The following is a 111537-nucleotide window of genomic DNA, read 5'->3' as shown; positions in this document are numbered from 1 at the left end:
CGCCCAGATCATGCCGATGATGGGCTCGTGGAACCGGTGCAGATCCAGCCCATCCGTCCCGAGGGAGGGCGAGGCGGCCACGGGCGGCACGGCCGATACGGGGTCATTGTTCATACCGCGATCGGGGCCTTAATCGCCGGGTGGTGCTGGTAATTGACCAGCTCGAAGTCCTCAGGAGCGTAGTCAAAAATCGACTCCGGCCTCCGTTTGATGTGCAGCTGCGGGTACGGATAGGGCTCACGGCCGAGCTGTTCGGCCACCTGTTCGACGTGATTGTCGTAGATATGCACGTCGCCCCCGGTCCAGACGAACTCGCCCGGCTCCAATCCGGCCTGCTGCGCGATCATCATTGTCAGCAGGGCATAGGAGGCAATGTTGAAGGGAACCCCCAGAAAGGTGTCCGCGCTGCGCTGGTACAGCTGGCAGCTGAGCTTTCCGGGCCCCGCGTCCGGACCGCCGGCCGACGGCGTCACGTAGAACTGGAAGAACGCATGGCACGGCGCCAGCGCCATGTTCTTCAATTCGGCCACATTCCAGGCCGAGACGATGTGCCGACGGGAGTCCGGATCGCTCTTCAGCCCCGCCATCAGCTCGGCGATCTGATCGATGTGGCCGCCGTCGGGGGTCGGCCAGGAGCGCCACTGGACGCCGTAAACCGGGCCAAGCTCGCCGTCGTCGTCGGCCCATTCATTCCAGATCTTGACGCCGCGCTCCTGCAGCCACTTCACATTGGAATCGCCGCGCAGGAACCACAGCAGCTCCAGGGCCACGGACTTGAAGTGCACGCGCTTGGTGGTGATCAGCGGGAAACCCCCGCTCAGATCGAAGCGCAGCTGACGGCCGAAAACGCTGCGCGTGCCGGTGCCGGTGCGGTCCGCTTTGGCGGCGCCGTGCGCCAGCACGTCGCGCAGGAGGTCTTCATACGGGGTAGGAATGGTCACGGCACCAGTCTACCGGCGGCCGTTTCAGTCCTCGTACGGTTTGTATTGCTCCACGGAGACGATCTGGGGCTCATCCGCGCAGCTGATCTGGCAGATAATGACCTCGCCCGGGGCCAGGAAGGGATCGGCCGTGGGCAGCGCGGCACGGAGCGACGGCGGCATGTGGGCGCCCAGCTGCGCCAGTACCGTGGGCAGGGCCGGCCGGTGGGTGCACAGCGCCACCGGGCGGCGCTTTTCCAACAGGCGTCCGACGACGGCGGACGTCTTGTGCGGTTGCCGGCCATGTTTTGCTTCGGTCAGGGAATCGTAAATCTTCACCTTCGCGTTGGACTCCTTGACATAGGGAGACATCGTGGACACGCACCGCAGCCAGGGACTGGTCGCCACCCGGCCGGGACGCCAGGCCATTAACAGCCGGCTGAGCGTCAGGGCCTGGCGCAGCCCGGTCGCGGCCAGCGGACGGTCGCCCTCGGCCAGGGTCCAGGCAGAGCGGGGTTTGGCCTTGGCATGGCGGACGACCAGCAGCGGCCACGTCGCCAGCTCGGACCGGCGATGCGCCGCCACCAGGGCGTCGAGAGGTTCCTTGTCCGTTGGGTTGGAGAGCAGCTCCGCGGCGCGCTCCGGGGAACACCACAGGAAGCCGTCCACTTCGTTGCCGTCCGGAACCGGAACGGCATCGGGGACGTTGCTGGCCCAGTACCGGACCTCCTTGAGCCCGGCATTGACGACATACACGGTAGCCGGCAACGGAATGCCGAGGCTGATGTTCAGCCCGATTTCCTCGGACACCTCCCGCACGGCGCACTCGGGCAGCGTCTCGCCGTCGTCGAGCTTGCCCTTGGGCCAGGACCAATCGTCGTAGCGCGGCCGGTGGATCAGCAGCACCTTGAGTTCCTTTTTGGTCACCCGCCAGCACAGGGCGCCGGCGGCGCGTACGTCGAAGGCCTGTACGCCGGTGGCCCCCAGGCTCCCGGCTGCCGTTCCGGAAGTCCTTCCGGGCGCGCCGGAAGCCGATGAAGGGTTCTTCATCAATGCCGGGTGGACGACCGCTGGCGGGAACGGCTGGCCAGCAGCCAGGACTGCACATCGGAGAGCGGCGCCCCGGACTCGGTCAGATGATGGCGTGTCCAGTCACCGGCGTCGTCAAGATGCCAGCTGGAGGTTTCGGGATCGACGTAACGGTCCAGCAAGGTGAGGACGTAGGTAATGTCATCCGGGTTGCGCAGCTGAACCAGCGCTTCCACCCGGCGGTCAAGGTTGCGGTGCATCATGTCCGCCGATCCGATGTAAACCACCGGGTCCCCGCCATTGGCAAAGGTGAACACGCGCGAGTGCTCCAGGAAGCGGCCCAGAATGGAACGCACCCTGATGTTCTCGCTCAGACCGGGCACGCCGGGACGCAGCGAGCAGATGCCGCGGACAATGACGTCCACCTGGACGCCGGCCTGTGAGGCGCGGTAGAGCGAATCGATAATCGCCTCGTCGACGATGGAGTTGACCTTAATCTGCACCTTGGCCGGCAGCCCGGCACGCTTGTTGGTGATTTCATGTTCGATCCGGTCGATCAGGCCGGACCGGACGGACCGCGGGGCCACCAGCAGGCGCTTGAACGTGGACTTGGGCGCATAGCCGGAGAGCTGGTTAAAGAGCTTCGTCAGGTCCTCGCCCACCTGGTTGTCCGCCGTCAGCAGGCCCAGGTCCTCGTAGTAGCGCGCGGTGCGGGGGTGGTAATTGCCGGTGCCGATGTGACAGTACCGGCGGAGCCCATCGAGCTCCTGGCGCACCACCAGGGAAAGCTTGCAGTGCGTTTTCAGCCCGACAATGCCGTACACCACGTGCACGCCGGCCTGTTCAAGCTTGCGTGCCCAGGAAATGTTGGCCTGCTCATCAAACCGGGCCTTGATCTCCACCAGCGCCAGCACCTGCTTGCCGGCCTCGGCCGCGTCGACCAGCGCGTCCACGATGGGCGAGTCTCCGGAGGTGCGGTACAGGGTCTGCTTGATGGCCTGGACCTTCGGATCCGACGCGGCCTGTTCCAGGAAGGCCTGGACCGAGGTGGAGAACGAATCGTAGGGGTGATGCAGCAGAATGTCACGGCGGCGCATCGCCGCAAAGACGTTGGCCGCCTTGGCCGTTTCCGATTCATTGAGGTAGCGGGACGTATGCGCAACGTTCTTGGGATAGCGCAGATCGGAGCGATCGATGCCCCCAATCACGGACAGGCCGCGCAGGTCCAGCGGGGCAGGGAGGGCATAGACCTCCGATTCCTCCACATCGAGCTCGCGCACCAAGAGCGCCTGAATATTGGGATTGATGTCCGTTGCGACCTCAAGGCGGACAGGCGGCCCGAAGCGGCGGCGCAGGAGTTCCTTCTCCAGGGCCTGCAGCAGGTTTTCCGCGTCGTCCTCTTCGACCTCGAGGTCCTCGTTGCGGGTGACGCGGAACGTGTGGTGTTCAAGCACCTCCATGCCCGGGAAGAGCTGGTCCAGATGCTCGGAGATGACCTCCTCGAGCGGAATGAACCGGGCCACCCGGCCGGGGACCGTTCCGGCGCGCGGACCGTCCACCGAGATCAGACGGGGGAGCTGGTCCGGAACCTTGAGCCGGGCGAAGAGCTCCTTGTCGCTGACCGGATTGCGCACCACCACGGCCAGATTCAGCGATAGGCCGGAGATGTAGGGGAATGGGTGGGCCGGATCCACTGCCAGCGGGGTGAGGATGGGGAAGACCTTCTCCGCGAACATGGTGCTCAGCGTCGCTTTAGCCGTCTCATCAAGTTCGTCCCAGTGCATCAGATGGATGTTCTCGGCGGCCAGCGCCGGGCGGATCTGATCTGCGAAGGCGCGCGCGTGCCGGACATGCAGCTCGTGGGCCGCGTCGCTGATCTGCTCCAGCACCCCGATCGGGCTCAAGCCCGCGGGGGAGGGGACGGCCAGTCCCGCGGCGATGCGCCGCTTCAGCCCCGCCACCCGCACCATGAAGAATTCGTCCAGATTGGAGGCGAAGATGGACAGGAAATTAACCCGTTCCAGCAGCTGCAGATCCGGGTCTTCGGCCAATTCAAGGACCCGCGCGTTGAAGGCGAGCCAGCTCAGCTCACGGTCCAGAAACCGATCGGGAGTCACCTCGCCGTCGGGTACCAAGTTGGGCGCGAACTCGGGAATATCAATCCGGTCCTCCGTCGCCCTCGAGGCCTGCACCTCGGAGGAACCAAATCGTTCAGTGACCAGAATGGCCGCCGTGTTCGGCGCGCCCGCCGTTTCCGGATTCATTATGTCTCCCCTAGAGCTCGGTTCTCCCCCTTCAACAGTACAAGTTATTCGCTTTCTTCACGGCAGCTTTCTTCGCTGCGGCTTCTTCGGTCCGGCTTCTAGACTCCGGCTTTTCCACTCCGGCTTCTTCACTCCGGCCGCGGCCCGTACATGACATCCGCGTCCCACCGGGTGAACCCCAGACTGCGATACAGCGAGACGGCAGCCTGGTTGTCAGCATCCACGTAGAGCATGATCGCGCTCAGTCCGCGGCCCTGCAGGTATCTGATCCCGGCCGTGCTGAGAGTGCGGCCCAGTCCGGATCCCTGGGCCTGCGGTGTCACGCCGACGACGTAGACCTCACCCAACGAGGGGTGGTGGCCGGTCTCCGGGTGAACCTTGGTCCAGTGGAAGCCCAGGATCGTTCCCTCGGCGTCGGTGGCCAAGAAGAAACCCGCCGGATCGAACCAACGTTCCGTCATCCGGGCCTGCAGATCGGAGAGCGTCATGGAACCCTGTTCGGGATGGTGGGCAAAGGCCGCGGCGTTCGCCGCCAGCCAAGCGTGTTCATCCTGGCCGGGAATAAAGGTCCGCAGCGTGACGCCCGGCGGGAGTACGGCCTCCGGCAGCGCCTGGTCAGACCCGTGCGTGCGGATCAGCCGCATCCGCCACAATTCCCGCACGGCCACGTACCCGTAGCGGGCGGCCAGATCAGCGGCCGCCTCGTGATCGCCATGGGACCATGCCTTGATCCCGGCCAGTCCCCGGTTTGCTTTCAGCTTGTCGACCAACAACGTTCCGACGCCCTGGTTGCGGTAATTTGGGTGCACCACGATCTCCAGTACGCCGGACCCGCCGACCGGGGATACGACGGCGAGGCCGGCTAGGTCCTGGCCGGTGGAGGGATCGGACTTTTCCTCCGGCGCGTAGGCCAGCAGAGTCAGCAGCGCGTCCGCCTCCGCGGCCGGCGACGCCAACTCCACGAGGGTCTGCTCGGAGAGCGGGGGGTTGCCGTCGGTGTCGAAGGCTGCCGCGACCAGGGCCATGATGTCCCGCAGGGCCTCGGGCTCCGGGGCGCCGCTGCCGGTCCGGACCGGCCAGTTATCCGTCTCTGTCTCGCTCATGGACAAAGCCTAGTGCCCGGCACCGGTACTGGCGAGGAACGACGGCGCCGCCGGCTATGCGGACGTCATCTCCGTTGTCCGGCATGCTGTTCCCCATGCTGTTGCCTGCTGTTCCCTGTGCTGTTCTCCATGCTGTCGCCAGCCGTTTGGGGCATTTGCGGATTGCTGCGAAACTGCCATAGAGTGAACAGGTCAACTTGAGCAGGCCCCATGACGACCGTCCGCTAAGGAACTACTGAGCGGAGGGACCCGGCGCGGCCAAGCCGAGGGGGATGCACCACCGGGGTGCCTTCGATACGTTCAACCCGTATGTCCTCCACCAAGCAGCCAAATGAACCGCCGGCTATTCGGACCACCGGTTCCTTACGCTTCCGCGAGTTCTTCATCCGGCATCCGGGCAGTCGATAGCCGGTAGCCGACATTGCGGACCGTGCCGATCAGATTTTCGTGATCCGAGCCGAGCTTCGCCCGTAGCCGCCTGACATGCACATCAACGGTCCGGGTGCCTCCGTAGTAGTCGTAGCCCCAGACCTCGTTGAGAAGTTGGGCACGTGTGAACACCCGCCCGGGATGCTGGGCCAGGTACTTCAGCAGTTCGAATTCCTTGTAGGTCAGGTTCAGCACGGCGCCGTTGACCCGGGCTGTGTAGCTGTTTTCATCAATGACCACTCCGGCGGCGCGGATTTCGGCCGGGACCGCCTCATCGGATGCCCCGGAGCGTGCCAGGGCCAGTCGCAGCCGTGCCTCCACTTCCGCGGGGCCGGCCGAATCGAGCACAATGTCGTCTGCGGCCCAGGTGGCGGAAACCGCGGCCATGCCACCCTCGGTGAGAATCAGTATCAGGGGTGTGTCCAGCCCGGTGGTCCGTAGGAGCCGGGTCAATGACCGGGAGCCTGCCAAGTCCTTGCGGGCATCGAGCATGACGATATCGCACGGTTCAGTGTCCAGCAGAGCGGTGGGAACAGCGGGGAGAATATGAACCCGGTGGCTGAGAAGTTCCAAAGCAGGCAGGATATCCACCGACGAGCCGTTGCTGTTGGTCAGTAATAGGATCTGGGACATGCTTCCTCCAATGTGCTCAGCGCGCATCATCGGGCGGTTCCCGCGCCGCCGTTCATGGCCCTCGGCGCGGGATGTTTTTCATAGTGTACTGGCATGGACGGCGGATGGCTCCGCCTCGCCGCTAAACCGCGGGTCCGGCAGACATCCCCCGCATAGGGCAGGATTGGACTGTGAAAACGTGGACGATGGGTATAGCCGGCGTAGTGGCCCTTGCCATCATCATCGCCAGCTCGTATGGAGCGCTGGGGCTTTCACTTGCCGCGGGGATCCTGGTCTCCGTGCTCTTCGGCTTCGGCTGGCCGCACTACCTGAGCATCCCGGCGAAGAAGACGCTCGGTACCGTGATCACGCTGGTTGGAACGTGCGGCGCCGTCGCTGCGGCCGTCTCCCCGGGGCCCGGCTATCTGATCTGGCTTCCGGTCTTCCTTGCCCTTGGCATCGGGGCGGTCTTTGTGGTCCAGCTGATCCGCGGCACGGGGCAAAGCCACCGGCTGGAATCGACGCTTGGGGCCAGTGCGGGGGTGCTGCTGGCGGGGCTGGGCTCCGGCTGGATTGCTGCGCACCGGTTCACCGGCGACACCGCGATGACGCTCATTGCCGGGGTCAGCGCACTCGTGGCCCTGCTGATCGGCATGATCCGCTGGCCGGATCGGGTGATTGCCCCGTTGGCCATACTTCTGGCCGCCCTCGCCGGACCATTGGCGGCCCTGCTGTTCTCCGAGCTCCATGTCCTGGAGGCCGCGGTGATCGGCGCCGCCGTGGCCGCGGTGCTGATGAGTTTCCGGCGCCTGGCGGGTACCGCGGGGCGGCCGAGGAACTTCCAGGGCGCCATCGCGATGGGCATCGCCCCGTTGGGAGCCTTGGGCGCGCTGGTGTATTTCATTGACAAGCTGCTGATAACGTAGGGCCCTGAACTTCGCGATAGGATGACGACATGTCGATACTGGGTTTGGAAATTTTCTACATATGTCTGCTGGTCATCGCCGGTCTGGCCATGGCATGGTTTGCCGTTCTCGTTCTGTGGCGTCTCTTCAAGGGCCAGCAGTAAACAGCGGCGGCCTTGTCCGCATGACATAGTGGCGGAGGTAGCACCGTGCCGATCGAGATTCCAACGGATCTAACGCCCGAGTTGGTCCCGCTCTCCTGGCTGTTGGGGCAATGGCGCGGCAGCGGAAGGTTGGGCACCGGCGAGGCCGAGTCAGAGTATTTTTCCCAGCTGGTTTCCTTTGAGACCAACGGCCTGCCCTATCTGCAGTACACGGCCCGCAGTTGGCTCACCGACGAAGACGGCCTGCAGCTGCGCCCCCTATCGGTGGAGACCGGATTCTGGTCCTTGGACCGCCAGCTTAATGACGCGGACGGCGGTCCCGGCCTGATCCCGGCGGATATTGTCCCCGCCTTGACGACGGCGGACGAGGTGGAAAGACTGCGTAATGCCGACGGCGGTTTTGACATCATGGCGAACATTATTCATCCTGGTGGCATTGCGGAGCTCTATTACGGCCAGATCAAGGGTCCGCAGATCCAGCTCGCCACTGATGCTGTGATGCGCGGGGCCGGCTCGAAGGATTACAGTGCGGCCACCCGGATTTTTGGTCTGGTCAACGGCGACCTGTTCTGGCGTTGGGACGTTGCCGCGCAGGGCAGCTCCCTGGAGGCCCATGCCTCCGCGATCCTGAAGAGATGCAATCCTGCCCCAAAAAATGATGACTGAGCTGCCCGCCGTGGTGTGGCAAGCCGTTGGCGCCGTACCGTGGCGGAATACCGGTCCCGACGGAAGCGTTAGGCCAACATGACGTATAAAAGCACTCTGTTGCGGCGCTCGGGCGCCGTCGAGGCCGGTGGTCTGGACGCCGGCGTTGCCGCCCACTACGGTGATCCATACCGTGAACAGCGCCTGCTGGCCGGCGTGCACGTCGCCGCCGCGCAGGGAAAGAACCTCACCGCCGTCGTCGACCTTTCCCACCGCGGCGTGGTGACGGTTTCCGGCCCTGACCGGCTCAGCTGGCTCAATACGCTCTCCTCTGCGCAGCTGACCGATCTGGCGCCCGGGGTAAGCACGGAGCTGCTGCTGCTCAGTATTCAGGGACGGATTGAGCATGACGTGCGGGTGCTCGACGACGGCGCCACCACCTGGCTGATTGTCGAAGCAGCCGAGGCGGCGCCGCTGGCCGCATGGCTGACTGGCATGAGGTTTATGCTGCGCGTCGAGGTCGCTGACGTTTCCGGGCTTTGGGCCGTGGCCGGCACGGTGAATCCGGTGACTGAGTGGTCCGAACGTCTCTGTTGGCGCGATCCGTGGCCGCACATTGCTCCCGGCGGTTTCGCTTACACCGCGGTTCCCGAGGAGTCACACCCCGGGCTGGACCGCAGCTGGTTCGAATACCTGATCCCGATGGCAGATCTTGATGCGGCCGTGGGGGTGCGGCCGCTGGCCGGATCGTGGGCCGCCGAGGCGCTGCGGATCGCCGCCTGGCGGCCGCGTCTGGGCGCCGAGACCGACGATAAGACGATCCCGCATGAGCTGGACCTGCTGCGCACCGCGGTGCACCTGGCCAAGGGTTGTTACAAGGGCCAGGAAACGGTGGCCCGGGTCCACAACCTGGGTCATCCGCCCCGCCGGCTGGTGTTCCTGCAGCTGGACGGCTCGCAGCACACGCTGCCCGCGGCCGGCAGCGCTGTGCTGCTCGGGGAACGCCAGGTGGGAACGGTGACCTCGGTGGCCCAGCACTTCGAGATGGGTCCGATCGCGCTGGCCGTGATCAAGCGGACCGTGGATCCCGCCGCGGAACTGACGGTGCTCGATGCCGGGGAAAAATACGTGGCGGCTCAGGAAACGATCGTGGCCCCCGACGCCGGGCAGGTCGTTGGCCGCCAGACCGGTTTCCTTCGGGTGCCGCGCTAACGGGCACAACCCCGCCGTGCTCCCGGAGAATCATGACAAGATGCATGCTTGGCAATCTGCGGGTTGCGGGAACGACAAAGACCGCTGTATATTCTATCTGGAATAATCCTCAACGAGCAACCTGGTGCCGGTAAGTCCCGCCGCCTCATTTCGGACCAGCTGGTCCGCGTGCCACTCGGCCCAAATGCCGCCCAACCACCTCCAGGAGCAGCAGACATGCCTCGTTCCTCCGCCCTCAATCCGTTGTCGGTTGCCGCCCTGGCCCTGCTGGCCGAGCGGCCCATGCACCCGTACGAGATGTACCAGTTGCTGATGGCGCGCAGCGAGGATCGGCTGCTCAAGATCCGCCCGGGAACGCTGTACCACTGTGTCGGGCGGTTGGAAGAGCAGGGGCTGGTCAGGGCGGCCGGTACAGACCGGGAAGGGAACCGTCCGGAACGGACCAGCTACGAAATTTCCGGGCCCGGACGGGAAGCGCTGTCGGTTCGGCTCCGGGATCTGCTGGCCACCCCGGTCAACGAATACCCCAGCTTCCCACTGGGTGTCGCTGAAGCGCACAACCTGCCGGGGGACGACGTCGTCGAACTACTGGAGGAGCGCGTCGCCGCGCTGGAGGGACAGCTGACCCGACTGGTCCACGGCGAACGGATCGTCACGGAAAAAAACGTGGCAAAGAAATACTGGATCGATCTTTCATATCAAATGACCATGCTGCGGGCGGAGATTGACTGGGTCCGCGGCCTGCAAAAAGACATCAAGACCGGCAGCCTTGGCTGGTAGGTCCTTTCCCAAGGAGCACAGTGGAAAACGTGAAACGGCCGTGGCCGGCCCTCTGGTCGCTGGTGATCGGCTTTTTTATGATTCTGATCGACACGACCATTGTTTCGGTGGCCAATCCGGCCATTATGGATGGTCTGCACGCGGATATTAATTCCGTCATCTGGGTGACGAGCGCCTACCTGCTGGCGTACGCGGTGCCTTTGCTGATCACCGGCCGCCTGGGTGACCGCTTCGGCCCGAAGAATCTTTACCTGGCCGGTCTGGTGGTCTTCACCCTTGCCTCGCTCTGGTGTGGCCTGTCCGGTGATATCACCATGCTGATCACCGCACGGGCGGTGCAGGGTCTGGGCGCTGCACTGATGACACCGCAGACCATGGCGGTCATCACGCGGATCTTCCCGCCGGACCGCCGCGGGCAGGCGATGGGGCTGTGGGGTGCCACGGCCGGCGTCGCCACCCTGGTGGGGCCGATCCTGGGCGGGGTGCTGGTGGACGGGCTGGGCTGGGAATGGATTTTCTTCATCAACGTTCCCATCGGCATCGTCGGCTTCGTGCTGGCCTGGCGGCTGGTGCCGACGCTGAGCACGCACCCGCACAGGTTCGACATTGTGGGCGTGGTGCTCAGCGCCGTCGGCATGTTCCTGCTGGTCTTCGGAATCCAGGAAGGGAGCACCTACAACTGGGGGACCATCACCGGCGTCATCAGCGTCTGGGGGCTCATTAGTGCCGGCATCGCCGTGCTGGTACTCTTCGTGATCTGGCAGGCGCTGAACAAGGGCGAGCCGCTGCTTCCGCTGCATCTGTTCCGCGAACGCAACTTCTCGCTGGCCAACATCGCCATCACCACCGTGGGCTTCAGCATTACCGCCATGAGCCTTCCCCTGATCTTCTACTACCAGCTGGTCCGCGGGCTGACCCCGACCCAATCGGCCCTGATGATGGTGCCGATGGCGCTGATCTCAGGCGGGCTGGCCCCCGTGGTGGGCAGGCTCGTGGATCGGGTCAACCCGAAATATATCGCGTCCGCGGGGCTGGCGCTGATGGCCGTTGCGCTGTTCTGGAACGCGGCTTTGATGGCACCGGATACGTCCATCTGGTTGTTCCTGCTGCCAAGTGCCGTGCTGGGGCTGGCGAACGCGGGGATCTGGGCGCCGCTTTCCACCACAGCAACCCGCAATCTGGGGCCGCGTGAGGCCGGTGCCGGTGCCGGGATTTACAACACCACCCGCCAGGTCGGTGCCGTCCTCGGCAGTGCCGCGATCGCTGCGCTGATGCAGGCGCGGCTGTCGGCGGAGCTGCCGAAAATTCCCGGCGCCACCGGACAAAGCAATTCGATGGAGTTCTCCGGGAGCCTGCCGCAGGTGCTTCATGCCGGCTTCTCCACGGCCATGGGCCAGTCCGTCCTGCTGCCCGCCGCTGTCATTATCCTTGGCGCCGCGGTGGCGATGTTCCTGGCCAAGCCGAAGCCGGTCGGAAACTGGGACGGTGGCAGCGGCCAGAGCGCTGTAAAGGCCGACGGCGGCGCGGCCGTGCCAGTGGGGCCGTCAGCGGGGGAGGGCAATGCCCGCGCTGCCCGAGCCGGAAGGCACGTAGCCGTCCCTGTAGACGCCGAGTAGCCGGCCGGCCGGTTAGGGGCGGGCTGCGCGGTCGCCGCGCGGTGGCCGGTCAGTCCACTGGCGGTGCGCTCAGCCCGCGAGGAGTCGGGTCAGCCCAGCCGGACGGATGTCTGGGTCCCGGCCCATTCCAGACCCAGCGAGCGGGCCAGGGCATTGGACGCAAAGTTGCTCACGTCGGCCCGCCATTGCAGGATCAGTCCAGAGGCCAGCGCCTCGTGCGCGGCCACCGACGCGGCCAATAGACCCCAGCCCTGGCGCCGTTGGTCCGGAGCGACCAGAACTCCGAGCCTGGCCAGCAGGCCCTGCCACTCGGTATAGGCACCGCAGGCCAACGGAACGTCTTCGTTCATCAACGTGAACTTATGTTCCAAGGTGCCCAGCCTTACCTCATTCGCGTCATCCGGAGGGCACTGCAATTCGAGCCGGACGGCCGCCGGATTGCCCGCCGAGACAGCGAGTTCAGTGGCTGGCTGGACCAAGGGGAGGTCATCGGCGAAATACAGGGACGCCGTACCGAGGCCGTGGCCGCCATAAGCACGAGTCAAGCCGAGCAGGGTGGCGTGATCTGTGAGTTCGGCGTCGGTGAAACCGGCGGCAGCATCGACGACCCAGCCGGGGCCCACCAGCAGCGAGCGGCCCCAGAGTCGGATGAAGCTTAGGGTAACGGCGTCGTCGTCGCGCTTAACCACCCTGCCGGTGTCCGGTTCAGCGGCGCGGCCGATGGCGCCGTCGTGCAATCCGAGCCGCCGTTCCCACGCCAGCTGCACGATGGGAATGCCGCCCTCGTCAAAACTCATGTTTCCACGGTCTCACATCCGCTCTGATGGAATCATGTCGGGTCGGGATCCGATCGGAATCAGCCGAAGAGGATGGCGGCCTCGTCATAGCGGTGCTGCGGAACCGTCTTAAGGTTGCCCAGCGCCTTGTCGAACGGGACATGGTCAATTTCGGTGCCGGTGAGGGAGACCATGGTTCCCCACATGCCGTCGACCACCGAATCAATGGCCGCCATGCCCAAGCGGGTGGCCAGGACGCGATCAAAGGCCGAAGGCACACCGCCGCGCTGAATGTGGCCGAGGATGGTGGCCCGGGTTTCGATTCCGGTCCGTTCCTCGATCGCAGGGGCCAGCTGATCGGCGATTCCGCCCAGTCGCGGCCGGCCGAAGGTGTCCAGCCCCCGTTCCGAATGGGGTGACTCCATGTCCGTGGTGACGAAGCCTTCCGCCACCACAACCAGAGGCGCCCTGCCGCGTTCGTGGGCTTCGTCGACCCAGTCTGTGATTTGTTCCATGCTGATGGGCTGTTCGGGGATGAGGATTGCGTGGGCGCCGGAGGCCATGCCTGCGTGCAACGCAATCCAGCCCACATGCCGGCCCATCACCTCGGCAATCATGCAGCGATGATGAGATTCGCCGGTAGTGCGGAGCCTGTCGATCGCTTCCGTCGCGATTTGGACAGCGGTGTCAAAGCCGAAGGTGTAGTCCGTCGCGTCCAGATCATTGTCAACGGTTTTCGGCACACCGACAATCTTCAATCCTGCGTCGGTGAGCCGTTTGGCCGCTGCAAGGGTGCCCTCACCGCCGATCGCAATCATCGCGTCGATCCCCATCCGGTCCATGTGCGCCTTGATGACATCGGAACCGCCGTTACCCTCGAACGGATTGGTGCGCGAGGTTCCCAGAATAGTGCCACCCTGCTTGGAAATACCGCGGACACTTTGCCGCGGCAGGTCCATGATGTCGCCCTCGACGACGCCGCGCCAGCCGTCGCGGAAACCGACAAATTCCTGCCCATGGATTTTGATGCCCTTCAGTACGGCACCGCGGATCACAGCGTTGAGCCCGGGGCAGTCGCCGCCGCTGGTGAGAATTCCGATTTTCATATTTGGCGCAAGTCCTTCGGGAGGAGTGGTCAAGGATGCCGAGCACTCCGTTGAGCTCTTCCAACGAGTCTAGACGGTCGTGTGACGCGGGCAACTCGGGTCCGGCGCGCGGACGCTGTATGTCCAATCTCAGCCCAGGAGAGCCCGCTCACGATTGAATTGTTATCATGAGGTTTCAAGCTCCACTCAATGGGATTGGAAGGATCATGATATGGCGAGTCAGGACGACCGCGGGGAAGAGCCTGCTCTCCCCGTCCAAGGTTCTTCCGCAGCCCGTTCCGCAGCCCAGGGAGAAGATGAAAACCGGCGCGGATCCTCCGAGGAATTGGCACCGGGTGAAGTAACTCAGGATGCCAAGGGCCTTGGAGCGATTTTCGGTGATGCGGATCGTTCGGCAAGCGACGACCCGGTAAAGCCCCCGAGCGAGGCAGAAGCAGCGTCGATGGCCGAAATGGACAAAAAGTTTACTAGCCATGAATCAGAAAGTGGCGAGAAGTACCTTACCGAAGGCGACTAAATCGCCAAATGCAGGATCGAAGCTTCCACATTGGGCTGGCTCAGTTCGTTGACGAGAGTGCGACGCCGTCCTGCAGCTGAAGGACCAGCCAGGGACTGAAGGCAAAGGGAGTCGCGGCCGCTGACCGGCGTAGGTCTTGAAGCTTTACCCAAGCCCAATCGCACACTTCGAGGGAGTTCGGATCTAGGGTCGGACCATCCCAATAAATGGCGCTGAACACCGGGCAGATTTCGTTTTCGACGATGCCGGATGCGTCAACGGCGCGGTAGCGGAATTCAGGCAATACAAGGGTGGGCGCGGTTAGTTCAATGCGGAGCTCTTCCGCTGCCCGTCGGCCGATTGCATTCTCGAACGATTCACCGGGGGCCGGGTGTCCGCAGAAGGCGTTTGTCCACACCCCCGGCCATGTCAGTTTTGACAGGGCGCGCCGGGTGACTAGGGTGCGTCCGTGGGTGTCGAAAACATGGCAGGAAAAGGCCAGGTGCAGAGGGGTGTTTCGACTGTGCACTGTCCGCTTGTCTGCGGTGCCAATTTCGCGGCCCTCGTGGTCCATCAGCCGGACGTGCTCCACCGGAGTGTTCATTTTATGTCCTTTCGGTTCGTGGTCGTGCTGGCCGCAGCTTCTGAAATCCGGTGCGCCATGCCTTTGAAGATCACGCCATGGAACGGCAGAACGGCCAGCCAGTAGAGCCTTCCCCCTAATCCTCTGGGAAAGAACAGGGCCCGCTGGACGTATAGGGAGCCGCCGTCGTCGTCCTTGGCCTGCATTTCGAGCCATGCAAGACCCGGTACTTTCATCTCTGCCCTGAGTCGAAGCAAGTGTCCACGATCGATCTTTTCAACCCGCCAAAAATCCAGCGCGTCGCCGGTATTCAGTTGTTTGGGGTGCCGTCGCCCGCGGCGCAATCCAACGCCGCCGACGAGTTTGTCCATCCAGCCACGAATGGCCCAGGCCAGCGGGAAGGAGTACCAGCCGTTGTCGCCGCCGATGCCTTCAATGACCTGCCATAGTTGCTCCCTATCGGCTTGGGTGTGCTGTTGTCTCGTGTCGTGATAGATGCGTTGTCCGGCCCACTGCGGGTCGCTGGGCATAGGATCACTGGGCGCGCCAAGGACGGACGCATCCTGCCAACTCGTTTCCACGTCTCCGACTGCCAGTTTGGCCAAGGCGAGCCGGACGGCCTGACGGTAACCGGTCGGACCGGGCCCCGGCAGCGGCACGTAGCTGTGAATATCCTGTTCTTGGACGATGCAATCGTAGAGTAGCGAACCGATCAGCGGCACGGCCAAAGACCGCGGAATCGGGGTGACGAGATTGACCCATTGCGAAGCAAGCCATGGCGTGAGGACCGGTAAGGCAAGAACTGGTCGATGCGGCAGCCCTGCTTCCGCGGCGTAGCCATTCATTACTTGGTCGTAGCGCAGAACGTCCGGGCCCCCTATATCAAAAGTTCGGTTGAGACCGGCCGGCAGCCCTGCGGCACCCAGGAGGTAGTGCAGTACGTCTCGTACTGCGATGGGCTGTACTCGGTTGCGAACCCAGCGCGGTGCCACCATCACGGGCAGTACTTCGGTCAGCTGCCGGATCATTTCGAAGGAGGCAGACCCGGACCCAATGACGACACCGGCCTGCAGGACGGCCGTTGGGACGCTCGAAGCCAGTAGGATCTCCCCTACGTCCACCCTTGAGCGCAGGTGGCGGCTTAGCCCTGTGACGGAGGGGTGCAGACCGCTTAGGTACACAATTCGATTCACTCCGGCGTCGCTGGCGGCGGCGGCGACATTCGCGGCACAGCGGCGCTCAATCTCGTCAAACTGTTGGTGGCTCTTCGAGGAGGATCCCATGGAGTGGACAAGGTAGTACAAGATGTCAGCCCCGGCTGCCGCAGTCCGCATGGATGATGGATCCTCCAGATCCCCTTGGATAATATCCACCCGGGGCCCCCATGGAACATCGGTGAGTTTGCTCGGTGACCGTACCAGAACCCGAACGTTGTATCCGGCATCCAGCAGACGTGGCACGAGACGGCCGCCGATGTATCCGGTGGATCCGAGCACCAAGGCGGTTGCAGTCATGGTCGAGATCTCCGGTTTCTCTTGTCGTCGTGGTCCGGTAGTCCATTATGGGCCTGATGCACGGTGGCGGTTATTGCAACCGGGGTTCGGATCTTTTCCGCCGCCGTGCCGCGGCCCAAGGACAACGTGGCCAGGAGCCCAATGGCCAGAAAACCCGCTGCGGCATAGGCGGAGTATTTAGTGCCATTGGAAAATGCCTTCCTGCCAGCGTCGGCTACCGCAAGCGTCTGTGTGTTGTTCTCCAAGCCTGCGATCGCGGCACCGGAACTTTCCCCGACGGCGGATACCACCTCGCTACGGCTCGGCTCGGGTACCTGCCGGTCTTTAAGAGAGTTGTCCAGCTGTACGGTGGCCGTCGTAAACAAAATGGTGCCGAGCACTGCAATGCCTAAGGCGGAGCCGATCTGCCGACCCGTACTCGCAGTGCCGGATGCCTGCCCGCTTTTGGCAGGTGGCACGTCTTTGAGGACAACACCGGTGAGTTGGGCGGTGGCGAGTCCAACGCCGAATCCGTAGACAAAGAGGAAAGGAATGAGAATTCCCCAGCCGGTAGAAGGTCCTATCACCGCACCGAGGCCTGTGATCCCCACAATTTCGGCGGCAATGCCGATCCTGACGACGGCCACCGCGGGGATCTTGTTTCCGAGAGCTCCAACGAATCCGCTGGCCAGAAAAGATCCGACGGCCAGGGCTAGCAGGATTAGACCTGTTTGTAGGGCGGTGTAGCCAAGGACATTCTGAAGCCAAATGGGCAACGAAAGTATGATGCCAAATTCTCCCAAACTGACAATCATGGCGGCAATGTTCCCATTGCGGAAGGATGGGATGGCGAACAGGCTGAAGTCAAGCATGGAGCTGGCGCCGCGACGGTCGCGGGCGCGGCCCCGAACGACGAACACGACACCGGAAGCTGCCATGAGGGCGAACGCTACCGGCACGGGGGAAAGCTGGTATGGCCAGGACAAATCGCCGATCTGGAACGGTACATTCGTCAGCCACCATCCGTAGTTGCGTCCTTCGATGAGCCCAAACACCAAGCTGGCGCTTGCAAGCACGGATAAGGCGGCACCTCCCCAATCCACGCTCCGGCCGGCCCCCGGATCGCTCGTTTCGGCGACGGTGAGCAGTGCTCCGACGATAATGATGACGCCGAGAGGAATATTGATGGCGAAGGCCCACCGCCATGAAAAATCGGTGGTTAGCCAGCCGCCTAGCAACGGGCCGACGGCGGTCATGCCGCCAATGGTGGACCCCCACACTGCGAACGCCAGGGCGCGTTCTTTGCCCTGGAACGTGGCGTTGATGATGGAAAGGGTGGTGGGAAGCACCATCGCTCCGCCGATCCCTTGGAGTACTCGGGCACCGATCAGGAAATCACCTGATTGGCTTAGCGCTGCAAGGACCGAGGACAGAGCAAAGACGGTAACCCCCAGCACCAGCAGTCGACGCCGTCCGAATCGGTCCGCCAGGTTACCGAAAACGAGCAATAGCGCTGCGAAGACCAAAGTGTAAGATTCCTGCACCCATTGAACTTGGGTAGAGGTGACGGAAAGAACTTTGACAATCGAGGGAATTGCGACGTTGACTATCGTCGAGTCGACGATGATGACGTTGACTATCGTCGAGTCGACGATGATGACGTTGACTATCGTCGAGTCGACGATGATGAGGGCGACCGCCAGGCTAATGAATACCAAACCGAACCAACGTGCATGATTAGGGGCGTTCATAACGCACGTCCTCTGACGCTCGCGGAGGCGGAAGGGAGCCGGCTGCTTTCCAAGTTCACGCGCCGGCCGCTTGCAAACCTAACCGCAAGGGTTACGACGGCGACGCCTACGGCCGCGATCATCGCAGCTAACGCCGCCGGTACTGAGGGAAGGTCGCCCGACAGCCGCGACACGGCCACCCACCCCAGACCCCAAATCAGGGTTGCCGCCGGTGCCAGCCTGCCCTGACCGTAAACTGCGAGGCCGACTCCGATCAGCCCGGCCACAGCCAGGACGAACCAAGCCCACACGGCCGGCTGAATTCCCCACCCGGAGAAGCCGACGGTGACCAGCAGGGCACTGACGTTGGCAGCAGCGGCAACACAAATCCAGCCAAGATATAGTCCCAACGTGCCGTCGCAGATCGCGGCTTCAACCAGGGACTGAGGACGCATCCGCACACAGAGTGTGAAGATCCAGCTCAGTACGGCAATGAGAAGCGCGATGACTGCCACACTCAACGCGAGGTTTCCTGCCTGGATGGCGAAAATCCAACCGGCGTTGAGCAGCAGCGAGGCCGCTACTGGATACCCCAGTCGCCGTTGGCGTGTGCTTAAGGCGCGGCCCGGCAGGATTTGCCACATGGCATAGGCACACGACCCAAGATAAATCACACTCCAGACACTGAAAGCCGGTACGGCAGGGGCCATCAGCGTCGCGTTGGGTCCCAGCGCACCGCCTGCCGCTTGCGCAATCGGAGTACCGCACGCGGCACCAGAGCCGATGAAGGAACCCATCACCGCTGCAATGGCACTGAGCAGAACCGCCAGTCGACGGACCGTATCTTTCTTGCTGGAGAGGGCGAGCAACTCGGTTCCTGACGATCGCCGGTTCGGATGCATGGTCATCCTCCTTTCACCTAATAACTTTATTACTAAGTATTTTAGTTATCAAGGTATATAGATTTAGGTGTATCTTGAATCTCATGGAGGAGGAAGCGCCGCGGCTGGATGCGAGGACAACCCGGAATGAGGCTTCGCAGCTCATGCGCCGGATATTGGTCCTCAACCACGAAGTGGAGAAGCAACTCGGGAGAGAGCTTGAAGTCAACGCCACGGATCTTGATGCGATGCAGCACCTTATACAGCGCGGTCCAATGACGCCCAGTACCTTGGCGCAATTGCTGGGGATCAGCACAGCAGCTATGACGGTTGCGGTAGACCGATTGGCCAAGGTCGGACACGTGTACCGCAAACCGCACCCCACAGACCGCCGCAGCCTTCTGGTGGTACCCAGTCCGCAATCCGCTCAGCGGGCCATGGGCAGCCTGCTGCCCATGATCAGTGAAATTGACGCACTTGTGGCTGACTACAGCCGTGACCAGCAGGCGGCGATCACCGACTATCTGGCCAGGATTGTCCTCGTACTCGAACGCAAGGTCGCCCCTGCCACGACTGAAGGAAAAGGTGAGAACTGATGTTTCACCCCGAGGTAAAATTCGACTACAGCCGAAATCAGGTCCCTGATCCCGACCCGGAGAACGCACTTTCCTTCTTGGACGGTCATGGGCGTAGTGTCCCCAACGGCCCTGCGCCGGGGACAGCAACGAAGACTGGCGGCTCCACCGAGGTCTATCTCGGTCTCGTGGATACGGTTATGGCTGACTTTTTTGCCGGCTCCAAAGCCCGGGCAGCGCAGCTGACGCCCCGCTTTGCGAAGTTGTGGGATTCGTTGGAAGAGACAACGTTGGGCGGCAAGCGCTTCCGGCCCCTGATGGTGTGGACGGCGTATAAGGGCTTGGACGGATCCCAAATGCTCAACGCGGCTCAAATAGGAACAGCCTTTGAGCTATTGCACACGGCCTTCATCATTCACGACGACGTTGTGGACCGGGATTTCGTCCGCCGCGGTCGGCCTAATCTTTCCGGCCGTTACCTCCAGCAAGCCCAGGCTGCTGGGCTGCCGGCTGGGGAAGCGAAACATCGCGCCATGTCCGTCGCAGTGGTGGCAGGAGACCTGGCTCTCTTTAACGCCTACCGCCTGATTGACCGCAGCGAGGTCGGGGAAACCGTCAGAACACGTCTGCTGGAAATCTTGGACGACGCGATCATGGCGTCGGCCGCGGGGGAGTTGCTGGACATCGAGTATTCCTTTCCCGATGCTGACATCTCGGCCTCGGACATCATTGGGATGGAACAGCTAAAGACAGCGCTCTACTCCTTCGAAGCGCCGCTGAAAGCAGGCGCCGTGCTCGCGGGCGCCAATGATCAAACCATCGCAGAACTAGGAAAAATTGGTCGCGATATGGGCATCGCCTACCAAATCGTCGATGACCTGCTCGGAGTTTTTGGCCACGAGGTTGGTACCGGCAAGAGCACCTTGGGAGATCTGCGCGAAGGCAAGCGGACGGTCCTGATGGGCTACGCCGCGACCCAGTCCGAATGGCCCGCGATTGCAGCACATTTGGGGAACCCTGATTTATCCCACACGCAAGCGGACGCGGTGCGTAAACTGCTGACCACATCCGGCTCCCGCCGCAATGCGGAACGGCTGGCCCGAAGTTTCGCTGATCAAGGCCTGGAAGGCCTGTCCAGTGCCCACATCCCGGAAGCCCTAAGGAAGCGACTGGAAAACTTGATAGCGGCCGTTATTGCCAGAACAAGGTGAGCAGAAATGAAAAATACGACAGCGGACCTTTATGACCGAGTCGCGGCGCAGAGCGCCGCCGTCGTCATCCGGCAGTACTCTACGTCCTTCTCGCTGGCTGTTCGGCTGCTCGCCGTCGAGATTCGTCCGCATGTGGCGAATGTTTATGCCCTGGTGCGGATAGCGGACGAAATGGTAGACGGTGCGGCTGCAGCCAAAATTGAAGGCAGCGCTATCGGCCGCCAACTCGATGACCTTGAGGCGGAAGTGGAACGCGCCATCAAATGTGGTTACAGCACCAACCTGATCGTGCATGCCTTTGCACGGACGGCCAGAACCGCCGGCTTTGGACAAGAGTTGACGCGTCCATTCTTCTCATCCATGCGATCGGACCTACAACCAGCAGCGTTTACGCGTGAGAGCTTCGAACAATATATTTATGGATCAGCCGAAGTGATCGGACTGATGTGTTTGCGAGCGTTCCTCATTGATCAGTGCGATGCCACTGGCACCTACGAGGCGCTAAAGGACGAGGCCCGCCACTTGGGGGCGGCATTCCAAAAGATCAACTTCCTGCGTGATCTTTCAATGGATTTCATGGTCCTGGGGCGAAGCTACTTTCCGGATCTTGTGCCTGACCGGCTGACCGATGCTCAAAAAGACGGCCTGCTGGATGACATTGATAGGGATCTATTGATCAGCAAAGCAGCAATCAGCGCTCTGCCGCCAGGCAGCAGACGGGCCGTGGCCCTTGCCCATGCGTTGTTCTCCGAATTGTCCCGACGGACCCGCCGTACGCCGGCCAAAGACTTGCTCCAACGTCGAATCCGAGTACCAAACCGCGTCAAATTACGGCTTGTCGTTGCCGCTGCCCTCACACTCGTGTCATTTTCACGAGCAGAAACGCCGGCTGATGTCTGAGCCCAAAGACTTCGCAGGCTTTCCCCCAACGGAGCACCCGGCAGGGCACGCCGTGGTAATCGGCGGTGGCATCGGCGGCCTCGCCGCCGCCGCCCTGCTAGCCAGGAGTGGATACACCGTCACTTTGCTGGAAAAGCAGGACACCCTCGGCGGCCGGGCAGGCCAGTGGAAATCGCAAGGTTTCACCTTCGACACCGGGCCTTCCTGGTACCTGATGCCGGAGGTATTCGACCACTTCTACCGACTCCTCGGCACCTCTGCGGCGGAGCAATTGAATTTAGTGCGGCTGGACCCCGCCTACCGCGTTATTTTTGAAGCCGAAAAAACACCGGTGGACCTGCCAGCGGGCAGGACCAACGTCGTCGAACTATTTGAAAGCATGGAGCCAGGTGCGGGCAAAATGCTGGACAAATACCTCACCTCTGCCGAAGAGACCTACACGATGGCGATTCGTCATTTTCTCTACACCTCGTTCCAGTCCTTTCGATCGTTCCTGCGACCGGAGGTCCTGCAGCGTCTGCCCAAACTGGCCCGTCTGTTGCTGCAACCTCTGGATAGCTTTGCGGGGAGGTACGTTCGAAATCCGCAATTACGCCAGATTCTGGGATATCCGGCCGTGTTCTTGGGTGCGTCACCTTTCACCGCGCCCAGCATGTTCCACCTGATGAGCCATTTGGACCTCTCCGACGGCGTTCTTTACCCCATGGGCGGCTTCGATACGGTGATTCGTTCCATCGCAGGTCTTGCCCACGCAGAGGGGGCGAACCTTCTCACCAACAGTCCCGTCACTGAAATCATCACCGCACCCAGCGGTCGCAATCGGAGTCGTCCACGCGTGACCGGGGTCCGCTTCACCGACGCTGACGGGAACAACCGTGAACTGGCCGCCGACGTTGTGGTGGGCGCCGCCGATCTCCATCACATGGAAACTACGCTGCTCCCGCACCATTTGCAGACCTTTCCGGAGCGGTATTGGGGCCGGCGAATTTCCGGGCCCGGCGCCATCCTGCTTTGCCTGGGCGTCGAGGGAAGCCTGCCCCAACTGGAACATCACACCTTACTGTTCACCGAAAACTGGACCGAGAATTTCGACCGCATTTTCGGCGATCCCTCTTCCGTCCCCGAGCCGGCATCGCTGTACATCTGCAAACCGAGCCAAACGGATGATTCTCTTAGTCCGGACGGCAGTGAGAACGTCTTCGTCCTGGTGCCGATTCCGGCGGACCCCTCCTTGGGCCGCGGCGGCGTCGATAAAGCCGGTGACGATCGGATCGAGAGCATAGCGGATGCGGTGATCGAGCAAATTTCCTCCTGGGCCGATATCCCCGACCTGGCCGACCGGGTCCGAACACGACGGACAATTTCACCGGGTGACTTCGCCATGGACCTCAATGCCTGGCATGGGGGAGCCCTCGGACCGGCACATGTGCTAAAACAAAGCGCGTTCCTCCGTTCCGGGAACGCGAGCCGAAAAGTGACGGGGCTGATCTACGCCGGAAGCTCAACCATCCCCGGCATCGGGTTGCCGATGTGCCTGATCAGTGCCGAACTGGCCGTCAAACGCCTCCGCAAAGACCGCTCCAGCTCTCCTATGCCGGAACCACTCACCCCCCTATATTTGAGGTCCGGGGACAGAGTCAGCCGGTGATGAGCATGCTGTATTTGGGCGTTTTGCTCCTTTCCCTGGCCGGAATGGCCACCTTGGACTGGCGATACCGCCTGTTTTTCTGGGAACAACCAGTCTGCGCCTCCGTTGTGGTGGCTATAGGGATGGCATTCTTTCTGTCGTGGGACGTGACGGGAATTCGATTGGGCATCTTCTATCGCGGGGAAACAGATATTATGACGGGCCTCATGATCGCTCCCGAGCTTCCGTTGGAGGAAGCCTTCTTCCTGGCATTCCTGTGCTATCTGACCATGATCCTTTACACCGGCCTGAGTCGGCGGGCGCGCACCGGCAGCTTCCAGCCGGCTCCCCGGACCGGCACCGGTTCCGTCGGCCGTGCATCCCGGGATGCGAGTGCCTCATGACGTATTGGACTATCAACGTCGTGTTCCTGCTACCCGCTGCCGTCGCCGCGGTTGCCGCCTTCATCCGAATCAGTCAGCGGAGCCCCCTTAGCGGCAAGCTTTGGTCCTTTCATCTGCGAGCGGTGGGGCAATCTGCAGCGCTGCTGTTGGTGCTGACGGCTGTTTTCGACAACGCGATGATCGCCGCAGGCCTCTTTGGCTACAATCCGGAGAAGATTTCCGGCGCAATGATCGGGCTGGCCCCCCTCGAGGACTTCGCGTACCCGGTCGGTGCGCTCCTGCTGCTGCCGGCCATGTGGATCGGGCTGGCCAAGAAGCCGGGTAGGACGACAACGTTGCAGGAAGGACCCCATGACTGAGCAGTCAACCACACCATCCCCCCTACGAGTTCTATTCGTCTCCTCCCGACCCATTTCCTGGGTCAACACCGCATACCCGTTTGGGGCCGCCTATCTGCTGACGACCGGAGGAATAGATCTCACCTGGGTTATCGGAACCTTGTACTTCCTGATTCCCTACAATTTGGCCATGTACGGCATCAACGATGTTTTCGACTATGAGTCCGATCTGCGAAATCCACGAAAAGGCGGAGTGGAGGGCGCGGTACTCGGGCGGGTCATGCATCGCACGACGCTCATCGCCGCCGCAGTCACGAATGTCCCTTTTCTGATCTATCTTGCCGTGGTCGGCAATCCGCTGTCGTGGGCCGTGCTCGCGGTGAGCGTCTTCGCTGTTATGGCCTACAGCGTTCCAGGGCTGCGCTTCAAAGAGCGGCCCTTTTTGGACTCTATTACCTCCAGTACCCACTTCGTCAGCCCCGCCACCTTCGCACTGGCATTGGCAGGGGCGGTATGGAACACGCAGCTCCTGGCCCTGTTGGGTGCGTTCTTTTTATGGGGCGTAGCCAGTCATGCCTTCGGCGCTGTGCAGGACATCACCGCGGACCGCGACGCCGGCATCCGTTCCATCGCCACAGTCCTCAATGGAAGACGCACCGTCCGGCTGTCCGTGATCCTGTACCTCTTGGGCGGCGTCCTGATGCTAGGAACCAGCTGGCCGGGACCATTAGCTGCCATTCTTGTCCTTCCTTACGCGGCCAGCGCCGCGCCCTACTGGTTCATCACGGATGCCTCGGCCGAATCCGCCAATGCCGGCTGGAAGCGATTCCTGTGGATCAATTTTTCGACCGGCTTCCTGGTGACGCTGTTACTCATCTGGTACGCCGCACGATGAAGTTCTCCTCCCGGCCCTTGACCGGGACCCATAGGATGAAAATGGAAGAAGCTACCACCGCAACGCAAGGAGACGTCATGGCAGAGAATGAGGAAATCCGCCGGATCATCGATATCGTTAATGAGTCCAAAATCGGCATGTTCACCACCGTCGACAAAGATGGAACGCCGATCAGCCGGCCGATGACCGTACAGCAGACCGCTGACGATGCGGACCTGTGGTTCCTTACCGATAAGGACACCTCCGTCGTGGCGGAGCTGGAACTAAGCAATAAGGTCAATGTTTCCTTCGGTCATGGCACCGACTGGGTATCGGTCTCCGGCACTGCTAAGACCTTGCAGGACACGGCGAAGGTCAAGGAGCTGTGGAGTCAGGCCAATACGGCGTTCTTCCCCGACGGCCCTGAAACACCTGGTCTGACGCTCATTCACGTCGACTCGGATTCGGCCGAATACTGGGAAACGCCCGGCGGCGTGGCCAGCGTCGCCTTTCGCTGGGCCAAGGCGCGCGTCACCGGCAAGCAGATCAACGCCGGTGACAGTCACGTCGTCGAACTCTAGGCGCGTCCGAACATTAATTGAAAGGTGGATTGACCGCCAATGGGCACTTCTCTGGTGTGGCTTCGCGATGACCTGCGCCTAGTCGACAATCCTGCACTTCATGCTGCCTGCGGCCGAGGCGGAAAGGTTGCCGTCGTCTACATTCTGGATGAGCAGAGCACCGGGATACGGCCTTTGGGCGGTGCCACGAAATGGTGGCTCCACAAATCCTTGGCTGCGTTGGACTTGTCGCTGAAGGCAATCGGCTCCACTCTTGTACTCCGGCGCGGCAAAGCCTTTGACGTAGTGGGCGATCTCGTCAGCGAGATGAAAGTAGAAGGGGTTTTTTGGAACCGCCGCTATGGCTCGGCGGAGAGAGCCATTGATGGACAGATCAAAGCTGCCTTGACTAACCAAGGGCTGGAGGTGGCAAGTTTTCACGCCAATCTGCTGTTCGAGCCTTGGGAGATCAAGACGGGATCGGGAACACCCTATAAAGTTTTCACGCCATTTTGGCGAGCGTGCACCGATCGGTCCGAACCTCGCCATCCCCTGCCCGCATCGTCCTTTATTGATGCCGTCCATGCTGACAGCGACGTGTTGAGCAGTTGGTCCCTGCTGCCCAAACCTGACTGGGCTGCCGGACTGAGCGCTGAATGGGCCCCGGGCGAAGACGGAGCCGAACGCCGCTTGGCGGAATTCTGCGACCGCGGCGGCGCCGGCTACGCCGTGGATCGAGACAAGCCAGCCGTCGAAGCAACCAGCCGGCTGTCACCACATCTGCGGTTTGGCGAAATCAGCCCCTTTCGAATCTGGCACGCGATTCGTTCCGTCCAGGGAGGCGCAGCCGAGGATCTGGCGGTGTTCCGTACCGAACTGGGGTGGCGGGAGTTCTGCTGGCAGCTGCTCTACTTCCATCCGCACCTCGCCGCCGTAAACTATCGTCGGAAATTTGATGCCTTCCAATGGCAGACACCGTCCCCGGGGGAACTGGCAGCCTGGCAGCAAGGCCGTACCGGATACCCGCTGGTGGACGCCGGAATGCGCCAGCTCTGGCAGACCGGTTGGATGCATAACCGCATACGCATGGTCGTTGCGTCGTTCCTGGTCAAGAATCTGCTCGTAGACTGGCGGGTTGGCGAGCAATGGTTCTGGGACACGTTGGTGGACGCTGACGCCGCCAACAATCCGGCGAACTGGCAATGGGTGGCCGGCTCCGGTGCCGACGCGGCACCATATTTTAGAGTTTTCAATCCAATAACGCAGAGTCGTAAATTCGATCCGGACGGGGCTTATTTGCGCCAGTTCGTCGCCGAGCTCGCCGGGCTCGGTCCCAAGGCGATCCACGAGCCCTGGAAAGGGCCACACTCCCAGGACGGCAATAAGAAATACCCGCCGCCCATAGTAGAACTAGCACCTTCACGGGAGAGAGCATTGGATGCCTACGCCGCTCTCGAGGACCCGCTCTAGGTCAAGCGCTGACATCAGTTGCAGATCCCGCACGGAGAGAAGGTTGCCATCCGTCAAAGGGGGAGCGTCATCCAGACCCTTCAAATCATGCACGATCTGTGCAAGGCTGGAAGCTCTTCAACGATTTGATTACCTACGGAGGTCGGTCTGAATGATTGAGAAGCTTCACGAAACCGGAATCAAGAGTGAGTATGCGTATCTTGGTGGATTCGCCTCCATTGCCCTTTCCTTCATAGCGTGGCTTATTAGCCGAGGCAAGCCGGACGATTCCAAGGCCCAATCAGACCGCTGGGGAATTTTCATCGGGCACTGGGCACCCACTTTTTTCGCAATCGGCATCGCGCTGCGGCTGGAAGAAAAAAAGTAGCCCGCAGCCTTCATTCATGTTAGGCGGAGTATGACGACGGCGGGCGGTCAGGTCGGGATTGTCCCAAAGGGTGGACCGTCCGCAGAGTGCTGACGCTGTCTGTAGTGATCCCCTGCAGGGACGATGCCGAAAACCTCAAGCAGTGCTTACAGGCCCTCGCCAAGCAAACAGTGGACCCGATTGAAGTTATCGTCGTTGACAACGGATGCCGGGACGAAAGCGCACGTATTGCCGAACTCTATGGTGCCGCGGTGGTTTTTGAGCAAGCGAGCGGCATTTGGGCCGCTGCCGCGGCCGGCTACGACGCCGCCGTCGGGGATATTCTTGTCCGGTGTGATGCGGACTCCAGGCCTCCCCCCGATTGGTTGGCCAGGATCGCCGCGCATTTTGCTGCGGATGAGACGCTAACAGGTCTCACCGGCCCCGGCGTTTTTTATGGTCTTCCCCGCTATCAGCGAGCCTTAGCAGGGATCCTGTACATGAGGCTGTACTTTCTCGCCGTCGGTGCAGCGCTGGCGCACTGGCCCCTGTTCGGTTCCAATATGGCTATTCGGCGCAGCTGCTGGTGCGAGATCCGGCGCAGCGTACGACGATACGATGCGCAAGTGCACGACGACATCGATTTGAGTTTCATCCTTGGACCGCATCGCAAAATCCGCTACGATTCCAATCTCCGTGTGGGAATCTCGCCTCGAGCCCTATGCGGGTCAAGGAATCTCATGCGTCGTTTCTCCCGCGCATTCCACACCCTAAGCGTTCATTGGAAAATGGAAGCGCCCTGGCATCGCTGGCAGGATCGCCTCGAACACTAGCGTCATGGCTCGCCTCTTTTGCACCGCCCCACTTTCCCTTGCCCCTACTCTGTGCTGCCCTTACTCCGCGCTGCCCAGGAACTCCTGCAGCCGACGGACGCCAACGGCTAGGTCATCGTCTCCGAGGGCGTAGGAGAATCGGAGGAAGCCACTAGGGCCGAACGCCTCGCCGGGAACAACGGCCACCTCCACCGTGTCCAGGATGAGGGCGGCCAGCTCGGCCGAAGTGGCGCACCGCACGCCGCCCAGTTCGCGGCCGAGCAACCCGCGGACGTCCGCGTACACGTAGAAGGCGCCATGCGGCGTTGGGCAAACGACGCCGTCGATCGCATTGAGACCCGCAACGATGGCCTTGCGGCGACGATCGAAGGCCACCTTCATCTCTTCCACGGCAGTCAAAGGACCGGCGACGGCGGCAAGGGCCGCCAGCTGGGTGATGTTGGCGACGTTGGAGGTCGCATGTGACTGCAGATTCGTCGCCGCCTTCACCACGTCTTTGGGCCCGATCATCCAACCAACCCGCCAGCCGGTCATGGCGTAGGTCTTAGCGACGCCGTTGAGGATGACCACGCGGTCGCCGAGTTCCGGCGCCGCGGTGGCAATCGAGGTGAACGGCACGCCGTCGTATGTCAGGTGCTCGTAGATTTCGTCGGTGATGACCCACAAGCCCTTCGCGGCCGCCCATTGACCGATGTCCTTGGTCTGTTCCGGGGAATATACGGCCCCGGTCGGGTTTGACGGCGAGACGAACAATAGGATCTTGGTCCGCGGGGTCAGGGCAGCCTCCAGCTGGTCGACGCTGATCAGATAGCCCTGCTCCGGCCCGGCGAAAACCTCCACCGGTACACCGCCGGCAAGCCGGATGGCCTCCGGATAGGTTGTCCAGTACGGCGTCGGCAGCAGCACCTCGTCACCCGGATCCAGCAGGGTTGCGAATGCCTCGTAGACGGCCTGTTTCCCTCCATTGGTGACGACCACCTGCGACGGGTCAACGCGGTAACCGGAATCCCGCAGGGTCTTGGCGGCAATGGCCGCCTTGAGCTCCGGCAGGCCAGCCGCGGGGGAATACCGGTGGTTGCGGGGCTGACGGGCAGCTTCGATGGCCGCCTCAACAATGTAATCGGGAGTCGCGAAGTCGGGTTCCCCGGCGCCGAATCCGATCACCGGATGTCCCGCCGCCTTGAGCGCCTTGGCCTTGGCATCCACGGCCAGCGTGGCCGACTCGGCAATCGCGGCGATCCGGGCGGATACCCGCGCGGCAGGGGCGGAGGGAACTGCGCTCACTTCGGCAGACATTTGGGGGACTCTTTCTGGAGAGGTTCGTACCTGGCGGGGATATCCGAGTCTAGTTTAGGCGTACGGGCGTCCCGGTTCGACGTGGGGCCTTCGATTGCGTAGACTGTTTCCCGGTGTTGAAATCGCCATGGTGAACCGCGCCTATCTGACGGATTCCTGCAGAGGATCTCCGATGGAGGCCGGGGCGGATGGCGAGGGATCACCGGCTACATAGGGTAGTGGCGCAATTGGTAGCGCAGCGGTCTCCAAAACCGCAGGTTGCAGGTTCGAGTCCTGTCTGCCCTGCGCACAATCGGTGCGGCGGCCCGGGCCGATAGTCATCACGATTATCGGTCCCGGATCCGCTGCACGGCTCAGCGACAACCAGCACTGAAGTAAACAGCGGCGTGGAAAAACCAGCACTAAGGAACCGTTCAGCTCTGAACAGGTGACCGGACCTACGAGGATGAGTGAGGCATTGGTGACCGAAACAGCTGCCAGCAGCTCCCGGGGCCGTCCCGCCAAGAAAAGCACGAAGCCCAGTAAGCCCGGGTTCTTCGCGCGCATCGCACTCTTCATCCGGCAAGTCATCGGGGAGCTGCGTAAGGTTGTGGCACCGACTCGTAAAGAGCTGGTGAATTACACGGTTGTGGTGCTGGTGTTCGTGATCATCATGATGGCAATCGTCACCGGCCTGGATCTTGCCTTCGGTAAGGCCGTCCTGTGGATTTTTGGCGGAAGCGGCCCCGTAGAGCAATAAGGCGCTCGACATTGCCGACCCCGCAGGAATCATCGGTACGGGGTCGGTTTGAGCCATTTAAGTTCGGATTAGGAAAGCAGGAAATACGTGTCTGAGCAGGAGCTCGAAGTAAACGAGAGTGTGCTGGACGAAAGTGCGGCTGCGGCAAACGCAGACGGCGACTCGAATTCCGCTGTAGCCGAAACCGGAGAAGAATCATCCGTGGAGGCGCAGGGGGAGGTGGCCGACGACGAGACCGACTCGGGCGACGCCGTCGCAGACACGCCCGATTCCGTCGGCCACACGTCCGACGACACGGAACCGACTGACGACGAGACCGTCCCGAGCGACGCCGTCGCCGATCGCACCGACACGGCCGACGACGAGACCGACCCGAGCGACGCCGTCGCCGATCCGTCCGACGTCGATGCCCTCGCGGTCGCCGCGGCGGAAGCCGCAGTGGACCCGGCCGATGAATTCAAGGCCAGGCTGCGTCGCCAGGAGGGTGACTGGTATGTTATCCACTCCTACGCCGGCTACGAAAACCGCGTCAAGGCGAACCTCGAAACCCGCATCACGTCCCTGAATATGGAAGAGCACATCTTCGAAATCCAGGTTCCGATGGAGGAGGTCGTGGAGATCAAGAATGCGCAGCGCAAGGTGGTGAACCGCGTTCGCATCCCCGGCTATGTCCTGGTCCGGATGGATCTGACCGACGCATCGTGGGGGGTCGTCCGCCACACTCCCGGCGTCACAGGCTTTGTGGGCAACGCCCACAACCCGGTCCCGCTGCGTCTGGACGAGGTCTTCTCGATGCTGGCGCCGATCTTCGAGGAAGAGCAGGCCGAAGCAGGCCAACCGGTCAGGCACCATCCAGCTGATGCGATTATCGACTTCGAGGTTGGCGAGTCCGTTATCGTCAAGGACGGCCCGTTCGAGACGCTGCCGGCCACCATCTCCGAAATCAAGCCGGAATCCCAGACCTTGGTGGTGTTGGTCTCCATCTTTGAACGTGAAACCCCCGTCACGCTCTCATTCAATCAGGTTTCAAAGATCTAGGGCTGGAGCTCGTATAATTAGTTTTCGCTCCGGACCGGCCCGCTTAGCCGGAACGGAGCGGTGACCATCACGCCATGATGGTCAAAGAACCTGGGGTGCGCTCCGTCGCCCCAGGAAAGTTATTGAAAGAAGGACCCGAAATTGGCCCCCAAGAAAAAGGTCACCGGCCTCATCAAGCTGCAGATCCAGGCAGGTGCCGCTAACCCGGCGCCTCCCATCGGACCCGCCCTTGGTCAGCATGGTGTCAACATCATGGAATTCTGCAAGGCGTACAACGCTGCCACGGAATCCCAGCGCGGAAACGTTATCCCGGTGGAAATCACGGTCTACGAAGACCGTTCCTTCACGTTCATCACCAAGACGCCGCCGGCTGCAGAGCTGATCAAGAAGGCCGCCGGTGTTGCCAAGGGTTCAGGAACCCCGCATACCGTTAAGGTTGCCAACCTGACCAAGGCCCAGGTGACCGAGATTGCGACGCAGAAGATGGTGGATCTGAACGCGACGGACATCGAAGGCGCAATGAAGATCATCGCCGGCACCGCCCGCTCCATGGGCATCACCGTCGAAGCCTGAGGAATGAACGGACGGTGGGGGTTGAGGAACGAAGCACCCGCCGGAAGTGAGTCCCGCAAGGCTTCGACACATTGAATACCGTCGAAGCCTGAGGAACCCGAGCATTACCCCGGTGATCGACCAAGGGCGTCAGCGCCTGGGTGGAGATCGCCGAATATCAAGACAAACCAGATAACGACGGCGGACAGGGCGCGCAGGTGCCAACCGCCGCCGGTGGCAGGGCCCAGCGCGGTCCGCAGACCACAACTGCACAAGGAGAAACAGCAGCATGGCAAAGCGCAGCAAAGCATATGAGGCAGCGGCCGCCAAGATCGACGCGGAGAATTTCTACGCGCCGATGGAGGCCATTAAGCTCGCCAAGGAAACCAACCCGTCCAAGTTCGATGCGACCGTAGAGGTTGCTTTCCGGTTGGGCGTCGACCCCCGCAAGGCGGACCAGATGGTGCGCGGTACCGTTATTCTGCCGCACGGAACCGGTAAGACCGCCCGCGTACTTGTTTTCGCCACGGGTGACCGTGCCGAGGCAGCGATCGCAGCCGGAGCCGATTTCGTTGGTTCTGACGACCTGATCGAAAAAATCCAGGGCGGCTGGACCGACTTCGACTCCGCCGTGGCAACTCCGGACCTGATGGGTAAGGTCGGCCGCCTGGGTAAGATCCTGGGCCCGCGCAACCTGATGCCGAACCCGAAGACCGGTACCGTCACCAACGATGTTGCCAAGGCTGTGCAGGACATCAAGGGCGGAAAGATCGACTTCCGCGTGGACAAGCACTCCAACCTCCACTTCATCGTCGGCAAGGTCTCCTTCGGGGCCGTCCAGTTGGCGGAGAACTATGCGGCAGCCCTGGAAGAGGTGCTTCGTCTGAAGCCGTCCGCTTCCAAGGGCCGTTACCTGCAGAAGGCAACCGTCGCCACCACGTTCGGCCCGGGCATCGCCGTGGACCCGAGCGTCACCAAAGTCCTGACGGAAGCATAGGGATAAAAGCCCGCTGAAGGCCGGTGCAGCAGTTGCTGCACCGGCCTTTTTGTACCCTGCGCCGTCCTTTTCTGCCCTGCGCAGGGTTTCGGCCACGACATCTCCACCAGAAAGGAACCGGCATGACCGTGACGATCCGTGCAGCCCAGATCCCTGACGTTCCGGCACTTGCCAGCCTGGCTGCGCTGACCTTCCCGCTGGCGTGTCCTCCGGACGCCGGTGAAACTGATATCGCGGCGTTTATCGGGACCAATCTGGCCGCGGAGAATTTCGACGGCTTCATCGTGGATCCGCGCGCGGCGGTCCTTGTCGCGGAGGAGCACGGGGCGCTGCTGGCCTACAGCCTGCTGGTGGCCGAGCCCCCGTCGGATTCTAAAGTGGCTGCCGCGGTTACGGCCCTGCCGGCCATCGAACTGAGCAAGTTCTATGTCCATCCGGAACACCACGGCGGCGGAACGGCGCGCCGGCTCATGAATGACTCCGTCAACCGCGCCCGCAAGTTCGGCGGAGCGTCGGTATGGCTGGGCGTCAATAGCGAAAACACGCGCGCGCTCCGCTTTTACGCCAAGTGCGGATTTCATGAAGTCGGCACGAAGAGCTTCCGCCTGGGCGCCCGCGTGGAACACGACTTTGTCCTACAACTGGTCATCGATGACTATCCCGGGACGGCCGGGATTCGGTAGATGGCGCCCCCGCAGACTCCGTGTCCCCTTCCGCGGGCCTATGATTTGATCAACCCTGAGAAAGTGGCTTCAACAATGACGTTGAGCGTCAGCACCGACGCGGTGCATCTGCCCAGCCGTCCCGGTACCCCGCACGTTGCGGGTATGGTGCCGGGCCGTCCATGTCCGGAAGGGATTTTGTGAAGACGATCCAGATCGAACAGCTTCGGCCGCCGGACTCCCTCGAGGGTCCCGAGGCGCAGGATCTGCTGGCGTCCGTGGCGGTATCACGTCAGGTCCGGATCCATACCTGGGGAAATGACGACCTCGCCTATACGGCGGATGAAATGCTGCAGACATTTTCGGACCCATATGAGTGGTACGTGGTCCTGCTGGCGCGGGTCGACGGGGTGATTGTGGGTCGTGCCGGGATTGCCCTGCCGCTGACCGACAACACCGATCTGGCGCACGTGACCTTGGATGTTCTGCCCTCGGCCCAGAACAACGGCGTGGGCCGTGAGCTGCTCGCCGCCGCCGAGCAGTTTGTCCGGGGCGAAAACCGGCGCAAGGTGATGGTGGAGACGAATCATCCGGCCTCCACCCTCGGCCAGCGCGACGACGAGAGCCTGACTGCGGCCGATGGCCTGGGATATCTGCCGCTGAGCAGCCGGGAGGTGATTTTTGCCCGGAGTGCCGGGTATGACCTGCAGCAGGTAGGGCAGTTCAGTGCCTGCCACGTGCCCTTGGACCCGGCCGTGGCCGCCCGACTGAAGGCCGGATTGAGCGGACTGCAGGGCGGCGATTACGCACTGCATCAATGGGTGGACCAGTGCCCGGACCGGTGGGCGGAATGCATCGTCGCGCTGGAAGCCGCCATGGCCGCCGACGCCGCCGCGGACGGCGACGACGCTGCTCACGACGGCGACGGGCAGGATCTGTGGACCGTAGACCGGCTCCGCGAGACCGAGGCATTAGCCCAGGCGCGTGGCCGGCACACGCTGGTGACAGCGGTGGAGGAACTGGCCATCGGCAAGCTGGTTGGCTTCACGTCCATCTCGGTGCTAGGACACCGGGACGACGTGGTTTTCCAGGACGACACGATCGTTCTGCCTGAGCATCGGGGGAAAAACCTGGGCATGTTGATCAAGGTGGGGAATCTTGAGCTACTGGCCGAGCGGTTTCCGCTTGCCCGTTCCGTCTATACCTGGAACGTGGTGGAACGGGACTACATGATTGAGGTCAACCGCAAGCTCGGCTTCGCGCCGGCGGGGGTCACCGGGCAGTGGAAAAAGCCGCTCGGCACCGGGACCTAGGATTTGGCGACCCGGGGGTACATCCCGTAGGCTGAAATCACCAAAGACCGTCGGTCGACGGAAATTCACCCCCCCGCTAGTGATCACAATCTGTCATCGCGAGCGGGAATACGGGCGGAATTCCATCCGAAAGTCCCTATGCTAGGGCGGCCGGCGCAGGTGAACGAAGTGAGCCTCCACCACCATCCGGACTCCGGATGCCCTGTCGAGGCGAAGCCCCGGGCATCTGCGCGGGGCGTTTTTAGTATGTGCTGCTCATCCGGCACGGGGACCCGAACTGACCGGCTTTAATTTCCCGGAAGGAGGGTTATGGCAACGCCGAACAAGGTGGCAGCCGTGGAGGAAATCACCAACGATTTCAACGCGTCCAACGCTGCAGTCCTAACCGAATACCGCGGGCTCACCGTTGCACAGCTCAAGGAGCTGCGTGTTTCTCTCGGCCGCGAGAACAAATTCTCGGTCGTCAAGAACACCCTGACCGCCATTGCGGCCAAGGAAGCCGGTGTTGGTGCTTTTGAAGGCCACCTGGCCGGCCCGACCGCTATCGCGTTCATTAAGGGTGACGCTGTTGCGGCAGCAAAGAGCCTGACGGATTTTGCAAAGACCAACAAGGCGCTGGTCATCAAGACCGGTTACTTCGAAGGTAGAGCGCTGGATGCTGCTGAAGTTGCCGCACTTGCGGCTCTTGAGTCGCGTGAAGTGCAGCTGGCCCGTGTTGCTGCGGTTCTGCTCGCCCCGATGGCTGCGGCCGCCCGCACCCTCGACGCGCTGCGCCTCAAGCTTGACGAAGGCACCGAAGCTCCCGTTGTTGAGGCTTCGGCCGCTGACGCCGAAGCACCGGCCGCCGGCGAAGAGCCGGCAGCAGAAGCGCCTGCGGCAGAAGCGTCCGCCGAGGCCTAGTCCTCATGGGGTCCAACCCCGGTTCCATCCTGAATTCCACGAGGACTTTAGGTTATAGACTCCGGCCATCACGGCCAAAAACAAGAAGGAGCGCCACACATGGCTAAGCTCACCAACGACGAGCTCATTGCAGCTTTCAAGGAACTGACCATTATCGAACTCTCCGAGTTCGTCAAGGTCTTCGAGGAGACCTTCGAGGTCACCGCCGCCGCCGTTGCCGTTGCGGGCCCCGCGGCCGGTGCCGCTGAGGAAGAAGCCGAGAAGGATTCCTTCGACGTTATCCTCGAAGCCGCCGGCGACAAGAAGATTGCCGTCATCAAGGAGGTGCGCGCCCTGACCTCCCTCGGACTGAAGGAAGCCAAGGACGTCGTAGACTCCGCGCCGAAGGCTGTTCTCGAAGGCGCGACCAAGGAAGCTGCCGAGAAGGCAAAGGAATCCCTGGAAGCAGCCGGAGCAACCGTTACCCTCAAGTAACAGTTACTCTCAGCTACAAAGAAGCCCCGCACCGGTTGGTGCGGGGCTTCTTTGCATCGGGGCGGATCATTCTGCGCACTGCTGGGAGTGGGCCCCGCGCAGGAGCTGCTCCTGCGCGCGGCGAGACCCCAACAGTGCGCGGCTTGTGTCGCAGATTCGCGTTGTGCGGGTTAGCCCCTGTGTCGGGTCAGTCGCGGTACAGCAACAAGGCCTCGCCCTGGCCGCCGCCGCCGCAGAGGGACACCGCAGCCTTGCCGGCGCCGCGCCGGCTGAGCTCCTGTGCGGCGTGCAGGGCAAGCCGCGCGCCGGACGCACCGATGGGGTGTCCCATGGCGATCGCCCCGCCGTGGATATTGCACTTTTCCAGCGGGTAATCAAGATCCTTGAGGGACTGCACGGCGACGGCCCCGAACGCCTCGTTGATTTCGATGAAGTCCAGATCCGCCACCGCCCAACCGGCAAGTTTGAGCGCCTTGTTGATCGCATTGGAGGGCTGTGACTGCAGCGAGGTATCCGGTCCGGCCACCTGCCCGGGCTTGCCGACAACGGCGAGCCAGGACAGTCCGTTGTCCTCTGCATAGCCGCGGGTACTGAGCACGACGGCGGCAGCACCGTCCGAGAGTGGGGAGGAGTTCCCTGCCGTGATCGTGCCGTCCTTGGCGAAGGCCGGCCGCAGGCCAGCCAGTGTCTGGACAGTTGTCTGCGGCCGCAGGCCTTCGTCCTTGGCGACGGTCAGATCCGGGCCCTTGCGCTGCGGAACCGCCACGGTGACGATTTCATCGTCAAAAATTCCCGACTCCGCGGCGGCTGAGGCGCGCTGATGGGACGCGGCCGCAACCTCGTCCTGGGCGCGCCGGTCGATGCCGAGCCGGCCGTTATGCCGCTCCGTGGAGGTGCCCATCGATTCATGGTCAAAGGCGTCGGTCAGCCCGTCACGGGCAACGGAATCGATGGCGGTGAAGTCACCGTAGGTCCAGCCCTGGCGGGAACCGGGGAGCAGGTGCGGACCGTTGCTCATGGACTCCTGGCCGCCGGCGACCACCACGCTCGCCTCACCGGAATGGATCAGGCGGGCGGCATCCGTGATGGCGGCCAGTCCGGACAGGCACACCTTGTTGATCGTCACGGTGGGGACATTCCAGCCGATACCGGCTGCAATCGCGCTCTGCCGGGCCGGGTTCTGGCCGGCTCCGGCCTGGATTACCTGGCCCATAATGACGGCGTCCACCTGACCGGCACTGACGCCCGCCCGGTCCAGCGCGCCGGTAATGGCCTTGGCGCCCAGCTCGACGGCGGTGAATCCGCCCAGCTGGCCGTTCAGTCGCCCGAAGGGTGTCCGCGCCCCGGACAAGATGACAACGTCAGAAGGATTTGCGGTCATGGAAGAGCACTTCGCTTTCATCGGGTCGGAGTTCGTCACGTCACCGGCGCTGGTTAACTTGAGGCGCCGCTCACATAGAATCTAACAGCTTGCCGCGGCGGGATATTTCCGGCACGGGCACTCCACGCGCACAGAACTTCTCGACGAGGCGTATGATGGATGGTCCATTGGACATGGCCGGCGATTTGCCGTATTGTAGATCTTTGCGTCTCCCCTCTTAACCTTCAGCCTTCATATAGCGGTGGGCTTTGCCATGAAATCAGTTGTGTTCGCCGAACGCAGCGGGTCAGTTTGGCGTCGAATCAGTTCGAAGAACGGTAAGGGTTACGCAGAACACGCCTGAAGGTCTGTGGAAGGATCCCTCTTGGTCGCCTCGAGCACCTCTAATGTAAACAGCGCTAATGTAACGAGTGCTTCAACCGCTATTGATACCAACAGCACCGATGGTGCCACGCGTCGTATCTCATTCGCAAAGATTCATGAGCCCCTTGACGTTCCGAATCTGCTCGCGCTGCAGACCGAGAGCTTTGACTGGCTCGTCGGCAATGAGCGCTGGCAGTCACGAATGCACGTCGCCGTGGAATCCGGGGACCAGAGTGTCGCCACCACATCGGGGCTGGCCGACATCTTCGAAGAGATCTCCCCGATCGAGGATTTCCAGGGCACCATGTCCCTGTCCTTCTCGGAACCGGAGTTCTCCGATCCGAAGTACACGATGGCTGAGTGCAAGGACCGCGACGCGACCTTTGCGGCTCCGCTGTACGTGAAGGCCGAGTTCATGAACAACAACACCGGTGAGATCAAGCAGCAGACGGTGTTCATGGGCGACTTCCCGTTGATGACGGAGAAAGGTACCTTCGTCATCAACGGCACCGAGCGCGTCGTCGTCTCCCAGCTGGTCCGTTCCCCGGGTGCGTACTTTGAGCGCACCGCGGACAAGACGAGCGATAAGGACATCTTCACCGCCAAGATCATCCCGTCCCGCGGCGCCTGGTTTGAACTCGAAATCGACAAGCGTGATCAGGTCGGCGTCCGCCTTGACCGCAAGCGCAAGCAGTCGGTCACCGTCCTGCTGAAGGCACTCGGCTGGAGTGAGGGCCAGATCCTCGAGGAATTCGGCCAATACGACTCCATCCGCGCCACGATGGAAAAAGACACCACCGTGACCCGCGAAGATGCCTTGCTGGACATCTACCGGAAGCTGCGTCCGGGCGAGCCGCCCACAGTCGAGGCTGCCGACGCACTGCTGCACAACCTGTACTTCAACCCGAAGCGCTACGATCTGGCCAAGGTCGGCCGTTACAAGATCAACCGCAAACTCGGCATCGACAAGCAGCTCAACGCCGATGATGCATCGGTGCTGGACATCGACGACATCGTCGCGATGATCAAGTTCCTGGTTGCGCTGCACAACGGCGACAAGACGCTGGCCGGCAAGCGCGATGGCAAGGCGCACGAGCTCCGCGTCGAAACCGACGACATCGACCACTTCGGCAACCGCCGTATCCGCGCCGTCGGCGAGCTGATCGAGAACCAGGTCCGCACCGGTCTTTCCCGGATGGAACGCGTTGTCCGCGAGCGCATGACGACCCAGGACGTCGAAGCGATCACGCCGCAGACCCTGATCAACATCCGTCCGGTGGTGGCCGCGATCAAGGAGTTCTTCGGAACGTCGCAGCTGTCGCAGTTCATGGACCAGAACAACCCGCTGGCCGGTCTGACGCACAAACGCCGTCTTTCCGCGCTCGGCCCGGGTGGTCTGTCCCGTGACCGCGCCGGTATGGAGGTCCGTGACGTTCACCCGTCGCACTACGGACGCATGTGTCCCATCGAGACCCCTGAAGGCCCGAACATCGGTCTGATCGGTTCGCTGGCGTCCTACGGCCGGATCAACCCCTTCGGTTTCATCGAGACGCCGTACCGCAAGGTTGCCAACGGCCACGTGAGCGACGACGTCGATTACCTCACCGCCGATGACGAGGTTGAAGTTGTCATTGCCCAGGCCAACGCGCCGCTGACGACTGACAGCGACTTTGCCGAGGAAACCGTCCTGGTCCGCCAGCGCGGCGGTGGCGGCGAGCCGGTGCTTATTCCGGCCGCCGAGGTCGAGTACATGGACGTGTCGCCGCGCCAGATGGTGTCGGTGGCTACCGCCCTGATCCCGTTCCTGGAGCATGACGACGCCAACCGCGCCCTGATGGGTGCGAACATGCAGCGCCAGGCCGTGCCGCTGGTCCGTTCCGAGGCTCCTTTCGTGGGCACCGGCATGGAGCGCGCGACGGCGGTCGACGCAGGCGACGTCGTCATTGCCAAGAAGGCGGGGGTGGTCTCCGAGGTTTCGGCGGACCTGGTCGTCATGCTCAACGACGACGGCACCGAAACGAAGTACCCGATTGCCAAGTACCACCGCTCCAACCAGGGCACCGCGTACAACCAGCGCGTCCTGGTCTCCGAGGGCCTGCGGCTGGAAGTCGGCGGCATCATCGCCGACGGTCCCGCCACGGATCAGGGGGAGCTTGCACTGGGGAAGAACCTGCTCGTGGCATTCATGTCCTGGGAAGGCCACAACTACGAGGACGCGATCATCCTCAGCCAGCGCATTGTGGCCGAGGATGTACTCTCCTCCATCCACATCGAAGAGCATGAGATTGATGCCCGCGACACCAAGCTCGGTGCCGAAGAAATCACCCGCGACATCCCGAACGTCTCCGAGGAAATCCTCGCCGGTCTGGACGAGCGCGGCATCATCCACATCGGTGCCGAGGTAGAGGCCGGCGACATCCTGGTCGGCAAGGTCACTCCCAAGGGCGAGACCGAACTGACTCCGGAAGAGCGTCTGCTGCGCGCCATCTTCGGTGAGAAGAGCCGCGAAGTCCGCGACACCTCGCTGAAGGTTCCGCACGGCGAGTCCGGCACCGTCATCGGCGTCCGGATCTTTGACCGCGACTCCGACGACGAGCTGCCCCCGGGCGTCAACCAGCTGGTGCGCATCTACGTAGCCAACAAGCGCAAGATCACCGATGGTGACAAGCTGGCCGGCCGGCACGGCAACAAGGGTGTTATCTCCAAGATCCTGCCGATCGAGGACATGCCGTTCCTGGCTGACGGCACCCCGGTCGACATCGTGCTCAACCCGCTGGGTGTTCCGGGCCGCATGAACGTCGGACAGGTGCTGGAAACACACCTCGGCTGGGTCGCGAAGACCGGTTGGAACATCGAGGGAGAGCCGGAATGGGTCAAGAACCTGCCGAATCTGCCCCGGGTTTCCGGCCAGACGACGGTTGCCACGCCCGTGTTCGACGGCGCCCGTGAGGAAGAAATCACCGGCCTGCTCGATTCGACGACGCTCACCCGTGACGGTGTGCGCCTGATCGACTCCTCCGGAAAGACCGTGCTTTTCGACGGCCGTTCCGGCGAGCAGTTCCCGGACCCGATTTCAGTGGGCTATATGTACATCCTGAAGCTCCACCACCTGGTGGACGACAAGATTCACGCCCGCTCCACCGGTCCGTACTCCATGATCACCCAGCAGCCCTTGGGCGGTAAGGCGCAGTTCGGCGGACAGCGCTTTGGTGAGATGGAAGTGTGGGCACTGGAGGCCTATGGCGCGGCGTACACGCTGCAGGAACTATTGACGATCAAGTCCGATGACATCCACGGCCGCGTGAAGGTCTATGAGGCCATCGTCAAGGGCGAGAACATTCCGGAGCCGGGTATCCCCGAATCCTTCAAGGTTCTGATCAAGGAAATGCAGTCGCTGTGCCTGAACGTGGAAGTGCTTTCCACCGACGGCACCACGATTGAGATGCGTGACTCGGATGAAGAAGTCTTCCGGGCAGCGGAGGAACTGGGCATCGACCTTTCACGGGCCGAGCCGAATTCCGTCGAAGAAGTTTAGTTCCGTAACCGGTTCTCGTGCCTAGGCTCGGGACGGCGTGCCGAAGGCTCCTGCGGCCGCGGGCGGCCTTAGTCGCTTGGCGCACGCCTTCCCCCGAGCCCAGACACGAGCCGGACGGCTTCCGGAGGAAGTCGGACGCCAAGGTTCCGAGGCCGCCCAGCGGCCGAGGGGCCCTTCGGTCCGACGTTCCGGGAGCCGCCCGGCGTAGCCGATGAACTGCAAACTTCTCCGCACCCCGCATAGACATTCAGAATTAGAGAACAAGAGAGAACAGGGACCATATGTCCAGCGAATCCTCCTTCGGCCTCATGCAGATCGGCCTGGCCACCGCGGATGATATCCGCGACTGGTCGCACGGCGAAGTCAAGAAGCCGGAAACCATCAACTACCGCACGCTCAAGCCCGAGAAAGACGGCCTCTTCTGCGAGAAGATCTTCGGCCCGTCCCGGGACTGGGAGTGCTACTGCGGCAAGTACAAGCGCGTCCGTTTCAAGGGCATCATCTGTGAGCGCTGCGGCGTCGAGGTCACCCGTGCGAAGGTGCGCCGCGAGCGGATGGGGCATATCGAGCTGGCCGCACCGGTCACGCACATTTGGTACTTCAAGGGTGTCCCGTCCCGTCTGGGCTACCTCCTTGACCTGGCCCCGAAGGACCTCGAAAAGGTCATCTACTTCGCTGCCTACATGATCACCAGCGTCGATGAGGAAGCGCGCCACGCGGAACTGCCGAACCTGCAGGTCGAGCATGACCTGGAGACGAAGCAGCTCGTCGATACCCGCGATTCGGACATCGCCACGGTGGCCCGGGATCTGGAGAACGAGCTTGCCCGTCTCGAGGGCGAGGGCGCCAAGGCGGCCGAGAAGAAGAAGGCCCGCGACTCCGCGGACCGACAGATGGCCAACATCCGCAAGCGTGCGGATGCGGAAATCGAGCGCCTCACCCAGGTGTGGGACCGTTTCAAGGGGCTCAAGGTTGCCGATCTCGAAGGCGACGAGGGCCTGTACCGCGAGCTGCGTGACCGCTACGGCATGTTCTTCGAGGGCTCCATGGGCGCCGAGGCGATCAAGAAGCGGCTGGAAAGCTTCGACATGCCCGCCGAAGGCGAGCTGCTGCGCGACATCATCGCCAACGGCAAGGGCCAGCGCAAGACCCGCGCCCTGAAGCGGCTGAAGGTGGTCAACGCGTTCCTGACCACCAACAACTCCCCGCTCGGCATGGTGCTGGATGCTGTCCCGGTGATACCGCCGGAACTGCGCCCGATGGTCCAGCTCGACGGTGGCCGTTTCGCCACCTCGGACCTGAACGACCTGTACCGCCGCGTGATCAACCGCAACAACCGTCTCAAGCGGCTGCTCGATCTGGGCGCGCCGGAGATCATTGTCAACAACGAGAAGCGGATGCTTCAGGAGGCCGTTGACAGCCTCTTCGACAACGGCCGGCGCGGCCGCCCGGTCACCGGACCGGGTAACCGTCCGCTGAAATCGCTCTCCGACATGCTCAAGGGCAAGCAGGGTCGTTTCCGCCAGAACCTGCTGGGTAAGCGCGTAGACTACTCCGGCCGTTCCGTGATCGTCGTCGGGCCGCAGCTGAAGCTGCACCAGTGTGGTCTGCCCAAGCAGATGGCGCTGGAGCTCTTCAAGCCGTTCGTGATGAAGCGCCTGGTTGATCTGAACCATGCGCAGAACATCAAGAGCGCCAAGCGGATGGTGGAGCGTTTCCGCCCGCAGGTCTGGGATGTGCTCGAGGAGATCATCACCGAGCACCCGGTACTGCTGAACCGTGCACCAACCCTGCACCGTTTGGGCATCCAGGCGTTCGAGCCCCAGCTGGTGGAGGGTAAGGCCATCCAGCTGCACCCGCTGGTCTGTGGCGCGTTCAACGCCGACTTCGACGGCGACCAGATGGCAGTGCACCTGCCGCTGAGCCCCGAGGCGCAGGCCGAGGCACGCATTCTGATGCTGTCCTCGAACAACATCCTGAAGCCCTCGGACGGCCGTCCGGTGACCCTCCCTTCACAGGACATGATCATTGGTCTGTACCACCTGACCACCAAGCGCTCCGGTTCCGCCGGGGAAGGCAGGTCTTTCACCACAGCGGCAGAAGCCATCATGGCTCACGACGCGGGTGTGCTGCACCTGAATTCGCAGGTCAAGATCCGGTTGGACAACTTTGTCCCGTACGCGGGCTGGGAAGCTCCGGAAGGCTGGGAGGCCGGCCAGCCGGCCATCGTCAACACGTCGCTGGGACAGGTCATCTTCAACGAGACCCTGCCCGAGGACTACCCGTGGGTGGAGAATGTCGCTGACAAGGGCGAGCTCTCCACGATCGTGAACGACCTGGCAGAGCGTTACCCGAAGGTTGTTGTGGCGGCGACGCTGGATAACCTCAAGGATGCCGGTTTCTACTGGGCCACGCGCTCCGGTGTCACCGTGGCCATCTCCGACATTGAGGTGCCCAAGGAGAAGCCCGCCATTCTGGAGGGTTACGAGGCCAAGGCCGCCAAGGTGCAGTCCCAGTTCGAGAAGGGCCTGATCGCCGATGACGAGCGCCGTCAGGAACTGATCGACATCTGGAACCAGGCCACCAACGAGATCGCCGATGTGATGCGGAAGAACCTTTCCGCTTCCAACACGATCAACCGGATGGTTTCATCCGGTGCCCGTGGGAACTGGATGCAGGTCCGTCAGATTGCCGGTATCCGCGGCCTCGTGGCCAACCCGAAGGGTGAGATTATTCCCCGACCGATCAAGTCCTCCTACCGCGAGGGCCTGTCGGTGCTGGAATACTTCATTGCCACGCACGGTGCCCGCAAGGGACTGGCCGATACGGCCCTGCGTACCGCCAACTCGGGTTACCTGACCCGCCGTCTGGTGGACGTTTCGCAGGACGTCATCGTCCGTGAAGATGACTGCGGCACCGAGCGGGGCCTGACCCTGCCGATCGCCGTGGTGGATGCCAATGGCGAGCTCACGCTGCACGAGGAAGTCGAGAACAGCGTTTACGCCCGCACCCTGGCCACCGAAGTGCTGGATTCCACCGGCAAGATGCTGGCCGAGGCCGGTGCCGACGTCGGCGACGTGCTGATCGGCGAGCTCTTCGCCGCCGGCATCACCGACGTCAAGGTCCGCTCCGTACTCACCTGTGAGTCCGCCGTCGGAACCTGTGCCCTGTGCTACGGCCGTTCACTGGCCACCGGTAAGACCGTGGACATAGGTGAGGCCGTAGGCATCATCGCCGCACAGTCCATTGGTGAGCCCGGTACCCAGCTGACCATGCGTACGTTCCACACCGGTGGTGCTGTTTCGGCCAGCCGCGGCGAGGACATCACGCAGGGTCTGCCGCGTATTCAGGAGCTCTTCGAGGCACGCACACCCAAGGGTGTTGCCCCGATCGCCGAGGCGGCCGGACGCATCAGCATCGAAGAGTCCGAGCGTCAGATGCGGCTGGTGCTGACTCCCGACGACGGTACCGAGGAAATCGCGTACCCGGTGCTGCGCCGTGCGCGTCTGCAGGTTGCCGATGGCGATCACGTGGAGGTCGGCCAGAAGCTGGTGGTGGGTGCAGTTGACCCGAAGCAGGTGCTGCGTATTCTAGGCCCGCGTGCCGCTCAGAAGCATCTGGTGGAGGAAGTCCAGCGTGTCTACCGCAGCCAGGGTGTGGGGATCCACGACAAGCACGTCGAGGTTATCGTCCGCCAGATGCTGCGCCGCGTTACGGTCATCGAATCCGGCGAATCCAACCTCCTGCCGGGCGAGCTGGCAGAGCGCGGACGGTTCGAATCCGAGAACCGCCGCGTGGTATCCGAAGGCAAGCAGCCGGCGTCGGGCCGTAACGAGCTGATGGGTATCACCAAGGCTTCGCTGGCCACCGAGTCCTGGCTGTCCGCAGCATCCTTCCAGGAGACCACCCGCGTCCTCACGCAGGCGGCCATGGAAGGCAAGAGCGATCCGCTGTTGGGCCTGAAGGAAAATGTCATCATCGGTAAGCTGATCCCTGCCGGGACCGGCCTGCCGCGCTACACCAACGTCAAGGTGGAGCCGACCGAGGAAGCGAAGGCCAACCTGTTCACCGGACCGAGCGCCTTCAGCGACTTTGACTACACCGGCGTCGGCGGAGACCTTTCACCGGAGTTCCATGCCATCCCGTTGGATGACTACGACCTGGGTACCGGTTTCAGCAACTAGCTGAGCTAAGAGAGCTGCCGAGGGTCCCAAGCTGAGCTTGCGAAGCTTGGGAGGCGGCGAACGACGAGGGCGGCCCCTCACCTTCCGGTGCGGGGCCGCCCTCGTTTATGGACCTGGCGTCAATGGCCCTGCGTGCGGGGGACCCGCCGTCCGCCGACGCTCAGCTCGTGGACCGGATGGTCCAGAAATCGGTGGACAGTGCGCTGGTCAATAGATACGCGTACGGCATGGTGGCATAGCCCTGCTTGCCCCATCCGCTGCCCCAGGAATTCCGGATGACGAAGCGCTGTGCCGCGTCGTCATAGCCGACCGCCAGCACGCAATGGCCGCCCAGGACCTTCTCATTGGACGCCGGCATTGGTACCGTTCCGGTGGAGGTGACGGTGGGCTCTTCGAAGCTCTCGTACACGGTAAAGCCGAAGACGATTGGATAGCCGGCGGCAAGGCATCCCTTCAGCTGTCCCAGCGATTGGACCACGCGTGAATAGCTGATCACCCGGTGGGAGCCGGCCTGCTGAAAGCAGCTGTCCGGAGGTTTGACCGAAAATTTTGTGATGTCGTACGGCCAGTTCGATTCATCACAGGCGCCCGTTTGGGCCACCGTCTTAATCCCGTCCCGGATCATCGCACCGGAATCCGAGCCGACGGTGCCCTCGATCACGCGCTCGTTGTAGTAGATGAACAGCCGGGAGGGGACGGAAGTGTCGGGAAGCCCCTCTTTCATGGCGTCGAACTGCAGGCTCCCCGCGATGCCATTGCCGGTACAGGAGCCGAGCTGTCCCTGGTCATAGACCGGCGGGCATTGCGGGGTCAGATCGACCTTGGCCGGGAGTTTGGCGACCAACGGTGGGGGAACGGCATACAGATGATCACGCTGGTCCGGCAGATCGGGAATCCATCCGTAATGAGAGTTGGTCCTTGTCATGGCGGGTCACCCTCCTGGCGCATAAGCAGGCCCGGCGGGCCAGGGAAACGCATGCGCTACCCTGAGAGTGCTCCGGCCCGGTGGCTGCGTCAAGAGGTCCGAAACGGCGGGAGCAGCCGAAGTCAAGGGGCGGCCCGGCGGCGTGTTAGACTGGTTAACAATTGTTAGTGTGGCAGTGGATGAATGTGTTGTGAGGCGGTTGCCTCGGGACGCAGTTCCGGTTGCAGGGTTCCTGTGCAACGAATGCCACATTTTTGCATGCCTAGGTGCGGTCAGGCCGCGTAGGGTGCGACGACGAATGATAGGGCTTCGCTTCAGCGCTCACCACACGCGGCTACGCAGGTGAGTGGCGGGGCAAAGCAACACGAGAACCCTCTCGAGAAAAAACGGAGAACACGAAAGTGCCTACGATTCAGCAGTTGGTCCGTAAGGGCCGCTCCCCTAAGATCTCAAAGACCAAGGCTCCCGCTCTTAAGGGAAGCCCCATGCGCCGCGGCGTGTGCACCCGTGTTTACACCACGACTCCGAAGAAGCCTAACTCGGCTCTGCGGAAGGTTGCCCGCGTGCGCCTCAACGGTGGCGTGGAAGTAACCGCCTACATCCCCGGTGTGGGCCACAACCTCCAGGAGCACTCCATTGTGCTCGTCCGCGGTGGTCGTGTTAAGGACCTTCCCGGTGTTCGTTACAAGATCGTCCGCGGTGCACTTGATACCCAGGGCGTAAAGAACCGCAAGCAGGCCCGCAGCCGCTACGGTGCAAAGATGGAGAAGAAGTAATATGCCTCGCAAGGGTCCGGCCCCCAAGCGGCCGCTAGTAATTGATCCCGTTTACGGTTCGCCGTTGGTCACGCAGCTGATCAATAAGGTCCTCGTTGACGGCAAGAAGTCCACCGCAGAGCGCATCGTGTACGGCGCACTCGCGGGCGCCCAGGAGAAGTCCGGGGGAGACCCCGTTGCCGCTCTGAAGAAGGCCATGGAAAACATCAAGCCCAGCCTTGAGGTCAAGTCCCGCCGTGTCGGTGGCGCGACCTACCAGGTTCCCGTTGAGGTCAAGCCGGGCCGCGCAACCGCGCTGGCGTTGCGTTGGCTGGTCGGCTACTCCAAGGGCCGCCGCGAGAAGACCATGACCGAGCGTCTGCGTAACGAGATTCTGGATGCCTCCAACGGTCTTGGTGCGGCCGTGAAGCGCCGCGAAGACACTCATAAGATGGCCGAGTCCAACAAGGCCTTCGCCCACTACCGCTGGTAGAACCTTTCGGCCGACGACGGCGGCACTAGCCTGACGTCGTCGGCCAAAAAAAGGCTTTCCGACAAAGGGAGACACCGTGGCACTCGACGTGCTTACCGACCTTAGTAAGGTCCGCAATATTGGCATCATGGCTCACATTGATGCAGGCAAGACCACCACCACCGAGCGCATCCTGTTCTACACGGGCGTGAACCACAAAATTGGTGAAACGCACGACGGTGCCTCGACCATGGACTGGATGGCACAGGAGCAGGAACGTGGCATTACGATCACCTCCGCCGCCACCACCTGCTTCTGGGACAACAACCAGATCAACATCATCGACACCCCCGGTCACGTCGACTTCACCGTTGAGGTGGAGCGCTCACTGCGCGTCCTCGACGGCGCCGTCGCCGTGTTTGACGGCAAGGAAGGCGTGGAACCGCAGTCCGAGACTGTATGGCGCCAGGCCGATAAGTATGATGTTCCCCGTATCTGCTTCGTCAACAAGATGGACAAGCTCGGCGCGGACTTCTACTTCACCGTGGACACCATCATCAAGCGACTGGGTGCCAAGCCGCTGGTTCTCCAGCTGCCGATCGGCTCGGAGAGCGAATTTGAAGGCGTTGTCGATCTGATCGAAATGCGTGCGCTCACCTGGCGTGGCGAGACCGAGATGGGTGCCAAGTACACCGTTGAACCCATCCCCGCCGGACTGCAGGCCAAGGCCGAAGAGTACCGCGCCGCGATGCTCGAAACCGTCGCCGAATCCGACGACGAGCTGATGGAGAAATACCTCGGTGGTGAAGAACTCACCGTCGCCGAGATCAAGGCGGGCATCCGTACGCTGACCGTCAGCAGCCAGATTTACCCGGTGCTGTGCGGATCTGCATTCAAGAACAAGGGCGTCCAGCCGATGCTGGACGCGGTTGTCTCCTACCTTCCGTCGCCGCTGGACGTTCCTGATATTCAGGGTCACGACGTGCGCGATGAAGAGAAGATTGTCACGCGGGCGGCAAATTCGCAGGCGCCGTTCTCGGCTCTCGCGTTCAAGGTTGTGACGCACCCGTTCTTCGGGCGTCTGACCTACATCCGCGTGTACTCCGGGCATGCATCCTCGGGAACGCAGGTGCTGAACTCCACCAAGAACAAGAAGGAACGCATCGGCAAGCTGTTCCAGATGCACGCCAACAAGGAAAACCCGGTGGACGGGGTCACCACGGGGCACATCTACGCGGCGATCGGTCTGAAGGACACCACTACCGGCGACACGCTGTGCGACCTCGCGGACCCGATCGTGCTCGAGTCCATGAGCTTCCCGGAGCCCGTGATCTCGGTTGCGATCGAGCCGAAGACCAAGGGTGACCAAGAGAAACTCTCCACCGCCATCCAGAAGCTCTCCGAAGAGGACCCGACCTTCCAGGTCTCCCTCAACGAGGACACCGGGCAGACCATCATTGCCGGCATGGGTGAGCTGCACCTGGATATCCTGGTTGACCGTATGCGCCGTGAATTCCACGTTGAAGCCAACGTGGGCAAGCCGCAGGTCGCGTACCGCGAAACCATCAAGCGCGCCGTCGTCAAGCACGACTACACCCACAAGAAGCAGACCGGTGGTTCCGGTCAGTTTGCCAAGGTGCAGATTGCGATTGAGCCGATGGATGTTGTTGAAGGCGTGCTGTATGCCTTCGAGAACAAGGTCAGCGGTGGCCGTATTCCGCGTGAATACATCCCCAGCGTTGACGCCGGCATCCAGGACGCGCTCAATGATGGTGTCCTGGCCGGTTACCCGGTTGTGGGCATCAGAGCGAAACTGCTTGATGGCGCCTACCACGATGTCGACTCGTCGGAAATGGCGTTCAAGATCGCCGGCCGGATGGCTTTCAAGGAAGCCGCACGGATGGCGAACCCGGTTCTGCTCGAACCGCTGATGGAAGTTGAAGTCCGCACCCCTGAGGAATACATGGGTGAAGTAATCGGTGACCTCAACTCCCGTCGTGGCCAGATGCAGTCGATGGAGGATGCAAGCGGCGTGAAGGTAATCGTTGCCCACGTGCCGCTGTCGGGGATGTTCGGATACATCGGTGACCTTCGGTCCAAGACCCAGGGCCGTGCCGTGTACTCGATGAAGTTCGACAGCTACTCTGAGGTTCCGAAGGCTGTTGCCGACGAGATCATCCAGAAGAACCGCGGCGAGTAACAACCAGCAAGTAGCAACAACGCCGAGGGCATTGCAGCCGATGCCCGAAGAAACCGGCAATTTCACCAAACCCAAAGCCCCCCAGTAGACTTGCTGAAGTTTCAGTAGCGAAAAGCGCCGCTGACGAGTAAGTCTTCTCAAAACGTTCTAGGAGGAACCTGTGGCAAAGGCAAAGTTCGAGCGGACTAAGCCGCACGTTAACATCGGCACCATCGGTCACGTTGACCATGGTAAGACGACGCTGACGGCTGCCATCTCCAAGGTACTGTACGACAAGTACCCGACGATCAACGAGCAGCGCGACTTCGCGTCGATTGACTCTGCTCCTGAGGAGAAGCAGCGCGGCATTACCATCAACATCTCCCATGTTGAGTACCAGACCGAGAAGCGTCATTATGCACACGTCGATGCTCCCGGCCACGCTGACTACATCAAGAACATGATCACTGGTGCAGCGCAGATGGACGGCGCGATCCTCGTGGTTGCCGCTACCGATGGCCCGATGGCTCAGACCCGCGAGCACGTTCTGCTCGCCCGCCAGGTTGGCGTTCCCTACCTGCTGGTTGCGCTGAATAAGTCGGACATGGTGGATGACGAGGAGCTCCTCGACCTCGTCGAAATGGAGGTTCGTGAGCTGCTCACCGCGCAGGGCTTCGACGGCGACAACGCTCCCGTGGTGCGCGTTTCGGGCCTGAAGGCTCTGGAAGGCGATCCGGTATGGGTCAAGTCCGTTGAGGACCTGATGGATGCGGTGGACGAGAGCGTTCCGGATCCGATCCGCGACAAGGACAAGCCGTTCCTGATGCCGGTTGAAGATGTCTTCACCATCACCGGCCGGGGAACCGTTGTCACGGGTCGCGCGGAGCGCGGTACCCTCAAGATCAACTCTGAAGTTGAAATTGTTGGTATCCGTCCGGTCCAGAAGACCACCGTTACCGGTATCGAAATGTTCCACAAGCAGCTCGACGAGGCATGGGCCGGCGAGAACTGTGGTCTGCTGCTGCGCGGTATCAAGCGCGAAGACGTAGAGCGTGGCCAGGTTATCGTCAAGCCGGGTTCCATTACCCCGCACACCGATTTCGAGGCCAACGTCTACATCCTGGCGAAGGACGAAGGCGGGCGTCACAACCCGTTCTACTCCAACTACCGCCCGCAGTTCTACTTCCGCACCACGGATGTTACCGGCGTCATCACCCTGCCCGAGGGCACGGAAATGGTTATGCCCGGCGACAACACCGAAATGACTGTCGCGCTGATCCAGCCGATCGCCATGGAAGAGGGCCTTGGCTTCGCCATCCGTGAGGGTGGCCGCACCGTTGGCTCAGGCCGCGTCACCAAGATCGTCAAGTAGCGCGTTCGGCATACCTTTTCGTGTCGACTTCGTCGCCACGTAGGGACCCGGTGCCAGCCGCTTAGCCGGCTCGCGCCAGGGCGTCACTCCACTTCGGGGGGGCGCCCTTTGGCGTTTAACGCCGCGTGCGCTACGGCCGAAGCCTGATGAGTTCCTGCAGCCAATAGTAGGAGTCCCTCGGCGTGCGGACCAGGGTCTCGAAGTCGACGTGGACCAGCCCGAGGCGTTGACAATAACCGGCGGCCCATTCAAAATTGTCCAACAGGGACCAGATGTAGTATCCCTGCAGTTCCAGGGCCTCGGCGGGGCCGCCGGGCTGCGCGGCGTCCACGGCCGCGGCCAGGTGCGCGCCGAGATAGTCAATCCGCCGACTGTCTTCGATCCGACCTCCGGTCGTGAGCTCGTCCGGGAAGCTCGCGCCGTTTTCCGTGATGTAGACGGGAGGCAGGGCGGCACCGTAGCGGTTCGCCATCTGCTCCAGCGCGGTGGAAAAATAGTCAGGCGCAACCGGCCAGCCGAACGCGGTCTGTGGATACTCCGGCCAGGGTTCCGGCCGGAACGGCAGCCCGGCCAGCGCGTTGGCGGTGCCGTCCCCGGTGCCGGCCGCGGTGCCGGAGGGTCCCGGGCCGGCGGCGATCCTGGTCGGCGCGTAGTAGTTCAGCCCGTAAAAATCCAGCGGCTGTCGGATCGTCTCGAGATCGGCCGCAGGCATGGCGAGCAGCGGCTCAAAGACAGGGGCAAGGAACGCGGGTACATCGGGGTAACGGCCCAGAAGTACCGGGTCCGCAAAGATGCGGTTGTGCAGCAGATCGAAGAGCTCGGCGAAGAGCTGGTCGCCGGTATCGTCAACAGCCGCCGGGACCACCGGCGTGTGCACGTTGGTGATGCCGATTCCGCCTGTGGCCCCGGCCGAACGCAAAGCCTGAACCGCCAGTCCATGTCCCAGCAGTTGGTGGTGGGCTGCAGGGAGACCGTCAAAGAGCAGGGCCCGGCCGGGGGCGTGCACGCCGAGCCCATAGCCGTTGAGCGTGACCGAGGACGGCTCGTTGACGGTGATCCACTTGTCCACCCTGTCGCCGAGGGCCGCCCCGGCGAGTGCCGCATACTCGCCAAAGCGCTCTGCGGTTGAACGCGTCAGCCAGCCGCCGGCCAGCTCCAGGGGGAGCGGAGTGTCCCAGTGGTAGAGCGTGGCCATCGGCTTGATGCCTGCGGCCAGCAGGTCATCCACGAGCTGGTCGTAGAACGCCAGACCGGCGGGGTTGGCGGGCCCGCTGCCGCCCGGCTGAACCCTTGGCCAGGCCAGCGAAAGCCGGTAGGAGTCAACGCCGAGGTCCTTCATCAAGGCTATGTCCTCGGCGAAACGGTGATAGTGGTCGCAGGAAACATCTGCGGTGTCCGCGTTCAGGATCCGGCCGCTCTGCCGGGTGAAGTCGTCCCAGCCCGATGGGCCACGCCCGCCTTCGCGCACACCGCCTTCAATCTGAAAGGCAGCGGTGGCCACGCCCAGGGTGAAATCCGCTGGCAGCAGTGCGGCGAGAGCCGGGAGGGAAAGTGCAGAGCCGGTCATCAGCGGACTTCCTTTACATGGGCGACGGCGACAGGACCGGTGGTGGTGCGGGGTCCGGAAGAAGACGGGAATAAACAACCGGGATGAACAAACTGCCCAGCACATCAGGCACGGATGTGGCCCCTGTCACAGCACCAGCATCTCACAGGGCCACCGGGCGGGAAACCATGGCTTTCCGGGCGCCGGGGCAGGCGCTGACGGCTGGGGAATTGGCATTTGCCGCGGATATCCGCCATACTGGATAAGTTGTTCAAGCGCTTCTTCGTGTCCCGATCGAGATAATGCTCGGTGCCAGGGTCCAAGTTGAAGCCCAAACATAACCCACCTCCCAGCGGTTTACGGGTATGTGCGCATTAGATCCGCGACACGCCCGACCGCGGGGGTCGGAGCTTCGGCCGATTGAGGAACCCGGATATGTCCGGATTCAGTCCGCTGGAAGCGTGGCTGTGAGAGCCGCACCGCTGGGCACCGGGTAGTACCGGGTGCCCGGCAGAACGAGTAAGTAAACAGCGTTTAGTCAACAGTGTCGCTAGTGCAGGGCGCTATGTCAGGAAAGAGAGTCACGACGCCATGGCGGGACAAAAAATCCGCATCCGGCTGAAGTCATATGACCATGAGGTCATTGACGTATCAGCACGGAAGATCGTTGAGACGGTCACGCGCGCAGGCGCAACGGTGGTCGGCCCCGTGCCGCTGCCGACGGAAAAGAACGTGTACTGCGTTATCCGTTCGCCTCACAAGTACAAGGACAGCCGCGAGCACTTTGAAATGCGCACGCACAAGCGTCTGATCGACATCATCGACCCCACGCCGAAGGCTGTTGACTCGCTTATGCGTCTTGACCTGCCGGCCGACGTGAACATCGAAATCAAGCTGTAGGGAGGGGCTGAGAAACTATGACCGCTACCCGCAACGTTAAGGGCATCCTGGGCACGAAGCTCGGCATGACCCAGGTCTGGGACGAAAACAACCGCCTTGTGCCGGTTACCGTCGTCCAGGCCGATTCCAACGTCATCACCCAGCTGCGCAATGCAGACCTTGATGGCTACACCGCCGTCCAGATCGGCTACGGCCAGATCGACCCGCGCAAGGTCACCAAGCCGCTGGCTGGTCACTTTGACAAGGCCGGTGTCACCCCCCGTCGCCACGTCGTCGAGCTGCGCACCGCGGACGCCGACTCCTACACCCTCGGCCAGGAGCTCTCCGTGGAGATCTTCGAAGCCGGCCAGAAGGTCGACGTCGTCGGTACTTCAAAGGGCAAGGGCTTCGCCGGCGTTATGAAGCGTCACGGCTTCCATGGCGTCGGTGCCTCGCACGGTGCTCACAAGAACCACCGCAAGCCTGGCTCCATCGGTGGCGCATCCACCCCCAGCCGCGTATTCAAGGGCGTGCGCATGGCCGGCCGCATGGGCGCCGTCCGTCACACCACGCTGAACCTCACGGTTCATGGCGTTGACGCCGCGAAGTCGCTGCTGCTCATCAAGGGTGCCGTTCCCGGCGCCCGCGGCCAGGTCGTCCTCGTGCGCACTGCCGTGAAGGGAGCATAACCAAATGGCAAAGACTATTTCCGTAGACCTGCCTGCAGAGATCTTCGACGTTCAGACCAACGTGCCGTTGCTGCACCAGGTCGTCGTGGCTCAGCTTGCCGCTGCCCGCCAGGGCACGCACAAGACGAAGACCCGCGCCGAGGTATCCGGTGCAGGCCGTAAGCCATTCAAGCAGAAGGGCACCGGCCGCGCCCGTCAGGGTTCCATCCGTGCTCCTCACATGACCGGTGGTGGCGTTGTCCATGGGCCGACACCGCGTGACTACTCCCAGCGCACACCCAAGAAGATGAAGGCAGCTGCACTGCGCGGCGCTCTCTCCGACCGGGCACGCAACGGCCGTATCCACGTCGTCGCCGACCTGGTGAGCGGCTCCAAGCCGTCCGCCAAGGAAGCGCTGGCAGCATTGCGTTCACTCACCGCGCGCAAGAACCTGCTCGTCGCGATTGAGCGGTCAAACGACGTCGTGGCACTGTCCGTGCGCAACCTGCCGGACCTGCACGTGCTGTACGTGGATCAGCTGAACACCTACGACGTGCTGGTTTCCGACGACGTTGTCTTCACCAAGGCTGCCTACGATGCTTTCGTGTCCGGCAACGCTGCTGCGGAGGCTTTCGCTTCCGGTGCGCTGCTCGGACTTGAGGATGTTGACGCCGCCGCCGACGACGCTGCAATTGAAGCGGTGGTGGTTGATTCAGTAGTGGTTGACGCAGCCGCAGCTAAGGCCGCCCCCAAGGCCAAGGCCGCACCGAAGGCCAAGGCCGCTCCGAAGGCTGCGGCCGAGGCATCTGTCGAAGCCCCAGTAACCGAGGAGGACGCCAAGTGAGCGCCGCCACCATCAAGGATCCGCGCGACGTCGTCATTGCACCCGTCGTATCGGAAAAGAGCTACGGCTTGATCGATGAAGGTAAGTACACCTTCCTGGTCGACCCCCGCTCGAACAAGACCGAGATCAAGTTGGCCGTGGAGAAGATTTTCTCCGTCAAGGTCGAATCGATCAACACTCTCAATCGTGCCGGTAAGCGCAAGCGGACCAAGTTCGGATGGGGTCAGCGCAAGGGCACCAAGCGTGCCATCGTGACCCTCAAAGAAGGCACAATCGACATCTTCGGCGGTCCGCTTTCATAAGCGGAGACCACTTTAACGAGGAAATAAAACATGGGAATCCGTAAATACAAGCCGACAACCCCGGGCCGTCGTGGCTCGAGCGTTGCCGACTTCACCGAAATCACGCGGTCGACGCCGGAGAAGTCTCTGGTACGTCCGCTGCCCAAAAAGGGTGGCCGCAACAACACCGGCCGCATCACGACCCGTCACAAGGGTGGTGGCCACAAGCGCCAGTACCGTCTGATCGACTTCCGTCGTCACGACAAAGACGGCATTAATGCCCGCGTTGCTGAGATCGAATATGATCCCAACCGCACCGCGCGTATTGCGCTGCTGCACTACCTTGATGGCACCAAGCGGTACATCATCGCTCCGAACAAGCTCAAGCAGGGTGACTTTGTTGAGGCCGGCGCGAGTGCCGACATCAAACCGGGTAACAACCTGCCGCTGCGCAACATCCCGGTGGGTACCGTTATCCACGCCGTGGAGTTGCGTCCCGGAGGCGGCGCCAAGATGGCCCGCTCCGCCGGAGCATCAACCCAGCTCGTCGCCAAGGAAGGCCGCTTCGCCCAGCTGCGACTGCCTTCCGGCGAAATCCGCAACGTTGACGTCCGCTGCCGCGCGACGATCGGTGAGGTCGGTAACGCTGAACAGTCCAACATCAACTGGGGTAAGGCCGGCCGTATGCGCTGGAAGGGCGTCCGCCCGACCGTGCGTGGTGTGGCCATGAACCCGGTGGACCACCCCCATGGTGGTGGTGAGGGCAAGACTTCCGGTGGACGTCACCCAGTCAACCCGAACGGTAAGCCCGAGGGCCGTACCCGCCGCCCGAACAAAGAGAGCGACAAACTCATTGTGCGTCGCCGTCGTACTGGCAAGAACAAGCGATAGGAGCCTGACGCATGCCACGCAGTCTAAAAAAGGGTCCTTTCGTTGACCAGCACCTCTTTGTCAAGGTCGCTGCGGAAAACGAAAAGGGCACCAAGAACGTTATTAAGACCTGGTCCCGCCGCTCGATGATCATCCCGGACATGCTGGGACACACGATCGCCGTGCATGACGGGCGCAAGCACATCCCCGTGTTTGTGACCGAGTCGATGGTCGGGCACAAGCTCGGCGAATTCGCTCTGACGCGGACATTCCGCGGCCATGTGAAGGACGACCGTAAGGGCAAGCGCCGCTAGGCGCCTGCACTGACGGCTAAGACGAGAGAAGGATAGCAATGGAAGCCAAGGCAATTGCGCGTCATATTCGCGTAACGCCTATGAAGGCCCGGCGCGTCGTCAACCTGATTCGTGGCAAGCAGGCGAATGAGGCAATGGCGATACTGAAGTTTGCCCCCCAGGCAGCTTCAGAACCGGTCTTCAAGGTACTCCAGTCCGCGATGGCTAACGCCCGCGTACTGGCTGACCGCGACAGCATCGCGTTTGATGAAGGCGATTTGTACATCAGCGAAGCATTCGTTGATGAAGGCGCAACGATGAAGCGGTTCCGGCCGCGGGCCCAGGGCCGTGCGTTCCAGATCAAGAAACGCACCAGCCACATCACCCTGGTCGTTGCAACTCCCGAGAAAGAGGAGGCTCGCTAAGTGGGACAGAAAGTAAACCCGCACGGGTTCCGACTCGGCATCACCACCGACCATGTTTCGCACTGGTTTGCTGACAGCAACAAGGCCGGGCAGCGTTACAAGGATTTTGTCCGCGAGGACATCAAGATCCGCGCGCTCATGTCCACCGGCATGGAGCGGGCCGGCATCTCCAAGGTTGAGATCGAGCGCACCCGGGACCGCGTCCGTGTGGATATCCACACGGCCCGTCCGGGCATCGTAATCGGCCGCCGTGGCGCCGAGGCGGACCGCATCCGCGGCGAGCTGGAGAAGCTCACAGGGAAGCAGGTGCAGCTGAACATCCTGGAGGTAAAGAACCCGGAAGCAGACGCGCAGCTGGTGGCCCAGGGCATCGCCGAGCAGCTGACTTCGCGTGTGGCTTTCCGCCGCGCGATGAAGAAGGCCATGCAGTCGGCACAGCGCACCGGCAGCGTCAAGGGCATCCGTGTCGCTTGTGCAGGCCGTCTGGGCGGAGCGGAAATGTCCCGCACCGAGTTCTACCGCGAAGGCCGTGTGCCCCTGCACACCCTGCGTGCCAACATCGACTACGGCTTCTTCGAAGCCAAGACTGTGTTTGGCCGCATCGGAGTCAAGGTCTGGATCTACAAGGGCGACGTCACGTCCAAGGAGCTGGCTGCCCAGGCAGCTGCCGCTCCGTCCCGAGGCCGTGCCCCGCGTAGGGACGGCGACGGCGGCGATCGTGGACCCCGGGGCGGCGCTGGCGCCCCCCGCGGCGGCGACCGTCGTCGTAATGACCGCCCGCAGGGCGAGTCCGCTGAGGGTGCAGCTCCGGCCGCAGCCCCCGCGGCCGCCGCTCCCGTGGCACAGGCGGCTGCTCCGGCAGCAGAAGGAGGACAGGCTTAAATGCTTATCCCACGTCGAGTTAGGTTCCGCAAGCAGCACCACCCCGGCCGTTCCGGCCAGGCAACCGGCGGTACCACTGTCACCTTCGGTGACTGGGGAATCCAGGCGCTGACTCCGGCCTACGTCACGAACCGTCAGATCGAGTCCGCTCGTATCGCCATGACGCGTCATATCAAGCGTGGCGGTAAGGTCTGGATCAACATCTACCCGGACCGTCCGCTGACAAAGAAGCCGGCCGAAACCCGCATGGGTTCCGGTAAGGGTTCACCCGAGTGGTGGATCGCGAACGTCAAGCCGGGCCGTGTCCTGTTTGAACTGTCTGGTGTAAATGAAGAGGTAGCTCGTGAGGCCCTGCGCCTGGCAATCCACAAGCTCCCGTTGAAGGCACGCATTGTGCGTCGCGAAGGTGGTGAATAGAAATGGCAGTTGGGTCAAAGGAACTTGCACCTGAGCAGCTTGATGGTTTGGACAACGAGCGTCTCGTTGAAGAACTCCGTAAAGCTAAGGAGGAGCTGTTCAACCTCCGTTTCCAGTCCGCCACTGGTCAGCTTGAAAACCACGGTCGTTTGCGCGCTGTGAAGCGCGACATTGCCCGGATCTACACCGTGCTGCGTGAGCGCGAGCTGGGCATCCGCCCGGCCGTCGCCACCGCGGTGGTGGATGCCGTGTCCGAGGACAAGGCAGGCAAGAAGACTGACAAGAAGGCTGACGCCGAAAAGAAGGCTGACAAGGCCGACAAGGAAGCCAAAAAGGCTGCCAAGAAGGCTGACAAGTCTGAGGAGGACGCCAAGTGAGCACTGAGCATAAGGATGCAGCCGCGGCTGAAACCGGAGCCACGACGGGCGCGGCCAAGGCCGCGGTCCGGGGTGACCGGAAGAAGCTTCGCGGCTACGTCGTCTCCGACAAAATGGAGAAGACGATCGTCGTAGAGGTTGAAGATCGTGTAAAGCACGCTTTGTACGGTAAAGTTATCCGTCGCACCTCAAAGGTCAAAGTTCACGATGAGCAGAACACCGCCGGCATCGGCGACATGGTTCTGATCAGTGAAACCCGGCCGCTTTCCGCTACCAAGCGGTGGCGTCTGGTCGAGATTCTCGAAAAGGCCAAATAGCAAAACTGTAGTTTGCCTGGTCTCCGCACGCGCCGTCAAAGGCGGGAGATGCCTTGGGCCCACGCGGCCGAAGGACCCAATGTATGCTGCGCCCAGCGCGGCATACATTGGGAGGCCGTGGGGATGGTTCTGGACACCAGGCCGTCCATGAGACAAATATCCGTTCCGCAAGGCTCGTTGAGAGAACCGGCGCGACGACAGGAGTACTAAGTGATTCAGCAGGAGTCGCGACTTAAGATCGCTGACAACACGGGGGCCAAGGAAATCCTGACCATCCGTGTTCTCGGTGGGTCTGGCCGTCGCTACGCAGGCATCGGTGACGTTATTGTCGCCACCGTCAAGGATGCAATCCCGGGCGGAAACGTCAAGAAGGGTGACGTCGTCAAGGCCGTCATCGTTCGCACCAAGAAGGAACGCCGCCGCGCGGATGGTTCCTACATTAAATTTGATGAGAACGCTGCGGTGATTCTGAAGAACGACGGCGACCCCCGCGGTACCCGTATCTTCGGTCCCGTTGGCCGTGAACTTCGCGACAAGAAGTTCATGAAGATCATCTCGCTTGCTCCGGAGGTGCTCTAAACCATGGGACAGAAAACAGTGAAGCTCAAGATCAAAAAGGGTGACCTGGTTCAGGTCATGTCCGGCGCCAAGCAGGAGCGCGGCGGAGACCGCGGCAAGCAGGGCAAGGTTCTGCGCGTTTTCCCGGAGACGAACCGCGTGCTGGTGGAGGGCGTCAACCGGGTCACGAAGCACACCAAGGCTGGGCAGTCGCAGGGCGGCACCAAGACCGGTGGCATCGAGACGGTGGAAGCCGCTATCCACATTTCCAACGTCGCCGTTGTGGACCCGTCCACGAAGAAGCCGACGCGCGTTGGCTACCGCACCGAGACCGTCGAGCGCGACGGCCGCTCGCGTGACGTCCGCGTCCGTGTTGCCAAGAGCTCCGGGAAGGACCTGTCATGAGTGCAGCAGTAACGCAAGCCGCAGCCGATAACGCTGCCCCGAAGGTCGCGCCCCGTCTGAAGGCCCGCTACGCGGCCGAGATTAAGAAGACCCTGGCTGACGATTTCAAGTACGAGAACGTCAACCAGGTGCCCCGCCTGGTCAAGGTTGTTGTGAACATGGGTGTTGGAGATGCCGCCAAGGACTCCAAGCTGATCGACGGCGCTGTCCGCGATCTGACCCTGATTACCGGCCAGAAGCCCGTGGTCACCAAGGCCCGCAAATCCATCGCACAGTTCAAACTGCGCGAAGGCATGCCGATCGGTACGCACGCAACTTTGCGCGGCGACCGCATGTGGGAGTTCGTGGATCGTCTGGTGTCGCTGGCTCTTCCGCGTATCCGTGACTTCCGCGGGCTCAACGGCAAGCAGTTCGATGGCAACGGAAACTACACCTTCGGTCTGACCGAGCAGGTTATGTTCCATGAGATCGACCAGGATTCCATCGACCGCGTCCGCGGTATGGACATCACGGTTGTCACCACCGCAAAGACCGACGACGAGGGCCGTGCGCTGCTGAAGGCGCTTGGCTTCCCGTTCAAGACCGAAGATAACTAATCTACGTAACAGGTCCGGTATTCCGGTAGCAGGGCTTGTCGGGACCGAGGTCCCGACAAGCCTTGGCGCCGGGCAAGGAAACCGTTTCGAGGGAGGGCAAGAGCCCACATGACAATGACAGATCCTGTCGCAGATATGCTCACGCGTCTGCGCAATGCAAACTCGGCATACCACGATTCCGTGACCATGCCATACAGCAAACTCAAGGGACACGTTGCCGACATTCTCAAGGCTGAGGGTTACATCGCAGCCTGGAAGATCGAAGACGCTGAGGTCGGCAAGAAGCTGACCATTGACCTGAAATTCGGCCCGGAGCGCCAGCGTTCAATCGCCGGCATCCGTCGGATCTCTAAGCCCGGCCTGCGCGTTTACGCTAAGTCCACCACCTTGCCGCGCGTGCTCGGTGGCCTGGGTATCGCCATACTGTCGACGTCTTCCGGTCTGCTGACCGACCGTCAGGCCGCCAAGAAAGGCGTGGGTGGGGAAGTCCTCGCCTACGTCTGGTAACAGGGAAGGGAAAAAATAATGTCACGTATTGGACGTCTCCCCATCTCCGTGCCCGCCGGCGTAGAGGTCAAGATCAATGGCAGCGTAGTTTCCGTCAAGGGTCCCAAAGGCGAGCTGGACCACACTGTGGCCAGCCCGATCGAGGTCGCTCTTGAAGAAGGCACGCTGACTGTCAGCCGCCCCAACGACGAGCGCGCCTCGCGTTCGCTGCACGGCCTCACCCGTACCCTGATCAACAACCTGATTATTGGCGTTACCCAGGGGTACGAGAAGAAGCTGGAAATCGTTGGCACCGGTTACCGTGTCCAGGCGAAGGGCTCGGATCTCGAGTTCGCCCTGGGCTACAGCCACCCGGTTGCCGTCAAGGCTCCCGCCGGCATCGCACTGACGGTAGAGGGCCCCACCAAGATCTCTGTCTCAGGCAACAACAAGCAGCAGGTGGGCGAGGTTGCTGCCAACATCCGCAAGCTCCGGAAGCCGGACCCGTACAAGGGCAAGGGCATCCGTTACGCCGGCGAGATCATCCGCCGCAAGGTCGGAAAGGCTGGTAAGTAATCATGGCTATGTCCGTTAAAGGCAAGTCCAAGTCCGCAGCACGCGGCCGTCGCCACCTGCGGGTCCGTAAGCGCGTCACCGGTACCGCGGTCCGCCCGCGTCTGGTGGTCAACCGCTCAGCGCGCCACGTATTCGTTCAGATCGTCGATGACAGCCAGGGTGTAACCGTGGCCTCCGCTTCGACGCTTGAAGCCGACCTGCGCGCATTTGACGGTGATAAGACCGCCAAGGCCAAGCGCGTTGGCGAGCTCGTTGCCGAGCGCGCAAAGAAGGCCGGTATCGAAGCCGTCGTCTTCGACCGCGGAGGCAACCGTTACCACGGCCGCATCGCAGCGATCGCTGAAGGCGCACGTGAAGGTGGGCTGGCACTGTGAGCGAAAACATCAACAAGGAGAACACTGTGTCTGAAACAAGTGCCGAAGGCACCGCAACAGCCGCAGCAGCGACCAAAGCCGCAGGCGCTGAGAATGCGGCAGCTGACAACGCAACCGCCGCAGCCGCTCCGGCGACTGCAACCGATGGCGGCCGTGGCGCAAGCCGCGGCGGCGATCGGGGCGGCCGCGAAGGCGGCCGTGGTGGACGCGATGGTGGCCGTGGTGGACGCGATGGCGGACGGGGCGGCCGCGAGGCCGAGAAGAACCAGTTCGTCGAGCGCGTTGTCAACATCAACCGTGTCGCCAAGGTCGTCAAGGGCGGTCGTCGCTTCAGCTTCACCGCACTGGTCGTCGTCGGGGACGGCAATGGCATGGTCGGCGTCGGCTACGGCAAGGCCAAGGAAGTTCCCGCGGCCATTGCCAAGGGCGTTGAAGAAGCCAAGAAGTCCTTCTTCCGCGTTCCGCGCATCGGCGGGACCATCCCGCACCAGGTTCAGGGCGAGGCTGCTGCAGGCGTTGTCCTGCTGCGTCCGGCTTCCCCGGGTACCGGTGTTATCGCCGGCGGTCCGGTCCGCGCCATTCTGGAGTGCGTGGGCATCCACGATGTTCTCTCCAAGTCCCTGGGCTCGACCAACGCCATCAACATTGTGCACGCAACTGTTGCCGCGCTGAAGGCCCTGGAAGAACCTGCCGCTGTGGCTGCCCGTCGGGGCCTGCCGCTGGACGAGGTTGTTCCGCCGGCCCTGCTGCGTGCCATGCAGAACCAGAAGGTGGGTGCGTAATGACGACACCGAAGAGAATCCAGGCGTCTGACGCGAAACTGGAAATCACTCAGACCAAGTCCACCATTGGTGGCAAGCAGAACCAGAAGGACACGTTGCGTTCGCTGGGCCTAAAGCACATCGGCGACTCCGTCGTTCGTACGGCTGACGCAGTGACCGTTGGCATGATCAACACGGTTCCGCACCTGATAAAGGTTGAGGAGGCGAAGTAATTATGGCTACAGACAAGACGACCGAGGGAACTGCCCAGGAGCAGACTCCCCAGAAGCAGACTGCTCTGAAGGTCCATCACCTGCGTCCCGCCCCCGGAGCCAAAACCGCCAAGACCCGAGTCGGTCGTGGTGAAGGTTCCAAGGGTAAGACTGCCGGGCGTGGTACCAAGGGTACGAAGGCCCGCTACCAGATCAAGGCCGGATTCGCCGGTGGCCAGCTGCCACTGCACATGAGGCTGCCGAAACTGCGCGGCTTCAAGAACCCGTTCCGGGTCGAGTACCAGGTCGTGAACCTGGACAGGATCTCCGAGCTGTTCCCCGACGGTGGCACCATCTCCGTGGCGGACCTGGTTGAGAAGGGTGCGGTCCGCAAGAACCAGCCCGTGAAGGTGCTCGGCACCGGTGACATCACCGTCAAGGTTGATGTCACAGTCGATGCATACTCGACCAGTGCAAAAGAAAAGATTGCTGCAGCAGGCGGAAGCACGACCGAACTTTAACGTTTACGAGTGAATCTGTCAGCAGACTAGACTCTTGGTGAGCGGGACGTGTTCCCGCTCACCAAGAGTTTTCGTCATCTAAGGTGCGAAGCACACCTGCTGCCAGCTGCACGCCGTCGTTCCTTTGCCGGCCGCGCCACCCATTAGACTCGGTTATTGGGCCTCATCGACCGGATCCCGCCTCAACTTACTAGACTTCAGGAGGACGCTTGCTTACCGCATTTGGCCGCGCCTTTCGCACGCCTGATCTGCGACGCAAGTTGTTGTTCACGCTGGGAATAATCGCTATCTTCCGCTTGGGTGCTTTTGTCCCCTCGCCCGGTGTGAACTACCGCAATGTCCAGGCCTGCCTGAACAGCGCCGACACGAACCAAGGCATCTATCAGCTGGTGAATCTGTTCAGCGGCGGCGCCCTGCTTCAGGTTTCCATCTTTGCCTTGGGCATCATGCCCTATATCACGGCCAGCATCATCATTCAGCTGCTGCGCGTGGTGATCCCGCGCTTCCAGGAGCTGCATCTGGAAGGGGCCCAGGGGCAGGGGACCCTGACCCAGTACACCCGGTACCTGACCATCGCCCTGGGGCTTTTGAATGCCACCACGCTGGTAACGCTGGCGCGTTCCGGACAGCTGCTGGGCAACTGCGGCGCCGCCGGCACTCCGACGGCCATCATTCCCAATGACAGCCTGATCACCACCCTCCTGCTGGTCATCACGCTGACCGCGGGTACCGGTCTGATCATGTGGATGGGGGAGCTCATCACGGAGAAGGGCGTGGGCAACGGAATGTCGTTGCTCATCTTTATCGCCATCGCGGCGCGCTTCCCCACCTCGCTGGGTGAAATCATCAAGACCAAGGGCTGGGGCGTCTTTATGACGGTCCTGCTGATCGGGCTCGTCGTCGTCGCTCTTGTTGTCTTTGTTGAACAGTCGCAGCGGCGGGTCCCGGTACAGTACGCCAAACGCATGATCGGCCGCCGCACGATGGGCGGAACCAGCACGTACATTCCGATCAAGGTCAATATGGCCGGCGTTATCCCGGTGATCTTCGCCTCCTCGATGCTCTACCTGCCGTCGTTGATCGCGCAGTTCGCCGCGCCCAAGAACGGCAGCGAGCCGCCGGCCTGGGTCACCTGGGTCACGAGCAACCTAACGAAGGGCGATCATCCGCTGTACATGGTGATCTATTTCCTGCTGATCGTCTTCTTCACCTACTTCTATGTGGCCATCACCTTCAACCCTGAAGAAGTGTCGGACAACATGAAGAAGTACGGCGGCTTCATTCCGGGCATCCGCGCCGGAAAACCGACCCAGGACTACCTGCAGTACGTTATTTCGCGCATCACGCTGCCCGGAGCCGTGTACCTCGGTTTTGTGGCGCTGATCCCGCTGATCGCTCTGGTCCTGATTCAGGCAAACCAGAACTTCCCGTTCGGCGGAACCTCGCTGTTGATCATTGTTGGCGTCGGGTTGGAAACGGTCAAGCAGATCGATGCGCAGCTTCAACAACGCCACTACGAAGGGTTATTGCGATGACGAGAATGCTGATTATCGGTCCCCCCGGATCGGGTAAAGGCACTCAGGCGGAACGGATTTCCGAGCGGCTGGGCGTGGTGGCGATATCCACCGGAGATATCTTCCGCGCCAACGTCAAGGGTGAGACGCCGCTGGGCATCGAGGCGAAAAAGTACATGGACAACGGCGACTTTGTCCCGGACAGCGTGACGAACAAGATGGTCCGCGACCGGCTGCTGCAGGACGATGTGCAGGACGGGTTCCTGCTGGACGGCTACCCGAGGACCACGGTTCAGGTCGATGAGCTCGACGACATTCTGGCCCAGGCCGAGTCGAGGCTGGACGTTGTGCTGCAGTTGACGGCCGACGACGACGAGCTGGTCAAGCGTCTGCTCGGACGGGCGCTGGACACCGGACGCAGCGACGACAACACGGCCGTCATCCGGCACCGTCTGGACCTTTACCACGGACAGACCGAAGCCGTCGTCGCACGGTATGCCGAACGCGGGATCCTGACGCAGGTCGACGGGATCGGTGAAATCGATGAGGTCACAGACCGCGTTATGAAGGCCATCGAAGTAGCCAAGACCGCCTAAATTTTGCGTAATCATGCACGCTGAGGCTCCTCCCCGCCAGGGAGGAGCCTTAGCTGTTTAGTCTTTTGGAAGGGACACTGCCATGGCTTTCGGCCAACCGCGGATCGAATACAAATCAAACGCGCAGATGCGCACCATGGCCGAGGCCGGCGTGGTGCTCAGCCGTGCCCTGGACACGGTGCTGGCGACCGCCGTTGCGGGAGCGACGACGAAGGATCTGGATGTTGCCTTCGCCGGCGTGCTCAAGGAAGCCGGTGCGACCTCCAACTTTCTGGGCTATCACGGGTTTCCGGCCACTGTCTGCACCTCGATCAATGAGGAGGTGGTCCACGGCATCCCGTCCGCGCGCGTGCTCAAGGACGGCGACGTCCTGTCCGTGGATGGCGGGGCGATCATCGATGGCTGGCACTCGGACTCTGCACGGAGCATGATTGTTGGCGCAGCGCCGGCGGCGGACCCGGCGGACCAGCGGCTCTCGGACATTACCGAGGAAGCCATGTGGCGGGGGATTGCGGCGATGGCTGGCGGGAAATTTGTCGGTGATATCGGTGCAGCGATCGATGATTACGTCAGCTCGGTGCCGGGGCACGCGCTGGGCATCCTGGAGGACTACGTGGGCCACGGCATCGGGAGCGCGATGCACATGCCCCCGGATGTGCTCAATTACCGCACGAGCCACCGCGGTCCGCGGCTCCGGTCCGGTCTGTGCCTGGCCATTGAACCGATGCTGGTGCGTGGGGGGCTGGACACCGAGGTGCTCGGTGACGATTGGACCGTAATCACGGCCGATGGCGCCAGGGCGGCGCACTGGGAGCACTCGATAGCGATTCATGACCAGGGCATCTGGGTCCTGAGCGCCGAGGACGGCGGGGCGTCCCGGCTGGTTCCGCTGGGCGTGACCCCTGTCCCGGTTCCCGCGGCCTAGTCCCGGCCGCAGGGGTGTGGATGCGGGCACAATGGAAGCATGAGTGAGACCGGCGGATCCATTACCGACGTCCCGGGCATCAGGGTGGGGCAGGTACAGCGCGTCGGCGACGGCTGGCTGACCGGTGTCAGCGTGGTGCTTCCGCCGCCGGACAGCATTGGTTCCGTTGACGTCCGCGGCGGTGGCCCGGGAACCCACGAGACTGATGCGCTGGATCCGACCACATTGGTTCCCACCGTCGATGCGGTGGTGCTGACCGGCGGCAGCGCCTTCGGGTTGGCGGCGGCCACGGGCGCGCAGCTGTGGTGCGAGGAGCAAGGCCGCGGCTTCCGGGTTCCGGGAGGGGTGGTCCCGATCGTGCCCGCCGCCGCCATTTTTGATCTTGGCCGCGGTGGTGACTTCGCGGCCCGGCCGGATGCGGCGATGGGGTATGCAGCCGCGGCTGCCGCCGGGGCCTCGGATGAACACGGTGGGGTGGCGCGCGGCAACGTCGGTGCCGGCACCGGGGCGGCGCTGGGTGGGGGGCCGGTTCAAGGGCGGCACGGGCACCGCTTCGGTGCGTTTGACGGGAGCCAACCGGCACGTGCTGGTCGGCGCCTTCGCCGTTGTTAACGCTGCCGGGCTGCCGTGGCAGCCGTCCGCACCAGTGGACGGGACACCCGGCGGACCCAAGGAGTCCGCCGGGCTGAATACGACTCTCGTGGTGGTGGCGACCAACGCCGTGCTGACAGCAGCCGAAGCCAAAAGGACGGCGACGGCGGCGCACGCCGGGATGGCGCGGGCGCTGGATCCGGTGCATACCTTGGCCGATGGGGACACCATCTTCACCCTCGCCACCGGTGCCGCGGCGCTCGACTCCGGGACCGGTTCCCTGGTCGGCTCACTGATGGAACTGCAGGCGGCGGCGGCCACGGCGGTGCGGCTGGCCATCCTGGATGGCATCCATTCCGCCAGTGCCATTTCGACCAAGGCCGGCTCGCTGCCCGCGTACCCGGAGCCCGGGACGGAACGGATTTAACTTTATCGCCTGTCATGACGTAGAGTGGCTTGTTGGTTGTCTGCGCCCTCGCGTGCCTTCTCCAGAGTAGAATCCGCCCGCTGATTCGCATCAGTTGTGGATGGGCTCAGGGCTGGGAAGCATTTGTGACCGGGTGCCGGTGCAACTTAAACACCAAATCAGTAGTAGACCTAGCCCCCTGCCGGGATATTTACCAGATCTTCAGGCATGAGGCCGAACCAGTTAGCGGAGGATATGGCCAAGAAAGACGGGGTCATTGAGATCGAGGGCGTTGTGACTGAGGCTCTGCCCAATGCGATGTTTCGCGTTGAGCTGACCAACAAGCACATCGTTCTTGCCCATATCTCAGGAAAAATGCGCCAGCACTATATTCGTATCCTTCCTGAGGACCGAGTAGTGGTGGAGCTGAGCCCTTACGACCTGACACGTGGTCGTATTGTCTACCGCTACAAATAACCACAACTGCACAACACGCAAAGGAACGCCATGAAGGTCAAGCCGAGCGTCAAGCAGATCTGCGAAAAGTGCAAGGTGATTCGCCGTAATGGTCGAGTCATGGTGATCTGCGAGAACCCGCGCCACAAGCAGCGCCAGGGCTGATTTCCCTTTCCGGGAAATTCCTGACACTGCTTTACCCACGCAAGTAAATTAAAGGCAGCACAAGCTGAGCTGTCCCGATGGTTGCCCATCGGGTGTCGAGTCAAACCGAAACAGTCAGCGGACCCCCGGTCGGAGGCCGGGGCCACACGGAACGTGTGGGTGTACTGCTTAGGACCTCCGGTTTACACAAGGAGTACAGCCGATATGGCACGTCTCGCTGGCGTAGACCTTCCCCGCGAAAAGCGGCTGGAAGTAGCGCTTACATACATCTACGGCGTGGGCAAGACCCGTGCTCACAAGACTTTGGCTGACACCGGGATCTCTCCCGACGTCCGTGTAAAGGACCTGTCCGACGCTGAAATGGTTCAGCTGCGCGACTACATCGAGGGTAACTACAAGGTTGAAGGCGACCTTCGCCGCGAGGTGGCTGCAGATATCCGCCGCAAGGTTGAAATCGGCAGCTACCAAGGTATCCGGCATCGCCGCGGCATGCCCGTCCACGGTCAGCGTACGAAAACCAACGCTCGCACCCGCAAGGGCCCGAAGCGCACCGTGGCCGGCAAGAAGAAGGCCGCACGTTAACAACGCTGCGTTGACAACGTGCCTCACAAATAACTTTCTGTAGGAGAAAAGAATGCCCCCGAAGACTCGCGGTGCGGTTCGCAAGCCGCGCAAGAAGGACAAAAAGAATATCGCGCTTGGTCAGGCGCACATCAAGAGCACCTTTAACAACACCATCGTGTCCATCACGGACCCGAATGGCGCCGTCATCTCGTGGGCTTCCGCCGGCGAAGTTGGCTTCAAGGGTTCCCGCAAGTCGACTCCGTTCGCGGCCCAGATGGCTGCCGAGGCCGCCGCGAAGCGCGCCCAGGAGCACGGCCTGCGTAAGGTGGACGTCTTTGTGAAGGGTCCGGGTTCCGGCCGCGAAACCGCCATCCGTTCACTGCAGGCCGCTGGCCTCGAGGTTGGCTCCATTCAGGATGTCACCCCCAGCGCCCACAACGGCTGCCGTCCGCCCAAGCGCCGCCGCGTCTAAGCAATAGTGCCCGAGTTGGCCCGTCGCAGCTGTCCGGATTCTGAATCCGGATGGACCGTGACGGGCCAACTCGACGGGCGTTAAGTCTCAGACCGTCTTTTCCACCACCTGTGTTGCGTCATATAGCGGATGCTCGCTGAAAGGAAACCCCCAGTGCTCATTGCACAGCGCCCCACCCTCTCTGAAGAAGTAGTTTCCGATAACCGCTCCCGTTTCGTCATTGAACCGTTGGAGCCGGGCTTCGGTTACACGCTCGGAAACTCCCTCCGCCGTACCCTGCTGTCCTCCATTCCCGGCGCTGCTGTCACCAGCATCCGGATCGATGGCGTCCTGCACGAATTCACCACTGTTCCCGGTGTCAAGGAAGACGTCACCGAGATCATCCTGAACATCAAGAACCTCTCGGTGTCCTCCGAGCACGACGAGCCCGTCGTCGCCTACCTGCGCAAGCAGGGCCCCGGCGTCGTCACGGCCGCGGACATCGCACCGCCGGCCGGCGTCGAATTCCACAACCCGGATCTGCACATTGCCACGCTGAACTCGAAGGGGAAGTTCGAGCTCGAGCTGACCATCGAGCGGGGTCGTGGCTATGTCTCCGCAGCACAGAACAAGGCCGGTGATTCTGAGATCGGCCGTATTCCGGTGGATTCCATTTATTCGCCGGTTCTGAAGGTGACTTTCCGCGTGGAAGCCACCCGTGTCGAGCAGCGCACCGACTTCGACCGCTTGGTAGTCGACGTGGAGACGAAGCAGGCGATTGCACCTCGCGATGCCATTGCCTCCGCTGGCACAACGCTGGTTGAACTCTTCGGCCTGGCCCGCGAGCTCAATACCGCCGCCGAAGGTATTGAGATCGGTCCGTCCCCGACGGATGCGGCCTTGGCCGCTGATATGGCCCTGCCGATCGAGGATCTGGACCTGACCGTCCGTTCCTACAATTGCCTCAAGCGTGAGGGCATCCACTCCGTGGGTGAACTTGTGGCTCGCTCCGAGGCGGACCTGATGGACATCCGGAACTTCGGTGCCAAGTCCATCGACGAGGTCAAGGCAAAGCTTGTTGAGCTCGGTCTGTCCCTGAAGGATTCCCCTCCAGGATTTGACCTAGCAGCACGTGCCGCAGCCATCGACGAGAACGACGACGCATACGGCGACGACGAGCTCTAAAGACGAACACACTTCGGCCGGCCGGCCCCGACGCAGCCTTCTGCCACGGGCCGATCAGCCAACACTTGAGGAGAAAACACCATGCCCACCCCCACTAAGGGTCCGCGCCTTGGAGGCAGCCCGGCACACCAGCGGTTGATCCTGGCGAACCTGGCCGCAGCCCTGTTTGAGCACAAGCGCATCACCACCACGGAGACCAAGGCCAAGCGCCTGAAGCCGTACGCTGAGCGTCTGGTCACCTTCGCGAAGCGCGGAGACCTGTCCTCCCGCCGCCGCGTCATGGGCCTGATCAGCAATAAGGGCATCGTCCACGAGCTGTTCACGGACATTGCCAAGGCCGTGGAGAACCGCGACGGCGGCTACACCCGCATCACCAAGATCGGTCCGCGTAAGGGTGACAATGCCCCGATGGCCGTTATTGAACTGGTGTTGGAGCCGGTCAGCGCGAAGCAGGCAGTCGTGGCCGAAGCGGAGAAGTCCGCCAGGGTTGCAGCTGCTCCGGCGGCCGAGCCCGTCGAATCAGCTGCTCCGGCGGCTGAGCCCGTTGCCGCCGAAGCGGTGGAGCCCGTTGCCGCCGAAGCGGTGGAGACCGCTGACGCTGACGCCGTTGCAGCAGAGTCCGCGGACGTTGCCGGGACCGCCAAGAGCGAAGGCGAAAAATAGATACTTCCCATGATTTCGGCTTCGCCGCGATCGCGAAGTAATTTAGAACCATGACTGATCAGGAATCCGCTGCCTCCGTAGAAAGGGGCAGCGGATTTTTGCGTATCCGCCTTGATATCAGTTACGACGGCGGCCCGTTCAGCGGGTGGGCCGTGCAACCGGGCCTGCGCACGGTCCAGGGAACGCTGGAGGAAGCACTGGCGCTGATGATCAGGCGCCCCGTCCGGGTGACTGTCGCAGGGCGTACAGATACGGGCGTGCACGCCCGCGGGCAGGTGGTGCACTGTGACCTGACGACGGCGGAATGGTTCGGCCTGCTCCGCGGTCACGATCTGGACCCGGCAGCCTCCTTGGTGCGCCGGCTGCGCGGAGCCCTGAGCCGGGGGCTCGGGAAGCTGACGGGCGTCATTGAGGTCCATGCGGCCTCCCTCGCGCCGGCGGGATTCGACGCGAGGTTTTCGGCCATGTGGCGCCGTTATAGTTACCGGATTGCGGATGCACAGTTGCAGTGGGATCCGCTGCTGCGCTACAGCACACTGTGGTATCAGCAGGCACTGGACGTGGACCGCATGAACGCCGCTGCGGTCACCCTCCTTGGGGTGCAGGATTTCCGGTCCTACTGCAAACCGCGCGATGGCGCAACGACCCGCCGGGAGCTCCAGCGCTTCGAATTTTCCCGCGGCGCGGACGGGATCATTACGGTGACCGTCCAAGCCGACGCGTTTTGCCACAACATGGTCCGCTCGCTGGTCGGGTCGGCGGTGCAGGTAGGCGAGGGGCTGGAAGAGCCGGACTGGCTGCATGAGCGGCTGCTGGCCCGCGCACGCAACGCCAAATCCAGACTCGCGCCGCCCCATCCACTTGTCCTTGAAGAGGTCCGCTATCCGGACGACGCCGGGATGCTGGCCCGGCAGGAGCTCACCCGGGCGAGCCGGGTCTAACACTCCCCGCCCAACAGCTGGGGTGTGTGGATTTCCAATCGCAAGCCGCGGCAGCGCGCCGTCGGCCTATTCCCGGTCCACTGGTTTCGGTGCGCCGCAGTCGACGCTTTGACCTATGCGGGCCATCCACGCTATCGTTGATAGTCGTTGTGCGTGTCCTTTCTCGATACTGCGCGCCTGCCTGGAGACTCTGTTGCATGGGTCGCAATTCAGCAGGCGTGATCGGGATGCAAGGATTACTGGTTTTATAGAGCCCTCACCTCTGTTCCGGTCGCGCATAGATAGCAGGCGTAACCGACTATTATCGCCACCCAAGAACAAGAAACGAAGGCAAAAACCGTGCGTACGTACACCCCGAAGCCCGGCGACATCAAGCGCCAGTGGCTCGTCATTGACGCCACCGACATTGTCCTAGGCCGTCTCGCAAGCCAGACCGCAATTCTGCTGCGCGGCAAGCACAAGGCGACCTTTGCGTCCCACATGGACATGGGCGATTTCGTCATCATCATCAACGCCGAGAAGGTTGCCCTCACCGGCGCCAAGCTCGAGCAGAAGCGTGCCTACCGCCACTCGGGTTACCCCGGCGGCCTGTCCAGCGTCAACTACGCCGAGCTGCTGGAGAAGAACCCGGTCCGCGCCGTAGAGAAGGCCATCCGCGGCATGCTCCCGAAGAATTCCCTTGCTGAACAGCAGCTGGGCAAGCTGAAGGTCTACAAAGGCGCCGAGCACCCGCACGCTGCACAGCAGCCGACGACGTACGAAATCACCCAGGTCGCCCAGTAGTTCTGGCCACCACCCAATAAATTCATTTCAAGGAGAATTGTGGCTCAGAATACTGAAGAGCTGAACACCGAGGCCGCCCCGGCTGAGGAAGCGGTACCCACCAGCTACACGTCGGAAAGCGTCCCGGCATCGGACGCAGCCCCCAAGAAGGAGCGCCCGGCCCTAACCGTTTCCGGCGCAGCCGTCGGCCGCCGTAAGCAGGCAATCGCCCGTGTGCGCGTCGTCCCCGGCTCCGGCAAGTGGATCGTCAATGGCCGCCAGCTCGATGACTACTTCCCGAACAAGCTGCACCAGCAGGAGGTCAACGAGCCGTTCCGGATCCTGGACCTTGACGGTGCATACGACGTCATGGCCCGTATCCACGGCGGTGGCCCGTCCGGCCAGGCCGGTGCGCTGCGCCTGGGCGTTGCCCGTTCACTGAACGAGATCGATGAGGACAACAACCGCGCCACGCTGAAGAAGGCCGGCTTCCTGACCCGTGACGCACGCGTCATTGAGCGCAAGAAGGCCGGTCTCAAGAAGGCCCGCAAGGCAGGCCAGTACTCCAAGCGCTAAACACCGCTTCGGCTGCGGCCCGCACGCAGGATCAGAAAGCCCGCTGGAACTACGGTTCCGGCGGGCTTTCCGCGTCCCGTCCCCTTCATCGATGACGTACTTCACGCCCATGATTCTCGCGGCATGGGCGCGAAGTGCGACCTCGATCGGGTGAACGGGCGGAACAGCGCCATCGATTAGACTAGGGGGCGATGTCTAGATTATTTGGAACCGACGGTGTCCGGGGCTTGGCCAACGGCCTGCTCACAGCGGAGCTGGCACTATCACTGGCGCAGGCCGCCGCGGTGGTCCTGGGTCATGATCGGATGGCGGAGGGCCAACGTCCGCGGGCGGTCATAGCCCGCGATCCTCGAGCCAGCGGCGAGTTCATCGGAGCGGCGGTGGAGGCCGGCCTGGCGAGCGCCGGCGTGGACGTCTACGACGCAGGCGTGCTGCCGACCCCTGCGCTTGCCTTCCTGATCGCCGATTTGGGCGCGGATTTCGGCGTGATGATCTCCGCCTCGCATAACCCCGCTCCGGATAACGGCATCAAATTCTTCGCCCGCGGCGGCCAGAAGCTCGACGACGAGATCGAGGATGCCATCGAGGCCCAGCGGGAGCGCGAGATTTTCCGCCCGGTCGGGGTCGGTGTGGGCCGTATTCAGCGCTTTGCCGATGCAGAGGACCGCTATGTTGTCCATCTGCTCTCCACCCTGCCGAACCGGCTTGACGGCGTCCGGGTGGTCCTTGATTGCGCCAACGGGGCAGCCAGTGGATGCTCGCCGGAGGTCTTCAAGAGCGCCGGCGCCGAGGTCATTGTCATCGGCGCCGAGCCGGACGGCCTGAACATTAACGATGGAGTCGGTTCCACCCATCCGGGGCAGCTGCAGGCCGCCGTCCTGAGGCACGGCGCCGACCTTGGCATAGCGCACGACGGGGACGCCGATAGGTGCCTTGCCGTGGACCATGAGGGTGCGGTGGTCGACGGAGACCAGATCATGGCCATCCTTGCCGTAGCCCTCAAGAATGCGGGCCGGCTCAAGGACGACGTTCTGGTGGCGACCGTGATGAGCAATCTGGGGCTGAAGATCGCGCTCCGCGCCGCCGGTATCAGCATTCGGGAAACAGCGGTCGGGGACCGCTATGTGCTGGAAGCCATGCGCGAGGGCGGTTTCACGCTGGGCGGGGAGCAGTCCGGGCACGTCATCTTCGCGGACCATGCGACGACGGGCGACGGGGTGCTGACCGGGCTGCAGCTTGCCGCGCAGCTGGCACGGACGGGCCGGAGCCTGAAGGAGCTGGCCACCGTCATGACCAAGCTCCCGCAGCTGATGATCAACGTCAAGGGCGTGGATAAACACCGGGCCCAAACCGATGAGGGTGTCGGCGCGGCGGTGGCCTTGGCCCAACTCGAGCTCGGACAGTCTGGGCGTGTCCTGCTGCGCCCCTCCGGTACCGAAGCTTTGGTCCGCGTGATGGTGGAGGCGGGGGACATGGTCACGGCAACGCGCATTTGTGAGGACCTGGCGGCCGTCGTCGAATCCCGGCTCGCCCTGCAAAGCTGAACTTGCCCTGCCAAGCTGAGCTCGCCCTGCAAAGCTGGAAAGGCACCGCAGAAATGAAAAGGGCGGGACTCCAATCGGAGCCCGGCCCTTTTCAGCTACTGCCGTGAGCGCTACTGGGGGTCTGAGGAGGATCCGTACAGGATTGAACGCTAAAGGGGTATTCGTGCAGCCGTTGACAGCGCTAGGCGTCTTCCGGTTTGGCGGCCGTGGTGTGGATGTGACGGTAGATCGTCATGGGTGTGACGTCGCAGGAGTGGGCGATCTCGGCCATGGTGAACTGGCGTGAGTCGTACATCCGCTGTGCTTTGCTGTGAGTTCCGGCGTCATCTTGGGTGTCCTGCCACCCTTTCGTCCGCGGAAGCGGGCGGCGATCAGTCCGGCTTTGGTGCGTTCTCTGATCAGTGCCGCTTCGTATTCGGCCATGAGGGCGAACATTCCGAACACGAGTTTGCCGCCGGCGGTGGTGGTGTCGACGATCCCGTTAGTCAGCGACTGAACGCCGACGTCGCGTTCATCGAGTGTGGTGACGATGTCGATCAGATCGCGGAGGTTCCGTCCGAGGCGGTCAATTTTCCAGATGACAAGGGTGTCGCCGGGCCGGAGGTCCGTCAGGCAAAGGTTCCATTGAGGGCGGTCGGCCTTAGTTCCGGTTGCGGTGTCCGTGTAGATCTTCAGGCAGCCTTCGAGGCCCAGGGCGTCGAGTTGCAGCTGCGGGTCCTGGTCGGTGGTGCTGACTCTGGCGTATCCGATTTTGTGGCCCGTGGATGGGAGCCTATCGCAACCCATAAATGCAAGCCAGTTTTGTTGGCTTGAATTAGTGGCGGGTTTTGGTAGGCACAATGGGTGACATTTGGTCGCGCGTGACCGGGCGGGACGGGCCCATCGCAGACGGCCGTTTGCGATAGACCCAGTGACACACCTAAGTTCCTGCCGCTGCACCGTTTCGATCCATCACCAGCAGCGTTGCCGGGCAGCCTTTCTGCCGGACCAATTGTGCCCGTCTGCTAGAAGGCCCTGTTGGGGTCGCCACAGAAAACGGAATAAATCGTACGGTAAGGCGTTCGGAACGGCGTGCCGCATATGCTCGACGCCTGACGGCTACAGTTACACCAGCCGAAATCGGCGTCAAATAGTGTCCCGTATAACGCCCCTTCACCAGACTTATCACCGAACACCCTATACGGACACTTCACGAGCCACCATTTGCAAAGCAGCAGGTCAACGGCTGATATGTCCGGTGGAGGACCGCCTTGCGGGCGGGGTCTGGACGCCGGATGAGTATGCGATCGGGTTTTCATCCATGGCTAGTACTCTTACGATTCGCGTCGTAGGCCATCCCGCGGGAGAGCGCCCAGCCTCGGATCCAACGGGCGTTCAGAGCGGAGCGGTCGTCGTCGGGCGGTGTCTGTCATTGAGCGATGACAGGTCGTGTGTTCATCCATTCGGCCCGGAGTATTGAAAATACCGCCTTGTCGTAACGATTCCCGTCGTAGACCCAGCTACTGCGGAGAACGCCGTCCGAGCGCATACGCAGTCGCCGCGCGACAGCAATACTGCGGTCGTTTTCGGTCCGGCACCGCCATTCCACGCGAGACATCCCCCGCTCTAGGAAGGCCCACTCCATGAGCAGTTCGACTGACCGGGTGATGAGACCGCCTCCGACAGCATCGGGTTCGAGCCAGCAGCCGATTTCGCAAATGCCCCAGACGGGGTCAAAGGCGACGAACATCAAGCCTCCGACGAGCTTGCCCCCGTCCCAGAGGCCATAGATGCGTGCTCCATCATTCGCGGTGGCTGTGGCGTAACGTTGAAGGGTAGCGCGGGCACCGTCGACGGTGTCGGTGACAAAATTCGGTCCGACCCACGGCCGGATATGGTCTCTTGCCCTGTTCATATGGTCGGCGAACTCGCCGGCGTGCCATGTCTCAAGGGGCTTTAAGACGACCCCGTCTCGCACGACTGTTTCAAACATGGTTTCTCCAAGGGTTTTGCCCGGGGTTTGGTTGCCCCTGGGGTGGGTGATTTTCTCGGACGTGTGCGGCTGCTTCATGGCGGAGATTGGACCGGTTTTCGGTTTTGGAGAGCGTGATCGGTCGCTGACGGGTGCGCTAGGTGCCCGACGCGAGGTAGTTGCCCAGAGCCTGGAGCAGGCCCCGGGTGCCCTTCTCACGGACGTCGCTGTCAGCATAGAACTGGTCGAAGAAGACACCGTGCTCGACGTGGGTGAATCGGGTGCCCTCGTCGATCGGGTCAAACTCCAACGACGCCACCGACGTCGAGGTGTGGATCCCGTCGAGCCACATGTCGTACGTCGTGACGATGCGGTTGTGCTCGACGATGTCGGTGTATGTGGCCTCGTACCGAGAGACTGGACCGTTGTGAAATTTGCCCTCGGCTATGTCCCGTCCGCCGACGCGGAAGTCGAAGGCCCAGTCACTGGCTTCCATGGTGTTGCCTCCACCCCACCAGCCCAGCTTCTGCTTCTCGTCAGCGAACGCGTCCCAGACGCGTTCCACAGATGCCGGGTAGTCGCGGGTCAGGGTGAATTCGGCGCGGGCGAGTCGGCGTTCGATCGTCATGTGTACGTCCTATCGGGTGAAGGTGACGTGGATCGTGCCGCTCTCGGCCACTTCGGTCGTCACTTTATGGGTGAGGTCGAGGCCGGGCAGGTCGTCCCAGAGACGATTCCCCCGGCCGAGGAGGATCGGGGCGACCATGAGGTGCAACTCGTCGACCAGGCCGGCGCGCAGGAAGTCGCGCGCGGTGCTGACTCCACCGCCGACGCGCACGTCCAGGCCACCGGCAACCTCGGTCGCCTCGGCGAGCACGTCCTCGATTGCGCCACTGCGGAAGTGGAACGTCGTACCACCCTGCATCGGGATCGGCGGACGCGGTGCGGTGTGGGTAAGGACGTAGACCGGGGTCCCGTACGGCGGCTGTTCACCCCACCAGCCCTTCCAGTCCGGATCGTCGGGGAATGTGTGCAGGCCGAACATTGCCGCGCCCATGATCTCGGCGCCGACGCCCTCGAAGAACGCGGCGGCGTAGGAGTCATCAACGCCGGTCGTGCCGGTGCCGTTGGTGTCACCGAAGCGCTCTTGCATCGTGCGGGTTGCGATATATGCCTCCGTGAGGCGCCCCCAGTCCTCCCCCATCGGATTTTCGGGGGAGTGGTCGGTCGTTGAGGTGTAGCCGTCCAGCGAGGTGAACAGGGCGATGCGAACGCGGGTCATGTGAGGTCTCCTTCGTGGGTGGTGCGGATCAGGTGGATGCCGAGTCGGTCGGCTTGGTCTTCTGCTGGGGTTCTTTGCTCGCCGAGCCACAGGTGCAGTACGTCGAGGGCGCCCGGTCGCAGGCTCACGGTGCGGACGCGTCCGTGCTTCTGCGACATGACTAATCCCGCGTTCTCGAGGACGCGCAGGTGCTGCATGAGCGACGGCAATGCCATCGAGAACGGTGCTGCGAGTTCGGACACGACGGCTGGGGACTTCGCCAGCCGTTCGACGATAGCCCGGCGCGTCGGATCCGCCAGAGCACGGAGCACGAAGTCGAGCTCTTCGTAATACTTAGGCACAGACCTAAGTATTTGTGATGGAGGAAGCGTTTGTCAATGGATTCACGCATGTGGGTGTTGCGGGCCGTGACACCGAACATGGCTCCTGCGAAAGAGTCGGCGCGGTCGCAGACTGGATGTCTGGCCAAGAAAGGAAGAGACCCCGGCGTCCGGTGGGATCGATGAGAGTCCCATCCCAGTGGGCTGCGGGCACGCCTGATGTGTCTCGAAGTGAGCAAATCGCCTGACGCTGGCCCTTCCTGGTCACTCCTGACCCGCCCGCTGAGTCGTCCCGTTCAGGGTTCCGCTTACGGACGGACTTTGACTAGATTCAATTGACAAGCTGCAGTCCAGTGGCTACCTGGCTCCACGCGCCCTTAGCGTACGATTTTTTCCGTTTTCTGCGGCGACCCCCTGTTGGGGGCCTTTCCCGGGGAGGATCCGATCTTGTCGTGGTGTTGGAGGAGGGCGCGGGGTGCGTCGAAGGCGACCGCACCCACCAACCGCCCGTCCGGTCCGCCGTTGGTGAAGCCTGCGAGGAAGCGGTTTTTGGGGACGGAGCCTTCCAGGATTGTCATTGCGGTTCCCAGCGACGGCATGCCCGCGGACTGGATCCTGACCCCGTGCTGGTGGGACCAGAAACGCGGGACCGGTGTGTAGGGGGTTGCCGTTCCCGGACCGGCCGCCAGGGTGTCGGCGGCGGCCCGTCCCATTTCGATGGCGTTGATCCAATGCTCGACCCGGCGGGGGGTGGCGTCGAACCTGTGGTTGGGCCACCGGGCCACGTCCCCGGCAGCAACGATGCCCTCGACCGGCCGGCCGTCGATGTCGAGCACGGTGCAGCTTTCATCGCACAACACTCCGTTGGTGGTGTCCAGGCCGCTGCCGTGCAGCCACCCCGTGGAGGGTTCGGTGCCGACTCCCACAACGGCCGCGTCTGCGGTGACCGTTTCCCCGTCGTCGAGCTGCAGGCGGGCCCCCGTGCCGGTTTCGGTCCAGCCGGCCACGCCGACGCCCAGGTGCAGGCGGACGCCGGCGCGTCGGTGGAGATCCCCCACGACGGCGCCAAGCACGTTGCCGAGCTCGCGGTGGAGCAGGGTGGGGCTGCGGTCGATCAGGGTGACGGCGAGGCCGCGTTCGCGGGCGGTGGAGGCGATTTCGCAGCCGATGAACCCTCCGCCGATGATGGCGATCCGCACTGCCCCGGTCATGGCCCGGTCGATGGCCCGGGCGTCCGCCAGGGTGCGCAGGGCCCACACATGCGGGGAGTGCATGGGGGCGCCGGGCAGGTGCCTGGCCCGGACGCCGGTGGCGATGACGAGCTTGTCGAACCCGATGTCGGCCCCGGTGTCGAGGGTGACCGTGCGGCGGGTGATGTCCAGGGCTGCGGCCGCGGCCCCGGACATCCACCGTGCGTCCAGGGGGGTGTAGGTGCGCAGTGGGAGGTCTTTGATGCTGCGGCTTCCGGTGAGCAGTCCCTTGGAGAGCGGTGTGCGGTTGTAGGGGCCGTGGGGTTCGTCCCCGATCATCACCAGCTCTCCGGTGAACCCCGTTTCGCGCAGGCGTTCCGCGGCGGAGATGGCGGCCAGTCCGTTGCCGACGATCAGGATGCGTTCGTGTCGGGTGTTCATGGGTTCCTCCCGGTGATGCTGATGGCCTGCATGGGGCAGATCCTTGCGGCCTGCAGCACCTTCTCGGTGTCCTGCCCGGACGGGGCGGGCGTGTAGCGCAGGCGCCCGTCGGGGCCCAGGGCGAAGACCTGGGGTGCTTCCTGCTGGCACAGGCCGAACAGGTGGCAGTGGTTGTTGTCCACGCTGATGCTGATGCGTCCCGCGGACGACGGCGCGTCGATGTTGTTGGGTGCCACCGGGTCAGACCTCTTCCGGGGAGATGCGCAGACCCGCGGCCGCCCGGGCCGGCAGCAGCCTGAGGAGGAACAGCAGCCCGGCCGCGCCGGCGCATCCGAGGACGCCGACGCCGAGAAGGCCCAGGGCCTTGACCTCGGCGGAGGCGGTGAAGGTGTGGATCAGGGACAGGGCGAAGGAGCCGTAGGCCAGGTAGTGCACCAGGTGCCAGCGGCGGTAGCCCAGGCGGCGCTGCAGCACGATGGAGGCGGCGACGGCCAGTCCAAGGTCGAGGCCGATGATGCCCAGTCCGACACTGGTGTCCCCGCCGGCCACGAAGGGCACCAGGGCGTTGATGGGCCGGAACACGGTCCCGGTCTGGAAGATGTAGGAAACCCGTGCAGGCAGCCGAACGTCAGGGTCGTCACGGCCAGGACCATGTGCGTGGTCGACATGGTGGTCCCTTGACGGTCGAGGGGTCCCCGATGTCCAGCTGGCCGGCCAGGAACTCAACCAGGGTCCACGGCACGTCCACCGGATTTGCAAGAAACCTGCCAACCACCCGCACGGTTGCCAGCTGAACCGCAAAACCAAGCCGGTTGTGACCGCCACGCCGCTTCCCGACCAGCGCCAAATCCGTATCGTCCAACAGGCAGAACCGTTCCAGGAAATCCCGATCAGGTGCCGGTGGAAACCGCCCGAAAGCAGCGACCTGCTCATCACTCAGGAAAATCAACAGCCATGACCCAATACAACACGAGACAGAAACCGGTGTCGCCCGGCCCCGGTCTTAGCGTTCAATCCTGTACCGATCATGCTGGGATCCCCAGTCAGCCGGCCGCGTAACCCACCTCCGCGGAAGCGCCGTCCGCGTCTATCACCTCCGGGAGCACTCCGGAACCCGTGGACGCGGCCACCCAGCAAAGAACGTTAGCGTCGGATATTTTACTAATTCACAAGCCACCCCTGTTAGAAGGCTGCGGAACTTACTTCGAGCCCGTATGCCGTACCCACTTAGCGATGAGACTCACGAATAGTGCTCGCGAAACGGGGAGCGTGCCCCATGTGGGAATGTTGTCAGTTTCAGAAGACGACTGCACGGACTATCAGAAGTTGTCTGCACGCCGGCGCCTGAGGTTGCGGAGCCCGGTAGTGCAGAGACCAAGGGAATGGATCAGATGGCTGCGGTACCCAAGGGCGGCGCCGACACTGGGGTGGTGAACGAAACGGGTGACGGGTCTACCATCATCGCTCTCGGTGGAGGTCTGGTCCTCCTCGCTGCAGCCGGTGGAACATACGCTGTGCGCCGCCAGAGCAGTAACAACTGATTGAGCCGGGCCCCCACAAGTTTAAGCGTTCAAGCATAAGTGCAGATGGTCATCGAAGCCGTTGTTGAAGCGGCATGATAACCATCTGCACTCGGGATTGCTGTCTACGGCTGCTTTGCGGCCGTTTGGGGCGGGTGCTTTTTACTCTGACTGCGCCGTGGTGGTTTCCGCTGCGGTCTTGGTGCCCATCTTGTGGTGTACGGCTAGGGCTGCGCCGGCGGCGAGGGCCACTCCGCCTCCGAGGCCGATCAGGCCCATGTCGGGTCCGCTGGTGTTGGTTCCCTCGATGCCGGTTCCCGGGGCGCCGGAGGGGATGGATCCGCCTGCTTGTGGGCCGAGGTTTCCGCTGCCGTTGAGTTCGCCATTGACACCGTTGGGGAAGAATCCGCCGGAGCGTACTGGTTCGGGGTTCAAGTAGACGATGTTCAGGACCTGGCCGGGGGTGCGGCTGAAGGCGAGTCCGTTTGCGTCGGTGGGTACGAGGTTCGCCTCCTCCGTGGTGCCGATTCCCTGATCCAGGTCATCGGGTCCATCGAGGCTGTCCCTGGCGTCAGAGATTGCAAGGGCCGGTACCTGCAGGTCCTTGGAGTAGAGCGAGGTCCTGATGATGCCGGCGTGGTACGCCTCGACGGCAAGGATACCGGCGGCTGCGTCCAGGAATGTTTTGTTGTCGATCAGGGGAGCGGCACCCTTGTAGGCGGTGACTCCGACATCTTCGAAGATGAATGCGCCCAGCAGGAAGTTATCTTCGTTTTCATAGACGTCGAAAGGTTCGCCTTCCTTGATCAGCCCTGCGGCGACGGCAGCTGCGGTGAAGCTCGCGCCGATGTCGATGCTGGGGCGGGAGACGGCGGCGCTGCCGAGTGCTGTGCGCAGGAAAGCCACGTGTGCTTTTTCATCTGCCGCGATTTCCCTGGCGTACTGCTCGATGGCCTTGGTCTTGAAGGGCACAGCGTGCCCGCCGGTGACACCGCCGGGGGTGCCGGTCCCGGTGACCAGATCAGCGGGAAGCCCCTGACCGTCAATGGCTCGCAGGTAGAACTCCGCTTCCAGGTATTCCAGGTTCAGGGCGAAGTTCAGGATCGCCGAATCACTGGGGCCTGTCATGTCCATGGTGGCGGCATGGGCCGGTGCTGCTGTGGCGAGCAGCGCCGCTGAGCTGACGCCCAAACCGGTCAGTCCCGCGGTGCGGAAAAACCGGCGTCGGTCTACCGAGTTTTCCGCGCTTCTGGAAATAGCTTTGGCAATAAAACTCTGATCGAACATAACCCAACACCAACCATTCATTAGAGACACTGGGAGACGTTACGGTCAACCCCCCTTGTACTCATGACACTATCGGTCAAACGAATAATTACAAGCGCTGACGTGCTTTGTGACCATAAAAATTCGCTGGATTCTATGCAGGATGGCTGGAAATCAGGTAAGCGTATGCAACAGTGTTTTGGTTGAATTCGCCCGTCGATGGGTCGTACCCACCACAGGTGATCAGTCGTAATTCCGCCCGGCCAGCGTTGCCGTAAACCTGCGCGGCGGGAAAAGATGCCTTGTCATAGGTGTCCACGCGGTACACCTGAAAAACTGCCACCGTCCCATCCTCGCGGGTCACGGACACCTGATCCGCGTCCTGCAACTCATGCAAGCGGTAGAACACGCCGACACCGGTTTGAATTGAATTGACGTGGCCAAGGATGATCGAGGATCCGAGCTCACCAGGAGTGGGCGCATTCTCGTACCAACCGGCGGGGGCGTCAGCATCCCCAGGCGGCACAGCGACCGTCCCGTCGGCTTCCAAACCCAGTTTCATCAACCCGGAACTCACACCAATGGTGTCAATGGCCACCGTGGCAGGCTTCGAGGCGGGAAGGACCGGCCCAACCAGAGCACTCGACACGCCCGACGCAGCCGGCGGCGGTGCAGGCGCGGTTGCGGGAACCGGGCCTGGCGGTGGGGCCGGTACCGCTGGCGTAGCAGGCGATGCCGGCGCTGCTGCGGGGGCTGGTGTGGGTGGCGTTGAGATCAGAGCCGGAGGCGAGGATGGGGTGACGGGCGTTTGGAAAGCCGTGGCTTCAGGGGAAGCATGGCTCTGAAGTCCAACACCGACGGTACCGATCCCGACAGCGAGGCAAACTGCGGCTATGCCCGACGTCAGCGAACGCCGCGCACTGCCAAATTTTTTGGCTTGTCTATGTCTCATACGCCCTCATCCCACCATCGATGCCCGGTCAGCCCTACGAACTAAATTGATTTCCATAACTGCTTCAACACCACAATTCAACACCACAATAGACCCAACATCCCGTCATGCCCTTGACACTGCTCACGGTAATTATGCCTCATCGAACTGCTCATTCCGGAGCTTGAAGGGGCATTGCCGAACTTCCGGAACGCACATTCGTATCGGATAACTCATGTATACTGCTGGCAGCGGGACTATCTCATTAACGGTGTATCCGGTATTTTGATTTAGTAGTTTTCAGGCTCTTCCGAATTGAGAGTGTCTGCCGGGAATCGGTCGCTGAAAGTGATGGCGAAGGCGTTCAAAGCTGGCTTCCAACGCACGGCCCATCGGGTCTTGCCGGGACCGTTCGGATCGAGGGATCGGGTGACCAGATAAAGGCACTTTAGCGCAGCCTGCTCGGTCGAGAAATGACCCCGTGCCTTGACGGCGCGCCGGTACCTCTCGTTCATGGAGAGCCCTGAATCGAGTTTCGAGGAGGTAGAAGACCCCGGATGACTGCCCATCGCGTTGGATACGCCAGAGTCTCTACGCGGGATCAGAACCTTGGCCTTCAACGCGATGCGCTGCGTGCTGCCGGTTGCGACCGCATTTACGAGGACACCATCAGCGGCACCTGGGCCAAGCGTCCAGTGCTCGCCCAGGCACTGGACCAGTTACGCGACGGGGGACACTCTCGTGGTGTGGAAGCTGGACCGACTTGGCCGAAGCGTGAATGACCTGCTGGACTTTGCCGGCGGACTCAATGACCAGGGCATTGGCTTTGTCAGCCTCACCGACTCAATCGACACCACCACAGCGTCGGGGCGCTTCTTCTTCAACGTCATGGCATCGCTCGCGCAAATGGAACGCGAGCTCATGGTCGAGCGCGCCCAAGCGGGCCTTCGGGCAGCCAGAGAACAAGGCAGGATCGGTGGCCGTAAACGAATCATGACTGACGCCAAGATCCGCTCGGCCAGGAAACTGTTGCGCTAGGGGACTCCGCCAAAAGAAGTAGCCGCCAGTCTCGGCGTCTCAGTACCTACGCTGTACCGCTGGGTCCCAGCAACAAACACCGCCGCAGCTGCAGCACCGTGACGCGTTTTTGGTGCAGAGGACTCTTGAAAAATGCATGACGGTGCACGGGACTTCTGACAATCCGATGTCAGTAGCCGCCTGCACTCGCACCCTTCCGCCGCATGAACCGGTGCAGACGACTTCTAAAATGACAACGCGGCAACTCGAAGCCCAGATACCCGCCACTACGGTGCATTTGCCGTCGCCCTGGCCAGCGAACCGCTAGGGACCGAGGTGGCATCGCGGAGCACGTCAGTATGGGTCGTTATTGATATGCCCCGGCGCGAGTCACTGGCTTCGTTGCCGGGGCCGTCAAGCGAAGGTTGCGTCCGCCGGATGGAAGAGCTGCGCTGGCGGTTCCAAGCTTCAAGATAGCTGGCACCTCTTGGCGACGCAGGTCTTTAACCATCGGAGTTGCGGCCCAGTAGCGTGATGGGATGGTCGAGGATGAGCAATACGCCGCGGATGCGGCGCAGATACTCATCGAAATCGGACAGTGTTCCTTCCAGCGTCAATCGATCACGAGTTTTCATCATCTGCTCCTTGTCTTCCGAACTATTCGGATACAAGAAGCCTGACGATTATGTGCAGTGGCCGCTACCGACAACTGACTCTCAACTCTGCCGACGCAAGGGCACTACAACGCCTCACACCGCGAAACTGCACATAACTGTGAGCTGAGCCTAATAGATGATCTGGTGCCCGGGAGGCTCCAACTGATGCAGCGCCGCCCTCGCGGCGACGGTTTCGCCGGCGTATGCGGGGCAGGTCAAACGTCCGCTGAGCAATTCCGACCCAACAACCCCAAGATCATGATTTTAAGGTGAGGATCAGCGCGGCCTTCCGCGTTAGAACTGACGTTGAGGTTACAAAGTCTTACGCCGAGCCATTCGCTTAACAGGTCATCGTTACTCTGACGCTGCCGGCCAGCCTAATCAGGCTTTCTCCCAAAATCATCCATCACCACTGGACACGACGCGGCCGCCGTCAAACAATGCGACGCTCAACACCTGTTCCGCGACGTTCGGATTGAGTCCGGTTTGGTCGGCTATCCATTCCGGGTTGGGATGCTTCCCTGCTGCCGTGCGGATGATCTGTGCCAGTTGCTGTTTGGTTTCCTCCAGCCGCATGGTGGCGTCCAGGTGGTTTTGGGCAGCACTTTGGAGTGTTCTCTCGTTGTTGAGCGTTTTTCGACCTGGGACCAGGTTCTCGCCGGTACCGGTGCCGGCTTCGTCTACGACGGCGGGGTTTTCGGTGGTGATGGTGAAGTTGCCGGCGTTATAGGTGACAGCATCGATCAAGCCCTTGTCCTGGGTGATGTGCAGGTCGAATTCCGGATAGTCCATGTACGGCAGGACATAGTCCCGAATCATTGCTTTGAGCTGTTCTGGGTACACGAATCGGACTTCAAGGTCGGCAATGTCATGGTCTTGTCTGATCCGGTCAAAAACGACTCTTGAGGTGATGACGGGGTGTACGTTATCCACTGTTTTTTCGCTCCTTTAGGGTTACGTCCCGTGGAGTGGTGTAGTTCCCGGCTTCTGAGCATCGGATTTCCGACGTGAAGAGCCATCGTGCGATGGTCAGTGAGTACCGATCAAAGAACTCACAAAGGACACAAACACACGATGGCTCTAGACCAGTCTGCCCTGCTCGATCTCCTCGGACAACTGAAGCTCACCGATGTCTCGGACCGGATCCGTGCCGCGACCGAAACGCTGTACCAGCAGCTCATCGAGGCTGAGGCGACCGCGTTCATCGGTGCCGCCCCGTTCGAGCGCTCCGAGGCGCCTACCACCCAGCGCAACGGGTCCCGGCCCAGGACGTTGACTACTACCGCCGGGGACCTGAACCTGAAGATCCCGAAGCTGCGGAACGGGTCGTTCTTCCCGGCCTTGCTGGAGCGCCGCCGCCGTGTGGACCAGGCTCTTTACGCGGTGGTGATGGAGGCCTACCTGCACGGGGTCTCCACCCGCAAGGTCGATGATCTGGTCAAAGCGCTCGGGGCCGATACCGGGATCTCCAAGTCTGAAGTTTCCCGGATCTGCGAGGCCCTCGACCACGAAGTCGGCGCGTTCAGGGACCGCGATCTGTCGGTCATGGAATACCCGTATGTGTTCCTGGACGCCACCTACTGCAAGGCCCGTGTCGGGCACCGTGTGGTGTCCCAGGCGGTCGTGGTCGCCTTCGGGGTTGCCGCCGACGGACGCCGGGAAGTCCTGGGCTTCGACGTCGGCGACAGCGAAAACGAAACGTTCTGGACGTGCTCGAACTTCCGCAGGCGCTGGCCTCGGAGGAAAGGCTGCGGTGCTGCGCGGCAGTGTTTGATAGCTATGCAGAGAGGGTCTATGCGGTCCTTCACGCCCCGGTCGACTCGGTGATGCCAGGGACGGGAGAGTAGGGCTTTGAAGTGGTGGGAACCGTTGCTCGGGATCTTGGCAGGTCTGGCCGCCATCTATCTGGTTCTTTTGTTGGCCATCTGGATTTATGCCCGGCGCCATCCGGAGACGGTGGGTCTAAACGATGCACTGCGTCTGTTGCCGGATCTTTTGCGCGTCATCCGGCGCATGGGCGCTGACCGGTCCCTGCCGCGTGGTGTTCGTGTCCGGCTTGTTCTGCTGCTGGTGTACTTGGTGTCTCCGCTGGATCTTGTCCCGGACTTCCTGCCGGTGATTGGTCACGCAGATGACGTCATCATTGTGGCGATCACATTGCGTTCGGTGATTCGCAGTGCTGGGCCGGTGTCGCTGCGCGAGCACTGGCCCGGGACTCCGGCCGGATTGGCGATCATTGAACGGCTCGCAGGGCTGGGCCCGACGGCCGCGAAATCGGGGCAGAGCGATGGTGCTTGACGATGTGCAGGCCGTGGACTCGAATCGGCTGCGGCGGCGCGGATTTGCCCTGGAATGGTTCACTTTGGGCTGGAACGTGATTGGTGTCGTTATTCTGGCGGTTGCCTCGATTGCGGCCGGGTCGGTGGCCCTTGCCGGGTTCGGCCTGGACAGCCTGATTGAGATCGGCGCCAGCCTGGTCGTGATCTGGGAACTCTCGGGCACCGGCGAACAGCGTCAAAGATGGGCCCTGAAATTGATTGGCGGGGCGTTTCTTGTCCTGGCAGGCTACCTGTTGGTCCAATCCGGGGTTGCCTTGGCCGTAGGTCACCGTGCGACACCGAGTCCGGGTGGGATTGCCTGGACTGCTGTCACGGCCGTCGTCATGTTTACCCTCGCTGCGGGCAGGTCACGCACGGGCAAGGCGTTGGGCAATCGGGTCCTGGTGGCCGAAGGGCGGGTGACGTTCATCGACGGGTTGCTGGCCACTGCGGTCCTGACCGGTGTCGTGCTCAATGATTTGGCGGGGTGGCGGTGGGCGGATCCGCTGGCGGGCCTGGTCATCGTCTACTACGCCGTCCGTGAAGCCATGGACATTTTCCGCCATCACCATTAGCCGGTGGCGCGCCCACCCCCGGTGCTCCCGGGCATCGTTGGCGGGTGCATGGAATGGAGATTCCTGGCCGCGCGGTGGGTGTCGTCGCAGGCCGGGTCCTGTCGCCGGCGATGGCCAGACGGGGGCGGTGGGGCGTGTCCTTGCCATGTGTTGCGCTGGGGCAGGGATTCCTGGGCACAGCCACCCCGGGCCCTGTGGCCTTGGCACTGACGACGGCCGGTTCCCCGGCGGATTGCGGACCAATGTGCTGGAGGTCAGCGTGCCGCCGACCCGTCCGAGGATCCGTGTTCCCTGGACGGCCGGTCAGGGGAAGCATCTGTTGGCGTCTGGGGGCTTTTTGCGGTGCGTGTCAGCTGGGCCGGCTTTCGGTTACGATCGTGCTAACGGTGATGGATCCCGCCGGGGCCCTGGGGTCCGAACCGCCAATATGGCTGATGGTTTCCTGCCCCGAGCGACGGGTGGGAGATTGCCATGGGCGAAACGAGTGGGGACCACGGTGGTGCAGATGATCGCACCGCCGCAGGTGAGGGCATTGGTCCGGTACCTGGGACTGCCGGTCCAGTGGGTGTCTCAGATTCCGGGTCCGGGCCGGATCGGGCGGGGAAGTGGCTCAATCCGGGCATTCTCGGGGTGGGTGCGGCTTCCTTTTTCAGTGATTCGGGCCATGAGCTCGTCACCTCCTTGCTGCCGTCCTTTCTCAGTTCGACCCTGCACAGCGGCCCGGCCGCGCTGGGCGCGATAGAGGGCGTCTCGGATGCCCTGGTGGGGTTGAGCAAGCTCGCTGGCGGCCCGCTGTCCAATGATCCGTCCCGCCGGGCCAAGATCGCCTCGGGCGGATACCTGCTGACCGCCATCGCGACGGCCCTGATCGGGGTCTGTACCGCGGTGTGGCAGGTCGCCGGGTTCCGTGCGCTGGCGTGGGCGTCGCGTGGGGTGCGGTCCCCGGCGCGGGACACGCTCCTGGTGTCGATCACGCCCCGGACCGCGTACGGGCGCGCGGCCGGCATTGAACGGGCGGGTGATAACGCGGGGGCCATTGTGGGCCCGCTGCTGGCGGCTTCCCTGGTGGGGCTGCTGGGCATCAGGACGGCGATCGTGTTGTCCTTTATCCCGAGCATGTTTGCTGCCGTGGCCATCGTGGTGGCCGCACGGCAGGCCCGCAAGGTGGTGGCCACCCCGGCCGGGAAGCGGACGCTCAGTTTCAATGTGGGCGAATTGCGTCAGGCCGGCTTGTTCACGGCTCTGCTGCCGGTGTCGTTCTTTGAACTGGGAAACCTTGCGGCGACGCTGCTGATCCTGCGGGCCACGACGGTACTGGAAGCCGGCGGGATGGGCGCCGGGACGGCAGTGACCGCGGCGATCCTGATGTATGCATGCCACAACGCCGCGGCGTCGGCCGCGGCCCTGGCCGGTGGGCATCTGATCGATCGGCTGAGCCCGCGACTGGTCTTCACCCTGGGCGCGGCCATGTATGTGGCCGCCTATCTACTTTTTGCCATCGATGGGGGTGGCTGGGTGGTGTTGCTGGCTGGGTTTGTGCTCGCCGGTGTCGGGATTGGCTTCGCGGAGACGTCGGAGCAGACGGCGGTGGCGTTACTGCTGCCGGACCGGTTGAGGGGCAATGGGTACGGGCTGTTGGGGCTGGTGCAGTCCTTTGGTGACCTGGGCGCGACCGTGGTGGCCGGTGTCCTGTGGGCGGTCTTCTCCCCGACCGTGGCCTTTTTGTATGCGGCGTTCTGGATGGCCGGGGCGGTCTTTTCCTCCCCGGCGCTGACGCCGCGCCGGATGACCGACACCGTTAAGTGATTGGCCCGGGACGGCCCGTCACCGGTGGTGACTGCTTCTAGGACCCATCCGTGGCGGGGGCCGGAACGCCTGCCGGTGCTTGCTGAAGATCTGCTCATAGAGGTCTTCGCCGTAGCTGGTGTAGGCCGGCTCTCCTTCTACGATTCGGTGGGTCCGTCGGCCGTCGTCTTCCCGTTGCGCCTGCAGGAACAGGGCCCTGGGCAGGTGTTGGGTGTAGAGGCCGTGGGAGAGGTCAAAGAAGTGGGTCACGAACACGATGCGTATGTTTGTCTCCAACAGGGCGGTGATGATGTTCCGGGCGATGGCTGATCCTTCGCGTTCGTTGGTGGCGGAGAAGGACTCGTTGAAGAGTACGAGTGAATGGGGGGTGATGGTGTCGGCGATGGTGCTCATGCGCTCGAGTTCCTCATCGAGTTTGCCGCTGTTGAGTTCGGCGTCTTCCTCGCGTTTGTAGTGGCTGTAGATGGCATTGCTGATGCTCGAGCTGAAGTAGTCGGCGCAGACAAACATGCCGCATTGCATCATCAGCTGGGCGGCGCCGAGGCTGCGCAGGAACGTTGATTTTCCGCCCTCGTTGGCACCGGTGAGCCAGGTGGACTGCGAGGGAACCGGTGAGAAATTCCTCCAGCCGGTGCCCGAGCCCGCGTTCGTGGGTTCCGATGACGATCATGGACGCATCCAGGGTGTGGGCCAGGCGTCCCAGCGCGTGGACGGGCTCCCCGGCCAGGGCCCGGTAGCTCCAGGGGATCCCGTACGGGGACAGGATCGGAGAGACGGTCCTTGATTCCGGCGGAGATGGCCTCAAGATCGTCATCGACCCCGTCCGGGTCGATGGGTTGGGAGGCGACCGAGCCGTCCGGTGCCTCCTCCACCAGGTAGCTGGTGACATCCACATAGGCGCAGACCAGCTCGACGTCCAGGCTGTACGCCAGCTCGGCGGCCCGGTGGGCGACGGCCAGCGGCTGGCCGGGGATGACACCCATCAACACGGGGCGGGTAATGCGGTAGTGGGCATCCCGGGGCCGTCCTGGCTCAGTCATGACGGGCGGCCGTTTCCTGAGGGCCGGTTCCCGGCCCGTAGGGCATGGCTGGGTGGGCGTCGGCGATTTCAAGGAGCCGGTTGTATTTGGCTACCCGTTCCCCCCGGGCCGGGGCCCCGGACTTGAGCTGTCCGCAGCCGGAGCCGACGGCCAGGTCCGCCACAAAAGTATCCTCTGTTTCCCCGGAACGGTGGGAGACCATGGCGGTGAACCCGCCCCGGTCGGCGACAGTAAGGGTGTCCAGGGTTTCTGTGACGGTGCCGATTTGGTTGGGTTTGATCAACACCGCGTTCGCGGCCGCCTCCGCGATGCCTGTCCGGACCCGGTCGGGGTTGGTGACGAACAGGTCATCGCCGACGACCTGCACCCGGCGGCCCAGGGCCGCCGTCAGCTCCGGCCACCCCGGCCGGTCATCTTCGGCCAGGGGGTCCTCCAGGCTGCGGATCGGATATTCTGAGATCAGTTTCTCGTAATACCCGGTCAGCTGGGTGGGTGTGTAGGAGCGCCCGTTCAGCTCGTAGCTGCCGTCTTGGTAGAAGTAGTTCGCGGCCGGGTCCAAGGCGATGGACACCCCGCCGGTCCCCGGGGTGTAGCCGGCATCGGAGATGGCGGCCGTGATCAGCTCAAGGGCCTCTTCGGGCCGGGAGATTTCCGGGGCGTAGCCTCCCTCATCTCCGAGCCCGGTGGAGAGGCCCTTGTGCCGCAGCGCCGCGCCCAGGGCGTGGTAGATTTCCGAGCCCCACCGGATGGCCTCAGGCAGGGTAGGGGCGCCGGTTGGGGCGATCATGAATTCCTGGAAGGCGAGCGGGTTCGCTGCGTGGGCGCCGCCGTTGAGGACGTTGAAGTGCGGGACGGGCAGCCGTTCGGCCCGCCCGAGGGAATGCCCGATCCAGGTGTGCAGCGGGTGCCCGGAGGCGGTAGCGAAGGCACGGGCGGCGGCCATGGATACGGCGACAACGGCGTTGGCCCCCAGCCGGGACTTCTCCGCCGTTCCATCCAGCTCACACAACGCCGCATCCAGGATGCGTTGGCTCGGCCAGGGCCGGGAGAGCAGCAGCTCCCGGATGACGGTGTTGATCCCCGCAACGGCGCTTTCCACGCCGCGACCCGCGTACGCCGGTCCGCCGTCGCGCAATTCGATGGCCTCGTGGGCGCCGGTGGACGCTCCCGAGGGTGCCGAGGCCGTTGCCACGGCGCCGTCACGGGATGTCAGGGTCACGCGCAGGGTGGGGTGGCCGCGTGAGTCGAGGATCTGCAAGGCGTGGACGGCGGTGAAGGTCAGCTCATTCATGGTGGTCGCTCCGGTCAGTGGTGAGGGGTGGTCAAGGTTGGAAAGCATGTGGCCGTTCACGTGCCGCCGTCGGCGGCGAGTACGCCCACGGCGTCGGCGGCTGCGCCGGGGTCAAGGTAGGTCCCGGCCCGCGGATACGGAACGAATCCTGGGTGGAAGCGGTATTCCAACGGGTGCCCGGTGGGCAGGTTCAACCCCTCGACCTCGTCCTCGGTGAGGGAGTCGATGACCAGGCACAGGGCACGCAGGGAATTGCCGTGGCCGACCACCAAGACTTCTGATCCGGCGTGCAGGAGGGGCCGGAGGGTTTGGTGCCAGAGTCCCCGGACCCGTGTGGCCACGGCGTTCAGGGACTCCGTGGGGCGGGCGGTGCCCGGGGGCATGGCAGCCACTGCGTGGCTGCGGCCGATGGCGGCCAGCTGCCGGGGTGTCATCGGTGGCGGGGCCGCGTAGAGGGACCGGCGCCAGTAATGGAGCACCTGGGGCCCGAATTCGGCCAGAAGTTCTTTTCTTCGCCGTCCGGTCAGGGAGCCATAGCTGCGTTCATTGAGTTCCCAGGCCGTTTGGACCGACGCCGTCCCGGCCGTGAGCAACCCGGTGACCAGCTCTGCCGTTTCCACGGCACGGGCCATCGTGGAGGAAAGTATGATCTCGGGGATGAATGCGGCGGCGGCGAGGGTTTCGGCGGCGTGCCGGGCTTCCCCACGGCCCCGGGTCGTCAGCGGCGGGTCGAGCAGCCCGGTAAACCGTCCTTGGGCGTTGAGGGTGCTTTGGCCGTGACGCAGCAGGATCAGAGTGCCGAGACCGGGCATAGTCCACCTACCTTTGAAGTGCAAAGGTAGGAACCATCAGCCAGGCGGCGGTTCGAACTGCAGGGCAGTTCCGGCGGGATCCATCACCGATACCGACCCTACAGTGCCGTGTCTACCCGGCGCCAGCCCATGACCGTGCTATCACCGGCGGCTCCGGGCCGGTTTAGCTGTGCCTTTCATAGGCCTCGGCCAGGAGCCGGTCCGCTTCCTCGCGGCCGCCCCAGCCCTGCACAGTCACCCACTTCCCCGGTTCCAGTTCCTTGTAGTGGGTAAAGAAATGCTCAATCCGTTCCCGCACCGGTGCGGGAACGTCGCCGGTGTCGGTGATGTCGTCCCAGCGGCGGTCGCCAAAGGGCACGGCAATGATCTTTGAGTCCGGTCCGGCCTCGTCGACCATGTTGAAGACCCCCACGGCCCGGACCCGGATTCCGATGCCCGGAAGCACCGGGTTCTCCAGCAGGACCAGAACGTCCAGCGGGTCGCCGTCCAGGCCCAAGGTCCCGTCGATGAATCCGTAGTCGGCCGGGTAGCCGAAAGCCGTGTACAGGGCACGGTCCAGGACAATGCGGCCACTGTCATGGTCCATCTCATATTTGTTGTTGCTGCCGGCGGGGATTTCGATCACGGCAAAATGTTCTTCCATGGTGCTTCCTTTCAGAGGGGATCTTGTGTGGGACGTGGAAAGGGCGGGATTCCTGTCTGTGCCAGGTGCAGGGGCAGACCCCAGCCGGCGAACCAGCCCAGGGCCTCAATCCATGACGCGTTGTCCCCGGCCGTGGCAGGCGCCCCCGTATCGGTCATGGACTCGATGAGCCGTAGCAGGCGTCTGCGGATTTCCGTCAGTCGTTGAACCACCATGGTCCGGAGCTCGGCGCTCAGGCTCCCTGATGCCAGCAGGTGCCGTCGGCACAACAGTGCCCGGTCCGCCAATGACCCGGTGAACCAGTCTTGGACGCTGTCGGCGTCCTCACCTGTGCAGGCCGGGCAGGCCCGGGCCGCCCAGGTATCCAGAGTTTCGGTGCACCAACGCCGGGTGTAGTCCAGGAGGTTGGCCTCATCGGTCAGGGCAGCCGTGTTCGAATTCGCGTAGCCCATCCGCAGCCCTGGCGTGGCCGGTCCGTCCATTTCACTGCAGATACGGCAAGGGTTCACCGGGCTGAGGATGGCTTCCGGATGCCGGTGGAACATTCCGGGCCGGCGCCCCAGTTCAGAGGCCACATGGTTCAGAAGGTCCTCGTGGAGGACGGCAACATCGAAAGGTTGGTGCCCTCCCCGCAGCCCGGCCCCGGCCTGCCACAATTCGATCTCCACGACCGCATGGCCCCAGGCATGGCGCGGACACAACCCCAACGAGCCGCGCAGATACCGGCGCAGGCCACCGTCCATGATGTCCCCATGCACGAACGACCACAGCTGGCGGACCTCTTCCCCAGCCAGGACAAAGGAAGCCCGCGGAACCAAGGGTCGTTCAGGCCGGACGCTCACCACTCCACCACCAGTGCGGCCTGAGCCCGGACAGGAGCCGGTATTGGCAAACAATGCAGATGGTTTCCGTCTGCCCCGGCCATTGCCTCAACGGTGGAGGCCGGCCACCACAGCCTGGGCGCGGCAACTATTCCGGGCATAGTGACCTACCTTCGAACGACAAGGCAGGAAACCATCAGCCATAATGGCGGTTCGGGCATTCACTCCCCGGCGGGATCCATCGCCGTTGATCCGAACTGTACAGCGTCCCGATTGCGGAAACGAGTAGTCCATGCCCTGCCACCGGCTCGACGGGATCAGGACCCGGGGTGGTGGATGCACATCCATAGTGTCCGGGACCGGATTTTCGCCGCTGGACGACCACGGCGGCAAAACTCGCAAAATGCTTTGGACCGCAGTGTAGGAGGGGTCCATCGGGCTGCGAGTCCCTAACGGATTCGGCACACCCCCGCCACATAGTGGTCAGCCAGTCGGTCGGGTTCGAGGTTGCCGTACCCCGGTCTCTCATAACGCCCGAGGGCTGTTGGTTGTTGTTTCCGAGCGCAGAAATACCGTTCTTCATCTCTGCGAGCCGCCCCTGGGAAGTTTTACAATGTGCCTTTGGGCTTCAAGTTGTTCTCCAAGTGCCTCGTTGTCGATTGTGAGTCGTTGGATATGTGCGACTGCAAGCTCAATCTGATCCCTCAGTTTCACGTTTTCGCTTCGGAGAGCGCCGTCAGGCTCGCTGGCCCGTGGTGGGCCGGCAGGAACTGTCCGGGCGACGCGAAGCGTGCTTCGACGCTCGTCGGCGACCTCTTGAGCGATTTCCGGGAAGTGTCGCCAGAAGGTTGAGTTCGACAGGCCAAGCTGACCTGCGAGGTTCCGTGCCGTGACTATGCCGTTCTCGTTCGTTTTTCGCAACTGCGTGAGAGCAGTACGGACCTCTGCTTCGCTGGGGAGAAGAACGGGTTACGTCCCGCTGAGTGGTGGAGTTTGCCTCGACACCGTGCGGGTCAGTTCTCTGATTATGCTGCAGTGAGTTCGGGGAGCAAAATCGCCTCCTCGACCGGTTCGGCGGGTGCCGTGTTCATTGCTTTTAGTTCGGCCATGGACGCCTCGGAAAGGTATCGGCGGTCCCCGGCTTCCCACTCGTCGTGTTGCTCGACGAGGACCGCGCCGGCGAGCCGGAGGAGGGCTGCAGGGTTGGGGAAGACCCCGACGACGTCGGTCCGCCTCTTGATTTCCTTGTTGACCCGTTCCATGGGATTCGTGGACCAGATCTGGCGCCAGTGTCTGGCGGGGAACCCGGTGAACGCGAGCACGTCCTCCCGGGCGTCGCCGAGCATCGCGGCGACCTTCGGATGGGATTTGACCAGCATCCGGGTGACTTCGTCGAACTGGGTGTTCACGTGCCCGGCATCGGGCTGGGCGAAGGCGGTGCGGATGATCGAGGCAACCATGTCCTGGGATCCCTTCGGCACGGTCGAGAGAACGTTGCGCATGAAATGCACGCGGCAGCGCTGCCATGCCGCGCCCTGGAACACCGTCCCGATGGCTTTCTTCAGGCCGCTGTGGGCGTCGGAGATCACCAGCTTCACTCCGTCCAGCCCGCGGGCCTTCAACGACCGCAGGAACGCCGTCCAGAACGTTTCGTTTTCGCTGTCGCCGACGTCGAAGCCCAGGACTTCCCGGCGTCCGTCGGCGGCAACCCCGAAGGCGACCACGACCGCCTGGGACACCACACGGTGCCCGACACGGGCCTTGCAGTAGGTGGCGTCCAGGAACACATACGGGTATTCCATGACCGACAGATCGCGGTCCCTGAACGCGCCGACTTCGTGGTCGAGGGCCTCGCAGATCCGGGAAACTTCAGACTTGGAGATCCCGGTATCGGCCCCGAGCGCTTTGACCAGATCATCGACCTTGCGGGTGGAGACCCCGTGCAGGTAGGCCTCCATCACCACCGCGTAAAGAGCCTGGTCCACACGGCGGCGGCGCTCCAGCAAGGCCGGGAAGAACGACCCGTTCCGCAGCTTCGGGATCTTCAGGTTCAGGTCCCCGGCGGTAGTAGTCAACGTCCTGGGCCGGGACCCGTTGCGCTGGGTGGTAGGCGCCTCGGAGCGCTCGAACGGGGCGGCACCGATGAACGCGGTCGCCTCAGCCTCGATGAGCTGCTGGTACAGCGTTTCGGTCGCGGCACGGATCCGGTCCGAGACATCGGTGAGCTTCAGTTGTCCGAGGAGATCGAGCAGGGCAGACTGGTCTAGAGCCATCGTGTGTTTGTGTCCTTTGTGAGTTCTTTGATCGGTACTCACTGACCATCGCACGATGGCTCTTCACGTCGGAAATCCGATGCTCAGAAGCCGGGAACTACACCACTCCACGGGACGTAACCGAAGAACGCGACGCGTCATTGTGGCTCCTGATGTCGCGTTATGAAGTGTGCAACCTGAACGCGGCGGGCTTCCAGACGTGCTTTCAGCAGCGGTGGGAGGAGCGGCACAGAGCCGAGGTCCCGGTCGATGGTGGCGAGCTCGTCGCGCCACGTGTCGACGTTTTCGGAGGCGAGGGCGACGTTGCGGCATGTCAGAGGCTTGCAATTGGCTTGGTCTGGGGTGTCGTCATCCTTACCTCCATCTACGGTGTGGCGTGGCTGGTCGGGGCCACCATCATCGGGGCACTGTACGCCGCCTCGCTGCCCGGCGTGCTGGTCTTCATCGTGGCCTCCCAGGGGGCCGCCCTCCTGCTCTTCATCCCCCTGATGAAACGCGGCACGCCGCGTACCGGTGTGGAGGCGGTGCATCGGTGACTGGCCGCCCCGGCGGGGAGCGGGCCGACAGGTGAGCCAGGCTTTACACTGGCGGCCGCAGCGTACCCGCAGCCCGGACCGGCTCCCCGGTGGTCCGGCACCTCCCCTCCGGAGAACCGCGACACCCCCGGCGGGGATGGCCCTACCGGACCACCCAGTCCGCGTAAAAGATCCCGAAGCCGGTTGCGCCGGCCAGCCCTGCGCTAATCCAGAACCTGACGATCACCGTCATCCGCGCCCACCCGGCAGATTCCAGGTTCCTATGCAACGGACCACGTGGACCTGCCGCGGATCCATGTCTGCCGATGCCCGGGACCATCCGGGTCGCGGCCAGGAACAGGAAGAGGCCGCCGACCAGCACCAGGAGCAGTTCCGTACGGGCAAAGATGGCCAACCCGGCCAGAGCACCGCCAAGCGCCGTGGTGCCGGTTTCCCCTAGACGCACCCGGGTGGGGTAGGTGTTCCACCAGAGGAATCCGACCAGGGCGGAGACGAGCACGACCGCCATTTCGGTGAGGCCGGCCGGATCCGTGACCGGGTAACACTTGTGTGCCAGCAGGGAACGGAGTGCCGGATTGGTGCAGGACTGGACGGTCTGCCAGAAACCAATCAACACGAACGCACCGATCGAGAAGATAAGAGCTCCCACCGCCAGCCCGTCGAAATCCTCCACCGTGGTGGCGGCGTTTGCCATCCCTCCCACCAGCACACAGATCCACGCCGTCGCCGCCACGACGCCGGCAACAACGCCCAGGCCCGCGAAACCGGCGGGTAGGTCGCGCAGTAAGGACACGTCCAACGATGCGGGGGCGACGCCGTGGGCATCGGTCAGGGTCAGGGACAGGACCCCGAATACCACCACGACGATCAGCTGGCCGCAGCCTTTGATGAGGCGCCCCAGGGTCCGACTGCTCCGCTGCCGGGCCGTGATGATGTCCGCCACCGCTCCAACGATTCCGAGGCCGATGAGCAGGAAAATGATCAGCCCGGCCGTGGCGGTGGGCGGCGGGCGGCGGGCCCTTGAGCATCACGACGGTCAGGTATCCCAGCAGCGAGCTGGTGATCACCACGATGCCGCCCATGGTGGTGACCGCATCCCCCGCAGGCCCGGTGGCATGCCGCCGCGAGTGTGCCAGCCGGACAAACAAAGGAGTGAGCAGCAGCGACGCCAGCAGGGACACCGCCCCCGCAGCAACCAGTGTGATCACGGTATGGATCCTCCCGCCGGGCCCGGCCGCGGTCCCCGGCTCCGGGTACGGGCCGGAGGTCTGGCCTGCTTCACGGGCAGATGATTTCGATCAGCCGGCAGCAGGCCTTGGCAGCATCGAGCAGGGCACCCCCGGCAATGGCACAGGCAACGGCCGCCGGGACAACGGTGTGCCAGCGGTTCCGTTCCGGTGCCGCGGCCAGGGCGTCCAGCCGCTCCCGGATGCTGTCCGCCGCATAGGCCAGGGAGGCGCGCGGGACCATGGCTGCCGCCAGAGCGGCACGGGCCAGGGACCGGGCCGTGACCTGGCGGGTGGTCAGGGTGGCCGCGCTCTCGTCCGCCCAGCGTTCGGTCTGCAGCTTCACTTCCCGGGCCAGGGGGCCCAGCAGGGGATTCAACGCCGTCCCGAGCGAGGCAGCCAGCCGGTGCAGGTGGTGCCGATGGGTCAGGTGGGCCTGCTCATGGGCCAACAGTGCCCGGCGTTCTCCCGCATCCAGGGTGTCCATCATGGCCGTCGAGACAACGACCGTTCCCCTTCCGACGGGCACGGCGTAGGCGTAGATCCGCGCGTCGTCGAACACAAGCAGGCTTTCATCGGTGAAGCCTACGGCTTCCCGGAGTTCGCGCAGGATGCCCACCTCAAAAGCCACGACACGGATCAGCCGGACCGCGAGCATGGCCAGCACCAGCGCCGCCGCCGCCCCGACCGGCCAGGGCACCGAGTCCCTGACCCCCAGGACGCCGCCCTGTCCTGCTAGGGGGCCGGCGATGGTCTTGAGCAGTCCGCCGACCGCCATCAAGAGCAGGGATCCCGTGGTGGCCGTGGCCGAAAGAACGGCCAGTGCGGTGAGCAGCCGGGTCGCTGCGGCCGGAGCGAACCATCGCCCCAAGTACGTCCCCAACCAGGCGAGCAGGCATCCGAGCAGCAGGGGGATGTAAACGCTGACGATCATGGCCGGCCGTTCCGGTGGTCGTGGGCGGAGATCAGCTCCCGCAACACCGCTTCGTCGGCGGGGTCGATGGCGTCGAGGAAGCCCTGCAGGACCGCAGCGCGGTCCGCCCCCCGGGCCAGAACCCGGGCCATCCGTTCTGCAGTGACAGCCGACCCGTCCGGAACCGGACGGAAGAGAAAGGCCCGCCCGGACTTTTCACGGGCCACCTGTCCCTTGGCCAGCAGACGGGTCAACACCGTCAGCACGGTCTTATAGGACAGGTCCGGTGCCTGCAACGCCTCATGCACCTGAGCCCCGGTCATGGCCCGGGTGTCGGCAGCCCACAGCACCGCCAGCACCTGCGCCTCCAGCTCGCCCCGCTGCCTGCGCCCCTCGTCGGGGCCGTCCCCATGGATCATGCCGCCACCGTTCCGTCCATAACAATCCTTCCCATGGACACTACCTCTTGTCTTACATCATGTAAGATTCAACTCCTACGACATGTAGGACTACGCGGAACCGAGTCTACTCCAAGGAGATCGCCTTGCCCGATACACTTCACCTGGTCGCGTTGGCCGCCACCGGACCGGGCCTGTCCTCCCTCGCCGCGGCGTATGTACCCCTTGAACAGTACGTACCCTTCGACCAGGGCATCAGGCACATCGCGACACTGGCGGGCTACCTGTCCTACGGGCTCATGGCACTCACGGTCTGCTTCGGTATCCTGACCACCACCGGGTGGGCACGCAGGATTGTCAGCAGGACCACCATGTCGACCACGCACATGGTCCTGGCCGTGACGACCCTGACGTTCGGCTGCCTGCACGGGTTTCCTACATCTTCCAGACCGGGACCGTGTTCCGGCCCATCAACGCCCTGGTGCCCTTCGTGGCCGGCGGGGACACCAGTGTCGGACTGGGCATCATCGGCCTCGACCTTGGACTGGCCGTCGCCGCCTCCATCGTGCTGCAGCGCCGCCTGGGCTACCGCCGCTGGCACCTGGTGCACTACCTGGCCTACGGCTCCTTCGCCCTGTCCCTGATCCACACCTTCACCGCCTCCGCCGAGGTCAAGGCCCTGGGCCTTCTCGGCGTCGGCGTCCTCGGATGCGCCGGCGCGGCCGGGCTGCTGTTCCTCCTCAGGCTGCTGCCGGCCCGGGCGGCCGCGGGTCTGCGCATCTCCCCGGAAGAGGTCTGACCCGGTGGCACCCAACAACATCGACGCGCCGTCGTCCGCGGGACGCATCAGCATCAGCGTGGACAACAACCACTGCCACCTGTTCGGCCTGTGCCAGCAGGAAGCACCCCAGGTCTTCGCCCTGGGCCCCGACGGGCGCCTGCGCTACACGCCCGCCCCGTCCGGGCAGGACACCGAGAAGGTGCTGCAGGCCGCAAGGATCTGCCCCATGCAGGCCATCAGCATCACCGGGAGGAACCCATGAACACCCGACACGAACGCATCCTGATCGTCGGCAACGGACTGGCCGCCATCTCCGCCGCGGAACGCCTGCGCGAAACGGGGTTCACCGGAGAGCTGGTGATGATCGGGGACGAACCCCACGGCCCCTACAACCGCACACCGCTCTCCAAGGGACTGCTCACCGGAAGCCGCAGCATCAAAGACCTCCCACTGCGCACCTACACCCCCCTGGACGCACGGTGGATGTCCGGGGCCGCGGCCGCAGCCCTGGACATCACCCGCCGCACGGTCACCCTCGACACCGGGGCCGACATCGGGTTCGACAAGCTCGTCATCGCCACCGGCGTCCGGGCCAGGCACCTGCCCGGCGCCCCCATGCACTCCCCGCATGTGTGGGCCCTGCGCACCCTGGCGGACGCCCGGGCCATCGACCGGGCCATGACCGGGGCAGTGCGGATCGCCATCATCGGCGGAGGGTTCATCGGCTGCGAAATCGCCTCCACCGCCCGCGAACGCGGCCTCGCCGTCACCCTGATCGACCGCAGCCCCACCCTGCTCCACCGCGAGCTCGGCAACGTGCTTGGCGCCGTCGTGGGGGATCTCCACCGACGCGCCGGCGTCCGCCTGCACCTGGGCGTCGGCGTGGCCGGCTGGACCGAAACCGGCACGGGGGCCCGCCTGCAGCTCGACGACGGGGAAACGGTCACCGCAGACGCGGCCGTTGTGGGAGTCGGCACCGAACCCTCCACGGGGTGGCTGCACGGCAGCGGCCTGGACACCACCAACGGAGTGTTGTGCGATGAAAGCTGCACCGTGCTCGACATCGACGGCCGGCCGGTCGAGGGCATCGTTGCTGCCGGGGACGTGGCCCGGTGGCCCAACCACAGGTTCGACGCCACCCCCCGCCGGGTCGAGCATTGGATCAACGCCATCGAAATGGGACGGGCCGCCGCCGACACCCTGGCGGCCGGTCCGGGAACGGCAACCCCCTACACACCGGTCCCGCGTTTCTGGTCCCACCAGCACGGGGTCAGGATCCAGTCCGCGGGCATGCCGTCGCTGGGAACCGCAATGACAATCCTGGAAGGCTCCGTCCCCAAAAACCGCTTCCTCGCAGGCTTCACCAACGGCGGACCGGACGGGCGGTTGGTGGGTGCGGTCGCCTTCGACGCACCCCGCGCCCTCCTCCAACACCACGACAAGATCGGATCCTCCCCGGGAAAGGCCCCCAACAGGGCCTTCTAGCAGACGGGCACAATTGGTCCGGCAGAAAGGCTGCCCGGCAACGCTGCTGGTGATGGATCGAAACGGTGCAGCGGCAGGAACTTAGGTGTGTCACTGGGTCTATCGCAAACGGCCGTCTGCGATGGGCCCGTCCCGCCCGGTCACGCGCGACCAAATGTCACCCATTGTGCCTACCAAAACCCGCCACTAATTCAAGCCAACAAAACTGGCTTGCATTTATGGGTTGCGATAGGCTCCCATCCACGGGCCACAAAATCGGATACGCCAGAGTCAGCACCACCGACCAGGACCCGCAGCTGCAACTCGACGCCCTGGGCCTCGAAGGCTGCCTGAAGATCTACACGGACACCGCAACCGGAACTAAGGCCGACCGCCCTCAATGGAACCTTTGCCTGACGGACCTCCGGCCCGGCGACACCCTTGTCATCTGGAAAATTGACCGCCTCGGACGGAACCTCCGCGATCTGATCGACATCGTCACCACACTCGATGAACGCGACGTCGGCGTTCAGTCGCTGACCAACGGGATCGTCGACACCACCACCGCCGGCGGCAAACTCGTGTTCGGAATGTTCGCCCTCATGGCCGAATACGAAGCGGCACTGATCAGAGAACGCACCAAAGCCGGACTGATCGCCGCCCGCTTCCGCGGACGAAAGGGTGGCAGGACACCCAAGATGACGCCGGAACTCACCAGCAAAGCACAGCGGATGTACGACTCACGCCAGTTCACCATGGCCGAGATCGCCCACTCCTGCGACGTCACACCCATGACGATCTACCGTCACATCCACACCACGGCCGCCAAACCGGAAGACGCCTAGCGCTGTCAACGGCTGCACGAATACCCCTTTAGCGTTCAATCCTGTACGGATCCTCCTCAGACCCCTACTGTGCTCGGGAGCGCAGCGAGTCGCGGATTTCCGTCAACAGCTCAATGTGGGGATCGACGTCGGGTCCTGCTTCCTTGATGCCGAGTTTAGCGTCCCGGCGCGCGATCATGAGATTCATCGGAACCACGACGACGAAGTAGATCGATGCGGCGATCAGCACAAAGTTGACGACGGCGGTCAGCAGGACACCGAACCTGACGTCGTCCCAGGCCAGGAAGTTGTCAAAATTCACCACCCCGAGGATCTTGGCCATCAGGGGCATGAGGACGCTGTTGACGAGGGTGGTGACCACCGCTCCGAAAGCAGCACCAATGACCACGGCGACGGCAAGATCTACGACGTTGCCCTTCATAATGAAAGCTCTGAATCCCTTTAGCATGTCCCTAAGTTATCGCGCGGGTCCTCCGATAGCTCCGGGACCTCGCCGTCCGGTCCCGGCGGCGTGTCGGGCTACAGATACGCAGGCGCGGGTTCGAGGCCGAGATACTCCTCGTAGCTGCCGTAGCCCTTCGCCACGAGGTCGGTCGCCAGTTCGACCCCTACATAGCGCAGATGCCAGGGCTCGGCGAAGAAGCCGGTCATGCCGTCCTTTCCCAGCTGATAGCGGACGATGAATCCGAACCGATGGCAGTTCCCGGCCGCCCACGCGGCGGCGGGCTGCTCCGCGAAGCAAGGGTCGAAGGCGCAGGCGCCGCCGGCATCACCGATGTCGAGGGCGAGCCCGGTCTGGTGTTCCGAGTATCCTGCCCTGGCGGATTTTGTGTCCGCATCGTCGCTGCCGAAGCCGGCCACATAGTTGTTGTAAAGCGCCAGCTGGGTGTCATAGGAGCGGTAACTGCTCAGCAGCGTCATGGCCGCACCGGCGGCGGCCGCAGCGGCGAACATCCTGCCCGCGGCGTCCGCGGCCTCGACGCGGAGCAGGGCTGTTTCGCCGCCGCTGCCGAGTACAACCTGCGGCTGGACAAGGTCTGGCGGTTCATAGCCTACGGGGTTCAGCGGATGGTGCTTGTTGACCAGCACCCAGGGACTGGAAGGGTCCGTCAGCGAAAACGTTGCCGTGAGTGCATGCGCAGGTGAGGCCGCCGGCGATGGGGCGCCCCCGGCCGGTTGTGGGGAGGGCGCTGTAGACTCGCCGGAAACCGATGCGCCCGCGGGCGGCCCGTCCGCGCCCGGCGCTGCCGCCGCCGTCGTGCCGGGCTTTGAAGCGGACGACGACGACGGCACGGGCCGGGCCGGCGCGGTGCAGGCAGCGAAAATGGCCAGGGCGGTGCCACCGACCAGGAATTTTGCCACCGTGCGGCGGCCGGGGAGCGTGGCCATGGCTATGTCTTGCGCAGCAGCATGCGGCGGATGGAATGATCTGCGTCCTTGGTCAGGACCAACTGGGCGCGGCCGCGGGTGGGGAGAACGTTCTGCGTGAGGTTGGGCTCATTGATCCGCTTCCAGATATCCACCGCCGTTGTCACGGCCTCGGCGTCCGAGAGATCGGCATAGCGGCGGAAATAGGATTCCGGATTTGCGAATGCGGAGGACCGCAATGACCTGAACCGGTCAACATACCACTGCTCTATGTAGGGTGTTTTGGCATCCACGAAGATGGAAAAGTCAAAGAAATCGCTGACCGCGAGCCCCGACCTCCCGTCCAGCCGCGGACGTGCCGGAGCCAGCACATTCAGGCCTTCGACGATCAGCACGTCCGGGCGCCGCACAACGACTTCCCTGCCCGGGACAATGTCATAGGTAAGGTGCGAATACCAGGGGGCGCGGACCTCCTCGGCGCCGCTCTTGACCGCACTGACAAAGCGCAGGAGGGCTCGCCGGTCGTAGGACTCCGGGAATCCCTTGCGCTGCATGAGCCCGCGCCGTTCCAGCTCGGCATTCGGGTAGAGAAAGCCGTCAGTGGTCACGAGTTCCACGTCGGGGGTATCGGGCCAGCGGCGGAGCATCTCCCGCAGCACCCTGGCGGTGGTGGACTTTCCGACCGCGACGGAGCCGGCGACGCCGATCACGAACGGGGTGCGGCGGACCTGTTCGCCCAGGAACGTTGTGGTGGCGGCGTGCAGCTGGCCGGCGGCGGCCACGTACAGGTTGAGTAGCCGGGACAGCGGGAGGTAGACCTCGCGGATCTCTTTCATGTTCAGTTGGTCACCCAGGCCGCGCAGCCGCTGAATATCCGCCTCGTCGAGGGGCAGCTCGATCTCGTTGGAAAGCCGGGACCACGTCTGGCGGTCCAGCTCCACAAAGGGGGAGACGCCGTCGTTGCCGCTGGACTCGTTCCGTTGCAAAGTCACCTAAGTGATTCTGCCTTGTGCGGCGGTCATTGCGGAAATGCCGCCAGGCGTGGAGATCCTACGTCCTTCCTTGTGTGCGGCGGCTAGGCTTGAAGACATGTGTGGAATTGTGGGATATGTGGGCCGCCCCCGCGGCGGGAATGGTGTCGCGGCACCCGGGCATGGTGCGTTGGACGTCGTACTGGAGGGCCTGCGCCGGCTGGAATACCGCGGTTATGATTCGGCGGGCATCGCCGTCGTCGCGGATGGACACATCGAATCACGGAAAAAATCTGGGAAGCTGGCGAATCTCCTGGCCGTGTTGGACGCGAGCCCGCTGCCGGACGCCGTAACCGGCATCGGCCATACCCGCTGGGCCACGCATGGCGGCCCGACGGATCTGAACGCCCATCCGCACCTGGCCGACGTGGGCCGGCTTGCGCTGATCCACAACGGGATCATCGAGAACTTCGCCGAGCTGAAGTCTGACCTGCTGCGCAAGGGCCACACCTTTGCCTCGGACACCGACACGGAGGTCGCTGCAGTGCTGCTGGCGGATACCTACCGCGATGTCCTGGAGTCCGGCAACGGCCCCGAGGACGCGCTGTCCCTGGCTATGCAACGCACCTGCCGGCAGCTGGAGGGTGCCTTCACCCTTCTGGCCGTACACGCGGACCAGCCGGACGCCGTCGTCGCCGCGCGGCGGAACTCACCGCTGGTGGTGGGCTTGGGCGAGGGCGAGAATTTCCTCGGGTCCGACGTGTCCGGCTTCATCGATTACACCCGCCGCGCCGTCGAGCTGGGGCAGGACCAGATTGTCACCATCACACCGGAGTCCGTGGAGATCACCGACTTTCATGGGGCGCCCGCCGCGGGCAAGGAATACCACGTCGATTGGGACGCCGCGGCGGCGGAAAAAGACGGCTACCCCTCCTTTATGGAAAAGGAAATTCATGACCAGCCCGACGCCGTCGGACAGACGCTGCTGGGACGTTCGGACGTGCATGGCCGGCTGACCCTGGATGAGATCCGGATAGATCCTTCGCTGCTCAAGACTGTCAACAAAATCATTGTGCTCGCCTGCGGCACCTCCGCCTATGCCGGTCAGGTGGCCAAATACGCCATTGAACACTGGTGCCGGATCCCCACCGAGGTGGAGCTATCGCACGAATTCCGCTACCGCGATCCGATCGTGGATGCCCGTACGCTAATCGTTTCCATCTCGCAGTCCGGCGAGACCATGGACACCCTGATGGCGGTCCGCTACGCCCGCGAACAGGGCGCGATGACGGTCGCGATCTGCAACACCAACGGCTCCACCATTCCGCGCGAATCCGATGCGGTGCTGTACACGCACGCCGGTCCGGAGATCGCCGTCGCCTCCACCAAGGCATTCCTGGCCCAGATCACAGCCGCCTACCTGCTGGGGTTGTATCTGGCACAGCTGCGCGGGAACAAATTCCAGGGCGAGATCAAGGACATCCTCGCCGACCTGTCGAAGGCGCCGGCGAAGATCCAGCAGATCCTTGACAACGACGGGCAGATCAAGGAGCTTGCCAGGTCCATGGCCGGGACCAAGACCGTGCTGTTCCTGGGCCGCCATGTCGGCTTCCCGGTGGCCATGGAGGGCGCCCTCAAGCTCAAGGAACTGGCGTACATCCATGCCGAGGGGTTTGCTGCCGGAGAGCTCAAGCACGGCCCCATCGCGCTGATCGAAGAAGGACTGCCCGTGGTGGTGATTGTTCCCTCCCCGCGTGGCCGCGATTCCCTGCACGCCAAGGTGGTCTCCAATATCCAGGAGATCCGCGCCCGCGGGGCCAAGACAATCGTGATCGCGGAAGCGGGCGACGAGGCGGTCAGCGCCTATGCGGAGCACGTCTTCTACATCCCGGAGATAGCTCCGTTGCTGGCCCCCCTGCTGACCACCGTGCCGCTGCAGCTGTTTGCCTGCGAGCTGGCCACGGCTAAGGGCTTTGACGTGGACCAGCCGCGTAACCTGGCGAAATCGGTCACCGTCGAGTAGCCGGGGCAGACACGCTTCCGTGCCCCGACCCGATCCTGCCCCTGCCCCCTCTTGAGCCGCAGATGTGAACGGACTCGCGGGGGAATTTCACCAGCGCTCGTCCGGAGCTGCAGCATTCTGGCTTCGGCGGAGAAGCCAGCTCCGGCTGAGCCCGGCGCTCCGCCGCTTTGCGTGACGAGTCCGGGAACAGTGGCGGTGGCTCCCGCTAGCGCCTAGCGTCCTCCCCAAACTCGCTTCGCTCGTCCTCCCCAAACTCGCTTCGCTCGTTCGGGGCCCCTCGCCCGCTAGGCTGGGACCATGATCATTGGGATTGGCGTGGACGTGGTGGACGTAGAGCGGTTCGCGCGCCAGCTGGAGCGAACGCCGGGGCTGCGGGAACGTTTGTTCGTGCCGGCGGAGCGGACACTGAACACCCGCTCGCTGGCCGCCCGGTTTGCCGCGAAGGAAGCCGTAGCCAAAACCCTCGGCGCCCCCGCCGGAATGAACTGGCAGGACTGTTGGATCGGTCTGGATGAACATGGACCCACCGTCCAGGTCAAGGACACGGTGGCCGCCGTGGCTGCCGCCAAGGGCGTCAAGCGCTGGCACTTGTCGATGAGCCACGACGGCGGAATTTCGACCGCCATGGTTATCGCCGAGGGATAACATGCTGCGCGCCTACAGCGGAACGGATGTCCGCGCGGCCGAACAGCCCCTGCTCGCGGCCGGGCAGGGCCCGGTCCTGATGCAGCGCGCCGCGCACGGACTCAGCCACGCCGTCGTACAGCTGCTCAAAGAGCGCTGCGGCGGTGTCTATGGCGCCCGAATCGTGGTGCTGGTCGGGAGCGGGAACAACGGCGCCGACGCTCTCTATGCCGCGGCGGCCCTGGCGGCGCGCGGAGCACGGGCGACGGCGGTGCTGGGCTCCGCGGGAGTGCATGCGGCCGCGCTGGCCGGTTTCCGCCGGGCGGGCGGCCGTACCGTGATGCTGCCGGACCCGGACGCCGGCGGGGCAGGCGGTCACGTGGAGGCTGAGAGAGACACCGCTGGTGGGGGAGACGCTGCGGGCGACGGTAGGGCAGACACCGCGGGAGATGCTGCAGGCGACGGCGAGGGATACGCTGCCGGCAACGGGGAGAAGAGTCTTTTCGGGGACGGCCCGGAAAGCGCCCAGGCCGACGGCGGTTGGCTGGCGGAGGCCGTCGCCGCAGACGTACTGATCGACGCGGTTCTGGGAACCGGGGCCCGCGGTGGGCTGCGGGAGCCGTGGGCGGCCGCCGTGAGATCACTCCAAAACCTTAGCGGCCCCTCTGTCGTGGCCTGTGATCTGCCCAGCGGCGTTGACGCGGACACCGGGGAGGTGTTCGAACCGGTGCTGAAGGCCGGGCTAACCGTGACCTTCGGAGCGGCCAAGACGGGGCTGTTTTCACCCCCCGGGGAGGGCGTGGCCGGCCGAGTGCAGGTAATCGGCATCGGGCTGGAAGGGCAGCTCCGGGACCCGGCGCTGCGCCGGCTCGAGGCGGCCGATCTGGCCGCCCTGCTGCCGGCCCCGGATCGGGATGACCAGAAGTACACCCGTGGCGTGTTGGGCATCGTGGCCGGCTCAGCCCAATATCCCGGGGCCGCGCAGCTTTCCTGTGCCGGGGCGCTGGCCTGCGGCGTCGGCATGGTCCGTTACCTGGGGCCCGGGTCGGTGGCCGCGTTGATCCATGCCGGCAGTCCCGAAGTGGTCTGCGGCGAAGGCACCGTGGCGAACAGCCGGGTGCAGGCCTGGCTGGCCGGTCCCGGGATCAGCGGAGACGGCCGCGTTGACAGGGGTGACAGGGGTGGTGGTGCCGGCGGTGACAGGCGCGGCGATGCCGGCGGCGATGACGGTCAGTTGCGGCGCTGCCGTGACGCCTTCGACTCGGGACTGCCTGTTGTCGCGGATGCAGGAGCGCTGACCGTGCTGCCCGCAAACGTCGGGGCGCACATCATTCTGACTCCACACGCCGGAGAACTGGCCCAGCTGCTCCGGCGCCTGGGTCGGGATGTCAGCCGGGAGCAGGTTGAGGCGCAGGGCATGGCCCATGCCCTCGCGGCCGCGAAGCTGACCGGAGCCACCGTTCTGCTCAAGGGCGCAACCACCCTGGTTGCGTCGCCGGGCGGATCCGTCTTCAGCCAGAGCGAGGGCACGCCCTGGCTGGCCACCGCCGGCAGCGGGGACACATTGGCGGGAATCCTCGGCGCGCTGTTGGCGGCCCTGGCCGAGGACACCGGGCGTTTCAGCGCCTTGGGCATCGCGGCCGAGGACCGCTGGGCAGCCATCGGCGCCGCGGCCGCAAGTCTGCACGGCCGGGCCGGTGCGTTGGCCGGGGCCGGCGGTCCGCTGCACGCCAGGGACCTCGCAACGGCGGTTCCGCGGATCTGGCGCAGACTGCGCCCTCCGGCCCGGTAACCTAGGGGTGGAATACGCTAAGTTTCCTTAGCGTATGGAAGAGTCGTGAATACTTGTTGGACTGAGCTGGGAGTACACATGGAAGTTTGGCCGGGAAACGCCTATCCGCTGGGAGCCACCTTTGACGGAAACGGCACCAATTTCGCGATTTTCAGCGAGGTTGCCGAGTCCGTGCAGCTCTGCCTTTTCGACGACGACGGAACGCAGACCAGCGTCGCCGTCGTCGAGGTGGACGGCTACGTCTGGCATTGCTACCTCCCGCAGATCCAGCCTGGGCAGAAATACGGATACCGCGTCACCGGCCTGTATGACCCGGAGCAGGGCCAGCGGGGTAATCCCAACAAACTGCTGCTGGACCCTTATGCGAAGGCAGTAGCCGGAAAAATCGACTGGGATCCGTCACTTTTTTCTTATAATTTGGGAGACCCGGACTCCAAGAATGATGCCGATTCCGCCCCACACATGATGCTCGGCGTCGTCATAAATCCTTTCTTCGACTGGGACGGTGACCGTTCCCCCCGCACGCCGTATCACCACTCGGTCATTTACGAGGCCCATGTCAAGGGCCTGACACAGCTGCACCCGGACGTGCCGGAAGAGCAGCGCGGAACCTATGCCGGCGTTGCGCACCCGTCCGTCATCGAACATCTGAAGAAGCTCGGCATCACGGCCATTGAACTGATGCCCGTCCACCAGTTCGTCCAGGACAGCACCCTGCTGGATCAAGGCTTGTCGAACTACTGGGGCTACAACACCATTGGATTCTTCGCCCCGCACAACGAATACAGCTCCACGGGGGATCTGGGACAGCAGGTGCAGGACTTCAAAGCGATGGTCCGCGCCCTGCATCTGGCGGACATCGAGGTCATCCTGGACGTGGTCTACAACCACACGGCCGAAGGAAACCACCTGGGCCCCACGCTCTCCTTCCGGGGCATCGACAACGCCGCGTACTACCGTCTGATGGACGGCGACGAAAAGCACTACATGGATTACACCGGCACTGGCAATTCGCTGAACGTGCGCAACCCGCACGCCCTGCAGCTGCTGATGGATTCGCTGCGCTACTGGGTCACCGAAATGCATGTGGACGGGTTCCGTTTTGATCTGGCCTCCACGCTGGCCCGGGAGTTCTATGACGTGGACAAGCTGTCCACTTTCTTTGAACTGATTCAGCAGGATCCGGTGGTGTCCCAGGTGAAACTCATTGCCGAACCGTGGGACATTGGTCCCGGCGGCTATCAGGTTGGTAATTTCCCGCCGCAGTGGACGGAGTGGAACGGCAAGTACCGGGATACCGTGCGTGATTTCTGGCGCGGTGAGCCGTCAACGCTGGGTGAGTTTGCCTCCCGGCTGACCGGCTCCGCGGACCTTTACGAAAAATCGGGCCGGCGCCCGGTGGCATCCATCAACTTCGTTACGGCCCATGACGGTTTCACCATCGCTGATCTGGTCTCCTACAACGACAAGCACAACGAGGCTAATGGGGAGGGGAACAACGACGGCGAGTCCCACAACCGCTCCTGGAACTGCGGTGTGGAGGGCCCGACCGAGGATCCAAAGGTTCTTGGACTGCGGGCACGGCAGCAGCGCAACTTCATCGCCACGCTGCTGCTGTCCCAGGGCGTGCCCATGCTGCTGCACGGTGATGAGCTGGGCCGCACTCAGCAAGGCAACAACAACACCTACTGCCAGGACTCCGAGCTGAGCTGGGTGCACTGGGATGCCGTGGATAAACCGCTGGTGGAGTTCACAGCCGCCGTGAACCGGTTGCGGGCCGACCACCCCACGTTCCGC

At 63.1% G+C, this 111537-nt stretch carries 117 protein-coding genes, 1 tRNA gene, 6 pseudogenes and 3 riboswitches (2 of these 127 cut by a window edge); of the genes and pseudogenes, 82 read left to right on the top strand and 42 right to left on the bottom strand.

Going from position 1 to position 111537, the window contains the following annotated elements:
- The 6 genes from ACLLJI_RS17830 to ACLLJI_RS17805 form a co-directional block, all read right to left on the bottom strand.
- Nucleotides 1-114: the beginning of a dihydrofolate reductase gene (locus ACLLJI_RS17830; protein WP_434615067.1), read on the bottom strand. It extends 522 nt beyond the left edge of the window; the window shows 114 of its 636 coding nt (coding positions 1-114); it begins with the start codon at nt 112-114; its stop codon lies beyond the left edge, outside the window.
- Nucleotides 111-941 (bottom strand): thymidylate synthase, encoded by an 831-nt coding sequence (locus tag ACLLJI_RS17825; RefSeq protein WP_434615064.1) that lies wholly within the window; start codon nt 939-941, stop codon nt 111-113. The genes ACLLJI_RS17830 and ACLLJI_RS17825 overlap by 4 nt, the downstream gene beginning before the upstream one ends.
- 24 nt (nt 942-965) lie before the next feature.
- A complete protein-coding gene (locus ACLLJI_RS17820) occupies nt 966-1970 on the bottom strand; it encodes an NUDIX hydrolase (RefSeq protein WP_434615061.1) in 1005 nt (334 codons plus the stop codon).
- A complete protein-coding gene (locus tag ACLLJI_RS17815) occupies nt 1970-4213 on the bottom strand; it encodes an RNA degradosome polyphosphate kinase (RefSeq protein ID WP_434615058.1) in 2244 nt (747 codons plus the stop codon). Before ACLLJI_RS17815 ends, ACLLJI_RS17820 begins: the two co-directional genes overlap by 1 nt.
- Nucleotides 4214-4341: 128 nt before the next feature.
- Nucleotides 4342-5316, bottom strand: a complete 975-nt coding sequence (mshD, locus tag ACLLJI_RS17810; protein ID WP_434615055.1) for a mycothiol synthase — start codon at nt 5314-5316, stop codon at nt 4342-4344.
- A gap of 363 nt (nt 5317-5679) precedes the next feature.
- Nucleotides 5680-6378 carry a winged helix-turn-helix transcriptional regulator gene (locus ACLLJI_RS17805; RefSeq protein WP_434615052.1) on the bottom strand — a complete coding sequence of 233 codons (699 nt, stop codon included), beginning with the start codon at nt 6376-6378 and terminating at the stop codon, nt 5680-5682.
- Between the two features lie 170 nt (nt 6379-6548).
- On the opposite strand from ACLLJI_RS17805, the gene ACLLJI_RS17800 reads away from it, so the two are divergent.
- The 5 genes from ACLLJI_RS17800 (at nt 6549) to ACLLJI_RS17780 (ending at nt 11679) form a co-directional block, all read left to right on the top strand.
- Nucleotides 6549-7283 (top strand): permease, encoded by a 735-nt coding sequence (locus ACLLJI_RS17800; RefSeq protein WP_434615050.1) that lies wholly within the window; start codon nt 6549-6551, stop codon nt 7281-7283.
- 188 nt (nt 7284-7471) lie between these two features.
- Nucleotides 7472-8092 carry an FABP family protein gene (locus ACLLJI_RS17795; protein WP_283559774.1) on the top strand — a complete coding sequence of 207 codons (621 nt, stop codon included), beginning with the start codon at nt 7472-7474 and terminating at the stop codon, nt 8090-8092.
- A 78-nt stretch (nt 8093-8170) separates the two neighbouring features.
- Nucleotides 8171-9283, top strand: coding sequence for a YgfZ/GcvT domain-containing protein (locus ACLLJI_RS17790; RefSeq protein ID WP_434615047.1), 1113 nt, complete (start codon nt 8171-8173; stop codon nt 9281-9283).
- Nucleotides 9284-9499: 216 nt separating this feature from the next.
- Nucleotides 9500-10063 carry a PadR family transcriptional regulator gene (locus ACLLJI_RS17785; RefSeq protein ID WP_283559772.1) on the top strand — a complete coding sequence of 188 codons (564 nt, stop codon included), beginning with the start codon at nt 9500-9502 and terminating at the stop codon, nt 10061-10063.
- Between the two features lie 20 nt (nt 10064-10083).
- Nucleotides 10084-11679: a DHA2 family efflux MFS transporter permease subunit gene (locus ACLLJI_RS17780; RefSeq protein WP_434615043.1), complete on the top strand. Its 1596-nt coding sequence runs from the start codon at nt 10084-10086 to the stop codon at nt 11677-11679.
- Nucleotides 11680-11768: 89 nt separating this feature from the next.
- Here ACLLJI_RS17780 and ACLLJI_RS17775 read toward each other — a convergent pair whose 3' ends face one another.
- Together ACLLJI_RS17775 and ACLLJI_RS17770 are read right to left on the bottom strand one after the other, a co-directional pair.
- Nucleotides 11769-12476 (bottom strand): GNAT family N-acetyltransferase, encoded by a 708-nt coding sequence (locus ACLLJI_RS17775; RefSeq protein WP_434615041.1) that lies wholly within the window; start codon nt 12474-12476, stop codon nt 11769-11771.
- Nucleotides 12477-12535: 59 nt separating this feature from the next.
- On the bottom strand, nt 12536-13561 hold the full coding sequence (locus ACLLJI_RS17770; RefSeq protein ID WP_434615038.1) for a 6-phosphofructokinase: 1026 nt from the start codon (nt 13559-13561) through the stop codon (nt 12536-12538).
- Between the two features lie 211 nt (nt 13562-13772).
- On the opposite strand from ACLLJI_RS17770, the gene ACLLJI_RS17765 reads away from it, so the two are divergent.
- Nucleotides 13773-14078: a hypothetical protein gene (locus ACLLJI_RS17765; protein WP_434615035.1), complete on the top strand. Its 306-nt coding sequence runs from the start codon at nt 13773-13775 to the stop codon at nt 14076-14078.
- Nucleotides 14079-14118: 40 nt separating this feature from the next.
- Here ACLLJI_RS17765 and idi read toward each other — a convergent pair whose 3' ends face one another.
- From idi to ACLLJI_RS17745, 4 genes are read right to left on the bottom strand one after another with little or no spacing between them, the layout of a single operon-like run.
- A complete protein-coding gene (gene idi / locus ACLLJI_RS17760) occupies nt 14119-14661 on the bottom strand; it encodes an isopentenyl-diphosphate Delta-isomerase (RefSeq protein ID WP_283559767.1) in 543 nt (180 codons plus the stop codon).
- Nucleotides 14658-16154, bottom strand: coding sequence for an SDR family oxidoreductase (locus ACLLJI_RS17755; RefSeq protein WP_434615032.1), 1497 nt, complete (start codon nt 16152-16154; stop codon nt 14658-14660). Before ACLLJI_RS17755 ends, idi begins: the two co-directional genes overlap by 4 nt.
- Nucleotides 16151-17884 carry an MFS transporter gene (locus tag ACLLJI_RS17750; protein WP_434615029.1) on the bottom strand — a complete coding sequence of 578 codons (1734 nt, stop codon included), beginning with the start codon at nt 17882-17884 and terminating at the stop codon, nt 16151-16153. Before ACLLJI_RS17750 ends, ACLLJI_RS17755 begins: the two co-directional genes overlap by 4 nt.
- A complete protein-coding gene (locus ACLLJI_RS17745; RefSeq protein WP_434615026.1) occupies nt 17881-18771 on the bottom strand; it encodes a tryptophan-rich sensory protein in 891 nt (296 codons plus the stop codon). The genes ACLLJI_RS17750 and ACLLJI_RS17745 overlap by 4 nt, the downstream gene beginning before the upstream one ends.
- A 77-nt stretch (nt 18772-18848) precedes the next feature.
- Between ACLLJI_RS17745 and ACLLJI_RS17740 the strand changes: the two genes are divergently transcribed.
- From ACLLJI_RS17740 to ACLLJI_RS17690, 11 genes are all read left to right on the top strand, one after another.
- A complete protein-coding gene (locus ACLLJI_RS17740; protein ID WP_283559799.1) occupies nt 18849-19340 on the top strand; it encodes a MarR family winged helix-turn-helix transcriptional regulator in 492 nt (163 codons plus the stop codon).
- 179 nt (nt 19341-19519) lie between these two features.
- A complete protein-coding gene (locus ACLLJI_RS17735; protein WP_434615022.1) occupies nt 19520-20530 on the top strand; it encodes a polyprenyl synthetase family protein in 1011 nt (336 codons plus the stop codon).
- A gap of 6 nt (nt 20531-20536) precedes the next feature.
- The gene (locus tag ACLLJI_RS17730) at nt 20537-21430 is read left to right on the top strand and encodes a phytoene/squalene synthase family protein (RefSeq protein ID WP_434615019.1); all 894 of its coding nucleotides are present in this window, start codon (nt 20537-20539) and stop codon (nt 21428-21430) included.
- Entirely contained in the window at nt 21423-23078 is a 1656-nt protein-coding gene (gene crtI, locus ACLLJI_RS17725; RefSeq protein ID WP_434615016.1) for a phytoene desaturase family protein, read from the top strand. The genes ACLLJI_RS17730 and crtI overlap by 8 nt, the downstream gene beginning before the upstream one ends.
- Entirely contained in the window at nt 23078-23461 is a 384-nt protein-coding gene (locus tag ACLLJI_RS17720) for a lycopene cyclase domain-containing protein (protein WP_434621638.1), read from the top strand. The genes crtI and ACLLJI_RS17720 overlap by 1 nt, the downstream gene beginning before the upstream one ends.
- A complete protein-coding gene (locus ACLLJI_RS17715; RefSeq protein ID WP_434615013.1) occupies nt 23458-23820 on the top strand; it encodes a lycopene cyclase domain-containing protein in 363 nt (120 codons plus the stop codon). Before ACLLJI_RS17720 ends, ACLLJI_RS17715 begins: the two co-directional genes overlap by 4 nt.
- A complete protein-coding gene (locus tag ACLLJI_RS17710; protein WP_434615010.1) occupies nt 23813-24694 on the top strand; it encodes a prenyltransferase in 882 nt (293 codons plus the stop codon). The genes ACLLJI_RS17715 and ACLLJI_RS17710 overlap by 8 nt, the downstream gene beginning before the upstream one ends.
- Before the next feature lie 77 nt (nt 24695-24771).
- A complete protein-coding gene (locus ACLLJI_RS17705) occupies nt 24772-25254 on the top strand; it encodes a pyridoxamine 5'-phosphate oxidase family protein (protein ID WP_434615007.1) in 483 nt (160 codons plus the stop codon).
- 39 nt (nt 25255-25293) lie between these two features.
- Complete coding sequence (locus ACLLJI_RS17700) at nt 25294-26703, top strand: cryptochrome/photolyase family protein (RefSeq protein WP_434615004.1); 1410 nt, start codon at nt 25294-25296, stop codon at nt 26701-26703.
- Nucleotides 26704-26854: 151 nt separating this feature from the next.
- Complete coding sequence (locus tag ACLLJI_RS17695; RefSeq protein ID WP_434615001.1) at nt 26855-27070, top strand: hypothetical protein; 216 nt, start codon at nt 26855-26857, stop codon at nt 27068-27070.
- A gap of 86 nt (nt 27071-27156) precedes the next feature.
- On the top strand, nt 27157-27882 hold the full coding sequence (locus ACLLJI_RS17690) for a glycosyltransferase family 2 protein (RefSeq protein WP_434614998.1): 726 nt from the start codon (nt 27157-27159) through the stop codon (nt 27880-27882).
- 60 nt (nt 27883-27942) lie between these two features.
- Here the strand turns inward: ACLLJI_RS17690 and ACLLJI_RS17685 are convergent, their stop codons facing one another.
- Nucleotides 27943-29178, bottom strand: a complete 1236-nt coding sequence (locus tag ACLLJI_RS17685; RefSeq protein WP_283559753.1) for a pyridoxal phosphate-dependent aminotransferase — start codon at nt 29176-29178, stop codon at nt 27943-27945.
- A 212-nt stretch (nt 29179-29390) separates the two neighbouring features.
- Between ACLLJI_RS17685 and ACLLJI_RS17680 the strand changes: the two genes are divergently transcribed.
- From ACLLJI_RS17680 to rplL, 9 genes are all read left to right on the top strand, one after another.
- Nucleotides 29391-29463, top strand: a tRNA-Trp gene (locus ACLLJI_RS17680).
- Nucleotides 29464-29623: 160 nt separating this feature from the next.
- Nucleotides 29624-29917, top strand: coding sequence for a preprotein translocase subunit SecE (secE, locus tag ACLLJI_RS17675; protein ID WP_283559752.1), 294 nt, complete (start codon nt 29624-29626; stop codon nt 29915-29917).
- Nucleotides 29918-30004: 87 nt separating this feature from the next.
- Nucleotides 30005-30955, top strand: coding sequence for a transcription termination/antitermination protein NusG (gene nusG / locus ACLLJI_RS17670; protein ID WP_434614993.1), 951 nt, complete (start codon nt 30005-30007; stop codon nt 30953-30955).
- A gap of 141 nt (nt 30956-31096) precedes the next feature.
- Nucleotides 31097-31528 (top strand): 50S ribosomal protein L11, encoded by a 432-nt coding sequence (rplK, locus tag ACLLJI_RS17665; RefSeq protein WP_196396932.1) that lies wholly within the window; start codon nt 31097-31099, stop codon nt 31526-31528.
- Between the two features lie 268 nt (nt 31529-31796).
- Entirely contained in the window at nt 31797-32504 is a 708-nt protein-coding gene (rplA, locus tag ACLLJI_RS17660) for a 50S ribosomal protein L1 (RefSeq protein WP_283559749.1), read from the top strand.
- A 122-nt stretch (nt 32505-32626) separates the two neighbouring features.
- Nucleotides 32627-33187 (top strand): GNAT family N-acetyltransferase, encoded by a 561-nt coding sequence (locus ACLLJI_RS17655; RefSeq protein WP_434614988.1) that lies wholly within the window; start codon nt 32627-32629, stop codon nt 33185-33187.
- A gap of 179 nt (nt 33188-33366) precedes the next feature.
- Complete coding sequence (locus tag ACLLJI_RS17650; RefSeq protein WP_283559747.1) at nt 33367-34479, top strand: GNAT family N-acetyltransferase; 1113 nt, start codon at nt 33367-33369, stop codon at nt 34477-34479.
- A gap of 309 nt (nt 34480-34788) precedes the next feature.
- Entirely contained in the window at nt 34789-35379 is a 591-nt protein-coding gene (gene rplJ / locus ACLLJI_RS17645) for a 50S ribosomal protein L10 (RefSeq protein ID WP_283559746.1), read from the top strand.
- A gap of 99 nt (nt 35380-35478) precedes the next feature.
- Nucleotides 35479-35853, top strand: a complete 375-nt coding sequence (gene rplL / locus ACLLJI_RS17640; protein WP_283559744.1) for a 50S ribosomal protein L7/L12 — start codon at nt 35479-35481, stop codon at nt 35851-35853.
- Between the two features lie 187 nt (nt 35854-36040).
- Here rplL and ACLLJI_RS17635 read toward each other — a convergent pair whose 3' ends face one another.
- A complete protein-coding gene (locus ACLLJI_RS17635) occupies nt 36041-37234 on the bottom strand; it encodes an acetyl-CoA C-acetyltransferase (RefSeq protein ID WP_434614983.1) in 1194 nt (397 codons plus the stop codon).
- A 364-nt stretch (nt 37235-37598) separates the two neighbouring features.
- On the opposite strand from ACLLJI_RS17635, the gene rpoB reads away from it, so the two are divergent.
- Nucleotides 37599-41132: a DNA-directed RNA polymerase subunit beta gene (rpoB, locus tag ACLLJI_RS17630; RefSeq protein ID WP_283559742.1), complete on the top strand. Its 3534-nt coding sequence runs from the start codon at nt 37599-37601 to the stop codon at nt 41130-41132.
- 281 nt (nt 41133-41413) lie between these two features.
- Nucleotides 41414-45316, top strand: coding sequence for a DNA-directed RNA polymerase subunit beta' (locus ACLLJI_RS17625; RefSeq protein WP_434614979.1), 3903 nt, complete (start codon nt 41414-41416; stop codon nt 45314-45316).
- A gap of 160 nt (nt 45317-45476) precedes the next feature.
- Here ACLLJI_RS17625 and ACLLJI_RS17620 read toward each other — a convergent pair whose 3' ends face one another.
- Entirely contained in the window at nt 45477-46241 is a 765-nt protein-coding gene (locus ACLLJI_RS17620; protein ID WP_434614976.1) for a C1 family peptidase, read from the bottom strand.
- A 401-nt stretch (nt 46242-46642) separates the two neighbouring features.
- Here ACLLJI_RS17620 and rpsL point away from each other — a divergent pair, with 401 nt between their 5' ends.
- From rpsL to tuf, 4 genes are all read left to right on the top strand, one after another.
- Nucleotides 46643-47017 (top strand): 30S ribosomal protein S12, encoded by a 375-nt coding sequence (gene rpsL / locus ACLLJI_RS17615; protein WP_196396939.1) that lies wholly within the window; start codon nt 46643-46645, stop codon nt 47015-47017.
- 1 nt (nt 47018) lies between these two features.
- The gene (gene rpsG, locus ACLLJI_RS17610; RefSeq protein WP_196396940.1) at nt 47019-47489 is read left to right on the top strand and encodes a 30S ribosomal protein S7; all 471 of its coding nucleotides are present in this window, start codon (nt 47019-47021) and stop codon (nt 47487-47489) included.
- A 76-nt stretch (nt 47490-47565) separates the two neighbouring features.
- Entirely contained in the window at nt 47566-49668 is a 2103-nt protein-coding gene (gene fusA, locus ACLLJI_RS17605; RefSeq protein ID WP_434614971.1) for an elongation factor G, read from the top strand.
- 160 nt (nt 49669-49828) lie between these two features.
- A complete protein-coding gene (gene tuf, locus ACLLJI_RS17600; RefSeq protein WP_283559738.1) occupies nt 49829-51019 on the top strand; it encodes an elongation factor Tu in 1191 nt (396 codons plus the stop codon).
- Nucleotides 51020-51149: 130 nt separating this feature from the next.
- Here tuf and ACLLJI_RS17595 read toward each other — a convergent pair whose 3' ends face one another.
- Nucleotides 51150-52586, bottom strand: coding sequence for a GH1 family beta-glucosidase (locus tag ACLLJI_RS17595; RefSeq protein ID WP_434614967.1), 1437 nt, complete (start codon nt 52584-52586; stop codon nt 51150-51152).
- Between the two features lie 570 nt (nt 52587-53156).
- Here ACLLJI_RS17595 and rpsJ point away from each other — a divergent pair.
- The 34 genes and pseudogenes from rpsJ to glmM all read left to right on the top strand — a co-directional run bounded on the left by rpsJ (nt 53157) and on the right by glmM (nt 74646).
- A complete protein-coding gene (gene rpsJ, locus ACLLJI_RS17590) occupies nt 53157-53465 on the top strand; it encodes a 30S ribosomal protein S10 (RefSeq protein ID WP_003803825.1) in 309 nt (102 codons plus the stop codon).
- Between the two features lie 17 nt (nt 53466-53482).
- Complete coding sequence (gene rplC, locus ACLLJI_RS17585; protein WP_283559736.1) at nt 53483-54133, top strand: 50S ribosomal protein L3; 651 nt, start codon at nt 53483-53485, stop codon at nt 54131-54133.
- Between the two features lie 4 nt (nt 54134-54137).
- Nucleotides 54138-54740: pseudogene (gene rplD / locus ACLLJI_RS17580) on the top strand (50S ribosomal protein L4); the annotation flags it as partial.
- A 212-nt stretch (nt 54741-54952) separates the two neighbouring features.
- Nucleotides 54953-55258 (top strand): 50S ribosomal protein L23, encoded by a 306-nt coding sequence (gene rplW / locus ACLLJI_RS17575; protein ID WP_196396943.1) that lies wholly within the window; start codon nt 54953-54955, stop codon nt 55256-55258.
- 30 nt (nt 55259-55288) lie between these two features.
- Nucleotides 55289-56128, top strand: coding sequence for a 50S ribosomal protein L2 (gene rplB / locus ACLLJI_RS17570; RefSeq protein ID WP_283559735.1), 840 nt, complete (start codon nt 55289-55291; stop codon nt 56126-56128).
- An 11-nt stretch (nt 56129-56139) separates the two neighbouring features.
- Entirely contained in the window at nt 56140-56421 is a 282-nt protein-coding gene (rpsS, locus tag ACLLJI_RS17565) for a 30S ribosomal protein S19 (protein WP_283559734.1), read from the top strand.
- 38 nt (nt 56422-56459) lie between these two features.
- Complete coding sequence (gene rplV, locus ACLLJI_RS17560; protein WP_283559733.1) at nt 56460-56825, top strand: 50S ribosomal protein L22; 366 nt, start codon at nt 56460-56462, stop codon at nt 56823-56825.
- Nucleotides 56826-57707 carry a 30S ribosomal protein S3 gene (rpsC, locus tag ACLLJI_RS17555; RefSeq protein WP_283559732.1) on the top strand — a complete coding sequence of 294 codons (882 nt, stop codon included), beginning with the start codon at nt 56826-56828 and terminating at the stop codon, nt 57705-57707.
- A complete protein-coding gene (gene rplP / locus ACLLJI_RS17550) occupies nt 57708-58124 on the top strand; it encodes a 50S ribosomal protein L16 (RefSeq protein ID WP_196396948.1) in 417 nt (138 codons plus the stop codon).
- Nucleotides 58125-58126: 2 nt separating this feature from the next.
- Nucleotides 58127-58501, top strand: coding sequence for a 50S ribosomal protein L29 (gene rpmC, locus ACLLJI_RS17545; protein ID WP_283559731.1), 375 nt, complete (start codon nt 58127-58129; stop codon nt 58499-58501).
- The gene (gene rpsQ / locus ACLLJI_RS17540) at nt 58498-58818 is read left to right on the top strand and encodes a 30S ribosomal protein S17 (protein WP_283559730.1); all 321 of its coding nucleotides are present in this window, start codon (nt 58498-58500) and stop codon (nt 58816-58818) included. Before rpmC ends, rpsQ begins: the two co-directional genes overlap by 4 nt.
- A gap of 210 nt (nt 58819-59028) precedes the next feature.
- Complete coding sequence (rplN, locus tag ACLLJI_RS17535) at nt 59029-59397, top strand: 50S ribosomal protein L14 (RefSeq protein WP_283559729.1); 369 nt, start codon at nt 59029-59031, stop codon at nt 59395-59397.
- Between the two features lie 3 nt (nt 59398-59400).
- Nucleotides 59401-59781, top strand: coding sequence for a 50S ribosomal protein L24 (rplX, locus tag ACLLJI_RS17530; protein WP_283559728.1), 381 nt, complete (start codon nt 59401-59403; stop codon nt 59779-59781).
- A complete protein-coding gene (rplE, locus tag ACLLJI_RS17525) occupies nt 59778-60377 on the top strand; it encodes a 50S ribosomal protein L5 (protein WP_434614955.1) in 600 nt (199 codons plus the stop codon). Before rplX ends, rplE begins: the two co-directional genes overlap by 4 nt.
- Before the next feature lie 108 nt (nt 60378-60485).
- On the top strand, nt 60486-60884 hold the full coding sequence (gene rpsH / locus ACLLJI_RS17520) for a 30S ribosomal protein S8 (protein ID WP_283559726.1): 399 nt from the start codon (nt 60486-60488) through the stop codon (nt 60882-60884).
- An 18-nt stretch (nt 60885-60902) separates the two neighbouring features.
- On the top strand, nt 60903-61439 hold the full coding sequence (rplF, locus tag ACLLJI_RS17515; protein ID WP_434614951.1) for a 50S ribosomal protein L6: 537 nt from the start codon (nt 60903-60905) through the stop codon (nt 61437-61439).
- A gap of 2 nt (nt 61440-61441) precedes the next feature.
- Nucleotides 61442-61813 carry a 50S ribosomal protein L18 gene (rplR, locus tag ACLLJI_RS17510; RefSeq protein ID WP_434614948.1) on the top strand — a complete coding sequence of 124 codons (372 nt, stop codon included), beginning with the start codon at nt 61442-61444 and terminating at the stop codon, nt 61811-61813.
- Entirely contained in the window at nt 61810-62595 is a 786-nt protein-coding gene (gene rpsE / locus ACLLJI_RS17505) for a 30S ribosomal protein S5 (protein WP_434614945.1), read from the top strand. Before rplR ends, rpsE begins: the two co-directional genes overlap by 4 nt.
- The gene (rpmD, locus tag ACLLJI_RS17500) at nt 62595-62807 is read left to right on the top strand and encodes a 50S ribosomal protein L30 (RefSeq protein WP_283559722.1); all 213 of its coding nucleotides are present in this window, start codon (nt 62595-62597) and stop codon (nt 62805-62807) included. Before rpsE ends, rpmD begins: the two co-directional genes overlap by 1 nt.
- A gap of 2 nt (nt 62808-62809) precedes the next feature.
- Nucleotides 62810-63307 carry a 50S ribosomal protein L15 gene (rplO, locus tag ACLLJI_RS17495; RefSeq protein WP_283559721.1) on the top strand — a complete coding sequence of 166 codons (498 nt, stop codon included), beginning with the start codon at nt 62810-62812 and terminating at the stop codon, nt 63305-63307.
- A gap of 209 nt (nt 63308-63516) precedes the next feature.
- A complete protein-coding gene (secY, locus tag ACLLJI_RS17490) occupies nt 63517-64842 on the top strand; it encodes a preprotein translocase subunit SecY (RefSeq protein ID WP_283559720.1) in 1326 nt (441 codons plus the stop codon).
- Between the two features lie 5 nt (nt 64843-64847).
- A complete protein-coding gene (locus ACLLJI_RS17485; RefSeq protein WP_434621635.1) occupies nt 64848-65417 on the top strand; it encodes an adenylate kinase in 570 nt (189 codons plus the stop codon).
- Between the two features lie 82 nt (nt 65418-65499).
- Nucleotides 65500-66342: a type I methionyl aminopeptidase gene (map, locus tag ACLLJI_RS17480; RefSeq protein ID WP_283559718.1), complete on the top strand. Its 843-nt coding sequence runs from the start codon at nt 65500-65502 to the stop codon at nt 66340-66342.
- Between the two features lie 39 nt (nt 66343-66381).
- Nucleotides 66382-67360: pseudogene (locus ACLLJI_RS17475) on the top strand (P1 family peptidase).
- Between the two features lie 234 nt (nt 67361-67594).
- Entirely contained in the window at nt 67595-67816 is a 222-nt protein-coding gene (gene infA / locus ACLLJI_RS17470) for a translation initiation factor IF-1 (protein WP_009358723.1), read from the top strand.
- Nucleotides 67817-67846: 30 nt separating this feature from the next.
- A complete protein-coding gene (gene rpmJ, locus ACLLJI_RS17465) occupies nt 67847-67960 on the top strand; it encodes a 50S ribosomal protein L36 (protein ID WP_009358722.1) in 114 nt (37 codons plus the stop codon).
- 204 nt (nt 67961-68164) lie between these two features.
- The gene (gene rpsM, locus ACLLJI_RS17460) at nt 68165-68542 is read left to right on the top strand and encodes a 30S ribosomal protein S13 (protein WP_196396962.1); all 378 of its coding nucleotides are present in this window, start codon (nt 68165-68167) and stop codon (nt 68540-68542) included.
- A gap of 52 nt (nt 68543-68594) precedes the next feature.
- Nucleotides 68595-68996 carry a 30S ribosomal protein S11 gene (rpsK, locus tag ACLLJI_RS17455; RefSeq protein ID WP_028265083.1) on the top strand — a complete coding sequence of 134 codons (402 nt, stop codon included), beginning with the start codon at nt 68595-68597 and terminating at the stop codon, nt 68994-68996.
- 153 nt (nt 68997-69149) lie between these two features.
- Entirely contained in the window at nt 69150-70160 is a 1011-nt protein-coding gene (locus ACLLJI_RS17450) for a DNA-directed RNA polymerase subunit alpha (protein ID WP_283559716.1), read from the top strand.
- Between the two features lie 81 nt (nt 70161-70241).
- Entirely contained in the window at nt 70242-70823 is a 582-nt protein-coding gene (rplQ, locus tag ACLLJI_RS17445) for a 50S ribosomal protein L17 (protein ID WP_434614934.1), read from the top strand.
- Between the two features lie 50 nt (nt 70824-70873).
- Nucleotides 70874-71764, top strand: a complete 891-nt coding sequence (gene truA / locus ACLLJI_RS17440; protein ID WP_434614931.1) for a tRNA pseudouridine(38-40) synthase TruA — start codon at nt 70874-70876, stop codon at nt 71762-71764.
- 339 nt (nt 71765-72103) lie between these two features.
- A complete protein-coding gene (rplM, locus tag ACLLJI_RS17435) occupies nt 72104-72547 on the top strand; it encodes a 50S ribosomal protein L13 (protein ID WP_283559713.1) in 444 nt (147 codons plus the stop codon).
- Nucleotides 72548-72586: 39 nt separating this feature from the next.
- On the top strand, nt 72587-73102 hold the full coding sequence (gene rpsI, locus ACLLJI_RS17430) for a 30S ribosomal protein S9 (protein WP_434614926.1): 516 nt from the start codon (nt 72587-72589) through the stop codon (nt 73100-73102).
- 191 nt (nt 73103-73293) lie between these two features.
- The gene (glmM, locus tag ACLLJI_RS17425) at nt 73294-74646 is read left to right on the top strand and encodes a phosphoglucosamine mutase (protein WP_434614923.1); all 1353 of its coding nucleotides are present in this window, start codon (nt 73294-73296) and stop codon (nt 74644-74646) included.
- Nucleotides 74647-74877: 231 nt separating this feature from the next.
- Here glmM and ACLLJI_RS17420 read toward each other — a convergent pair whose 3' ends face one another.
- From ACLLJI_RS17420 to ACLLJI_RS17365, 12 genes and pseudogenes are all read right to left on the bottom strand, one after another.
- On the bottom strand, nt 74878-75432 hold the full coding sequence (locus tag ACLLJI_RS17420; protein ID WP_434614920.1) for a recombinase family protein: 555 nt from the start codon (nt 75430-75432) through the stop codon (nt 74878-74880).
- A gap of 622 nt (nt 75433-76054) precedes the next feature.
- Nucleotides 76055-76618 (bottom strand): GNAT family N-acetyltransferase, encoded by a 564-nt coding sequence (locus ACLLJI_RS17415; protein ID WP_434614917.1) that lies wholly within the window; start codon nt 76616-76618, stop codon nt 76055-76057.
- A gap of 136 nt (nt 76619-76754) precedes the next feature.
- Entirely contained in the window at nt 76755-77225 is a 471-nt protein-coding gene (locus ACLLJI_RS17410; RefSeq protein ID WP_434614914.1) for an SRPBCC domain-containing protein, read from the bottom strand.
- 9 nt (nt 77226-77234) lie between these two features.
- Nucleotides 77235-77879 carry a dihydrofolate reductase family protein gene (locus ACLLJI_RS17405; RefSeq protein ID WP_434614911.1) on the bottom strand — a complete coding sequence of 215 codons (645 nt, stop codon included), beginning with the start codon at nt 77877-77879 and terminating at the stop codon, nt 77235-77237.
- Nucleotides 77876-78220, bottom strand: a complete 345-nt coding sequence (locus tag ACLLJI_RS17400; protein ID WP_434614908.1) for an ArsR/SmtB family transcription factor — start codon at nt 78218-78220, stop codon at nt 77876-77878. The genes ACLLJI_RS17405 and ACLLJI_RS17400 overlap by 4 nt, the downstream gene beginning before the upstream one ends.
- 356 nt (nt 78221-78576) lie before the next feature.
- Nucleotides 78577-79830, bottom strand: coding sequence for an NAD(P)/FAD-dependent oxidoreductase (locus ACLLJI_RS17395; protein ID WP_434614905.1), 1254 nt, complete (start codon nt 79828-79830; stop codon nt 78577-78579).
- Nucleotides 79827-80066, bottom strand: a complete 240-nt coding sequence (locus tag ACLLJI_RS17390; RefSeq protein ID WP_434614850.1) for a ferredoxin — start codon at nt 80064-80066, stop codon at nt 79827-79829. The genes ACLLJI_RS17395 and ACLLJI_RS17390 overlap by 4 nt, the downstream gene beginning before the upstream one ends.
- A 4-nt stretch (nt 80067-80070) precedes the next feature.
- Nucleotides 80071-80412, bottom strand: coding sequence for a hypothetical protein (locus tag ACLLJI_RS17385; protein ID WP_434614852.1), 342 nt, complete (start codon nt 80410-80412; stop codon nt 80071-80073).
- 55 nt (nt 80413-80467) lie between these two features.
- The gene (locus ACLLJI_RS17380; protein WP_434614902.1) at nt 80468-80779 is read right to left on the bottom strand and encodes a DUF4158 domain-containing protein; all 312 of its coding nucleotides are present in this window, start codon (nt 80777-80779) and stop codon (nt 80468-80470) included.
- A 733-nt stretch (nt 80780-81512) separates the two neighbouring features.
- Nucleotides 81513-82637 carry a ferritin-like domain-containing protein gene (locus ACLLJI_RS17375; protein ID WP_434614899.1) on the bottom strand — a complete coding sequence of 375 codons (1125 nt, stop codon included), beginning with the start codon at nt 82635-82637 and terminating at the stop codon, nt 81513-81515.
- 133 nt (nt 82638-82770) lie between these two features.
- Nucleotides 82771-83568 (bottom strand): class F sortase, encoded by a 798-nt coding sequence (locus tag ACLLJI_RS17370; RefSeq protein WP_434614896.1) that lies wholly within the window; start codon nt 83566-83568, stop codon nt 82771-82773.
- A gap of 269 nt (nt 83569-83837) precedes the next feature.
- Nucleotides 83838-84065: pseudogene (locus ACLLJI_RS17365) on the bottom strand (transposase); the annotation flags it as partial.
- A gap of 39 nt (nt 84066-84104) precedes the next feature.
- Here ACLLJI_RS17365 and ACLLJI_RS17360 point away from each other — a divergent pair.
- A pseudogene (locus tag ACLLJI_RS17360) lies at nt 84105-84585 on the top strand (recombinase family protein).
- Between the two features lie 33 nt (nt 84586-84618).
- A pseudogene (locus ACLLJI_RS17355) lies at nt 84619-84687 on the top strand (recombinase family protein); the annotation flags it as partial.
- A gap of 380 nt (nt 84688-85067) precedes the next feature.
- On the opposite strand, the gene ACLLJI_RS17350 reads toward ACLLJI_RS17355, so the two are convergent.
- The gene (locus ACLLJI_RS17350) at nt 85068-85202 is read right to left on the bottom strand and encodes a hypothetical protein (protein ID WP_434614893.1); all 135 of its coding nucleotides are present in this window, start codon (nt 85200-85202) and stop codon (nt 85068-85070) included.
- Nucleotides 85203-85619: 417 nt separating this feature from the next.
- Nucleotides 85620-86153, bottom strand: a complete 534-nt coding sequence (locus tag ACLLJI_RS17345) for a hypothetical protein (RefSeq protein WP_434614890.1) — start codon at nt 86151-86153, stop codon at nt 85620-85622.
- Nucleotides 86154-86294: 141 nt separating this feature from the next.
- Between ACLLJI_RS17345 and ACLLJI_RS17340 the strand changes: the two are divergent.
- The 5 genes and pseudogenes from ACLLJI_RS17340 to ACLLJI_RS17320 form a co-directional block, all read left to right on the top strand.
- Nucleotides 86295-86927, top strand: a pseudogene (locus ACLLJI_RS17340) (IS256 family transposase); the annotation flags it as partial.
- A 2-nt stretch (nt 86928-86929) separates the two neighbouring features.
- Nucleotides 86930-87067 (top strand): hypothetical protein, encoded by a 138-nt coding sequence (locus ACLLJI_RS17335; protein ID WP_434614887.1) that lies wholly within the window; start codon nt 86930-86932, stop codon nt 87065-87067.
- Between the two features lie 4 nt (nt 87068-87071).
- Nucleotides 87072-87518, top strand: a complete 447-nt coding sequence (locus ACLLJI_RS17330; protein ID WP_434614884.1) for a YkvA family protein — start codon at nt 87072-87074, stop codon at nt 87516-87518.
- Entirely contained in the window at nt 87508-88113 is a 606-nt protein-coding gene (locus ACLLJI_RS17325; protein ID WP_434614881.1) for a cation transporter, read from the top strand. Before ACLLJI_RS17330 ends, ACLLJI_RS17325 begins: the two co-directional genes overlap by 11 nt.
- A gap of 376 nt (nt 88114-88489) precedes the next feature.
- A riboswitch (Fluoride riboswitch) is annotated at nt 88490-88565 on the top strand.
- A 19-nt stretch (nt 88566-88584) separates the two neighbouring features.
- Complete coding sequence (locus ACLLJI_RS17320; RefSeq protein WP_434614878.1) at nt 88585-89919, top strand: MFS transporter; 1335 nt, start codon at nt 88585-88587, stop codon at nt 89917-89919.
- Nucleotides 89920-89937: 18 nt separating this feature from the next.
- Here the strand turns inward: ACLLJI_RS17320 and ACLLJI_RS17315 are convergent, their stop codons facing one another.
- The 6 genes from ACLLJI_RS17315 to ACLLJI_RS17290 form a co-directional block, all read right to left on the bottom strand.
- Nucleotides 89938-90447: a MutS-related protein gene (locus ACLLJI_RS17315; protein ID WP_434621632.1), complete on the bottom strand. Its 510-nt coding sequence runs from the start codon at nt 90445-90447 to the stop codon at nt 89938-89940.
- 504 nt (nt 90448-90951) lie between these two features.
- On the bottom strand, nt 90952-92298 hold the full coding sequence (eno, locus tag ACLLJI_RS17310) for a phosphopyruvate hydratase (RefSeq protein ID WP_434614875.1): 1347 nt from the start codon (nt 92296-92298) through the stop codon (nt 90952-90954).
- 8 nt (nt 92299-92306) lie between these two features.
- Nucleotides 92307-93062: a 2,3-bisphosphoglycerate-dependent phosphoglycerate mutase gene (locus ACLLJI_RS17305; RefSeq protein WP_434614872.1), complete on the bottom strand. Its 756-nt coding sequence runs from the start codon at nt 93060-93062 to the stop codon at nt 92307-92309.
- Between the two features lie 20 nt (nt 93063-93082).
- A riboswitch (Fluoride riboswitch) is annotated at nt 93083-93159 on the bottom strand.
- A gap of 66 nt (nt 93160-93225) precedes the next feature.
- Nucleotides 93226-93705, bottom strand: coding sequence for an inorganic diphosphatase (locus ACLLJI_RS17300; protein WP_434614869.1), 480 nt, complete (start codon nt 93703-93705; stop codon nt 93226-93228).
- Nucleotides 93706-93716: 11 nt separating this feature from the next.
- Nucleotides 93717-94547, bottom strand: a complete 831-nt coding sequence (locus tag ACLLJI_RS17295) for a hypothetical protein (RefSeq protein ID WP_434614866.1) — start codon at nt 94545-94547, stop codon at nt 93717-93719.
- A gap of 158 nt (nt 94548-94705) precedes the next feature.
- Nucleotides 94706-94781, bottom strand: a riboswitch (Fluoride riboswitch).
- 770 nt (nt 94782-95551) lie between these two features.
- On the bottom strand, nt 95552-96799 hold the full coding sequence (locus tag ACLLJI_RS17290) for an IS256 family transposase (RefSeq protein WP_434614863.1): 1248 nt from the start codon (nt 96797-96799) through the stop codon (nt 95552-95554).
- A 152-nt stretch (nt 96800-96951) separates the two neighbouring features.
- Between ACLLJI_RS17290 and ACLLJI_RS17285 the strand changes: the two genes are divergently transcribed.
- Nucleotides 96952-97335 carry a hypothetical protein gene (locus ACLLJI_RS17285; RefSeq protein ID WP_434614861.1) on the top strand — a complete coding sequence of 128 codons (384 nt, stop codon included), beginning with the start codon at nt 96952-96954 and terminating at the stop codon, nt 97333-97335.
- Between the two features lie 142 nt (nt 97336-97477).
- On the opposite strand, the gene ACLLJI_RS17280 is transcribed toward ACLLJI_RS17285, so the two are convergent.
- From ACLLJI_RS17280 to ACLLJI_RS17270, 3 genes are all read right to left on the bottom strand, one after another.
- Nucleotides 97478-98308: a phospho-N-acetylmuramoyl-pentapeptide-transferase gene (locus tag ACLLJI_RS17280; RefSeq protein WP_434621629.1), complete on the bottom strand. Its 831-nt coding sequence runs from the start codon at nt 98306-98308 to the stop codon at nt 97478-97480.
- Nucleotides 98309-98613: 305 nt separating this feature from the next.
- Nucleotides 98614-99495 carry a M48 family metalloprotease gene (locus ACLLJI_RS17275; RefSeq protein WP_434614858.1) on the bottom strand — a complete coding sequence of 294 codons (882 nt, stop codon included), beginning with the start codon at nt 99493-99495 and terminating at the stop codon, nt 98614-98616.
- Nucleotides 99492-99893: a BlaI/MecI/CopY family transcriptional regulator gene (locus ACLLJI_RS17270; protein WP_434614855.1), complete on the bottom strand. Its 402-nt coding sequence runs from the start codon at nt 99891-99893 to the stop codon at nt 99492-99494. The genes ACLLJI_RS17275 and ACLLJI_RS17270 overlap by 4 nt, the downstream gene beginning before the upstream one ends.
- 436 nt (nt 99894-100329) lie before the next feature.
- On the opposite strand from ACLLJI_RS17270, the gene ACLLJI_RS17265 reads away from it, so the two are divergent.
- The 4 genes from ACLLJI_RS17265 to ACLLJI_RS17250 all read left to right on the top strand — a co-directional run bounded on the left by ACLLJI_RS17265 (nt 100330) and on the right by ACLLJI_RS17250 (nt 102962).
- On the top strand, nt 100330-100671 hold the full coding sequence (locus ACLLJI_RS17265; protein ID WP_434614852.1) for a hypothetical protein: 342 nt from the start codon (nt 100330-100332) through the stop codon (nt 100669-100671).
- Between the two features lie 4 nt (nt 100672-100675).
- Complete coding sequence (locus ACLLJI_RS17260) at nt 100676-100915, top strand: ferredoxin (protein ID WP_434614850.1); 240 nt, start codon at nt 100676-100678, stop codon at nt 100913-100915.
- Nucleotides 100912-102138, top strand: a complete 1227-nt coding sequence (locus ACLLJI_RS17255) for an NAD(P)/FAD-dependent oxidoreductase (protein ID WP_434614849.1) — start codon at nt 100912-100914, stop codon at nt 102136-102138. The genes ACLLJI_RS17260 and ACLLJI_RS17255 overlap by 4 nt, the downstream gene beginning before the upstream one ends.
- A gap of 218 nt (nt 102139-102356) precedes the next feature.
- Nucleotides 102357-102962 (top strand): recombinase family protein, encoded by a 606-nt coding sequence (locus ACLLJI_RS17250; protein WP_434614846.1) that lies wholly within the window; start codon nt 102357-102359, stop codon nt 102960-102962.
- Between the two features lie 64 nt (nt 102963-103026).
- Here ACLLJI_RS17250 and mscL read toward each other — a convergent pair whose 3' ends face one another.
- The 3 genes from mscL to coaA form a co-directional block, all read right to left on the bottom strand.
- Nucleotides 103027-103410, bottom strand: coding sequence for a large conductance mechanosensitive channel protein MscL (mscL, locus tag ACLLJI_RS17245; protein ID WP_434614844.1), 384 nt, complete (start codon nt 103408-103410; stop codon nt 103027-103029).
- Between the two features lie 71 nt (nt 103411-103481).
- Nucleotides 103482-104351, bottom strand: a complete 870-nt coding sequence (locus ACLLJI_RS17240) for a M15 family metallopeptidase (RefSeq protein WP_434614841.1) — start codon at nt 104349-104351, stop codon at nt 103482-103484.
- 2 nt (nt 104352-104353) lie between these two features.
- Nucleotides 104354-105322 carry a type I pantothenate kinase gene (gene coaA, locus ACLLJI_RS17235; RefSeq protein WP_434614838.1) on the bottom strand — a complete coding sequence of 323 codons (969 nt, stop codon included), beginning with the start codon at nt 105320-105322 and terminating at the stop codon, nt 104354-104356.
- A 97-nt stretch (nt 105323-105419) separates the two neighbouring features.
- Here coaA and glmS point away from each other — a divergent pair, with 97 nt between their 5' ends.
- The 4 genes from glmS to glgX all read left to right on the top strand — a co-directional run.
- Nucleotides 105420-107324: a glutamine--fructose-6-phosphate transaminase (isomerizing) gene (gene glmS, locus ACLLJI_RS17230; protein WP_434614835.1), complete on the top strand. Its 1905-nt coding sequence runs from the start codon at nt 105420-105422 to the stop codon at nt 107322-107324.
- 297 nt (nt 107325-107621) lie between these two features.
- On the top strand, nt 107622-107969 hold the full coding sequence (locus ACLLJI_RS17225) for a holo-ACP synthase (protein WP_434614832.1): 348 nt from the start codon (nt 107622-107624) through the stop codon (nt 107967-107969).
- Between the two features lies 1 nt (nt 107970).
- Complete coding sequence (locus tag ACLLJI_RS17220; RefSeq protein WP_434614829.1) at nt 107971-109740, top strand: bifunctional ADP-dependent NAD(P)H-hydrate dehydratase/NAD(P)H-hydrate epimerase; 1770 nt, start codon at nt 107971-107973, stop codon at nt 109738-109740.
- 78 nt (nt 109741-109818) lie between these two features.
- Nucleotides 109819-111537: the 5' portion of a glycogen debranching protein GlgX gene (gene glgX, locus ACLLJI_RS17215; RefSeq protein ID WP_434614825.1), read on the top strand. Its footprint extends 474 nt past the window's final position; only the first 1719 of its 2193 coding nucleotides appear in the window; it begins with the start codon at nt 109819-109821; its stop codon lies off the right edge, out of view.

Source organism: Arthrobacter sp. A5, assembly GCF_051131705.1.
In the GTDB taxonomy this organism is placed as follows: domain Bacteria; phylum Actinomycetota; class Actinomycetes; order Actinomycetales; family Micrococcaceae; genus Arthrobacter_M.
The sequence above is the reverse complement of the archived record's forward strand: the minus strand, read 5'-3'. Positions and strand labels throughout refer to the sequence as shown.

Coding starts and splice junctions, on each gene's coding strand:
- ACLLJI_RS17820 (WP_434615061.1), bottom strand. CDS start 1,970: ATGAAGAACCCTTCATCGGCTTCCGGCGCGCCCGGAAGGACTTCCGGA.
- ACLLJI_RS17815 (WP_434615058.1), bottom strand. CDS start 4,213: ATGAATCCGGAAACGGCGGGCGCGCCGAACACGGCGGCCATTCTGGTC.
- mshD (WP_434615055.1), bottom strand. CDS start 5,316: ATGAGCGAGACAGAGACGGATAACTGGCCGGTCCGGACCGGCAGCGGC.
- ACLLJI_RS17805 (WP_434615052.1), bottom strand. CDS start 6,378: ATGTCCCAGATCCTATTACTGACCAACAGCAACGGCTCGTCGGTGGAT.
- ACLLJI_RS17790 (WP_434615047.1), top strand. CDS start 8,171: ATGACGTATAAAAGCACTCTGTTGCGGCGCTCGGGCGCCGTCGAGGCC.
- ACLLJI_RS17785 (WP_283559772.1), top strand. CDS start 9,500: ATGCCTCGTTCCTCCGCCCTCAATCCGTTGTCGGTTGCCGCCCTGGCC.
- ACLLJI_RS17775 (WP_434615041.1), bottom strand. CDS start 12,476: ATGAGTTTTGACGAGGGCGGCATTCCCATCGTGCAGCTGGCGTGGGAA.
- ACLLJI_RS17770 (WP_434615038.1), bottom strand. CDS start 13,561: ATGAAAATCGGAATTCTCACCAGCGGCGGCGACTGCCCCGGGCTCAAC.
- ACLLJI_RS17765 (WP_434615035.1), top strand. CDS start 13,773: ATGGCGAGTCAGGACGACCGCGGGGAAGAGCCTGCTCTCCCCGTCCAA.
- idi (WP_283559767.1), bottom strand. CDS start 14,661: ATGAACACTCCGGTGGAGCACGTCCGGCTGATGGACCACGAGGGCCGC.
- ACLLJI_RS17755 (WP_434615032.1), bottom strand. CDS start 16,154: ATGACTGCAACCGCCTTGGTGCTCGGATCCACCGGATACATCGGCGGC.
- ACLLJI_RS17750 (WP_434615029.1), bottom strand. CDS start 17,884: ATGAACGCCCCTAATCATGCACGTTGGTTCGGTTTGGTATTCATTAGC.
- ACLLJI_RS17745 (WP_434615026.1), bottom strand. CDS start 18,771: ATGACCATGCATCCGAACCGGCGATCGTCAGGAACCGAGTTGCTCGCC.
- ACLLJI_RS17740 (WP_283559799.1), top strand. CDS start 18,849: ATGGAGGAGGAAGCGCCGCGGCTGGATGCGAGGACAACCCGGAATGAG.
- ACLLJI_RS17735 (WP_434615022.1), top strand. CDS start 19,520: ATGGCTGACTTTTTTGCCGGCTCCAAAGCCCGGGCAGCGCAGCTGACG.
- ACLLJI_RS17730 (WP_434615019.1), top strand. CDS start 20,537: ATGAAAAATACGACAGCGGACCTTTATGACCGAGTCGCGGCGCAGAGC.
- crtI (WP_434615016.1), top strand. CDS start 21,423: ATGTCTGAGCCCAAAGACTTCGCAGGCTTTCCCCCAACGGAGCACCCG.
- ACLLJI_RS17720 (WP_434621638.1), top strand. CDS start 23,078: ATGAGCATGCTGTATTTGGGCGTTTTGCTCCTTTCCCTGGCCGGAATG.
- ACLLJI_RS17715 (WP_434615013.1), top strand. CDS start 23,458: ATGACGTATTGGACTATCAACGTCGTGTTCCTGCTACCCGCTGCCGTC.
- ACLLJI_RS17710 (WP_434615010.1), top strand. CDS start 23,813: ATGACTGAGCAGTCAACCACACCATCCCCCCTACGAGTTCTATTCGTC.
- ACLLJI_RS17705 (WP_434615007.1), top strand. CDS start 24,772: ATGGCAGAGAATGAGGAAATCCGCCGGATCATCGATATCGTTAATGAG.
- ACLLJI_RS17700 (WP_434615004.1), top strand. CDS start 25,294: ATGGGCACTTCTCTGGTGTGGCTTCGCGATGACCTGCGCCTAGTCGAC.
- ACLLJI_RS17695 (WP_434615001.1), top strand. CDS start 26,855: ATGATTGAGAAGCTTCACGAAACCGGAATCAAGAGTGAGTATGCGTAT.
- ACLLJI_RS17685 (WP_283559753.1), bottom strand. CDS start 29,178: ATGTCTGCCGAAGTGAGCGCAGTTCCCTCCGCCCCTGCCGCGCGGGTA.
- secE (WP_283559752.1), top strand. CDS start 29,624: ATGAGTGAGGCATTGGTGACCGAAACAGCTGCCAGCAGCTCCCGGGGC.
- rplA (WP_283559749.1), top strand. CDS start 31,797: ATGGCAAAGCGCAGCAAAGCATATGAGGCAGCGGCCGCCAAGATCGAC.
- ACLLJI_RS17655 (WP_434614988.1), top strand. CDS start 32,627: ATGACCGTGACGATCCGTGCAGCCCAGATCCCTGACGTTCCGGCACTT.
- rplJ (WP_283559746.1), top strand. CDS start 34,789: ATGGCAACGCCGAACAAGGTGGCAGCCGTGGAGGAAATCACCAACGAT.
- rplL (WP_283559744.1), top strand. CDS start 35,479: ATGGCTAAGCTCACCAACGACGAGCTCATTGCAGCTTTCAAGGAACTG.
- ACLLJI_RS17635 (WP_434614983.1), bottom strand. CDS start 37,234: ATGACCGCAAATCCTTCTGACGTTGTCATCTTGTCCGGGGCGCGGACA.
- ACLLJI_RS17625 (WP_434614979.1), top strand. CDS start 41,414: ATGTCCAGCGAATCCTCCTTCGGCCTCATGCAGATCGGCCTGGCCACC.
- ACLLJI_RS17620 (WP_434614976.1), bottom strand. CDS start 46,241: ATGACAAGGACCAACTCTCATTACGGATGGATTCCCGATCTGCCGGAC.
- rpsG (WP_196396940.1), top strand. CDS start 47,019: ATGCCTCGCAAGGGTCCGGCCCCCAAGCGGCCGCTAGTAATTGATCCC.
- ACLLJI_RS17595 (WP_434614967.1), bottom strand. CDS start 52,586: ATGACCGGCTCTGCACTTTCCCTCCCGGCTCTCGCCGCACTGCTGCCA.
- rpsJ (WP_003803825.1), top strand. CDS start 53,157: ATGGCGGGACAAAAAATCCGCATCCGGCTGAAGTCATATGACCATGAG.
- rplC (WP_283559736.1), top strand. CDS start 53,483: ATGACCGCTACCCGCAACGTTAAGGGCATCCTGGGCACGAAGCTCGGC.
- rplB (WP_283559735.1), top strand. CDS start 55,289: ATGGGAATCCGTAAATACAAGCCGACAACCCCGGGCCGTCGTGGCTCG.
- rpsS (WP_283559734.1), top strand. CDS start 56,140: ATGCCACGCAGTCTAAAAAAGGGTCCTTTCGTTGACCAGCACCTCTTT.
- rplV (WP_283559733.1), top strand. CDS start 56,460: ATGGAAGCCAAGGCAATTGCGCGTCATATTCGCGTAACGCCTATGAAG.
- rplP (WP_196396948.1), top strand. CDS start 57,708: ATGCTTATCCCACGTCGAGTTAGGTTCCGCAAGCAGCACCACCCCGGC.
- rpmC (WP_283559731.1), top strand. CDS start 58,127: ATGGCAGTTGGGTCAAAGGAACTTGCACCTGAGCAGCTTGATGGTTTG.
- rplX (WP_283559728.1), top strand. CDS start 59,401: ATGGGACAGAAAACAGTGAAGCTCAAGATCAAAAAGGGTGACCTGGTT.
- rplE (WP_434614955.1), top strand. CDS start 59,778: ATGAGTGCAGCAGTAACGCAAGCCGCAGCCGATAACGCTGCCCCGAAG.
- rpsH (WP_283559726.1), top strand. CDS start 60,486: ATGACAATGACAGATCCTGTCGCAGATATGCTCACGCGTCTGCGCAAT.
- rplF (WP_434614951.1), top strand. CDS start 60,903: ATGTCACGTATTGGACGTCTCCCCATCTCCGTGCCCGCCGGCGTAGAG.
- rplR (WP_434614948.1), top strand. CDS start 61,442: ATGGCTATGTCCGTTAAAGGCAAGTCCAAGTCCGCAGCACGCGGCCGT.
- rpmD (WP_283559722.1), top strand. CDS start 62,595: ATGACGACACCGAAGAGAATCCAGGCGTCTGACGCGAAACTGGAAATC.
- rplO (WP_283559721.1), top strand. CDS start 62,810: ATGGCTACAGACAAGACGACCGAGGGAACTGCCCAGGAGCAGACTCCC.
- ACLLJI_RS17485 (WP_434621635.1), top strand. CDS start 64,848: ATGCTGATTATCGGTCCCCCCGGATCGGGTAAAGGCACTCAGGCGGAA.
- map (WP_283559718.1), top strand. CDS start 65,500: ATGGCTTTCGGCCAACCGCGGATCGAATACAAATCAAACGCGCAGATG.
- infA (WP_009358723.1), top strand. CDS start 67,595: ATGGCCAAGAAAGACGGGGTCATTGAGATCGAGGGCGTTGTGACTGAG.
- rpmJ (WP_009358722.1), top strand. CDS start 67,847: ATGAAGGTCAAGCCGAGCGTCAAGCAGATCTGCGAAAAGTGCAAGGTG.
- rpsM (WP_196396962.1), top strand. CDS start 68,165: ATGGCACGTCTCGCTGGCGTAGACCTTCCCCGCGAAAAGCGGCTGGAA.
- rpsK (WP_028265083.1), top strand. CDS start 68,595: ATGCCCCCGAAGACTCGCGGTGCGGTTCGCAAGCCGCGCAAGAAGGAC.
- rplQ (WP_434614934.1), top strand. CDS start 70,242: ATGCCCACCCCCACTAAGGGTCCGCGCCTTGGAGGCAGCCCGGCACAC.
- truA (WP_434614931.1), top strand. CDS start 70,874: ATGACTGATCAGGAATCCGCTGCCTCCGTAGAAAGGGGCAGCGGATTT.
- glmM (WP_434614923.1), top strand. CDS start 73,294: ATGTCTAGATTATTTGGAACCGACGGTGTCCGGGGCTTGGCCAACGGC.
- ACLLJI_RS17420 (WP_434614920.1), bottom strand. CDS start 75,432: ATGGGTTGCGATAGGCTCCCATCCACGGGCCACAAAATCGGATACGCC.
- ACLLJI_RS17415 (WP_434614917.1), bottom strand. CDS start 76,618: ATGTTTGAAACAGTCGTGCGAGACGGGGTCGTCTTAAAGCCCCTTGAG.
- ACLLJI_RS17410 (WP_434614914.1), bottom strand. CDS start 77,225: ATGACGATCGAACGCCGACTCGCCCGCGCCGAATTCACCCTGACCCGC.
- ACLLJI_RS17405 (WP_434614911.1), bottom strand. CDS start 77,879: ATGACCCGCGTTCGCATCGCCCTGTTCACCTCGCTGGACGGCTACACC.
- ACLLJI_RS17395 (WP_434614905.1), bottom strand. CDS start 79,830: ATGAACACCCGACACGAACGCATCCTGATCGTCGGCAACGGACTGGCC.
- ACLLJI_RS17375 (WP_434614899.1), bottom strand. CDS start 82,637: ATGTTCGATCAGAGTTTTATTGCCAAAGCTATTTCCAGAAGCGCGGAA.
- ACLLJI_RS17370 (WP_434614896.1), bottom strand. CDS start 83,568: ATGAGACATAGACAAGCCAAAAAATTTGGCAGTGCGCGGCGTTCGCTG.
- ACLLJI_RS17350 (WP_434614893.1), bottom strand. CDS start 85,202: ATGATGAAAACTCGTGATCGATTGACGCTGGAAGGAACACTGTCCGAT.
- ACLLJI_RS17325 (WP_434614881.1), top strand. CDS start 87,508: ATGGTGCTTGACGATGTGCAGGCCGTGGACTCGAATCGGCTGCGGCGG.
- ACLLJI_RS17320 (WP_434614878.1), top strand. CDS start 88,585: ATGGGCGAAACGAGTGGGGACCACGGTGGTGCAGATGATCGCACCGCC.
- eno (WP_434614875.1), bottom strand. CDS start 92,298: ATGCTTTCCAACCTTGACCACCCCTCACCACTGACCGGAGCGACCACC.
- ACLLJI_RS17305 (WP_434614872.1), bottom strand. CDS start 93,062: ATGCCCGGTCTCGGCACTCTGATCCTGCTGCGTCACGGCCAAAGCACC.
- ACLLJI_RS17300 (WP_434614869.1), bottom strand. CDS start 93,705: ATGGAAGAACATTTTGCCGTGATCGAAATCCCCGCCGGCAGCAACAAC.
- ACLLJI_RS17290 (WP_434614863.1), bottom strand. CDS start 96,799: ATGGCTCTAGACCAGTCTGCCCTGCTCGATCTCCTCGGACAACTGAAG.
- ACLLJI_RS17285 (WP_434614861.1), top strand. CDS start 96,952: ATGTCGCGTTATGAAGTGTGCAACCTGAACGCGGCGGGCTTCCAGACG.
- ACLLJI_RS17275 (WP_434614858.1), bottom strand. CDS start 99,495: ATGATCGTCAGCGTTTACATCCCCCTGCTGCTCGGATGCCTGCTCGCC.
- ACLLJI_RS17270 (WP_434614855.1), bottom strand. CDS start 99,893: ATGATCCATGGGGACGGCCCCGACGAGGGGCGCAGGCAGCGGGGCGAG.
- ACLLJI_RS17255 (WP_434614849.1), top strand. CDS start 100,912: ATGAACACCCGACACGAACGCATCCTGATCGTCGGCAACGGACTGGCC.
- ACLLJI_RS17250 (WP_434614846.1), top strand. CDS start 102,357: ATGGGTTGCGATAGGCTCCCATCCACGGGCCACAAAATCGGATACGCC.
- mscL (WP_434614844.1), bottom strand. CDS start 103,410: ATGCTAAAGGGATTCAGAGCTTTCATTATGAAGGGCAACGTCGTAGAT.
- ACLLJI_RS17240 (WP_434614841.1), bottom strand. CDS start 104,351: ATGGCCACGCTCCCCGGCCGCCGCACGGTGGCAAAATTCCTGGTCGGT.
- glmS (WP_434614835.1), top strand. CDS start 105,420: ATGTGTGGAATTGTGGGATATGTGGGCCGCCCCCGCGGCGGGAATGGT.
- ACLLJI_RS17225 (WP_434614832.1), top strand. CDS start 107,622: ATGATCATTGGGATTGGCGTGGACGTGGTGGACGTAGAGCGGTTCGCG.
- ACLLJI_RS17220 (WP_434614829.1), top strand. CDS start 107,971: ATGCTGCGCGCCTACAGCGGAACGGATGTCCGCGCGGCCGAACAGCCC.